101 protein-coding genes and 1 pseudogene (2 of these 102 running past the window's edge) are annotated in these 113,048 nt (G+C 72.7%); 56 read left to right on the forward strand and 46 right to left on the reverse strand.

Features of this window, described 5'->3' with window-relative positions; translation table 11 throughout:
* The 5 genes from AB0398_RS15615 to AB0398_RS15635 form a co-directional block, all read right to left on the reverse strand.
* Window positions 1-1,918, reverse strand: partial view of an efflux RND transporter permease subunit gene (locus tag AB0398_RS15615; protein ID WP_366375350.1) — the 5' portion only. Its footprint begins 1,259 nt before the window's first position; 1,918 of the gene's 3,177 nt are visible here — the first part of the coding sequence; its start codon is at window positions 1,916-1,918; its stop codon lies off the left edge, out of view.
* Window positions 1,919-2,101: 183 nt separating this feature from the next.
* Window positions 2,102-2,803 (reverse strand): response regulator transcription factor, encoded by a 702-nt coding sequence (locus AB0398_RS15620; protein WP_366375352.1) that lies wholly within the window; start codon window positions 2,801-2,803, stop codon window positions 2,102-2,104.
* Window positions 2,800-4,056 carry a histidine kinase gene (locus AB0398_RS15625; RefSeq protein ID WP_366375354.1) on the reverse strand — a complete coding sequence of 419 codons (1,257 nt, stop codon included), beginning with the start codon at window positions 4,054-4,056 and terminating at the stop codon, window positions 2,800-2,802. Before AB0398_RS15625 ends, AB0398_RS15620 begins: the two co-directional genes overlap by 4 nt.
* Before the next feature lie 146 nt (window positions 4,057-4,202).
* A complete protein-coding gene (locus tag AB0398_RS15630; RefSeq protein WP_366375355.1) occupies window positions 4,203-4,481 on the reverse strand; it encodes a hypothetical protein in 279 nt (92 codons plus the stop codon).
* A 38-nt stretch (window positions 4,482-4,519) separates the two neighbouring features.
* Complete coding sequence (locus AB0398_RS15635; protein ID WP_366375861.1) at window positions 4,520-5,296, reverse strand: PspA/IM30 family protein; 777 nt, start codon at window positions 5,294-5,296, stop codon at window positions 4,520-4,522.
* A 293-nt stretch (window positions 5,297-5,589) separates the two neighbouring features.
* Between AB0398_RS15635 and AB0398_RS15640 the strand changes: the two genes are divergently transcribed.
* The 3 genes from AB0398_RS15640 to AB0398_RS15650 all read left to right on the forward strand — a co-directional run bounded on the left by AB0398_RS15640 (window position 5,590) and on the right by AB0398_RS15650 (window position 8,333).
* Window positions 5,590-6,195 (forward strand): DUF3043 domain-containing protein, encoded by a 606-nt coding sequence (locus AB0398_RS15640; RefSeq protein ID WP_366375357.1) that lies wholly within the window; start codon window positions 5,590-5,592, stop codon window positions 6,193-6,195.
* 65 nt (window positions 6,196-6,260) lie between these two features.
* Entirely contained in the window at window positions 6,261-7,037 is a 777-nt protein-coding gene (locus AB0398_RS15645) for a methyltransferase domain-containing protein (protein WP_366375863.1), read from the forward strand.
* A gap of 222 nt (window positions 7,038-7,259) precedes the next feature.
* Complete coding sequence (locus AB0398_RS15650) at window positions 7,260-8,333, forward strand: trypsin-like peptidase domain-containing protein (RefSeq protein WP_366375359.1); 1,074 nt, start codon at window positions 7,260-7,262, stop codon at window positions 8,331-8,333.
* Window positions 8,334-8,492: 159 nt separating this feature from the next.
* Here AB0398_RS15650 and AB0398_RS15655 read toward each other — a convergent pair whose 3' ends face one another.
* Window positions 8,493-8,699 carry a hypothetical protein gene (locus AB0398_RS15655; protein WP_030205728.1) on the reverse strand — a complete coding sequence of 69 codons (207 nt, stop codon included), beginning with the start codon at window positions 8,697-8,699 and terminating at the stop codon, window positions 8,493-8,495.
* Window positions 8,700-8,790: 91 nt separating this feature from the next.
* On the opposite strand from AB0398_RS15655, the gene AB0398_RS15660 reads away from it, so the two are divergent.
* From AB0398_RS15660 to AB0398_RS15675, 4 genes are all read left to right on the forward strand, one after another.
* Window positions 8,791-9,993, forward strand: a complete 1,203-nt coding sequence (locus AB0398_RS15660; protein WP_366375361.1) for a bifunctional adenosylcobinamide kinase/adenosylcobinamide-phosphate guanylyltransferase — start codon at window positions 8,791-8,793, stop codon at window positions 9,991-9,993.
* Between the two features lie 46 nt (window positions 9,994-10,039).
* Window positions 10,040-11,128, forward strand: coding sequence for a nicotinate-nucleotide--dimethylbenzimidazole phosphoribosyltransferase (cobT, locus tag AB0398_RS15665; RefSeq protein ID WP_366375363.1), 1,089 nt, complete (start codon window positions 10,040-10,042; stop codon window positions 11,126-11,128).
* Between the two features lie 109 nt (window positions 11,129-11,237).
* Window positions 11,238-13,010 carry a phosphatidylglycerol lysyltransferase domain-containing protein gene (locus AB0398_RS15670; RefSeq protein WP_366375365.1) on the forward strand — a complete coding sequence of 591 codons (1,773 nt, stop codon included), beginning with the start codon at window positions 11,238-11,240 and terminating at the stop codon, window positions 13,008-13,010.
* Window positions 13,007-13,762, forward strand: a complete 756-nt coding sequence (locus AB0398_RS15675; RefSeq protein ID WP_366375366.1) for a hypothetical protein — start codon at window positions 13,007-13,009, stop codon at window positions 13,760-13,762. The genes AB0398_RS15670 and AB0398_RS15675 overlap by 4 nt, the downstream gene beginning before the upstream one ends.
* On the opposite strand, the gene AB0398_RS15680 is transcribed toward AB0398_RS15675, so the two are convergent.
* The gene (locus tag AB0398_RS15680; protein WP_366375368.1) at window positions 13,702-14,466 is read right to left on the reverse strand and encodes a hypothetical protein; all 765 of its coding nucleotides are present in this window, start codon (window positions 14,464-14,466) and stop codon (window positions 13,702-13,704) included. The two genes, AB0398_RS15675 and AB0398_RS15680, sit on opposite strands and share 61 nt — an antisense overlap.
* A 25-nt stretch (window positions 14,467-14,491) precedes the next feature.
* Between AB0398_RS15680 and AB0398_RS15685 the strand changes: the two genes are divergently transcribed.
* Window positions 14,492-15,298 (forward strand): adenosylcobinamide-GDP ribazoletransferase, encoded by an 807-nt coding sequence (locus tag AB0398_RS15685; protein ID WP_366375370.1) that lies wholly within the window; start codon window positions 14,492-14,494, stop codon window positions 15,296-15,298.
* Between the two features lie 6 nt (window positions 15,299-15,304).
* On the opposite strand, the gene AB0398_RS15690 is transcribed toward AB0398_RS15685, so the two are convergent.
* Genes AB0398_RS15690 through AB0398_RS15710 form a run of 5 tightly spaced genes read right to left on the reverse strand, consistent with a single transcriptional unit; the run spans window position 15,305 to window position 21,835 of the window.
* The gene (locus AB0398_RS15690) at window positions 15,305-16,099 is read right to left on the reverse strand and encodes an endo alpha-1,4 polygalactosaminidase (protein ID WP_366375372.1); all 795 of its coding nucleotides are present in this window, start codon (window positions 16,097-16,099) and stop codon (window positions 15,305-15,307) included.
* Window positions 16,096-16,716 (reverse strand): spherulation-specific family 4 protein, encoded by a 621-nt coding sequence (locus AB0398_RS15695; protein ID WP_366375373.1) that lies wholly within the window; start codon window positions 16,714-16,716, stop codon window positions 16,096-16,098. The genes AB0398_RS15690 and AB0398_RS15695 overlap by 4 nt, the downstream gene beginning before the upstream one ends.
* Before the next feature lie 8 nt (window positions 16,717-16,724).
* Window positions 16,725-18,167: a hypothetical protein gene (locus AB0398_RS15700; RefSeq protein ID WP_366375375.1), complete on the reverse strand. Its 1,443-nt coding sequence runs from the start codon at window positions 18,165-18,167 to the stop codon at window positions 16,725-16,727.
* The gene (gene pelF, locus AB0398_RS15705; RefSeq protein WP_366375377.1) at window positions 18,164-19,711 is read right to left on the reverse strand and encodes a GT4 family glycosyltransferase PelF; all 1,548 of its coding nucleotides are present in this window, start codon (window positions 19,709-19,711) and stop codon (window positions 18,164-18,166) included. The genes AB0398_RS15700 and pelF overlap by 4 nt, the downstream gene beginning before the upstream one ends.
* A gap of 27 nt (window positions 19,712-19,738) precedes the next feature.
* Complete coding sequence (locus AB0398_RS15710) at window positions 19,739-21,835, reverse strand: hypothetical protein (protein ID WP_366375379.1); 2,097 nt, start codon at window positions 21,833-21,835, stop codon at window positions 19,739-19,741.
* A 337-nt stretch (window positions 21,836-22,172) separates the two neighbouring features.
* Here AB0398_RS15710 and AB0398_RS15715 point away from each other — a divergent pair, with 337 nt between their 5' ends.
* From AB0398_RS15715 to AB0398_RS15740, 6 genes are all read left to right on the forward strand, one after another.
* Window positions 22,173-23,681 (forward strand): leucyl aminopeptidase, encoded by a 1,509-nt coding sequence (locus AB0398_RS15715; RefSeq protein ID WP_366375381.1) that lies wholly within the window; start codon window positions 22,173-22,175, stop codon window positions 23,679-23,681.
* 348 nt (window positions 23,682-24,029) lie between these two features.
* A complete protein-coding gene (lpdA, locus tag AB0398_RS15720) occupies window positions 24,030-25,418 on the forward strand; it encodes a dihydrolipoyl dehydrogenase (protein ID WP_366375383.1) in 1,389 nt (462 codons plus the stop codon).
* A 62-nt stretch (window positions 25,419-25,480) separates the two neighbouring features.
* Window positions 25,481-27,316, forward strand: a complete 1,836-nt coding sequence (sucB, locus tag AB0398_RS15725; RefSeq protein ID WP_366375385.1) for a 2-oxoglutarate dehydrogenase, E2 component, dihydrolipoamide succinyltransferase — start codon at window positions 25,481-25,483, stop codon at window positions 27,314-27,316.
* Between the two features lie 130 nt (window positions 27,317-27,446).
* Window positions 27,447-28,070 carry a GntR family transcriptional regulator gene (locus AB0398_RS15730; protein ID WP_030205765.1) on the forward strand — a complete coding sequence of 208 codons (624 nt, stop codon included), beginning with the start codon at window positions 27,447-27,449 and terminating at the stop codon, window positions 28,068-28,070.
* Between the two features lie 437 nt (window positions 28,071-28,507).
* Entirely contained in the window at window positions 28,508-31,222 is a 2,715-nt protein-coding gene (aceE, locus tag AB0398_RS15735; protein WP_366375387.1) for a pyruvate dehydrogenase (acetyl-transferring), homodimeric type, read from the forward strand.
* A gap of 45 nt (window positions 31,223-31,267) precedes the next feature.
* Window positions 31,268-32,233 (forward strand): YafY family protein, encoded by a 966-nt coding sequence (locus tag AB0398_RS15740; RefSeq protein ID WP_366375389.1) that lies wholly within the window; start codon window positions 31,268-31,270, stop codon window positions 32,231-32,233.
* A 13-nt stretch (window positions 32,234-32,246) separates the two neighbouring features.
* Here AB0398_RS15740 and AB0398_RS15745 read toward each other — a convergent pair whose 3' ends face one another.
* A complete protein-coding gene (locus AB0398_RS15745) occupies window positions 32,247-33,185 on the reverse strand; it encodes an SDR family oxidoreductase (RefSeq protein WP_366375391.1) in 939 nt (312 codons plus the stop codon).
* A 110-nt stretch (window positions 33,186-33,295) separates the two neighbouring features.
* On the opposite strand from AB0398_RS15745, the gene AB0398_RS15750 reads away from it, so the two are divergent.
* Window positions 33,296-33,817, forward strand: a complete 522-nt coding sequence (locus AB0398_RS15750) for a DUF4240 domain-containing protein (protein ID WP_366375865.1) — start codon at window positions 33,296-33,298, stop codon at window positions 33,815-33,817.
* 38 nt (window positions 33,818-33,855) lie between these two features.
* Here the strand turns inward: AB0398_RS15750 and AB0398_RS15755 are convergent, their stop codons facing one another.
* Window positions 33,856-34,650 (reverse strand): SDR family NAD(P)-dependent oxidoreductase, encoded by a 795-nt coding sequence (locus tag AB0398_RS15755; RefSeq protein WP_366375393.1) that lies wholly within the window; start codon window positions 34,648-34,650, stop codon window positions 33,856-33,858.
* A 154-nt stretch (window positions 34,651-34,804) separates the two neighbouring features.
* On the opposite strand from AB0398_RS15755, the gene AB0398_RS15760 reads away from it, so the two are divergent.
* Window positions 34,805-35,452, forward strand: coding sequence for a TetR family transcriptional regulator (locus tag AB0398_RS15760; RefSeq protein WP_366375395.1), 648 nt, complete (start codon window positions 34,805-34,807; stop codon window positions 35,450-35,452).
* Window positions 35,453-35,507: 55 nt separating this feature from the next.
* Here AB0398_RS15760 and AB0398_RS15765 read toward each other — a convergent pair whose 3' ends face one another.
* Window positions 35,508-36,113 carry a GNAT family N-acetyltransferase gene (locus AB0398_RS15765; RefSeq protein WP_366375398.1) on the reverse strand — a complete coding sequence of 202 codons (606 nt, stop codon included), beginning with the start codon at window positions 36,111-36,113 and terminating at the stop codon, window positions 35,508-35,510.
* Window positions 36,114-36,160: 47 nt separating this feature from the next.
* On the opposite strand from AB0398_RS15765, the gene AB0398_RS15770 reads away from it, so the two are divergent.
* Both AB0398_RS15770 and AB0398_RS15775 read left to right on the forward strand, forming a co-directional pair.
* Complete coding sequence (locus AB0398_RS15770) at window positions 36,161-37,072, forward strand: TIGR01777 family oxidoreductase (RefSeq protein ID WP_366375400.1); 912 nt, start codon at window positions 36,161-36,163, stop codon at window positions 37,070-37,072.
* Window positions 37,073-37,305: 233 nt separating this feature from the next.
* The gene (locus AB0398_RS15775) at window positions 37,306-38,658 is read left to right on the forward strand and encodes an FAD-dependent oxidoreductase (RefSeq protein WP_366375867.1); all 1,353 of its coding nucleotides are present in this window, start codon (window positions 37,306-37,308) and stop codon (window positions 38,656-38,658) included.
* Between the two features lie 69 nt (window positions 38,659-38,727).
* Here the strand turns inward: AB0398_RS15775 and AB0398_RS15780 are convergent, their stop codons facing one another.
* Entirely contained in the window at window positions 38,728-40,197 is a 1,470-nt protein-coding gene (locus tag AB0398_RS15780; RefSeq protein WP_366375401.1) for a regulator, read from the reverse strand.
* Between the two features lie 295 nt (window positions 40,198-40,492).
* Between AB0398_RS15780 and lipB the strand changes: the two genes are divergently transcribed.
* The 4 genes from lipB to AB0398_RS15800 all read left to right on the forward strand — a co-directional run bounded on the left by lipB (window position 40,493) and on the right by AB0398_RS15800 (window position 43,574).
* The gene (gene lipB, locus AB0398_RS15785) at window positions 40,493-41,290 is read left to right on the forward strand and encodes a lipoyl(octanoyl) transferase LipB (protein ID WP_366375403.1); all 798 of its coding nucleotides are present in this window, start codon (window positions 40,493-40,495) and stop codon (window positions 41,288-41,290) included.
* A 132-nt stretch (window positions 41,291-41,422) separates the two neighbouring features.
* The gene (gene lipA, locus AB0398_RS15790) at window positions 41,423-42,391 is read left to right on the forward strand and encodes a lipoyl synthase (protein ID WP_366375405.1); all 969 of its coding nucleotides are present in this window, start codon (window positions 41,423-41,425) and stop codon (window positions 42,389-42,391) included.
* Window positions 42,392-42,643: 252 nt separating this feature from the next.
* On the forward strand, window positions 42,644-42,859 hold the full coding sequence (locus AB0398_RS15795) for a hypothetical protein (protein ID WP_062756304.1): 216 nt from the start codon (window positions 42,644-42,646) through the stop codon (window positions 42,857-42,859).
* 10 nt (window positions 42,860-42,869) lie between these two features.
* Entirely contained in the window at window positions 42,870-43,574 is a 705-nt protein-coding gene (locus tag AB0398_RS15800) for a DUF4191 domain-containing protein (RefSeq protein WP_366375407.1), read from the forward strand.
* A 71-nt stretch (window positions 43,575-43,645) separates the two neighbouring features.
* Here the strand turns inward: AB0398_RS15800 and AB0398_RS15805 are convergent, their stop codons facing one another.
* Window positions 43,646-44,113 carry an RDD family protein gene (locus AB0398_RS15805; RefSeq protein ID WP_366375408.1) on the reverse strand — a complete coding sequence of 156 codons (468 nt, stop codon included), beginning with the start codon at window positions 44,111-44,113 and terminating at the stop codon, window positions 43,646-43,648.
* Window positions 44,114-44,370: 257 nt separating this feature from the next.
* Here AB0398_RS15805 and glnA point away from each other — a divergent pair, with 257 nt between their 5' ends.
* Complete coding sequence (gene glnA / locus AB0398_RS15810) at window positions 44,371-45,795, forward strand: type I glutamate--ammonia ligase (RefSeq protein ID WP_366375409.1); 1,425 nt, start codon at window positions 44,371-44,373, stop codon at window positions 45,793-45,795.
* A 73-nt stretch (window positions 45,796-45,868) separates the two neighbouring features.
* Here the strand turns inward: glnA and AB0398_RS15815 are convergent, their stop codons facing one another.
* Window positions 45,869-46,144 carry a hypothetical protein gene (locus AB0398_RS15815; protein WP_366375410.1) on the reverse strand — a complete coding sequence of 92 codons (276 nt, stop codon included), beginning with the start codon at window positions 46,142-46,144 and terminating at the stop codon, window positions 45,869-45,871.
* A gap of 149 nt (window positions 46,145-46,293) precedes the next feature.
* Here AB0398_RS15815 and AB0398_RS15820 point away from each other — a divergent pair, with 149 nt between their 5' ends.
* Window positions 46,294-46,656 (forward strand): arsenate reductase family protein, encoded by a 363-nt coding sequence (locus tag AB0398_RS15820; RefSeq protein WP_366375412.1) that lies wholly within the window; start codon window positions 46,294-46,296, stop codon window positions 46,654-46,656.
* Window positions 46,657-46,766: 110 nt separating this feature from the next.
* Here AB0398_RS15820 and AB0398_RS15825 read toward each other — a convergent pair whose 3' ends face one another.
* Window positions 46,767-47,672 carry a Gfo/Idh/MocA family oxidoreductase gene (locus tag AB0398_RS15825; protein ID WP_366375414.1) on the reverse strand — a complete coding sequence of 302 codons (906 nt, stop codon included), beginning with the start codon at window positions 47,670-47,672 and terminating at the stop codon, window positions 46,767-46,769.
* Window positions 47,673-47,878: 206 nt separating this feature from the next.
* Here AB0398_RS15825 and AB0398_RS15830 point away from each other — a divergent pair, with 206 nt between their 5' ends.
* From AB0398_RS15830 to AB0398_RS15845, 4 genes are all read left to right on the forward strand, one after another.
* Window positions 47,879-49,273: a hypothetical protein gene (locus AB0398_RS15830; RefSeq protein ID WP_366375415.1), complete on the forward strand. Its 1,395-nt coding sequence runs from the start codon at window positions 47,879-47,881 to the stop codon at window positions 49,271-49,273.
* On the forward strand, window positions 49,270-50,433 hold the full coding sequence (locus AB0398_RS15835) for a hypothetical protein (RefSeq protein ID WP_366375417.1): 1,164 nt from the start codon (window positions 49,270-49,272) through the stop codon (window positions 50,431-50,433). Before AB0398_RS15830 ends, AB0398_RS15835 begins: the two co-directional genes overlap by 4 nt.
* Window positions 50,434-50,644: 211 nt before the next feature.
* A complete protein-coding gene (gene glnII / locus AB0398_RS15840; protein ID WP_366375419.1) occupies window positions 50,645-51,676 on the forward strand; it encodes a glutamine synthetase in 1,032 nt (343 codons plus the stop codon).
* Between the two features lie 362 nt (window positions 51,677-52,038).
* Window positions 52,039-52,593 (forward strand): winged helix-turn-helix domain-containing protein, encoded by a 555-nt coding sequence (locus AB0398_RS15845; RefSeq protein ID WP_366375421.1) that lies wholly within the window; start codon window positions 52,039-52,041, stop codon window positions 52,591-52,593.
* An 18-nt stretch (window positions 52,594-52,611) separates the two neighbouring features.
* Here the strand turns inward: AB0398_RS15845 and AB0398_RS15850 are convergent, their stop codons facing one another.
* Both AB0398_RS15850 and AB0398_RS15855 read right to left on the reverse strand, forming a co-directional pair.
* Window positions 52,612-54,057, reverse strand: a complete 1,446-nt coding sequence (locus tag AB0398_RS15850; RefSeq protein WP_366375423.1) for a PepSY domain-containing protein — start codon at window positions 54,055-54,057, stop codon at window positions 52,612-52,614.
* Between the two features lie 49 nt (window positions 54,058-54,106).
* On the reverse strand, window positions 54,107-54,736 hold the full coding sequence (locus AB0398_RS15855) for a hypothetical protein (RefSeq protein WP_366375425.1): 630 nt from the start codon (window positions 54,734-54,736) through the stop codon (window positions 54,107-54,109).
* 243 nt (window positions 54,737-54,979) lie between these two features.
* Between AB0398_RS15855 and AB0398_RS15860 the strand changes: the two genes are divergently transcribed.
* Entirely contained in the window at window positions 54,980-55,981 is a 1,002-nt protein-coding gene (locus AB0398_RS15860; protein ID WP_366375426.1) for an NAD-dependent epimerase/dehydratase family protein, read from the forward strand.
* A 110-nt stretch (window positions 55,982-56,091) separates the two neighbouring features.
* On the opposite strand, the gene AB0398_RS15865 is transcribed toward AB0398_RS15860, so the two are convergent.
* On the reverse strand, window positions 56,092-56,496 hold the full coding sequence (locus AB0398_RS15865; RefSeq protein WP_366375428.1) for a hypothetical protein: 405 nt from the start codon (window positions 56,494-56,496) through the stop codon (window positions 56,092-56,094).
* A 160-nt stretch (window positions 56,497-56,656) separates the two neighbouring features.
* Between AB0398_RS15865 and AB0398_RS15870 the strand changes: the two genes are divergently transcribed.
* The 3 genes from AB0398_RS15870 (at window position 56,657) to AB0398_RS15880 (ending at window position 59,537) form a co-directional block, all read left to right on the forward strand.
* Window positions 56,657-57,457, forward strand: a complete 801-nt coding sequence (locus AB0398_RS15870) for a tyrosine-protein phosphatase (RefSeq protein ID WP_366375430.1) — start codon at window positions 56,657-56,659, stop codon at window positions 57,455-57,457.
* Between the two features lie 131 nt (window positions 57,458-57,588).
* Window positions 57,589-58,473 carry a metal-dependent hydrolase gene (locus AB0398_RS15875; protein WP_366375432.1) on the forward strand — a complete coding sequence of 295 codons (885 nt, stop codon included), beginning with the start codon at window positions 57,589-57,591 and terminating at the stop codon, window positions 58,471-58,473.
* Window positions 58,473-59,537, forward strand: coding sequence for a PDR/VanB family oxidoreductase (locus tag AB0398_RS15880; protein ID WP_366375434.1), 1,065 nt, complete (start codon window positions 58,473-58,475; stop codon window positions 59,535-59,537). Before AB0398_RS15875 ends, AB0398_RS15880 begins: the two co-directional genes overlap by 1 nt.
* Window positions 59,538-59,555: 18 nt before the next feature.
* Here the strand turns inward: AB0398_RS15880 and AB0398_RS15885 are convergent, their stop codons facing one another.
* Complete coding sequence (locus tag AB0398_RS15885) at window positions 59,556-60,044, reverse strand: hypothetical protein (protein WP_366375436.1); 489 nt, start codon at window positions 60,042-60,044, stop codon at window positions 59,556-59,558.
* Between the two features lie 37 nt (window positions 60,045-60,081).
* Between AB0398_RS15885 and AB0398_RS15890 the strand changes: the two genes are divergently transcribed.
* Window positions 60,082-60,825 carry a TetR/AcrR family transcriptional regulator gene (locus AB0398_RS15890; protein ID WP_366375437.1) on the forward strand — a complete coding sequence of 248 codons (744 nt, stop codon included), beginning with the start codon at window positions 60,082-60,084 and terminating at the stop codon, window positions 60,823-60,825.
* Between the two features lie 121 nt (window positions 60,826-60,946).
* Here the strand turns inward: AB0398_RS15890 and pulA are convergent, their stop codons facing one another.
* The 7 genes and pseudogenes from pulA to AB0398_RS15925 all read right to left on the reverse strand — a co-directional run bounded on the left by pulA (window position 60,947) and on the right by AB0398_RS15925 (window position 73,854).
* A complete protein-coding gene (gene pulA, locus AB0398_RS15895) occupies window positions 60,947-66,238 on the reverse strand; it encodes a pullulanase-type alpha-1,6-glucosidase (protein ID WP_366375439.1) in 5,292 nt (1,763 codons plus the stop codon).
* A 92-nt stretch (window positions 66,239-66,330) separates the two neighbouring features.
* Window positions 66,331-67,707 (reverse strand): annotated as a pseudogene (locus AB0398_RS15900) (alpha-amylase family glycosyl hydrolase); the annotation flags it as partial.
* Window positions 67,708-67,864: 157 nt separating this feature from the next.
* Window positions 67,865-68,971, reverse strand: coding sequence for a LacI family DNA-binding transcriptional regulator (locus AB0398_RS15905; protein ID WP_366375441.1), 1,107 nt, complete (start codon window positions 68,969-68,971; stop codon window positions 67,865-67,867).
* Window positions 68,959-70,626, reverse strand: a complete 1,668-nt coding sequence (locus tag AB0398_RS15910) for a glycoside hydrolase family 13 protein (protein WP_366375443.1) — start codon at window positions 70,624-70,626, stop codon at window positions 68,959-68,961. Before AB0398_RS15910 ends, AB0398_RS15905 begins: the two co-directional genes overlap by 13 nt.
* Window positions 70,627-70,673: 47 nt before the next feature.
* Window positions 70,674-71,543, reverse strand: a complete 870-nt coding sequence (locus AB0398_RS15915) for a carbohydrate ABC transporter permease (protein ID WP_366375445.1) — start codon at window positions 71,541-71,543, stop codon at window positions 70,674-70,676.
* Window positions 71,540-72,553, reverse strand: coding sequence for a sugar ABC transporter permease (locus AB0398_RS15920; protein ID WP_366375447.1), 1,014 nt, complete (start codon window positions 72,551-72,553; stop codon window positions 71,540-71,542). The genes AB0398_RS15915 and AB0398_RS15920 overlap by 4 nt, the downstream gene beginning before the upstream one ends.
* A 20-nt stretch (window positions 72,554-72,573) precedes the next feature.
* Window positions 72,574-73,854 carry an extracellular solute-binding protein gene (locus AB0398_RS15925; protein ID WP_366375449.1) on the reverse strand — a complete coding sequence of 427 codons (1,281 nt, stop codon included), beginning with the start codon at window positions 73,852-73,854 and terminating at the stop codon, window positions 72,574-72,576.
* A 357-nt stretch (window positions 73,855-74,211) separates the two neighbouring features.
* On the opposite strand from AB0398_RS15925, the gene AB0398_RS15930 reads away from it, so the two are divergent.
* The gene (locus tag AB0398_RS15930; protein WP_366375451.1) at window positions 74,212-75,246 is read left to right on the forward strand and encodes a LacI family DNA-binding transcriptional regulator; all 1,035 of its coding nucleotides are present in this window, start codon (window positions 74,212-74,214) and stop codon (window positions 75,244-75,246) included.
* A gap of 74 nt (window positions 75,247-75,320) precedes the next feature.
* Complete coding sequence (locus AB0398_RS15935) at window positions 75,321-76,229, forward strand: phosphatase PAP2 family protein (protein WP_366375453.1); 909 nt, start codon at window positions 75,321-75,323, stop codon at window positions 76,227-76,229.
* A gap of 13 nt (window positions 76,230-76,242) precedes the next feature.
* On the opposite strand, the gene AB0398_RS15940 is transcribed toward AB0398_RS15935, so the two are convergent.
* Entirely contained in the window at window positions 76,243-77,814 is a 1,572-nt protein-coding gene (locus tag AB0398_RS15940; RefSeq protein WP_366375455.1) for an amidohydrolase, read from the reverse strand.
* Window positions 77,724-79,268 (reverse strand): APC family permease, encoded by a 1,545-nt coding sequence (locus tag AB0398_RS15945; protein ID WP_366375457.1) that lies wholly within the window; start codon window positions 79,266-79,268, stop codon window positions 77,724-77,726. The genes AB0398_RS15940 and AB0398_RS15945 overlap by 91 nt, the downstream gene beginning before the upstream one ends.
* Before the next feature lie 160 nt (window positions 79,269-79,428).
* Between AB0398_RS15945 and AB0398_RS15950 the strand changes: the two genes are divergently transcribed.
* Window positions 79,429-80,037, forward strand: coding sequence for a TetR/AcrR family transcriptional regulator C-terminal domain-containing protein (locus AB0398_RS15950; RefSeq protein WP_366375458.1), 609 nt, complete (start codon window positions 79,429-79,431; stop codon window positions 80,035-80,037).
* Between the two features lie 80 nt (window positions 80,038-80,117).
* Here AB0398_RS15950 and AB0398_RS15955 read toward each other — a convergent pair whose 3' ends face one another.
* On the reverse strand, window positions 80,118-83,105 hold the full coding sequence (locus AB0398_RS15955; RefSeq protein WP_366375460.1) for a bifunctional [glutamine synthetase] adenylyltransferase/[glutamine synthetase]-adenylyl-L-tyrosine phosphorylase: 2,988 nt from the start codon (window positions 83,103-83,105) through the stop codon (window positions 80,118-80,120).
* Between the two features lie 375 nt (window positions 83,106-83,480).
* Between AB0398_RS15955 and AB0398_RS15960 the strand changes: the two genes are divergently transcribed.
* Window positions 83,481-85,721: a PIG-L family deacetylase gene (locus AB0398_RS15960; RefSeq protein WP_366375461.1), complete on the forward strand. Its 2,241-nt coding sequence runs from the start codon at window positions 83,481-83,483 to the stop codon at window positions 85,719-85,721.
* Between the two features lie 46 nt (window positions 85,722-85,767).
* On the opposite strand, the gene AB0398_RS15965 is transcribed toward AB0398_RS15960, so the two are convergent.
* Together AB0398_RS15965 and AB0398_RS15970 are read right to left on the reverse strand one after the other, a co-directional pair.
* Entirely contained in the window at window positions 85,768-87,012 is a 1,245-nt protein-coding gene (locus AB0398_RS15965; RefSeq protein ID WP_366375463.1) for a cytochrome P450, read from the reverse strand.
* Window positions 87,009-88,274 (reverse strand): cytochrome P450, encoded by a 1,266-nt coding sequence (locus AB0398_RS15970; RefSeq protein ID WP_366375465.1) that lies wholly within the window; start codon window positions 88,272-88,274, stop codon window positions 87,009-87,011. Before AB0398_RS15970 ends, AB0398_RS15965 begins: the two co-directional genes overlap by 4 nt.
* A gap of 328 nt (window positions 88,275-88,602) precedes the next feature.
* Here AB0398_RS15970 and AB0398_RS15975 point away from each other — a divergent pair, with 328 nt between their 5' ends.
* Window positions 88,603-89,034, forward strand: coding sequence for a VOC family protein (locus AB0398_RS15975; RefSeq protein WP_366375466.1), 432 nt, complete (start codon window positions 88,603-88,605; stop codon window positions 89,032-89,034).
* A gap of 63 nt (window positions 89,035-89,097) precedes the next feature.
* Here the strand turns inward: AB0398_RS15975 and AB0398_RS15980 are convergent, their stop codons facing one another.
* From AB0398_RS15980 to AB0398_RS16025, 10 genes are all read right to left on the reverse strand, one after another.
* On the reverse strand, window positions 89,098-89,592 hold the full coding sequence (locus AB0398_RS15980; protein WP_366375468.1) for a GNAT family N-acetyltransferase: 495 nt from the start codon (window positions 89,590-89,592) through the stop codon (window positions 89,098-89,100).
* Window positions 89,593-89,633: 41 nt separating this feature from the next.
* On the reverse strand, window positions 89,634-90,158 hold the full coding sequence (locus AB0398_RS15985; RefSeq protein ID WP_366375470.1) for an Imm21 family immunity protein: 525 nt from the start codon (window positions 90,156-90,158) through the stop codon (window positions 89,634-89,636).
* Window positions 90,159-90,198: 40 nt separating this feature from the next.
* Window positions 90,199-90,561, reverse strand: coding sequence for a hypothetical protein (locus AB0398_RS15990; RefSeq protein WP_366375472.1), 363 nt, complete (start codon window positions 90,559-90,561; stop codon window positions 90,199-90,201).
* A 207-nt stretch (window positions 90,562-90,768) separates the two neighbouring features.
* A complete protein-coding gene (locus AB0398_RS15995) occupies window positions 90,769-91,272 on the reverse strand; it encodes a hypothetical protein (protein ID WP_366375474.1) in 504 nt (167 codons plus the stop codon).
* Between the two features lie 346 nt (window positions 91,273-91,618).
* Window positions 91,619-91,912: a hypothetical protein gene (locus tag AB0398_RS16000; RefSeq protein WP_366375475.1), complete on the reverse strand. Its 294-nt coding sequence runs from the start codon at window positions 91,910-91,912 to the stop codon at window positions 91,619-91,621.
* 155 nt (window positions 91,913-92,067) lie between these two features.
* A complete protein-coding gene (locus AB0398_RS16005; RefSeq protein WP_366375477.1) occupies window positions 92,068-93,987 on the reverse strand; it encodes a hypothetical protein in 1,920 nt (639 codons plus the stop codon).
* Window positions 93,988-94,498: 511 nt separating this feature from the next.
* Complete coding sequence (locus AB0398_RS16010) at window positions 94,499-94,681, reverse strand: hypothetical protein (protein ID WP_366375479.1); 183 nt, start codon at window positions 94,679-94,681, stop codon at window positions 94,499-94,501.
* 5 nt (window positions 94,682-94,686) lie between these two features.
* Complete coding sequence (locus AB0398_RS16015) at window positions 94,687-94,926, reverse strand: DUF2188 domain-containing protein (protein ID WP_366375481.1); 240 nt, start codon at window positions 94,924-94,926, stop codon at window positions 94,687-94,689.
* A 732-nt stretch (window positions 94,927-95,658) separates the two neighbouring features.
* On the reverse strand, window positions 95,659-96,468 hold the full coding sequence (locus AB0398_RS16020; protein WP_366375483.1) for a protein phosphatase 2C domain-containing protein: 810 nt from the start codon (window positions 96,466-96,468) through the stop codon (window positions 95,659-95,661).
* A gap of 1 nt (window position 96,469) precedes the next feature.
* Window positions 96,470-97,306, reverse strand: a complete 837-nt coding sequence (locus AB0398_RS16025) for a sigma-70 family RNA polymerase sigma factor (protein ID WP_366375484.1) — start codon at window positions 97,304-97,306, stop codon at window positions 96,470-96,472.
* 518 nt (window positions 97,307-97,824) lie between these two features.
* On the opposite strand from AB0398_RS16025, the gene AB0398_RS16030 reads away from it, so the two are divergent.
* From AB0398_RS16030 to AB0398_RS16100, 15 genes are all read left to right on the forward strand, one after another.
* Complete coding sequence (locus AB0398_RS16030; RefSeq protein ID WP_366375486.1) at window positions 97,825-98,088, forward strand: DUF6284 family protein; 264 nt, start codon at window positions 97,825-97,827, stop codon at window positions 98,086-98,088.
* Between the two features lie 20 nt (window positions 98,089-98,108).
* Complete coding sequence (locus AB0398_RS16035; protein WP_366375488.1) at window positions 98,109-98,423, forward strand: hypothetical protein; 315 nt, start codon at window positions 98,109-98,111, stop codon at window positions 98,421-98,423.
* Window positions 98,420-99,451 (forward strand): DUF2637 domain-containing protein, encoded by a 1,032-nt coding sequence (locus AB0398_RS16040; RefSeq protein ID WP_366375490.1) that lies wholly within the window; start codon window positions 98,420-98,422, stop codon window positions 99,449-99,451. Before AB0398_RS16035 ends, AB0398_RS16040 begins: the two co-directional genes overlap by 4 nt.
* Window positions 99,448-99,678: a hypothetical protein gene (locus AB0398_RS16045; RefSeq protein WP_366375492.1), complete on the forward strand. Its 231-nt coding sequence runs from the start codon at window positions 99,448-99,450 to the stop codon at window positions 99,676-99,678. Before AB0398_RS16040 ends, AB0398_RS16045 begins: the two co-directional genes overlap by 4 nt.
* Window positions 99,678-100,016 (forward strand): RRQRL motif-containing zinc-binding protein, encoded by a 339-nt coding sequence (locus AB0398_RS16050; protein WP_366375494.1) that lies wholly within the window; start codon window positions 99,678-99,680, stop codon window positions 100,014-100,016. The genes AB0398_RS16045 and AB0398_RS16050 overlap by 1 nt, the downstream gene beginning before the upstream one ends.
* Window positions 100,017-100,032: 16 nt before the next feature.
* Window positions 100,033-100,272, forward strand: a complete 240-nt coding sequence (locus AB0398_RS16055) for a hypothetical protein (protein ID WP_366375495.1) — start codon at window positions 100,033-100,035, stop codon at window positions 100,270-100,272.
* A complete protein-coding gene (locus tag AB0398_RS16060; protein ID WP_366375496.1) occupies window positions 100,269-101,849 on the forward strand; it encodes a hypothetical protein in 1,581 nt (526 codons plus the stop codon). The genes AB0398_RS16055 and AB0398_RS16060 overlap by 4 nt, the downstream gene beginning before the upstream one ends.
* The gene (locus AB0398_RS16065) at window positions 101,849-103,969 is read left to right on the forward strand and encodes a hypothetical protein (RefSeq protein WP_366375497.1); all 2,121 of its coding nucleotides are present in this window, start codon (window positions 101,849-101,851) and stop codon (window positions 103,967-103,969) included. Before AB0398_RS16060 ends, AB0398_RS16065 begins: the two co-directional genes overlap by 1 nt.
* 246 nt (window positions 103,970-104,215) lie before the next feature.
* Entirely contained in the window at window positions 104,216-104,698 is a 483-nt protein-coding gene (locus AB0398_RS16070; protein ID WP_366375868.1) for a hypothetical protein, read from the forward strand.
* Window positions 104,699-104,743: 45 nt separating this feature from the next.
* Window positions 104,744-104,920, forward strand: coding sequence for a hypothetical protein (locus AB0398_RS16075; RefSeq protein ID WP_366375498.1), 177 nt, complete (start codon window positions 104,744-104,746; stop codon window positions 104,918-104,920).
* A gap of 162 nt (window positions 104,921-105,082) precedes the next feature.
* Window positions 105,083-105,811 carry a DNA methylase gene (locus tag AB0398_RS16080; protein ID WP_366375499.1) on the forward strand — a complete coding sequence of 243 codons (729 nt, stop codon included), beginning with the start codon at window positions 105,083-105,085 and terminating at the stop codon, window positions 105,809-105,811.
* Window positions 105,808-106,644, forward strand: a complete 837-nt coding sequence (locus tag AB0398_RS16085; protein ID WP_366375500.1) for a bifunctional DNA primase/polymerase — start codon at window positions 105,808-105,810, stop codon at window positions 106,642-106,644. The genes AB0398_RS16080 and AB0398_RS16085 overlap by 4 nt, the downstream gene beginning before the upstream one ends.
* Before the next feature lies 1 nt (window position 106,645).
* Window positions 106,646-108,118, forward strand: coding sequence for an ATP-binding protein (locus AB0398_RS16090; RefSeq protein ID WP_366375501.1), 1,473 nt, complete (start codon window positions 106,646-106,648; stop codon window positions 108,116-108,118).
* Between the two features lie 487 nt (window positions 108,119-108,605).
* Entirely contained in the window at window positions 108,606-108,827 is a 222-nt protein-coding gene (locus AB0398_RS16095; RefSeq protein ID WP_366375502.1) for a helix-turn-helix domain-containing protein, read from the forward strand.
* Window positions 108,828-108,907: 80 nt separating this feature from the next.
* Window positions 108,908-110,173: a site-specific integrase gene (locus AB0398_RS16100; protein WP_366375504.1), complete on the forward strand. Its 1,266-nt coding sequence runs from the start codon at window positions 108,908-108,910 to the stop codon at window positions 110,171-110,173.
* Between the two features lie 75 nt (window positions 110,174-110,248).
* Here AB0398_RS16100 and AB0398_RS16105 read toward each other — a convergent pair whose 3' ends face one another.
* Entirely contained in the window at window positions 110,249-111,610 is a 1,362-nt protein-coding gene (locus AB0398_RS16105; protein ID WP_366375505.1) for a glutamine synthetase family protein, read from the reverse strand.
* A 290-nt stretch (window positions 111,611-111,900) separates the two neighbouring features.
* Between AB0398_RS16105 and AB0398_RS16110 the strand changes: the two genes are divergently transcribed.
* The 3 genes from AB0398_RS16110 to AB0398_RS16120 form a co-directional block, all read left to right on the forward strand.
* Window positions 111,901-112,245: a hypothetical protein gene (locus AB0398_RS16110; protein ID WP_366375507.1), complete on the forward strand. Its 345-nt coding sequence runs from the start codon at window positions 111,901-111,903 to the stop codon at window positions 112,243-112,245.
* A gap of 92 nt (window positions 112,246-112,337) precedes the next feature.
* Window positions 112,338-113,015, forward strand: coding sequence for a DUF3105 domain-containing protein (locus AB0398_RS16115; RefSeq protein WP_366375509.1), 678 nt, complete (start codon window positions 112,338-112,340; stop codon window positions 113,013-113,015).
* On the forward strand, window positions 113,012-113,048 hold the 5' portion of the coding sequence (locus AB0398_RS16120) for a DUF305 domain-containing protein (protein WP_366375511.1). The gene runs 593 nt beyond the window's last position; the window shows 37 of its 630 coding nt (coding positions 1-37); the start codon lies at window positions 113,012-113,014; its stop codon lies beyond the right edge, outside the window. Before AB0398_RS16115 ends, AB0398_RS16120 begins: the two co-directional genes overlap by 4 nt.

A 113,048-nucleotide genomic window follows, 5' to 3' on the forward strand; every position in this document is an offset into this window, starting at 1 on the left:
GCGTCCTCTCGTACGAGGCGGACCCCTCCAGGCTGACCTGGTACGAGGCCTGGTTCGCGCCGGTGCCGCCGCCGAAGGCCGCCATGAAGCCGGACGAGCCGACGTTGACCTGGTAGTCCTTGACGCCCTCGGTCTCCGCGAGGACCTTCTCGACCTTCTTCGCGGCCGCGTCGGTGGCGTCCAGGGAGGTGCCGGGCGGCAGCTCCTGCTTGATGCTGAGGACCTCCTGCTCGCCCTGGTCGAAGAAGTTGGTCTTCAGGAGCGGGGCCATGCCGAAGGTGCCCACCAGGACGACCGCCGCGATGCCCAGGCTCATGAGCCGGCGCCGGGTCGCGAACCGCAGGACCGGCACGTACAGGCGCTGGAGGCGGCTCCTCTCCTCCCGCTCCTCGGCGAGCCTGCGGGCCTCGGCCAGGTCCTCCGGCGTGCCGCCGGGGGCGCGCAGGAACCAGTACGAGAGGACCGGGACGACGGTCAGGGAGACGAGCAGCGAGGCGAGCAGGGCCGCCGTGACCGTCAGCGAGAACGAGCCGAACAGCTCGCCGATCATGCCGCCGGTCAGGCCGATCGGCAGGAAGACGGCGACGGTGGTGAGGGTGGAGGAGGTGACGGCGCCCGCCACCTCGCGGACCGCGGTGAGGATCGCGGCCTGGCGCTCCTCGCCGTAGCCGAGGTGGCGCTTGATGTTCTCCAGGACCACGATCGAGTCGTCGACGACCCGGCCGATGGCGATGGTGAGCGCGCCGAGCGTCAGCATGTTGAGCGAGAGGTCGCGGGTCCACAGCACGATGAGGGCGAGGACGACCGAGAGCGGGATGGAGACCGCGGTCACCAGGGTCGAGCGGATCGACGTGAGGAAGACCAGGATCACCAGGACGGCCATGACGAGGCCGAGCGCGCCCTCGGTGGTGAGGCCGGAGACGGCCTTGGCGACGGCCGGGCCCTGGTCGGAGACGACGGTCAGCCCGGCGCCGGCGCCGAGGTCGCGGCGCAGCTCGGGCAGCTTCTCCGCGACGGCGTCGGAGATCGCGACGGCGCTGCCGTCCTTGTCCATGGTGGCCATGACGGCGAGGCTGGGCCTGCCGTTGGTGCGGGTCAGGGAGGTGCGCGGGGACTCCTCCTGGCGGACGGCGGCCACGTCGCCGAGGCGGACCGCCTTCCCCTTGCCGGGGACGGCCGCCGGGATGCGCAGGTCCTCGATCTGCTTCAGGGAGGTGTAGCCGCCGCCGACCTGGATCGTGCGGCTCTTGCCGTCCTCGGCGAAGGAGCCGGCGGGCATCGTGCCGCCGCCGGCGCGCAGGGCCTCGGTGAGCCTCATCGTGTTGAGGCCGGCCGCGGCGAGCGCGCGCTCGTCGGGGACGACGGAGACCTGGAGATCCTGGACGCCGCTGACGGAGACCTGGCCGACGCCCTCGATGTCCTGGAGGGCGGGGACGACGGTCCGGTCGAGGAGGGCCGCGAGGGCCTGCGGGTCCTTGTCGGAGGAGGCGGCGAGGACGACGGTCGGGATGTCGTCCGTCGAGCCGGCCACGACCTGCGGGTCGACCGTGTCGGGGAGCTGGGCGCGGGCGCGGTTCACGGCCTGCTGGACGTCGGCGACGAGCTGCTTGGTCGACTCGTCGCCGTAGTCGAAGGAGGCCATGACGAGGGCCATGCCCTCGGATGCGGTGGAGGTGACCGACGTGAGGCCGTCGACGGCCTTCAGGCTGTTCTCCAGCGGCTCGACGACCTGCTTCTCGACCACGTCGGGAGAGGCGCCCTGGTACGGGGCGAGGACCGAGACCACGGGCAGCTCGATCGAGGGGAACAGCTGCTGCTTGAGCTGCGGGATCGCGATCGCCCCGAACACGATCGCGACGAGCGACGTCAGCCCGATCAGGGCCCGTTGCGCGAGGCTGAATCTGGACAGCCAGGACATGGGATGGGGTCTCTCTTCCGTGGCGTACGCGTCGGCGGTCGGGAACGGCCGGAAACCCGGCCTTCGACCGGCCCGCGACGCCCCCGCCCCTACGATCGGCCATCCGCCGCCGGAAGTCCTCGGCCCCCGGGCGCACTTCTTTACGCCACGCATACCGCGTCTGGAGTACGCCCGCGCCCCGGGTCACTCCACCCTCGGGCGTACCAGTCCCGACTCGTAGGCCGTCACCACCAGCTGGGCCCGGTCGCGGGCGCCGAGCTTGGCCATGGTCCGGTTGACGTGGGTCTTCACGGTGAGCGGGCTGACGTCGAGCCGCCGGGCGATCTCGTCGTTGGACAGGCCGCCCGCGACCAGGACGAGGACCTCGCGCTCGCGGGCGGTGAGCGCGGCGAGGCGTTCGGAGCGGGCCGTCCGGGCGTCCTCGCCGGTGGCGTCCGCGCCGGCGTCCCGGGGGCCCTGGGCGAGGAAGCTGGCGATCAGGCCCTTGGTGGCGGCCGGGGAGAGCAGTGCCTCGCCGGCGTGGGCGACCCGGATCGCGCCGAGCAGCTCCTCCGGTTCGGCGCCCTTGCCGAGGAAGCCGGAGGCACCGGCGCGCAGCGACTGCACGACGTACTCGTCGACCTCGAAGGTGGTCAGCATGACGATCCGTACGCCGGAGAGGCCGGGGTCGGCGGTGATCGCGCGGGTGGCGGCGAGGCCGTCCGTGCCCGGCATGCGGATGTCCATCAGGACGACGTCGGGCCGCTCGGCGCGGGCCAGCTCGACGGCCCGGGCGCCGTCGGGCGCCTCGCCGACGACCTCCATGTCGGGCTCGGAGTCGACCAGGATCCGGAAGGCGCTGCGCAGCAGGGCCTGGTCGTCGGCGAGCAGCACCCGGATCGTCATGTGTCCTCCCCCTCGCCCTCTCCCGTGCGGGGGGCCACGGGCAGTATCGCCTGTACACGAAATCCGCCGCCGTAGCGGGGTGCGGCGGTCAGGGTGCCGCCGAGCGCGCCGACCCGCTCGCGCATGCCGAGCAGCCCGTGGCCGCCGGCCGGGGCCGGGGCGGGGACGGCGGCGGGCGGGCCGTCGTCGAGGACGGTGATCTCGACCGTACGGCCCACCCGCACGACGCTGACCTCGGCCGCGGCGTCCGGTCCGGCGTGCTTGCGCACGTTGGTCAGGGCCTCCTGCACGATCCTGTACGCGGCCAGGTCGACGGCGGCGGGCAGCGGCTTCTCGCCGTCGGCGCGGGCCAGGGCGACCGGGAGGCCGGCCTTGCGGAAGCTGTCGAGCAGCCCGTCGAGAACGGCGAGGCCGGGGGCGGGCTCGGTGGGGGCCTCCGGGTCGCCGGACTGGCGCAGCAGGCCGACGGTGGCGCGCAGCTCGTCCAGGGCGGAGCGGCTGGCCTCGCGGACGTGCGCGAGGGCCTCCTTGGCCTGGTCGGGGCGCTTCTCCATGAGGTGGGCGGCGACTCCGGCCTGGACGTTCACCAGGGCGATGTGGTGGGCGACGACGTCGTGGAGGTCGCGGGCGATCCGCAGCCGCTCCTCCGCGACCCGGCGCCCGGCCTCCTCCTCGCGGGTGCGCTCGGCCCGCTCGGCGCGCTCCCGGATCGCGTCCACGAAGGCCCGCCGGCTGCGGACGGCGTCCCCGGCGGCGGCCGCCATGCCGGTCCAGGCGAAGATGCCGAGGTTCTCCTGCGCGTACCAGGGCGTCGGGCCGAAGACCATGGCCGCGGCGGTGAGGACCGTCATGGTGGCGAGGCCGACCCGCCAGGTGGTGGGCCGGTCGGTGCGGGCGGCGACGGTGCAGAGCGCGACGACGGCGCTCATGGCGATGGGCGCGGGCCTGCTGTCGTCGACCAGCTCGACGAGGGTGAACGCCACGGTGAGCCCGAGCACGACGAAGGGGTTGCGGCGGCGCCACACCAGGGCGACGGCCCCGGCGACCATGAGCAGCACGCTGTACGCGTCGGGCGCGCGGTCGCCGAAGGTGGGCCCGTCGGGGCTGCCGTGCGGGTCGGTGAACGACCCGGCGACCATGCAGACGAGCACGCCGAACGCGAGGGCCGCGTCGAGGGCGAGCGGATGCGCCCGCGCCCAGTCGACGAGCCGCCGGGCGGAGAGCGCGCCGGCGGCGGATCCGGTGGGAGTCACGGGAGGCAACGGTACGGGGCGGGGGCGGCCGGACGGCGACGTGTGGGCGTCCCGGGGCCCGGAGCGCGTGTGCGGGCCCGGCGGCGCGAAGGTCCCGGTGCCCCCGAGGGGGTCGGGACCTTCGTGGCGGGTGTGCGGTGGCGGGGTCAGCCCGGGATGAGGCCGTCGTCGGAGAGCATCTTCCTGACCTCGTCCAGGCTCGCGTCCGGGGCCGGGAGGATCAGCTCCGACGGCTCCAGGACGTCGTCCGGGAGCGGCTCGCCGAGGTGGCGGACGGCGTCGAGGAGGGCGCCGAGCGTCCGGCGGAAGCCGTCCGCGTCACCGGTCTCCATCTCCGCGAGCAGTTCGTCGTCGAGCCGGTTCAGCTCGGCGAAGTGACCGTCGGCCAGCTTCCGCTGGCCCTCCCCCATGATCCGTACGATCATGACGCGTCCTGTTCTTCCGGTTCTCCGGAGGGGCGGGGCTACTTCTCGAAGCGCGGGTGGGACTGCTGCTGGTTCTGCTGCTGCGGCGCCGCCGTGCCGTTGCCGCCCTCGATCGCCTGCTGCGCCGACGGGCCGCCGGCCAGCTCGGCCTTCATCCGCTGGAGCTCCAGCTCGACGTCCGTGCCGCCGGAGAGCCGGTCCAGCTCCGCCTGGATGTCGTCCTTCGCGAGGCCGGACTGGTCGTCCAGAGCGCCCGAGGCGAGCAGTTCGTCGATCGCGCCGGCGCGCGCCTGGAGCTGGGCGGTCTTGTCCTCGGCCCGCTGGATCGCCAGGCCGACGTCGCTCATCTCCTCCGAGATGCCGGAGAAGGACTCCGCGATCCGGGTCTGAGCCTGGGCCGCCGTGTAGGTCGCCTTGATCGTCTCCTTCTTGGTGCGGAAGGCGTCGACCTTGGCCTGGAGACGCTGGGCGGCGAGGGTGAGCTTCTCCTCCTCGCCCTGGAGCGTCTGGTGCTGCACCTCCAGGTCGCTGACCTGCTGCTGGAGCGCGGCCCGCCGGGACAGCGCCTCGCGGGCCAGGTCCTCGCGGCCGAGCGCCAGCGCCTTGCGGCCCTGGTCCTCCAGTTTGGAGGACTGGCCCTGCAGCTGGTTCAGCTGGAGTTCGAGCCGCTTGCGGGAGGTGGCGACGTCGGCGACGCCCCGTCGCACCTTCTGCAGCAGCTCCAGCTGCTTCTGGTAGGAGTAGTCGAGCGTCTCGCGCGGATCCTCGGCCCGGTCAAGGGCCTTGTTCGCCTTCGCGCGGAAGATCATCCCCATACGCTTCATGACACCGCTCATGGGCTTCGCGCGCCCCCTTCTGACGGACTCGGCTCCAGCTCTTCGACAAGGTCCACAGTACGGGCCCCGACTCCATTACCGCACTGTTCGGAGCGGGATGCGCTCCTCCCCAAGGACGACTGCGTGCGGCGTCCCCTCCCGCGCAGGGAGTAGACGGAGTAGGGGTGAACCCGTGGCCTTCCCCCGTACGTACCGCCCAAGACGCAGTCCGTTAGCGGATCGTTCCCGCCCGGCATGGGGTTCATGCGCCCCACCCCGTACCCTTGGGTTTTGTGTTCCGTAGCCGTTCGAAGGACGAGAAGGCCCCCACCGACAAGGTGACGGCGGACCTCTCCACCAAGCAGCCCCGCGACCCCGAGGCCCCCAAGGGCCGCCCGACGCCGAAGCGGAGCGAGGCGCAGACCCAGCGCCGTCGCGCCTCGACGGTGCCGCTCGACCGCAAGGAGGCCGCCAAGCGCCAGCGCGAGGCACGCCGCTCGGACCTGGCCCGTCAGCGCGAGGCCCTGGCCAGCGGCGACGAGCGTTACCTGCCCGTCCGCGACAAGGGCCAGGTGCGCCGCTTCGTCCGCGACTTCGTGGACTCCCGGTTCGCGATCGCCGAGTTCTTCCTGCCGATGGCCGTGGTGATCCTCGTGCTGTCGCTGTTCGGCAACGCCAACCGGTCGTTGCAGAACATCTCGCTGCTCCTGTGGCTCGGCGTGATCGTCCTGATCGTCATCGACTCGATCGGCCTCTGGATCCGGCTCCGGAAGCAGCTCCACGCCCGCTTCCCGAACGAGCCGAAGCGAGGAGCCGTCGCCTACGGTCTGATGCGTACGCTCCAGATGCGCCGACTGCGACTGCCGAAGCCGCAGGTCAAGCGCGGAGAGCGGCCCTGAGCGCCGACCGCTCGGAGTGGGGCGGGCCCGTGTTCGACGGGTCCGCTTCGGAGGCGGCCGGCCCCGTGCTGCCCGTCGTCACGCACTGGCCCGCCGGTTCCGGCGGGCTGCGCGACACCATCCGCCACGAGATCGTCGCCCGCCAGCTCGACGAGCAGATAACCGGCCGGTACCCCGTGGGGCAGCGGCTGCGGATCCTCGACGCGGGCATGGGGCAGGGCACGCAGGCCCTGCGCCTGGCCAGGGCCGGTCACACCGTGACCGGCCTCGAAGACGACCCCGACCTCCTGAAGGCGGCCCGCGAGTCGCTGGCGACGGAGCCGGCCGGGATCCGCGAGCGGGTCCGGCTGGTCGAGGGCGACGGGCGCGAGACCGGGGTGCACTTCCTGCCCGGCAGCTTCGACGTGGTCCTCTGCCACGGCGTGCTCATGTACGCGGACGAGCCGGACGCGCTGCTCGCGGGCCTGGCCCGGATGCTGGCCCCGGGCGGCCTGCTCTCCCTGGTGGTGCGGAACGCCGACGCCCTGGCCATGCGGCCGGGGCTCGCCGGGGACTGGGCGGGGGCGCTCGCGGGCTTCGACTCGGACGTCTACAGCGACGACGGCGGGGTGAAGGTGCGGGCCGACCGGCTCGACGCGCTCACGTCGACGCTCGCGGGGATCGCGGCGCCGCTGCACGCCTGGTACGGGGTGCGGGTCTTCACGGACGGCGTCCCGGCCGAGGTGGGCCTGCCGGCCGCCGACGAGCTGGACCGGCTGTTCGCCGCCGAGGAGCGGGCGGGACGCACGGACCCGTACCGGCGGATAGCGGCGCTGCTGCACCTGTGCGGAGTGCGCGGGTAGCGGCTGTATCTGTACGGGGTGCCCGGACAGCGGCTGTACCTGTACTGAGTACGCGGATAGCGGCCGTATCTGTACGGGGTGCCCGGACAGCGGCCGTACCTGTGCGGAGTGCGCGGGTGGCGGGGCCGTGAGCGGCGGGGTCCGGCGCGGTGGGGCCGCGGTGGCCCCCTGATCGGATGCGCTCGCCGGGCCCGGGGCGGGGACCGAACGGATACTCCGGACATGGACGTATCCCGTGCCCACGCCCGTACCCGCCGTCTTCTCCTCCCCCTGGCCGCCGGGGCCTGTGCCGCCGCGCTCGTCGGGGGCTGCTCCTCCGCCGGGGACACGGCCGGGCCCGAGCGGTCGACCCAGGCGGCGGCGCCTCGCTCGGCCAACGAGCTGGAAGAGGACTACCGGGCCGTCATCAAGGACGTCCTGCCGTCGGTCGTGCAGATCGACGCGGCGAACAGCCTCGGCTCGGGCGTCGTCTACGACGACAAGGGCCATGTGGTCACCAACGCGCACGTGGTCGGCCAGGAGAAGACGTTCAAGGTCACGGCGGCGACCGGGGGGCAGCCGGTGACGGCGCGGCTCGTCGCCTCGTACCCCGAGCAGGACCTCGCCGTGATCCGGCTGGAGAACGTGCCGCAGGGGCTGAAGGCGGCGAGGTTCGGGGACTCGTCGACCGTCGACATGGGGCAGATCGTGCTCGCGATGGGCTCCCCGCTCGGTCTCTCCGGCAGCGTGACCCAGGGCATCGTCTCGGCGACCGGCCGGACGGTCAGCGAGGGGCGGGCCGGCGGCGGCACGGGCGCGACCATCGGGAACATGGTGCAGACGTCGGCCGCGATCAACCCGGGGAACAGCGGGGGCGCGCTGGTGAACCTCGACAGCGAGGTCGTCGGCATCCCGACGCTCGCGGCGTCCGACCCGGAGCTGGGCGGCGGCTCGGCGCCCGGCATCGGCTTCGCCATCCCGGCGTCGATGGTGCGGACGGTCGCGGACCAGATCGTCAAGGACGGCAAGGTGACGGATTCGGGCCGGGCGGCCCTGAACATCACCGGGCGCACGGTCCTGAACGACGACTACGAGCCGGCGGGCGTCGCGGTGGTCGAGGCGCCCGCGAACGGCGCTGCGGGCAGGGCGGGTCTGAAGCCGGGCGACGTGATCACCCGGATCGGCGACACCGACATCACCACGATCACCTCGCTGTCGGAGGCACTGGCCTCGCGCAAGCCGGGCGAGAAGGTGCAGGTGACGTACGTGCGGGGCACGGAGACGGCGAAGACGGAGGTCATGCTGGGCGAGATGTAGCCGGCGGGGAGGGGGCGAGGGCCCGTCGACTCCCGGGACCGGAGGGGGTACGGGACCCCGGCCCCGACCCCCAGCCTCGGGCCCCCGCCCGGACCCGGCCCCGGCCCCGAAAGGGTGCGGGACCCCATCGGTCCCGCACCCCCACGGCCGCCGGGCGCCCTAGCCCTCCGCGTTCAGGGGCATCGGGCCGTAGATCTTCGTGCCGTCCTCCGAGAGGGTGACCTGGTCGGCGCCGCCGCCCAGGAGGTCACGCCAGTGTTCTCCGATCCAGCTCTCCGCGTCGCCCTGGGTGGTGAACTCCTCGGGGGTCACCACCGGCTCGACCTCGGTGCCGTCGGACTTCTCGAACCGCCACGTCCATGCCATGTCCGCCTCCTGGCGCTCACCGGATGATCGGTTTCCTGCCCGCAGCGTAGCCGGGCGCGCACGCCTCGCGGCCACGCGGGAGGATCTGAGGGTGGAACTGACTCTGCTCGGCACCGGCGCCCCGCTCGGCCTCCCCCGTCCCGACTGCCCCTGCGCCGTGTGCGCGCTCTCCCGGGGGCCACGCGCGCGTACCGCGACCGCGCTGCTCGTGGACGGGGCCCTGCTGCTCGATCTGACCCCGGGGGCCGCCCTCGCGGCGGCCCGGTCGGGGCACTCGCTCGTGGGCGTGCGGCAGGTGCTGCTCACGCATCCGCACGACGGACCGGCCGTGGAGCTGCCGGCCGGACTGCCGACCGCCGGGCGGGTGCCGGACGGACGCGAGTTGACGCTCATCAGCGGGCACCGGGTGCGGGCGGTGGCGATGGACTCCCCCGGCACCGGCTACGAGGTGACCTCGGCGGACGGCGAGCGGCTGCTCTACCTGCCGCCGGGCGGCGCCCCGGCGGGCCTCGGCGAGGAGCGCCTCGCGCCGTACGACGTGGTGGTGGCCGATGTGACGGGCCGTCCGGACGCCCTGGCCCGGCTGCGGGCGACCGGGGCCGTCGGACCGGCCACGGACGTGATCGCGGCGCACCTGGACCACGACGCGCCGGCGGGCGCCGAGCTGGACCGGCGGCTCGCGGCGGCCGGGGCGCGGGCGGTGCCGGACGGGACGACGCTGTACGCGGGCGAGTACCACGAGGCGGCGGACGCGCCCCGGCGGACCCTGGTGACCGGCGGGGCCAGGTCGGGGAAGTCGGTGGAGGCCGAACGGCGTCTGGAGACCTTCCCCGAGGTGCTGTACGTGGCGACCGGCGGGACCCGGGAGGGCGACCCGGAGTGGGCGCAGCGGGTCGGGCTGCACCGGGAGCGGCGGCCGGCCTCGTGGCGTACCTCCGAGACCTGCGACCTCGTACCGCTGCTCGCGGAGGACGGGCCCGCGCTCCTGGTCGACTGCCTGTCGCTGTGGTTGACGCACGCCATGGACGAGGTGGGCGCCTGGGACGACGAGGTCTGGGCGGACGGCGGGGAGAAGGCGCTGCGGGAGCGGACGGCGGAGCTGGTGGCGGCGGTGCGGGCGACGCGCCGCACGGTGGTGGCGGTGACGAACGAGGTCGGCTCGGGCGTGGTGCCCGCGACGGCGGCGGGGCGCCGGTTCCGGGACGAGCTGGGCCGGCTGAACGCGGCCTTCGCGGAGGAGTGCGAGCAGGTGGTGCTCGTGGTCGCGGGGCAGGCGCTGGTGCTGCGCGGGTAGGGTGCGATCACCGATGGCCCTGGCTGATGTGTCTCAAGGCGGAACCGTGAACCTGGACGACTTCTCCGATCTGATCGAGCGCCCCGACGGGGGGATACGGCGTGACGCCGAGGAGCGCCGGGAGCGGCTCGCGGTGCCGCCGGGGGCGCTCGGGCGGCTGGACGAACTGGGCGAGTGGCTGTCCGCCGCGCAGGCCTCGGTGAAGGTGCGGGCGATCGCGCAGCCGAAGGTCGTCCTGTTCGCGGGCGACCACGGGGTGGCCTCGCTCGACGTGTCGGGGCGTCCGGCCGGCACCGCGCACGAGCTGGTGCGGGCGGTCCTGGACGGGGCGAGCCCGGTGGCCGTGCTCGCCCGCGCGGCGAACGTGCCGGTACGGATCGTGGACGCCGGTCTGGACTGCGACCCGGAGCTGCTGCCCGCCGAGGTCGTGCGGCACCGGATCCGGCGCGGCAGCGGCCGGATCGACGTGGAGAACGCGCTGACGTCCGAGGAGACGACGGCCGCGCTCCGGCTCGGCGTGGCGATCGCGGACGAGGAGGCGGACTCGGGCACCGACCTGGTGGTGCTCGGGGACCTGAGCGTCGGCGGCACGACCCCGGCGTCCACCCTGATCGCGGCCCTGTGCGGGACGGACGCCTCGGTGGTGACCGGCCGGGGCGGCGCCGGGATCGACGACCTGGCGTGGATGCGCAAGTGCGCGGCGATCCGGGACTCGCTGCGGCGGGCCCGGCCGGTCCTCGGCGACCAGGCGGCGCTGCTCACGGCGATCGGCGGCGCGGACCTGGCGGCGATGACCGGCTTCCTGCTCCAGGCGTCGGTGCGGCGGATGCCGGTGATCCTGGACGGCGTGGTCGGGGCGGCCTGCGCGCTCGTGGCGCAGCGGGCGGCGTTCCGGGCGCCGGACTGGTGGCTGGCGGGCCAGGTGAGCGGCGAGCCGGCGCAGTCGAAGGCGCTGGACCGGATGGCGCTCAACCCGCTGCTCGACCACGGCGTCCATGTGGGTGAGGGAACCGGGGCACTGCTCGCGCTCCCCCTGGTCCAGGCCGCGGCGGCGCTCGCCGCGGAGCTGCCCGAGCGTCCGGACCCGACCACTCCGGACGACGGCGGCGACACCCCGGGTGTCCCCGTGGCCTGACGGGGAGCGCGACGGACTCACATCGTCTCCGGGGCGGCCGCACGCGACGCGCGTGCGGCCGCCTCCGGCGTCGCCGCACGACCGACGGTGCCCCATATGATCGCTTTTCATGGGAGAGGTCCGTTTGTCCGCCGAAGGCACGCCCCGGGGCACCACCGCCCGTTCACGGCGCGGCGCCGCGTTCGCCGTCTGGTACCTGCGCGTCGTCACGTTCATCAACTTCCTGAGCGCCGTCTGGGTCTCGTTCGGCCAGGACCTGCGCCGGCACAACGAGGACGACTACTTCACGCCGTACCTGCTCACGGCCGGTTTCGCCTCGGGGCTCTTCACGCTCTTCCTGGCGATCACCATGCGCCGCCGCAAACGGGCCGCGTGGATCCTCAACCTGGTGCTCGGCGGCCTCTTCCTGCTGCTCTTCGCCCTGGTGATGCTCTTCCCCGAGGTCCGGGGACACGCCCAGAACTGGGTCTCGCTGGTCCTGACCGCCGCCTTCGTCCTCGCGCTGCTGCTCGGCCGCAAGGAGTTCTACGCGAAGGGCGACCGCTCCAACCCGCTGCTCGCCGCGGTCGTGGCGGTCGGCGGACTGCTCGTCACCTCGCTGCTCGCCGCCCTCCTGGTGACCGTCACCAACACCGCCCCCTCGTCGTCGGCGCACTCCACCTTCCCGGACCGCTGGCGCTACGGCCTGATGCGGCTCGTCACGCTCGCCTCCGACGACTCGCGGTTCCCCGGGATCGCGCCCCCCGGCTGGGTCGACGTCACCATCAACGTCCTGTCCACGCTGCTGCTGTGCGCGGTGCTCTTCGCCGCCTTCCGCTCCCGCCGGGCCGTCGACCCGCTGACCCGGAAGGACGAGGAGCGGCTGCGGGCCCTGCTCGACCGGCACGGGGACCGCGACTCGCTGGGCTACTTCGCGCTGCGCCGCGAGAAGAGCGTGGTGTGGTCGCCGAGCGAGAAGGCGGCCGTCGTCTACCGGGTGGTCGGCGGGGTCTCGCTGGCCTCCGGCGATCCGATCGGGGACCCCGAGGCCTGGCCGGGCGCCATCGAGCCCTGGCTGGCCGAGGCGCGCGAGCACGGCTGGATCCCGGCGGTGATGGGCGCGGGCGAGGAGGCCGGGACGATCTACGCCCGGCACGGCCTGGACGCCCTGGAGCTGGGCGACGAGGCCATCGTGGAGACCGACGAGTTCACGCTCGACGGACGGGCCATGCGGACGGTCCGGCAGGCCTTCAACCGGGTCAAGCGGGCCGGGTACGAGGTCCGGATCCGGCGCCACGAGGACATCCCCGCCGAGGAGATGGCCGCGCTGGTGCGCAAGGCGGACGACTGGCGGGACGGGGCGACCGAGCGCGGCTTCTCGATGGCGCTCGGCCGGCTCGGCGACCCGGGGGACGGGCGCTGCGTGATGCTGGAGTGCACCGACGCCGAGGGCGAGCTGCGAGCCCTGCTGTCGTTCGTGCCGTGGGGGCCGAAGGGGCTCTCGCTCGACCTGATGCGCCGCGACCGGGAGTCCGAGAACGGCCTGATGGAGTTCATGGTCATCGAACTCCTCCAGCGCGCCGAGGAGATCGGGATCACTCAGGTCTCGCTGAACTTCGCGATGTTCCGCTCCGTCTTCGAACGCGGCTCGAAGCTCGGGGCGGGGCCGGTGCTGCGGATGTGGCGTTCGCTGCTCAGCTTCTTCTCCCGGTGGTGGCAGATCGAGTCGCTGTACCGCGCCAACGCCAAGTACCGACCGATCTGGGAGCCCCGATTCATGCTCTTCGAGAAGAGCGCCGACCTGTTGCGCATCGGCCTGGCCGCCGGACGGGCCGAAGGGTTCCTGGAGGCCCCGGGGCTGCCGAAGTGGCTGCACCGCAGACACCTGGAGGGCGGGCGTTGAGCGGGACCTCCCGGGGCGGGACCTCCCGGGGAGGGGCATCGCGGGCCGGTGGCGTCCGGGGGTTCGCCCGCCGCGAGTGGGGCCCGCTGTTCACCGCCGTGCGGACGGCGCTCGTCACGAAGCGGTGGCGGGCGATACCCATGACGCTGGCGGCGGTCTGCCTCACGTCCCTGTTCCAGGTGGTGCAGAACCAGGACTGGGGCTACGGACCGGTCCACGACATCGGTTTCGTACGGGCCGAGGACCCGCTCTGGCTCGCGCTGCTCCGCACCCCCCTCTCGCTCTTCGTGCCCGCGCTCGACCTGCCCGTCTGGGGCGCCCTCGCACAGGTGCTGCTGGTGTTCGGGATCGCCGAGATCTGTCTCGGGCGCCGGCGGACGCTCGCCGTCGCCTATCTGTCGACGCTGGCCGGCACCCTCTACGCGCGCGTGGGCATCGCGATCGGCCCGGACAGCCCGTTCGGCCTGCCGGCCTCCGACGCCCTGGTGGTCGACACCGGCCCGTCGGCGGCCGTCGTGGGCCTCGCCGTCTACGTCTGTTGGCGCCACCGCGCCCGCTGGACCGGCGGTCTCGTCGTCCTCGCGATGGTCGTGGAGGTGGTCGTGAAGCCGAACCTGGCGGGCAAGGAGCACCTGGCGGCCATCGCCGCCGCCCTCGTCCTGATCGCGGTCGTCTCCCGGCGCGAACGGCGTCAGGGCGGGGTCGAGCCGGGTCCCGAGACCCGCTCCTGGAAGCCGCCGATCAGGTCCTGAAAGCGGCGGCGCACCTTGGTCCAGCGCCGGTCGTGGCGGTACGTGCGGATCCGGGAACGGGCCCTGGCCCGGTGGCGGCGGCGGTAGAAGCGCTTGGACCACCAGGAGCCGGGGCGGGCCAGCCGGACGGCGCCGACGAGCGCCACGAAGGGGACGAAGACCCCCATCACGGCTATCCGGAACTTCCCCTTCACCAGACTGACCAGGATGAAGAGGAAGTTGAGCACGATCGTGGCGATGAAGGCGGCCCGGTCCTGGCGCTCCTCCTCGGTCACGTCGTTGACGCCGAGCGGCGAGAAGCCGCTCAGGGTGAGCATGACCAGGGCCGCGGTGAGCACGACCACCTCAACGCTCTTGCGGCCGTCCTCGCTCCAGTACACGTCGTCGAGGTGGAGGATCAGCGCGAACTCGTCCAGAACGAGTCCCGCGCCGATCCCGAAGACGACGGCGAAGACGGCGGCGCCGACGCCGTGCCGTCCGCTGCCCACCGCGCCGAAGCCGCCGATGACGGAGAGGACGACGCCGGGCACGACATGATGGATGTGGAGCCCGCCCGAGGAGACGTTCCCGAAGGGGCCCTTTCCCGCCCGGATGAGACGGGTGATGGTCCGTGTGACCAGGAACGTCACGACAAATGAGGTCAGGGCGAGGAGCAGCGGGAGCTTCCCCGGTTCGAGGATGTTCCGCGAGAACCAGTGACCCATGCCACCCCCTTCCGAAATGTACGGTATGCGCAATCTACCGTCCGGAACCGGCGATTACCCTGCCCGGATGGACGGCCTGCGTTTCGCCTTCGGCACCCTCACGGTGCTTCCCGCCCGCATCACCCGCTGGGACCGGGACGCGGCGCGCGCCGGCATGCTCTGCGCCCCGCTCGCCGGGGTGACCGTCGGCCTGGCCTCGGCCGCGCTCGGCGGAGCGTTCCTGCTGCTCGGCTCGGGCCCGCTGCTCGCGGCCGTCGTCACCGCCGCCGTGCCCGCCGTCCTCACCCGGGGCCTCCACCTCGACGGCCTCGCCGACACCGCCGACGGCCTCGGCAGCGCCAAGCCGGCCGAGGACGCGCTGCGCATCATGAAGCAGTCGGACATCGGCCCGTTCGGCGTGATCGCCGTGGTCCTCGTCCTGTTCGCCCAGGTCGCCGCGCTCTCCCACCTGTACGAGGAGGGCTGGGCGCACGGCGTCACCGCCGCCGTCCTCGCCTCCACCGTCGCCCGCCTCGCCCTCACCCACGCCTCCCGCCACGGCGTCCCGGCGGCCCGGCCCGAGGGGCTCGGCGCGATCGTCGCCGCGACGGTCCCGGTGCGCTCCGCGACCCTGGTGACCGGCGCCTTCCTGGTCCTGGCCGCCGGGGCGGGCCTGCTGCTCTCCCCGTACGACGCGGTCCGCAACGTCCTGGCGGCCGGCGCCGCCCTGGGCGCGGCGGCGCTGCTGCTCCGCCGGTGCGTGCGCCGGTTCGGCGGGGTCACGGGCGACGTGTTCGGCGCGGTGGAGGAGACGGCGGCGACGGCGGCCCTGATGGCGCTGACGCTGGGCTGACCGGCCTCAGCAGGGCCTGCGCCAGACCCCGAGCTCGTACTTCTTGAGCATGGAGTCGAGGCCGAGGCGCCGGGACTGCGGGCAGAACCGCGCGGTCGTCAGCTCGTACTCGACGTGGAAGACGGCCTTGCCCGCCTTCACGAACGGGGTGAGCCGGTCGCACTCCTCGTACTGGGCGCACTGCTCGTTGACCGCGAAGTCGAAGTCCGGGAGGAGTTCCGGGATCTGGTCGAGGTCGTTCTTGAGGCCGACCGCGAGTCCGCGCTCGTGGGCCAGACGGGCGATCAGGCGGTTGTAGCGGAGCTGGTCGGCGGCGGTGAGCGGGAAGCCGGTGCGGTTCTTGTAGCCGTCCATGTTGTCGGGCTCGACGGCGTCGAAGCCCTTGTCGCGGCACATGTCGAGGCGTTCGGCCATCAGGGGGCCGAGGACGTCGGTGCGGCGGATGTCGAGCCAGCGCTCGCCCTTCCAGCCGTTGCCCCCGCCGAGCACGGCCTTCGGGAAGCGGCCGGCGTCCGGACGGAAGTCCTCCCAGGCACCGGTGGAGAGGTAGCAGATCACCTTGCGGCCCCGGGCGTGCAGGTCCTTCACGGCGGACGCCGGGTGGTCGAAGCCGTCGATGTCGTACACGGGGACGTCGACCGTCGGGTCGAGCCGGCCGCTGAGCTGCCACTGCCAGGCGAGGCCGGGCTTCGGCCGCCAGCGCTCCTCCGCCCGCTTGGCGTCGGGGGCGGGGTCGGGGGCCGCCGTGCAGGCGGTGGCGAGGAGCAGCAGCCCCGCGAGCAGGGCGAGCGGGCGTCTCATCGGGCGGGCTCCGGGAGGTGCGGGAGGGTCCCCCAGGGGTGCGCGCCCGCGCCGGGTACCGCGCAGTGCACCGGGGTGGCGGGGCGGAACCCGGCGGGGGCGGCGTAGACCAGGTGGCAGTAGTGGGCGGCGACCGGCAGGTCGAGGGTGCGGTAGGTGTCCCAGGGGCCCTCGAAGGTGACGAGCAGGTCGGCCTGGGCCTCGTAGCCGGGGTCCGGGTGGGCCCCGTGGTTGAAGACCAGGGTCGCGGCCCCGGCGGCCCGGGCGGCGACCGCGATCCGGCGGTAGTGGGCGAGGGCCCCGGGCACGGTCGCCACCTGGTCCAGGAAGGCGCCGTCGGCGCCGTACCAGTCGCGGTGGCGCAGCAGTTCGGCGACGACCTCGGCCTGCGGGCGGCGCCCGTAGGCCGTGTCCGCGTAGCCGAGGACCCGGACACCGGCCTCCCGCAGCCGCCCGGCGGCCCCGGCGAACGCCGGGTCGGGCGCCGGGCCCGCGCCGCTCGCCGGGTTGAGGACGACGCCGTACAGGGAGGGTGCCGCGCCGACGAGCGCCGCCCAGGCCTCGGGGCGTTCGGCCGGGTGCTCGTAGAACGGCACCAGGAGGGACGGGGTCGTCATCGCGTTCCCTAGCGGTGGGCGGTCGGTCGTACCAGCAGAACACAGGTGAGGACGGCGAGCACGGCCGCCGCTCCCCCGGTCGCCGCCGGGCCCGCCGCGGGCAGCGCGGTCTGCGCGGCCGCCGCCAGCAGGCAGACGGTGGCGGCGCCGAGCACCGCGCCGAAGGCCTGGAGCAGCAGCCCGAGCCAGAGCGCGGTCCCGACGAGGAGCAGGGCGAGCAGGTGCGGGAGGGCCGGCCGGGGCGCCCCCGGCCAGAGCAGGGTCACGGCGAGGGCGAGGGCGGTGAGGACGGTGAGGTAGCTCCCGAGGCAGAGGACGAGGGTGCCGGTGGCCGCCCGCCGGAACTCGCGGGCGGTGGTGAGGATCCGCAGCCGGGTCAGGCTCTCGCCCCGGAAGCGGTGCAGCAGCCATTCGGCGGGTCCCATGGAGAGGGTGAGCGCGACGACGGCCCCCGCGCCGCCCACCGGGGTGGAGCCGACGCCCGCGTGCAGGACGAGCAGGCCGCTGCCGAGGCCGAAGAGCCCGTACGGGAGCGAGGCCGCGCGCGGGGGCCCGCCGCGTCCCGCCGCCGCCCGCCGCAGGCCCGGCCGGAGCGCGAGCGCGGCGAGGGCGGTCGTGGCGGCGAGGGAGGCGAGGAGGAGTCCGGCCCGCAGGGGGTCGGGCAGGTCCCAGCGGAAGGCGGGGACGGCCCCGGCGAGCGGCACCAGGGCGCCGAGCAGGGCCCGTTCGCGGCCGAGGACCAGGAGGGCGGTCGCGGCGGCGAGGTAGAGCGCCTGTCCGGCGGCGAAGACGGCGGCCGGGGTCTCGCCGGGCGCGGCGACGGCGAGGGCGACGCCCGTCCCGGCGAGGGCGCCCGGGGGCGCGCCGATGAGCAGGGCGCGGGCGGCGGCGGGCCGGTCGCCGAGTCCGAGCCAGGTGTACGCGCGGTGGGACAGGGCCTGGTTCCAGACCCAGCCGGTGACGGCCCCGGCGAGCAGCGGAACCGTTCCGCCGGGGAGCCCGAACCGGCCGTGCTCCCCCGCGAGCAGCGGGGCGGCCAGGACGTACGCGAGGCCGGGCAGCGCGAAGACGAGCCCGCGCAGGAGGCAGTCCGCGAGCCCCCCGAGCCGGGGCCCGGCGGGCGGCGCCTGCGGTGCGGGGTGGCGCCGCTCCACGCGCGCGTAGAGGTCCTCGGCGAGGGCGAAGGAGTCGGCGCGGCCGTAGGTGAGCCGGATGTGGTCGTCGGTCATGCCGTCGGACTCCAGGAGCGCGGCCACCTCGTCGGGGTGCACGGCGGCGGCGACGAACCCGTCGAGCCGCTCGGCGAGTTCGTCGAGGGGGTCGGGGGCGAGGCCCGGGTCCGGGGCCCTCCCCGCCTCCCGGGTCCTCGGCGTCTCCTCCCGGCGGGGTCTCGGGATCGCCGGGAGGGTGCCCCCCTCCCTCGGGGGCTTCAGCCAGAGGGAGCCGCTCATGCCGGGGTGCCTCCCGCCACGAGGGCCGCCGGGGTGCGGCGGACGGCGGGGACCCGGACCGTCCGGAGCTCCGGGGCGGGCCGGTCGGGGCGGGGGGACGGGCCCGCGCCCGCCAGTTCGCGGTAGATGCGGCGGAAGCCGTCCACCGAGCGGTTCAGGGTGAAGCGGTCGACGACCCGCTGCCGGGCCAGGCGGCCCAGTTCGGCGCGGCGGGCGCCGTCGGCCAGGAGCGCCGAGAGGGCGGCGGCCATGACGGCGGGTTCGCGGGGCGGGACGACGATCCCGGTGTCGCCGACGGCCTCCCGCACCCCTCCGACGTCCGTGGAGACGGTCGCGCGGCCGCAGGACATGGCCTCGATGAGGGAGAAGGGGAAGCCCTCGCTGATGGAGGAGAGCACGACCACGCTGCCGGCCGCGTAGGCCGAGGGCACGTCGGAGACGCGGCCCTCGAAGGCGACGCCGTCGGTGACGCCCAGTTCGGCGGCGAGCTTCTCCAGGCGGGTCCGGTAGTCCTCGTTCCCGGCGGGCACCGGGCCGAACAACCGCAGCCGCAGCGCGGGGAGTTCGGCGCGGCAGATCGCGTACGCCCGGATCAGGGTCTCCAGGTCCTTGATGGGGTCGACGCGCCCGCACCAGCTGAGGGTGGGGATCTCGGGCTCGGGGCCGGCCTCGGGGAAGAGGGCCGGGTCGACGCCGTTGTAGACGGTGCGGATGCGGTCGGCGGGGGCGCCGCCGCGCTCCTCCCAGCGCCGGTTGTACTGGTTGCAGGGGGTGATGAGGTCGGCCTTGCGGTAGCCGAGGGAGTTGAGCTCGCGGTAGAAGGCGAGCATCAGGGCCTTGACGGGCCAGGGCTGCGTCTCGGTGCGGTAGCCGAGGTACCGCTCGCGCAGGTAGATGCCGTGTTCGGTCAGCAGGAAGGGGACCCCTTCGAAGTGCTGCGCGGCGAGGGCCGGCAGGGTGGCGAGGCCGCTGGAGACGGCGTGCGCCACACCGCCGGGGGATATCCGGGCGGCGAGCGGGCGCAGGGCGTGTTCGAGCAGGTCGGTGGCGGTGAGGGCGTCGTGGACGGTGGGCCGGGCCGCGCGCGTCGGCAGGTGCGGCATGGCCCACGTCCACATCAGGGAGCGCAGGGCGGCCTCGGAGCGGAGGGCGGCGGTGAGCCGTCCCCGCCGGGCGAGGGCCGCCAACTCGTACAGGCTCGTGCCGAAGTCGTAGCCGGTCCCCGGGTCGAGCAGGGAGAGCAGGAGGCGTTCGTAGGTGTCGAGGAAGCGGCGGCGGTCCCGCCCCCGCGGGGCCCGGCGCGCGCGGACGGGCGCGGCCGGGCCCCGGGAGGGGCCCCAGAGGGGGAACGCGGTGTGCCGGACGACGTTGGACGGCAGGTCCCAGGTGACGGGCTCCCGTCCGCTGCCGGTGAGGGCCAGGATGTCGAAGTCCACCTCGGGCATGCCCCGGACGAGCTGGTCGCACCAGGTGCTGACCCCGCCGTGGACGTGCGGATAGGTGCCTTCGGTGAGCATGGTGACGTGGCGGCCACTGCTCGGCATGTTCGGTTCCCCCCGGAACGTGCTGGGTCAGGTGGTCGGGATCGTGAGGGTGACGGCGCTCTGGAGCAGTTCGGGCGAGGTCCAGGCGGAGCGGGTGCCGGCGTAGGCCGTGCCGAAGGCGCTGGTGCCGAGGAGCAGCTTCTTGCGGGTGCCCTCGGGGGCGGTCACGGGCGCGGTGACGCCGGAGGGCGCCTTGACGGTGACGGTGGTGCCGATCCGGTAGGCGGTGACCTTCCCGGCGGCGAGGGCCTGGTCCCAGGCGGCGCGGCGGGTCAGTTCGGTGCCGACGTCCCGCTGGGCCGGGTTGACCAGGGGCGCGGAGGGCGCGAACAGGCCCTGGTAGTCGGCCAGTACGCGGTCGAGGACGGGGTAGAGGAGTCGCTCCTCGGCCAGGTTGGACTGGTGCACGTAGTGCGGGCGCGGGTCGTTGCCGAGGACGTGGGAGAGCGCGATGCGCGCCTCCTGCGGGACGATGTGGTCGGCGTAGCCGGTGGCGACGGGCAGCGGGGCGGGCAGGCAGGTGGAGGCCGGGTTGGACTCGCAGATGCCGCTGCCGCCGTCGGCGCGGGAGGTGTAGACCCAGTTGTACTCGTCGGCCATCTCGGCGGCGGTGCCCACGTTGTAGTACACGTTCATGGGGTGGCGGGGCACGGTCCTCGCGGCGCCGGAGGAGGTGCCGACCGTGCGCTGCTGCGGCTCGCGGGAGTTGTCGCTCGCGATCCACTTCACGCCGTTGTCGGCGAGCGCGCCGGCGAGGTGGGGGTTGTCGACGGGCTGCTGGGGCAGGGTCCTCAGGCCGGAGTGCTCGCCGGTGACGAGTTCGGAGCGGTCGACGGAGATGCCCTTGCGGACGGCCCAGTCGTGGTTGTCGCGGATCTGCGCGGACAGTTCGGCGCGGCTCACCCAGAGGGTGTTGCCCCTGGCGTCGGCGGCGCACCGCCAGGGCACGACGGTGGTGTCCTGGACGCAGCCGAGGAAGGGGTGGGTGTAGGTGTGGTTGATCCACCGGTACTGGGCGCGGTCGGCGACGAGCCGGTCGGCGAGCGGGTCGGAGCCGCCGTGCTCGGTCTTCCACTGCTCGCCCTGGCCGCCGTTGTAGACCATGTCGAGGGTGAAGCCGGAGGCCTTCTGCCAGGCGGCGGCGTACTGGGCGTCCGCGGCGGTCATGCGGATCGGGTCCGCGCCCTCGCCGTCGTCGCCGACGCAGTCGAAGTCGCCCGGGGTGCAGTCGCGCACGGAGTCCCAGCGGGCGTCGGGGGCGAAGACGTCGTCGACGTGGACCGAGAGGTAGTTGCGGCTCTGCCCGAGGTGGATGCCCTGGGTGAGCCATTCGACGATGCCGCGGGCGAGGGCCCGGAACTGCCGCTGGTACTGGTTGTAGGCGAAGGTGACGACGAGTTCGCGGCGCCCGTCGGCGGTGTACTCGCCGACGAGGCTGGCCCGGCCGCCGCCGTCGACGGGGACGTCGAGGTAGCTGGTGTAGCCGGCGCGGGGGCGGCCCGCGTAGCCGTAGCTCTCGGCGACCGTCGGGTCGTTGTCCTCGAAGGTGAGCGAGCCGGCGAGGTAGCGGAAGGGGCCCGCCTTGCCGGCGGCGGTGACGGAGGTGGTGATCCCGTCGAGGACGCCGGACGTGCCGCCCTCACTGGTGTAGTCGAGGCCGACGCCCGGGTGCGACCAGGTGTAGGCGTCGACCTGCGGGATCCCGAAGGTCCGCTCGTACGCCCGGAGCGCGGTCTGCTCGGCGGAGTCGGGGCCGAAGGCGGTCTCGTGGGGCAGGACGACGCCCTGGTACTTGGCGCGGGGCCGCCCGGTCGCGCTGTCGGAGGGTTCGCTGAGGAAGGCCTGGTTCACGACCGGCCGGTTCGGGTCGTTGAGGTCGATCCTGCGGTACGGGACGCCGGAGCCCTTCAGCTCGGCGGTGATCGCCCCGACCGCGCTGCCGCCGTCGTCGACGACGAGGACGGTGAGGTCGACGCGGGGCGCCGGGGCGGTGGCGGCCTGCGCGGAGGGCACGACGGTGGCGACGAGCGCGGCGGCGGCGAGGGCCGCCGTGCGGGCTATGCGGGACGCGCCGCGGGACGGGGCGCGGTCGTCCGGGGCGGTGCGGGACGTGTTTCCGGGCATACGGATTCGGCCGGATTCCATCGGTGGTTTCCCCCCTCTGCAGGACCGTGCCGGGCCGGGACGGGACCGGGCGGGCCTGTGAAGATGTCGCAGATGGCGCGAAGGCGAGGGCGTCGCCCTTGCGTGATTGAGGCGAGTGTGGAGGGAGCTCTTCGACTTTGGCCGGTAAACATGAAAGAGACACCACGGATGAGTGAATCAACGTCGCCGTGAGCGAACCGGGTGAGCGAGCGTAGGCTCGTTCCCGGCGCTCTCCGGGCCGAAATACGATGCGGCGGGCACGGTCGGCCCATCCCTCGACCGCCACAGAACTCAATGGAAGCGAGAATTCACCACCGTGACTGCTCTCACTCTCAGCACTGCCGGCGCGGCGACGCTGCGCGCCGACGCCCTGGTCGTCGGCGTCGCCAAGTCCGGGAAGGAGCTGATCGTCGCCCCGGGCGCCGAGGCCGTCGACAAGGCCTTCGAGGGCCGGCTCGCCGCCGTCCTGGAGACCCTGGGCGCCTCGGGTGCCGAGGGTGAGGCGACGAAGCTGCCCGCCCCCGCCGGCCTCAAGACCCCCGTCGTCCTGGCCGTCGGCCTGGGCGGTGCGCCCGAGGACGGCGAGGCGTTCGGCACGGAGACCCTGCGCCGCGCCGCCGGCACCGCCGCCCGCGCGCTCTTCGGCTCGAAGAAGGCCGCGTTCGCCCTGCCGGTCGCCGACGCCGACGCCGTCTCCGCCGTCGCGGAGGGCGCCCTGCTCGGCGCGTACGCCTTCACCGCGTACCAGGAGGTCGGCAAGGACGCGAAGCGGCCGCTCGCCGAGGTCGCCCTGCTCGGCGCCAAGCCGCGCGACAAGGCCCACAAGGCCGCCGCCGAGCGCGCCCAGGCCGTCGCGGAGGAGATCAACCGCGCCCGCGACCTGATCAACACCCCGCCGAACGACCTGACCCCGGCCGCCTTCGCCGCCGCGGTGCAGACCGCCGGCAAGGAGCACGGCCTCAAGGTCCAGGTCCTCGACGAGAAGGCGCTCGCCAAGGGCGGCTACGGCGGCATCCTCGGCGTCGGCGCCGGATCGGAGAACCCGCCGCGCCTGGTCCGCGTCGCCTACACCCACCCGAAGGCGGAGAAGACCCTCGCCCTGGTCGGCAAGGGCATCACCTACGACTCGGGCGGCATCTCCCTGAAGCCGGCCGGTCACAACGAGACGATGAAGTGCGACATGAGCGGCGCCGCCGCCGTGTTCTCCACCGTCGTCGCCGCGGCCCGCCTCGGCCTGGAGGCCAACGTCACCGGCTGGCTGGCGCTCGCCGAGAACATGCCGTCCGGCTCCGCCACCCGCCCGGGTGACGTGCTGCGCATGTACAGCGGCAAGACCGTCGAGGTCCTGAACACCGACGCCGAGGGCCGCCTGGTCCTGGCCGACGCGCTGACCCGCGCCTCCGAGGAGCACCCGGACGCGATCGTCGACGTGGCGACCCTGACCGGCGCGATGATGATGGCGCTCGGCAGCCGCACCTTCGGCATCATGGCCAACGACGACGAGTTCCGCTCCACGATCCACGAGATCGCGGAGGAGGTCGGCGAGGCGTCCTGGCCGATGCCGCTCCCGGCGGACCTGCGCAAGGGCATGGACTCCCCCACCGCCGACATCGCGAACATGGGCGAGCGGATGGGCGGCGGCCTGGTCGCCGGCCTCTTCCTCCAGGAGTTCGTGGGCGAGGGCATCACCTGGGCCCACCTGGACATCGCGGGCCCGGCCTTCCACGAGGGCGCCCCGTACGGCTACACCCCCAAGGGCGGCACCGGTTCCTCGGTCCGCACCCTGGTGCGCCTGGCCGAGCGGGCCGCCGAGGGCGAGCTCTGAGCACCGTGTGACCCGTGCGACGGGGACGGCCCCGGGCTGCGTGCCCGGGGCCGTCCCCGTTCGCCCCCGTACGACCCCGTTCGCCCCGGTCCGGTCCGTACGATCCCGTTCGCTCCCGACGCGACCGCGACGGAATCCGCGGGCCCGCGCACCGTCCGGGACCCTCCGTACGGACGATCGGCCGTCTCGGAGGGCGGCCCCGCGTCCCGCCATCCGTCAACAAGTGCGAAGATGGGTTCTCGGCAGGACAGGGCCCCCATCACAGGGCCGAAAATATAGCGGCCGAACACCAGCCGCCGCCCGGTCATGGACGACCGGCGACGAGCGCACATGCATGGAGGACGTGACGTGGCGAACGACGCCAGCACCGTTTTCGACCTAGTGATCCTCGGCGGCGGTAGCGGCGGTTACGCCGCGGCGCTGCGCGGAGCGCAGCTGGGCCTGGACGTCGCACTGATCGAGAAGAACAAGCTCGGCGGCACCTGCCTGCACAACGGCTGCATCCCGACGAAGGCCCTGCTCCACGCCGGCGAGGTCGCCGACCAGGCGCGCGAGGCGGAGCAGTTCGGTGTCAAGGCCTCCTTCGAGGGCATCGACATCAAGGGCGTGCACAAGTACAAGGACGACGTGATCGCGGGCCTCTACAAGGGTCTGCAGGGTCTCGTCGCCTCCCGCAAGGTGACCTACATCGAGGGCACGGGTCACCTCTCCTCCCCGACCTCCGTCGACGTGGACGGCCGCCGCGTCCAGGGGCGCCACGTCCTGCTCGCCACGGGTTCCGTGCCGAAGTCGCTGCCCGGTCTGGAGATCGACGGCAACCGGATCATCACCTCGGACCACGCGCTGACCCTGGACCGGGTCCCGGAGTCCGCGATCATCCTGGGCGGCGGCGTCATCGGCGTCGAGTTCGCCTCGGCGTGGAAGTCCTTCGGCACCGACGTCACCGTCATCGAGGGCATGAAGCACCTGGTGCCGGTCGAGGACGAGAACAGCTCGAAGCTTCTTGAGCGCGCGTTCCGCAAGCGCGGCATCAAGTTCAACCTCGGCACCTTCTTCCAGTCCGCCGAGTACACCGACAACGGCGTCAAGGTCACCCTGGCCGACGGCAAGACCTTCGAGGCCGAGGTCCTCCTGGTCGCCATCGGCCGCGGCCCGGTCTCCGCCGGCCTCGGCTACGAGGAGCAGGGCGTCGCGATGGACCGCGGCTACGTCGTGGTCGACGAGTACATGCGCACCAACGTGCCGACGATCTCGGCCGTGGGCGACCTCGTCCCGACCCTCCAGCTCGCGCACGTCGGCTTCGCCGAGGGCATCCTCGTCGCCGAGCGCCTGGCCGGTCTGAAGACCGTCCCGATCGACTACGACGGCGTGCCGCGGGTGACGTACTGCCACCCCGAGGTCGCCTCCGTCGGCATCACCGAGGCGAAGGCCAAGGAGGTCTACGGCGCGGACAAGGTCGTGGCCCTGAAGTACAACCTCGCGGGCAACGGCAAGAGCAAGATCCTGAAGACCGCGGGCGAGATCAAGCTCGTCCAGGTCAAGGACGGTGCCGTGGTCGGCGTCCACATGGTCGGTGACCGCATGGGCGAGCAGGTCGGCGAAGCGCAGCTGATCTACAACTGGGAGGCGCTGCCGGCCGAGGTCGCGCAGCTCATCCACGCCCACCCGACGCAGAACGAGGCGCTCGGCGAGGCCCACCTGGCCCTGGCCGGCAAGCCGCTGCACTCCCACGACTGACGCTCACGTCATCCCAGGGCGCGACGACCACTTTCCGCAATTCGTTAGGAGCAACTGAAACCATGTCGGTTTCCGTAACCCTGCCGGCGCTCGGCGAGAGCGTCACCGAGGGCACCGTCACCCGCTGGCTCAAGGCCGAGGGCGAGCGCGTCGAGGCCGACGAGCCGCTGCTCGAGGTCTCGACCGACAAGGTCGACACCGAGATCCCCGCCCCCGCCTCGGGCATCCTGGCCTCCATCAAGGTCGCCGAGGACGAGACGGTCGAGGTCGGCGCCGAGCTGGCCATCATCGACGACGGCTCCGGCGACTCCGCCGGGGCCGAGGCCCCGGCCGCCGAGTCCGCTCCGGCGCAGGAGGCCCCGGCTCAGGAGGCCCCGGCTCAGGAGGCCCCGCAGGCCGAGCCGTCCACCGAGACCGAGCAGCCCGCCCCGGCCCCGACGGCCGAGGCCACCTCCGGCGGCGGTTCCGCCGAGGGCACCGACGTCGTGCTGCCCGCCCTGGGCGAGTCGGTCACCGAGGGCACCGTCACCCGCTGGCTGAAGTCGGTCGGCGAGACCGTCGAGGCCGACGAGCCGCTGCTCGAGGTCTCCACGGACAAGGTCGACACCGAGATCCCGGCCCCGGCCTCCGGTGTCCTCCTGGAGATCGTCGTCAACGAGGACGAGACCGCCGAGGTCGGCGCCAAGCTGGCCGTCATCGGCGCCGCGGGTTCGGCTCCGGCCGCCGCCCCGGCCCAGGAGGCCCCGGCCCCCGAGGCCGCTCCGGCCCCGAAGCAGGAGGAGGCCCCCGCGGCTCCGGCGGCCCCGGCCGCCCCGGCGCAGGAGGCTCCCGCCCCGGCCGCTCCCGCCGCCCCGGCTCCGGCTCCGGCTCCGGCCGCCCAGGCCCCGGCTCCGGCCGCTCCGGCCCAGGCCGCCCCGTCGATCGCCCCGGCCGTGGTCACCCCCGTCCCGTCCGCCCCGGCCCCGGCCGAGGACGGCGCGTACGTGACCCCGCTGGTCCGCAAGCTCGCCACCGAGAACGGTGTCGACCTGGCGTCCGTCAAGGGCTCCGGCGTCGGCGGCCGCATCCGCAAGCAGGACGTCCTCGCGGCGGCCGAGGCCAAGAAGGCTCCGGCTCCGGCCGCCGCCGCCCCGGCCGCGTCCGCCCCGAAGGCTCCGTCCCTGGAGACCTCCCCGCTGCGCGGCCAGACCGTCAAGATGACCCGCATGCGCAAGGTCATCGGCGACAACATGATGAAGGCGCTGCACGGCCAGGCCCAGCTGACCTCGGTCGTCGAGGTCGACATCACCAAGCTGATGAAGCTGCGCGCCCGCGCCAAGGACGCCTTCGCCGCCCGTGAGGGCGTCAAGCTCTCCCCGATGCCGTTCTTCGTGAAGGCGGCGGCCCAGGCGCTGAAGGCCCACCCGGTCATCAACGCCCGGATCAACGAGGACGAGGGCACGATCACCTACTTCGACACCGAGAACATCGGTATCGCGGTGGACTCCGAGAAGGGTCTGATGACCCCGGTCATCAAGAGCGCGGGCGACCTCAACATCGCCGGCATCTCGAAGAAGACCGCGGAGCTGGCCGGCGCCGTGCGCGGCGGCAAGATCACGCCGGACGACCTGGCCGGCGCGACCTTCACCATCTCCAACACCGGTTCGCGCGGCGCGCTGTTCGACACGATCATCGTGCCCCCGAACCAGGTCGCCATCCTGGGCATCGGCGCCACCGTGCGCCGTCCCGTCGTGATCGACCACCCGGACCTGGGCGAGACGATCGCGATCCGCGACATGACGTACGTCGCGCTGTCCTACGACCACCGTCTGGTGGACGGCGCCGACGCCGCCCGCTACCTGACGGCCGTCAAGGCGATCCTGGAGGCCGGCGAGTTCGAGGGCGACCTCGGCCTGTAGTCGCGTGCGGGCGGGCTCCGGCCCGTCCGCAACGTAACGAGCCTCACCTGCGGCGCCCCCGTCCGGAAGTGTTTCCGGACGGGGGCGCCGCCGTATTGTCTAAGGGTCAACACTCCCCGAGGAGCCCTTCATGACCGTCCCCGTCGTCCACTCGCTGCGCGAACAGATCCGCGAGCACATCGTGGAGGGGATCGTCAGCGGCCGCTGGAAGCCGGGCGAGCGGATCGTGGAGCGCCGGATCGCGACCGAGCTGGAGGTCAGCCAGACCCCGGTCCGCGAGGCGCTGCGCGAGCTGGAGTCGCTGCGGCTGATCGAGTCGGCGCCCAACAAGGGCGTCCGGGTCCGCAACCTCACCGCGGCCGACCTGGAGGAGAGCTACCCCGTACGCGCCGGTCTGGAGCAGATCGCGGCCGAGCTGGCGGCCGGGCGGCTCTCGGCGGACTGCTCGGCCCTGGAACCGCACGTGGCGGCCCTGTACGAGGCGGACGCGGCCTCGGACGGGACGGCGCAGGTGCGGCACACGGTGGCCTTCCACCGGGAGCTGGTGAAGGCGGCCGGGAACGCCGTGCTGCTGCACACCTGGGAGACGCTCGGCATCGAGGTCTTCACGGCCCTCTCGATCCGCTGGCTGGGCACGGTCCAGAAGTCGTACGCGGAGGAGCACCAGGAGCTGGTGGAGGCCTTCCGGCGGGGCGACCCGAACATCGGCGCGCTGGTGAAGGCGCACGTCCTGGGCTGCGCGCCGCGCGCCTGACGCCGCCGCCGTCCCTCCGAGCGGGTCCCTTTCCGGGGCCCGCTTTTCCGTGCCCGTACGCCCGCCCGTACGCCCGCCCGCACTCCTGCCCGTACGACTTCCCATACGCCTGCCCGTACGACTATCCGCACACCTGTTCGCACGCTCTTCCTGTCCGGTCGCCCGGACCCGCCCGTCCGACCGCGTCCCCGCGGCCCGCTCATCCGTGCGCGCACCCCCTCAGAAAGCCGCCCCTACCTGCGAAAACAAGGCACCGGGTGCCCCTTTTCGCGGCACCCTGTGCCGACTTTCTCGATCCGAAGAGGTTTTCGCCTTCAACCCTTTGATCGATCATCGATCGCCGGTTTACAGTCTTCGGCGGGCCACACCCGGCCCTCCGCCCTGTCCTGCCAGACAAGGCCCCATCTTCACCCCCACCTGTCCGGAAGGCGGCGATCATGACCGATCCCGTAGGCAAGATTCCGAGCGAGCTCGACCAGCTCCCGGACCGTGACACCGAGGAGACCGCCGAGTGGGCGGCCTCCCTGGACGCCGTCACCAAGGCCGCCGGCCCCCACCGGGCCGCCTACCTGATGCGCCGCACGCTCCAGCACGCCGAGGGCGCGGGCCTCGCCCTCCCCAAGCTGCTGGAGACGGACTACGTCAACACCATCCCCACCTCCGCCGAGCCCTCGGTCACCGAGTTCGGCGGCGACGAGGAGATGGAGCGGAAGATCACCGCGTGGAACCGCTGGAACGCGGCCGCGATGGTCTCCCGCGGCTCCAAGTACGGCGTCGGCGGCCACATCGCCACCTTCGCCTCCGCGGCCTGGCTGTACGAGACGGGCTTCAACCACTTCTTCAAGGGCAAGGAGTCGCAGGACGCCCCCGGCTCCGGCGACCAGCTCTACATCCAGGGCCACGCCTCCCCCGGCATCTACGCCCGCGCCTTCCTCGACGGACGCCTGAACGAGGCGCACCTCGACAACTTCCGGCAGGAGTCCGGCGGCAACGGCCTGCCCTCCTACCCGCACCCGCGCCGCCTCCCCTGGCTGTGGGAGTTCCCGACCGTCTCCATGGGTCTGGGCCCCCTCTCCGCGATCTACCAGGCGCGCTTCAACCGCTACCTGACCAACCGCGCCATCAAGGACGTCTCCGCCTCGCACGTGTGGGCGTTCCTCGGCGACGGCGAGATGGACGAGCCCGAGTCGACTGCGGCCCTCGCGCTCGCGGCCCGCGAGGGTCTGGACAACCTGACCTTCGTCATCAACTGCAACCTCCAGCGCCTCGACGGCCCGGTCCGCGCCAACTTCAAGATCGTGCAGGAGCTGGAGGCCCAGTTCCGCGGCGCCGGCTGGAACGTCGTGAAGTCGCTGTGGGGCAACGCCTGGGACGAGCTGTTCGCGCTCGACACCACCGGCGCCCTGGTCCGCCGCCTCCGCGAGGTGCCGGACGCGCAGGTCCAGACGTACCAGACCCGCGACGCCGCCTACATCCGCCAGGACTTCTTCGGCAAGGAGCCGGCGCTCGCCGAGATGGCGAAGCTGCTGAGCGACGACAAGATCCTGGAGTGCTTCCACCTCTCCCGCGGCGGCCACGAGCCGCGCAAGGTGTACGCCGCGTACAAGGCCGCCCTGGAGTTCAAGGGCGCGCCGACGGTCATCCTCGCGCAGACCGTCAAGGGCTTCACCCTCGGTGAGGGCTTCGCGTCGAAGAACGCGAACCACCAGATGAAGAAGCTCTCCACCGACGAGTTCAAGAACATGCGGGACCTCCTCGGACTCCCCATCTCGGACGCGCAGTTCACCGACGGCCAGGTGCCCTACGGCCACCCCGGCGCCGACTCCCCCGAGGTCCGCTACCTCCAGGAGCGCCGCGCGGCCCTCGGCGGTCCGGCCCCGGCCCGCCGCGTCCACCCGCTGGCCCCGCTGCCGGCCGCGGCCGACAAGTCGTTCGCCGCCTTCGACAAGGGCTCCGGCACGCAGTCGATGGCGACCACGATGGCCTTCGTCCGCCTGGTCAAGGACCTGATCCGGGACAAGGAGACCGGCAAGCGCTGGGTTCCGATCGTCCCCGACGAGGCCCGCACCTTCGGCATGGAGAGCCTCTTCCCCTCGCTCGGCATCTACTCGCCGAAGGGCCAGACGTACGAGCCGGTCGACCGCGACCAGCTGATGTACTACAAGGAGGCCAAGAACGGCCAGATCCTCAACGAGGGGATCACCGAGGCCGGTTCGATGGCCGACTTCATCGCCGCTTCCACCGCGTACTCCACGCACGGCGAGGCGATGATCCCGTTCTACATCTTCTACTCGATGTTCGGCTGGCAGCGGACCGCCGACCAGATGTGGCAGCTCGGCGACCAGCTCGGCCGCGGCTTCCTCGTCGGCGCGACCGCCGGCCGCACCACCCTGACCGGTGAGGGCCTCCAGCACGCCGACGGGCACTCGCCGGTGATCGCGGCCACCAACCCGGCGGCCCTGACGTACGACCCGGCGTTCGCCTACGAGGTCGCGGCCATCGTCAAGGAGGGTCTGCGCCGGATGTACGGCGAGGCCGCCGAGGGCGAGGACCAGGACGTCTTCTACTACCTGACGGTCTACAACGAGCCGATGCCGCAGCCCGCCAAGCCGGCCGGGGTCGACGAGGGCATCGTCAAGGGCCTGTACCGCTTCAACACGGCCGAGTCCGCCGGGGTCGACCTGCCCGCGAACCCCTCGCGGATCCAGCTCCTCTCCTCCGGCACGGCCATCCACTGGGCCCTGGAGGCGCAGAAGCTGCTCGCCGCCGAGTGGGGCGTGGCCGCCGACGTGTGGTCCGCGACCTCCTGGACGGAGCTGCGGCGCGACGCCCTGGAGGCGGACGCGGCGCTGCTGCGCGGCGAGGAGCGGATCCCGTACGTACGCGAGGCCCTGGCGGGCGCCGAGGGTCCGGTGCTCGCGGTCTCCGACTACATGCGCCAGGTCCCGGACCAGATCGCGCAGTGGGTCGAGCAGGACTGGTCCTCGCTCGGCGCCGACGGCTTCGGCCTCTCGGACACCCGCGACGCGGCCCGCCGCCACTTCGGCGTCGACGCGCAGTCGATCGTCGTCGCGGCGCTCGCGCAGCTCGCGCGGCGCGGCGAGGTGCAGGCGTCGGCCGTGAAGGAGGCGCGCGAGCGCTACGGCCTGTAAGGGTCCCGCGGTTCCGACGGGGCGGGCGGCACGCATGATGGAGTCATGCGCGCCGCCCGCCTCATCAAGTTGGTCCTGCTGCTCCAGTCCCGTCCCTCGATGACGGCGGCCGAACTCGCCGCCGAGCTGGAGGTGTCGGAGCGGACGGTCGCCCGGGACGCGCTCGCCCTCTCGGAGGCGGGGGTGCCGGTGTACGCGGACCGGGGCAGGGCCGGCGGGTACCGGCTCGTCGACGGCTACCGCACCCGCCTGACCGGGCTCGCCCGGGGCGAGGCGGAGGCGCTGTTCCTGTCCGGACTGCCGGGCGCGCTGCGGGACATGGGCCTGGAGGACGCGGCCTCGGCGGCCCGCCTGAAGGTGTCGGCGGCGCTGCTCCCCTCGCTGCGGGACGCGCCCCGCACGGCGGCCCAGCGCTTCCACCTGGACGCGCCCGGCTGGTACCAGGAGCCGGTGACCCCGGAGCTGCTGCCCGCGCTCGCGGAGGCGGTCTGGGACGACCGGTGCGCCCGGGTCCGCTACCGGCGTGGGGACGGCACGGAGGTGGAGCGGGAGCTGCGGCCGTACGGACTCGTCCTGAAGGCGGGCGTCTGGTACGCGTGCGCGTGGACGGACGGCTCGTTCCGTACGTACCGGGTGGACCGGTTCACGGCGGTGGCGGTGGGCGGGGAGCGCTTCGAGCGGGACCCGGACTTCGACCTGCCCGCGTTCTGGTCCGCCCGCTCCCTGGAGTTCACCCGTTCCCTGCTCCGGTCCGAGGCCGTGCTGCTCCTCACGGAGGAGGGGGCCCGGCGGCTGCCGTACGTGACGGACCGGGCGGCGGCCGAGGAGGCGCTCGCGGCGGCCACCGCCGGGGCCGACGGCCGCCTCCGGGCGACCCTGCGCGTGGAGAACGAGGAAGTCGCCTTCGCGCAGCTCCTGGGCCTGGGCCCGGAGGCCGAGGTCATGGCCCCGGCCGCGCTCCGGGAGCGGTTCGCGGAGGCGGCACGGGGCTTGGGGAGGCTGTACGGATAGAGCCCGCCGGGTTCTACCGGTAGTCGTCCACCGACACGTCCTCGTCCGTCTCCTTGGCGACGATGAAGCCCCACGCGTCCGGCCGCGAGCCGTCCGCGTCCGTGAAGCCGTACTCCTTCGCGAGCTGTCCGCTGGAGAGGGAGCGGCCGTTCCAGCGGGCCCGGTCGGGGTCGGCGGCGAGGGCCGCGACCGCGCGGCCGACGTAGACCGGCGACTCGGCGACGGCGAAGTCGGGAAGCTTCTCGGCGGCGTCGCGCCAGTTCTCCTCGGTCACGCCGAAGTGGTCCAGCATCTGTTCCGAGCGGAGCCAGCCGGGGGTGAGCGCGACGGCCGTGCCGCCGGACGGCTCCAGTTCGCGGGCGAGGCCGAAGGCCATCCGGATCGGGGCGTTCTTGGCGAGGTCGTAGTAGACGTTCTCGCGGTAGCGGGTGGCGTTGTACTCCTGGGTGCCGTCGGTGACCTCGACGAGGAGGCCGCCGGGGTTCCGGGTGAGCAGCGGGGCGGCGGCCGCGCTGGTGATCAGGTGGCTCTTCACGCCCAGCTCCAGCATGCGCAGGCCGTCGGCGAGGTCCACCTCCCAGATCTTCCTGCCGAAGCCGGCGACGACCAGGTGTTCGCCGCCCCAGATATCGTTGACGAGGACGTCGAGGCGGCCCCACTCGCGGTCGATCCGGTCGATCAGGGCGGCGACCTGGTCGGGCTCCAGGTGATCGGTGGGGACGGCGACGCCCTCGCCGCCGGCGGCCGTCACCAGTTCGGCGGTCTCCTCGATGGTCTCGGTGGTCCGGCCGACCTCGCTGACCTTCTCGCGGGTGGTGCGCCCGGTGACGTAGACGGTGGCTCCGGCGGTGCCGAGCTGGACGGCGATGGCCCGTCCGGCGCCCCGGGTGGCCCCGGCGACCAGGCAGATCCGTCCGCGCAGGGGCTTGCTGTCGGTTGTCTCGGTGCTCATGGAACTCACCCTGGCAGGAAAGCCGGACATCTTCTGTCCGGATTCCGTCCGGATTCATTTCCGGCTTTCCGGGTGCGTCGTCCCCGCCGGGGCAGGATGCTGGTCCCGTGATGGACGAGACCGAGTTCTGGAAGATCATCGACGCCGCCCGGGAGGACGCCGAGGGCGACGCCGAGGAGCAGGCGGACCTGCTGGTGGAGCGGCTGACCCGGCTGGACCCCGACTCGGTGCTCGACTACGCGCGCCACTTCGAGGCCCGCTACAACCGCGCGTACCTCTGGGACCTGTGGGGCGCGGCGGCCGTGCTGTTCGACGGGGCGGGCGAGGAGGTCTTCGACTCCTTCCGCTGCTGGCTGATCGGCCAGGGCCGGGAGGTGTACGAGGGGGCCGTGCACGACCCGGACGCGCTCGCGGAGCTGCTCGACGACTTCGACGTGGAGATCGACGGGGACGGCGAGGAGATCGGTTTCGCGGCGGACGAGGCGTACGAGGCGCTGACCGGCGCCGAGACGCCGGACCTGGGCATTCCGATGCCGGGGGGCGAGCCGCTCGGGACCCCGCTCGACCTGGCGGACGACGAGGCCCTGGCGGTCCGCTTCCCCCGGCTGTGGGAGCGCTTCGGGGCGGGGTGACGGTGACGACGCGGTGACCGGGTGGCTCCCGGGCGCGCTCAGAAGTGGGTGCCGCCGTCGACGCGGACCTCGGTGCCGGTGATGAACCGGCCGTCCTCGCTCGCCAGCATCGCGACGACGCCCGCGACGGTCTCGGGACCGGCGAAGCCCTGCCCGAGGGCGGGGGCGAGCTTCACGAAGAGCGCCATGTCGGCGTCGGCGGGGAGGCCGGGGCCCACGGAACGGCGGCTGGCGCCGGTGCCGTCGGTCATGCCGGAGGAGATGGAGCCCGGCTGGACGGCGGTGAAGCGGATGCCCCGCCCGGCGTACTCGGCGGCGAGCGCGTGGGTCATGGACTGGATGCCGCCCTTGCTGGCCGCGTAGGCGGACATGTACGGGTGGGCGAACGCCGCCGAGGTGGAGGAGAAGTTCACGACGGCCGGGCCGTCGCCCTCCAGGAGGGCCGGGATCGCCTCGCGTATCACCAGGAAGGTGCCGGTGAGATTGGTCCGGATCACCTGCTCGAAGGCGTCGAGGGTGGTCTCGTGGGTGTGCGAGGAGCGCAGGATCCCGGCGGCGTTGACCAGGACGTCCAGGCCGCCGAGCGCCTCGACGGCGGCGGCGACGCCGGCCCGTACGGAGGCCTCGTCGGCGACGTCCAGGAGGACGGTGGCGAGGCGGACGGCGGCGTCGCCGGCCTTGTCGGCGGTGTCCTTGAGGCCGTCCTCGCTGATGTCGGCGGCGACGACCCGGCCGCCCTCGGCGAGCACGCGCAGGACGGTGGCCTGGCCGATGCCGGAGCCGCCGCCGGTGACGAGCGCGCGGCGTCCTTCGTAACGGGTGAGGTGGTTCATGGGGGCCTCTCGATGACGGGCTTTACGGGCTTTACGGGCTTCGCAGACTTCGCGAGCTTCGCGGGTGGAGCGCTGTCACCGTACGCCCAAGTGGCACGTTTTGCCATGTCTGCACGTCGTGCACGCTTGGCAGTCGCGGGCGTACGCTGGGTGGGTGAGCGACAAGACGCCCTCCCGGGCCCCCTCCCTGACGGAGCGCCGCAAGGCCGCCACGCAGCTCGACATCGCCCGCGCGGCCGTCGAGCTGTTCACCGAGCGCGGCCCGGACGACACCACGGCCGAGGACGTCGCCCTGCGGGCCGGGGTCGCGCTGCGCACCTTCTACCGCTACTTCCGCTCCAAGCAGGACGCCGTCGCCCCGCTCCTCGCGGGCGGCGCCGACCGCTGGCGCGCCGACCTGGCCGCCACCGCGCCGGGCACGCCCCTGGCCGACGCCCTGGAGCGGTCCGTCACCGCGTCGCTGACCCCGGCGGACGCGGAGGCCGAGGAGGAACTGCGCAGGACCCGGGGCCTGCTGCGCGCGGCCGCCGGGGACCCCGCATTGCGGGCCGTCTGGTACCGGGTCAACCAGGAGTCGGAGGAGCGGCTGCGCGAGGTCCTCGCCGGGCTCGCGGGGCCGGACGCCGACCCGCTGGAGGTACGGCTCGTGGCGGCGGCGGCCACGGACGCGATCCGGATCGCCCTGGAGGGCTGGGCGGAGCCGGAGGGCGAGCCGCCGGTGCGCGGCGAGGGCTCCCCGGCGGCCCTGGCGGTCCACTGCCTGCGCGAACTGACGGGCGGGATCGGGATGCTGAGGGAGTGACGGGCGGGGCCGGGCCTCTTGGAGAGGTGGGACCGCCTCGGAGGGGCGGGGCCCCTCAGCCCACCAGCGACCGCCCCATGCACACGTCGTCCACGTACCGCCCGTCGATCAGGAACTCGCCCGGCAGGACGCCCTCCACCGCGAAGCCCTCGGAGGCGTAGAGCGCGCGGGCCGGCGCGTTGTGGCCGAGGACCCGCAGGGTGAGGCGGGTGGCGCCCCGCTCCCGCGCCCGGTCCATGGCGGCCCGCAGCAGCCCCCGGGCGACGCCCTCGCCCCGGGCGGACTCGGCGACCACCAGCCCCTGGATCTGGAACACGTGCGCGTGGGAGGCGAGCGGGATGGGCTGCGCGACCCGGACGTAGCCGACGAGCGCGCCCCCGCGCACCGCCACCAGGTAGTCCTCGGGGAGGTGGCGCTCGTCGAAGAAGGGGCCGTACGGCGGGACCGGCGCGGGCACCACCGCGTGGAGCGTGGACCAGGTGACCCGGTCCAGGACGCCGAGCCCGGCGTCGTCGCCGTGGACCGCGACGCGTATCAGCGTCTCGGGCGCGCCCGGCTCCGGCGCGTTCTCCTCGGACGCGCTCGCCCCCGACAGGCCCGTCCCGGGCACGCCCGCCCCCGGCAGGTCCGTCTCGGGCGCGTTCGTCTCCGGCTCGGTCATGACCGTCACTGTGCCATGTCCCGGCCGGAAGGGGGCAGGATGGCCCCATGCAGCGTTCCGCCTCCCGCAAGCGCGTCGCCGTCACCGGCGCCTCCGGTCTCATCGGCTCGGCCCTGGTCCGCTCCCTGCGCGCCGACGGCCACGACGTCCTCCGTCTCGTCCGCCGCCCGGCCCGTACCGCCGACGAGGTCGAGTGGGATCCCGCGCGGCTGTACGTGGACGCCGCCGGGCTCGTCGGCGTGGACGCCGTCGTGCACCTGGCGGGCGCCGGGGTCGGCGAGCGCCGCTGGAACGAGGCGTACAAGAAGGAGATCCGGGACAGCCGGGTGCTCGGCACGACGGCGATCGCGCAGGCGCTCGCCTCGCTCGCGGAGCCGCCGGAGGTTTTGGTGTGCGGGACGGCGCTCGGCTGGTACGGGGACACCGGCAGCCGCGCGGTCGACGAGGGCGCCCCGGCGGGGACGGGCTTCCTGCCCTCGGTCTGCGTGGAGTGGGAGGCCGCGGCGGCCCCCGCCGAGGAGGCCGGCATCCGGGTCGCCTACGCCCGCACCGGCCTGGTGGTGGCCCGTGAGGGCGGGGCGTGGGGGCGGCTCTTCCCGGTCTTCCGCGCGGGGCTCGGCGGGCGGATGGGCGACGGCCGCCAGTACTGGTCCTTCATCTCCCTGCACGACGAGGTGGCCGCCCTGCGCCACCTGGTCGACACGGCGTCCCTGTCGGGCCCGGTGAACCTGACGGCCCCCGACCCGGTCACCAACCGCGAGGTGACCGCGGCGATGGGCCGGGTGCTGGGCCGGCCGACCCTCTTCACGGTCCCGGCGCCGGCGCTGCGGATCGCGCTCGGGGACTTCGCGCAGGACGTGCTGGGCAGTCAGCGGGTGCTGCCGGTGCGCCTGCTGGAGAGCGGCTTCGACTTCGCGTTCCCGACGATCGACGACGCGATCCGGGCCGCCGCCCGCTGAAGCGCCCCTCCCCGGGCCCTCCCACCGGCCCCCTCCGTGCTCCCCCGTGCCGCGCGCACCCCGGTGCGCGCTCCTGGCACCCGTGGGAGCGCTGCCTAGGCTCGACGCGGACCGTGGAACTCCGGCATTCCGGAGGCCCGTTGGGGGCATAGGCCTCCCACCGGCCGCGCCGACCTGGGGAGGGGCACGTGCTCAGCAGCGCAGACAACACCGTCAGCAGCACGGACGACACCATCAGCACAGTCACCACGGAAGACACCGGAGGGAGCGTCGACGTCGTGGTCGTGGGGGCCGGGGCGGCGGGTCTCGCCGCCGCCCACCGGCTGACCCGCGCCGGACTCTCCGTCGCCGTCCTGGAGGCGGAGCCGTGGATCGGGGGCCGGATGGCGACCGCGTCCGTCGACGGCTTCCTGCTCGACCGGGTGGGCGGGCCGCTCACCCTGTCGCACGAGGAGCTGCGGACCCTGCCGGGGCTCGGCGGCCTCGCGCTGCGGCCCTTCGCGCCGGGGGTCCTCGTGCACAGCGACGGCCGGTACGCGCGGTGGGGCGCCCCGCACCCGCGCCGGACGGCCGGAGCGCCCCGGGCGACGGGCGGCCGGAGCGTGGGGGGAGCGTTCAGCGTGGCGCGCGCCCTCGCGAGCGCCCCCCGCCATCCGGCGGCCTCGCTCGACCAGGCGCGGCTCGGCGCGTCCCTCGTGCGGCTCGCCGCGACCCCGACGCAGCGGATCCTCGCCCGGCCCGAACGGACCGCGCGCGAGGCCCTGAACGCGCGGCTGCCCGCCCGGACCGTCCAGGGGGTGCTGCGGCCGCTGCTCGCGGCGCTCCTGGCCGACCCGGACCTCGGCACGTCGAGCCGGCGGGCGGACCTGGCGCTGCGCGGCTTCGCCCGGGGGCGGCTCGCGGTGCCGGAGGGCGGTGCGGCGGCGCTCCCGGAGCTGCTCGCGGCCGGGCTGCCGCCGGGCACGGTCCGTACCGGCGTACGGGTCACGGAGGCGTCCGTCTCCCGGGTCACGACGGCGGAGCACGGGGTGTTCCGCTGCCGCTCGGTGGTCCTGGCCACGGGGGCGCGCACGGCGGCGGCGCTCCTTCCGGGGCTGCGGACGCCCGCGTTCCACCCCGTCACGGTCCTGCACCACACGGCCCCGGTCGCGCCCGCCGGCGATCCGGTGCTGCTCCTGGAGTCGGACCCGGGCGGGCCGGTGGCCCACACGGCGGTGATGAGCGCGGTCGACCCGGGCCGCGCCCCGGCGGGCCGGACCCTGATCACCTCGACGGTGCTCGGGACGCCGCCGGACGACACGGAGCGGCGGGTCCGCAAGCACCTCGCCACGCTGTACGGCACGTCGACCGACGAGTGGGAGCTGCTGGCGCTCCGGCACACCCCGGACGCGGTCCCGGCGATGACGCCCCCGCACGACGGACACCGCTCGGTCCGGCTGCTCGCGGGCCTCTACGTCTGCGGCGACCACCGCGCCACGAGCACCCCCCGGGGCGCCCTCGACTCGGGCCACCGCGCGGCCCGCGCCCTCCTGACGGACCTGGGCGTACGCCTCCCGGCCGAGTCCCTGGCGACGGAGGCCGCCTAGACACTGCCCGGCGGACGGCGGATCAGGGCCGGACGGGCCGCGTCCCCGATCCGCCGGACGGCCCCCGGATCAGCCGATCGCCGCCACCCGGTCGCGGTAGGTGCGGGCCGGGGCCGCGTCGCGGTAGGGCTCCAGGCGGCGTTCGAAGTCGCGCACGTACTCGGCGGCGCGGGCCGAGCGCATCTCGGAGGCCTCCCTGGCGGCCTCGGCGCCGAGCGCGCAGGCCTGCTCCAGTTCGCCGAGGGCGAGCCGGGAGGTGGCGAGGACGACCCGGCAGAAGAGGCGGCTGCGGGCGAAGCCGGGGGCGCGGAGCTGGAGGGAGCGCTCGGCGTGCTGGGCGGCGGGGCGGTACTGCTGGAGGTCGCGGTGGCAGTGCCCGAGCTCGTCGGCGAGCTGCGCCTCGTCGAAGGTCCGGGCCCAGTACGGCACCTCGTCGCCGGGCCGGGCCGCGTCCAGGGCCCGTTCGGCCCGGACGAGGGAGGCGCTGCACACCCGCGCCTCCCCCAGGACGGCGTGGCCGCGCGCCTCGACCGCGTGCAGCATCGCCTGGACGACGGGCGGCGCGGCGGGCCCGACGCCCTGCTGGGCGACCCGGGCGAGCTGCACGGCCTCCCGCCCGTGGCCGAGGTAGACGGCCTGGCAGCTCATGGTGAGGAGCACGTACGAGCCGTACGCCCGGTCCCCGGCGGCCTGCGCGAGGCGCAGCGCCTGGACGAAGTAGCGCTGGGCGAGGCCGTGGGCGGCGATGTCGTACGAGGTCCAGCCCGCGAGCCGGGTGAGGTCGGCGACGGCGGCGAAGAGGCGGCGGCCGGTGGACTCGCCGTACGTGCCGCGCAGCATCGGCTCGGCCTCGTGCTCCAGGTAGCGGACGAGGGCCTGGCGGGCGTGGCCGCCGCCGTAGGCGTGGTCGAGGGTGCGGAAGAGCTCGGCGACCGAGCGGAGGGCGGCGATGTCGCCGCTGGAGACCCGCTGTCCCGGGCCCCGGTCCGTGCCGCGCTGGCGGGGCACGGAGAAGCGGCCCTGGGCCGGGACCCGGGGGTCGTGCGGGGGCGCTCCGGCGGAGGCGCGGGAGGCGGCGGGCTCGCCGCGCGCCACCCGTTCGTCGGCGCGGCCGATCAGCCAGTCCCGGCTGGGGACGACCAGGCCCGCCGGGGTGAAGGCGATCTTGCGGAGTTCGGCGTGGCTGCCGGAGTCCTTGCGCCACAGGCCGCTGACGATGTCGACGGCCTCCTCGGGGGTGGCGGCGAACTCCAGGCCCGCGTAGACGGGTGCGCAGGCGTCGAGGCCGAGGTCCTGGGCGGAGAGCCGGCGGCCCAGGCGGCGGGTGAAGACCTCGGCGATGAGGGCGGGGGTGGTGCCGCGCGGCTGCTGGCCGCGGAGCCAGCGGGTCACGGAGGTCTTGTCGTACCGCAGGTCCAGGCCGTGTTCCAGGCCCAGCTGGTCCACCCGTCTGGCGAGGCCCGCGTGGGAGAACCCTGCTTCGGCGATGAGCGCGGCGAGCCGGCTGTTCGGGATGCGCTGCGGGGGTCGTTCCGTCATGAGCTGTGCGGTCTCCTGTTTTCCGGGCCCGGGCGGCACCCCTTCGGACCCTCCTGGAACGGCGTGAATTTAGCGGCCTCCACGGCCCGTACCGCCACCTTCGCCCCACATTCATCCGATCGTGTGAGGATTGGCGGCATCGCTGACGTGGGCGCCCGCGTCCGCCCCGTCCGCCCGCCGGAGGGGAGGCCCCGGCGCCGCCGTACAGTGGCATGGGCGCGAATGACGCATGGTGCCGAGCCGGCCCGGGATGATCCCCGGTCCCCGGAATCCCGGCGCAGGAGGAGGCAAGGCCGTGAGTGAGCTGCGATTCGTCCGTCTCGGCTTCGGCGACGAGGCCGTCGACTACCAGGTGGCCTGGGACAAGCAGCGCGAGGTGCACGCCGCGCGGTTCGCCGACGAGATCGAGGACACCTGTCTGCTCCTGGAGCACCCGCCGGTCTACACGGCCGGCCGGCGCACGGCGGAGAGCGAGCGCCCCCTGGACGGGACGCCGGTGGTGGACGTGGACCGCGGCGGGAAGATCACCTGGCACGGGCCCGGCCAGCTGGTCGGCTATCCGATCATGAAGCTGCCCCGCCCGGTGGACGTCGTCGCGCACGTACGGCGCCTGGAGGAGGCCCTGATCCGCACGGCCGCCGAATTCGGCCTGGAGACGACGCGGATCGAGGGCCGCAGCGGGGTGTGGGTCCTCGGGGACCCGGTCGAGCGGCGGCCGTCGCTCGGCGGGCTCTCCCTCGACTTCGACCCGCGCCTGACCGACGAGGAGTTCGACCCGCGCCTGAACGGGCCGGAGTACGCGCCCTCCAACGCCGGCCAGCGCCGCGAGGACCGGAAGCTGGCGGCGATCGGCATCCGGGTCGCCAAGGGCGTCACGATGCACGGCTTCTCGCTCAACGTGAACCCGGACAACGTCTGGTTCGACCGGATCATCCCGTGCGGCATCCGCGACGCGGGCGTCACGTCGTTCGCCAACGAGCTGGGCCGCGACGTCACGGTCGAGGAGGTGCTGCCGGTGGTCGAGAGGCACCTGCGGGAGGTCCTGGAGCACGCGGAGCTCAAGCCGCGGGCCGTGGAGCCCGCCACCGCCTGACCCCGGGCCGCCGCGTCCGCACGGCCCCCAGGAATGCGGGGCACTGGCCAGAGGTTGGCCGGACGTAGGCAGGCATGGAAGCCACGGGCGTACCCTGGTGTACGCCGAAGAATCGAAGCTACAGGAGCCGATGTGTCCGCAGTCGCACCCGACGGACGCAAGATGCTGCGCCTGGAGGTCCGGAACGCCCAGACCCCCATCGAGCGCAAGCCCGAGTGGATCAAGACACGGGCGAAGATGGGGCCCGAGTACACGAAGATGCAGGGCCTCGTGAAGAGCGAGGGCCTGCACACGGTCTGCCAGGAGGCGGGCTGTCCCAACATCTTCGAGTGCTGGGAGGACCGCGAGGCGACCTTCCTCATCGGCGGCGACCAGTGCACCCGGCGCTGCGACTTCTGCCAGATCGACACGGGCAAGCCCGAGGCCCTCGACCGCGACGAGCCGCGCCGCGTGGGCGAGTCGGTCGTCACGATGGACCTGAACTACGCCACGATCACCGGCGTCGCGCGCGACGACCTGGAGGACGGCGGCGCCTGGCTGTACGCCGAGACCGTGCGCCAGATCCACCAGCAGACGGCGGGCCGCGAGGCCGGCCGCACCAAGGTCGAGCTGCTCGCCCCCGACTTCAACGCGGTGCCGGAGCTGCTTGAGCAGGTCTTCGACTCCCGCCCCGAGGTCTTCGCGCACAACGTGGAGACGGTGCCGCGCATCTTCAAGCGCATCCGCCCCGGCTTCCGGTACGAGCGCTCCCTGGACGTCATCACGCGGGCGCGTGACTACGGTCTGGTCACGAAGTCGAACCTGATCCTCGGCATGGGCGAGACCCGCGAGGAGGTCAGCGAGGCGCTCCAGCAGCTGCACGACGCGGGCTGCGAGCTCATCACGATCACGCAGTACCTGCGCCCCTCGGTCCGCCACCACCCGGTGGAGCGCTGGGTGAAGCCGCAGGAGTTCGTGGAGCTGAAGGAGGAGGCCGACGAGATCGGCTTCTCCGGCGTGATGTCGGGCCCGCTGGTCCGTTCGTCGTACCGCGCGGGGCGTCTGTACCAGCAGGCGCGGGAAAAGCGGGAGGCCGCGCAGGCCGCTTCGACCGGCGTGTGAATCCGAGCACAAGTAGTTACCGGCCGGTAGTGGCCGGATCCGGTGCGGTCCGCACGACCCCGCAGCTCAGCGGGGGCGTACGGGCCGCACCGCCGTTTCCGCACTGGGCCGACCGGCCGCACCGACGTTTCATCAGTGTTTGACCGTCGGGTCACGTCCTGGTAACACCGATCTGTGAGCCTGGTTTCACCCACCGCCACCGTCGCTCGCACCCCCGCCTCGTCTCACCCGCCTTCGAGGGAGGACCCCGCCATGCCGGCCGCATCGACGCACGTCCGCGTCACCGCGATCCCGTCCGTCACCGACGCCCTGAGGGCCGTGGAGTCGCTGCTCCTGGGCTCGGGCCAGCGCACCGCCCGGCGCAACGCCTGGAACTCCGTCCTGGAGGACCGGCGCCGCGCCAAGGACCGGGTCGAGGCCCAGCGCGTGATGGAGGTCGCGTCGGGCCGGGCTTCCCGGGCCACGTAAACTTCAGGACATGGCGAGGAAGGCAAACACGAGCAGCGCTGACGCTGCCAACCCCGGGCGACTGAAGCAGATCGCCCTCACGTACAAGATGACCCGGAAGGCCGACCCGAAGGTCGGTCTCGTCGTCGCGGGCGTGGGCATCGGCGTACTCGGTGTCCTCCTCGCGATCGGCTTCCTCATCGGTCATCCGGTCTACCTGGGCATCCTGGGCGTCGTCCTGGGCCTCCTGGCGGCGGCCATCGTCTTCGGACGGCGCGCCGAGACCGCGGCCTTCGGGCAGATGGAGGGCCAGCCGGGCGCGGCGGCGGCGGTGCTGCAGAACGTCGGGCGCGGCTGGACGACGACCCCCGCGGTCGCGATGAACCGCAACCAGGACGTCGTGCACCGCGCGGTCGGCCGGGCGGGCATCGTCCTGGTCGCCGAGGGCAACCCGAACCGGGTCAAGACGCTCCTCGCGGCCGAGAAGAAGCGCATGAACCGCGTCGTGGTGGACGTGCCCGTGCACGACATCATCGTCGGCGACGGCGAGGGCCAGGTGCCGCTGAAGAAGGTCCGCACGACCATGCTGAAGCTGCCCCGGGTGCTCTCCGGCCCGCAGGTGACCGCGGCCAACGACCGGCTGCGGGCGATGGGCGACCTGATGAGCAACATGCCGCTGCCGAAGGGTCCGATGCCGAAGGGCATGCGGATGCCGCGCGGCGGAAAGACGCGCTGACGCGCCCGACCCAGTACGTGAGAGGGGCTCCGGACCGTGCAGTCCGGAGCCCCTCTCACGTACCCGGGGCGTCAGATGCGGACCTGGACCGCGCCGGAGAGGCGGTCGTGGAGGCCGCGGCCGTCGCGGTCCCAGATCAGGGCCGGGATCGCCAGGCAGACGAGGACGGAGCGGAGCACCACGCGGAGGAGGCCGAGGCGGCCGCCGCGCGCGGAGACGACCCGCAGGCCGAAGAGCCGCTTGCCGGGCGTGAAGCCGACGGTCCCGACCGTCAGGACGCTCAGGACGAGCAGGATGACGAGCGCCCAGTTGCCGGTGGCCTGGTTGTAGCCGTCGGTGACCAGGCCGTATGCGATCAGCATGCAGAGGGCCCAGTCGACGGCGAGGGCGCCGAGGCGCCGTCCGGGGCGGGCGATCGAGCCGGGTCCCTCCTCGGGCAGCCCGAGCTGCTGACCGCGGTAGCCGAAGTCGACGCCTGCGTCCTCGGCCGCCGCGCGGGGGCCGGAGAGCCACGATCCGATTGCTTGCCTGTTGTCCACCCGACCACGGTACTGTGCCCGTTTTCGATCTCTTCGGCCCGGGTAGCGGGTGGAGGTCCGAGGACCCCCTGCGGGCGGGAACGGACCCATGTCCGGAGCACGACCGGCACCCACCCCGGTTAACTTCGACGAAACAATTGGGTCATGCTTGAGAAATCCCGTCTGCCTATGGTCGGGTCCAGCGTGTGCCACCGCACTGGCCGCACGACCGAGCTGCAAACCCCGCCCCTCCCCGGGCCGGGAGTAGGAGGAGTGGGATGTCCCAGACGAACGGGTTCCAGAACGCCGAAGAGGCCCAGAAGTTCATCAAGGACAACGACGTCAAGATGGTCGACGTCCGGTTCTGCGACCTTCCGGGTGTGATGCAGCACTTCACGATCCCCGCCTCGGCCTTCGACCCGTCGGAGGAGCTCGCCTTCGACGGCTCGTCGATCCGCGGCTTCCAGGCGATCCACGAGTCCGACATGGCGCTGCGCGCCGACCTGTCGACGGCCCGTGTGGACCCCTTCCGCCGTGACAAGACGCTGAACATCAACTTCTTCATCCACGACCCGATCACGGGCGAGCAGTACAGCCGCGACCCCCGGAACATCGCGAAGAAGGCCGAGGCCTACCTCGCCTCCACCGGCATCGCCGACACCGCCTTCTTCGGCCCCGAGGCCGAGTTCTACGTCTTCGACTCGGTGCGCTTCGAGACCTCGGCGAACCAGGGCTTCTACCACATCGACTCCGAGGCCGGCGCCTGGAACACCGGTGCGGTGGAGAACAACCGCGGCTACAAGGTCCGCTACAAGGGCGGCTACTTCCCGGCCCCGCCGGTCGACCACTTCGCCGACCTGCGCTCCGAGATCTCCCTGGAGCTGGAGAACGTCGGCCTCCAGGTCGAGCGCCAGCACCACGAGGTCGGCACCGCCGGCCAGGCCGAGATCAACTACAAGTTCAACACGCTGCTCGCCGCGGCCGACGACCTGATGCTCTTCAAGTACATCGTGAAGAACGTCGCCTGGCGCAACGGCAAGACCGCGACCTTCATGCCGAAGCCGATCTTCGGCGACAACGGCTCGGGCATGCACGTCCACCAGTCGCTGTGGGCCAACGGCGACCCGCTGTTCTACGACGAGACGGGCTACGCGGGCCTCTCGGACACCGCCCGCTACTACATCGGCGGCATCCTCAAGCACGCCCCGTCGCTGCTCGCCTTCACCAACCCGACGGTGAACTCGTACCACCGCCTGGTCCCGGGCTTCGAGGCCCCGGTCAACATGGTGTACTCGCAGCGCAACCGCTCCGCCGCCATGCGCATCCCGATCACGGGCGCGAACCCGAAGGCCAAGCGCGTCGAGTTCCGCGCGCCGGACCCGTCCTCGAACCCGTACCTCGCCTTCTCGGCGCTGCTCCTCGCGGGCCTCGACGGCATCAAGAACAAGATCGAGCCGCTGGAGCCGATCGACAAGGACCTGTACGAGCTGGCTCCGGAGGAGCACGCCAACGTCCCCCAGGTCCCGACCAACCTGGAGGCCGTCCTCTCCGCCCTGGAGGAGGACAACGAGTACCTCCAGGCCGGCGGCGTCTTCACCTCGGACCTGATCGAGACCTGGATCGACTACAAGCGCACGAACGAGATCGCCCCGATCCAGCTGCGCCCGCACCCGCACGAGTTCGAGCTCTACTTCGACCTCTAAGCCGGAGCCTCAGCAGTGAAGGCCGCCGCCCGGAAGGTTCCGGGTGGCGGCCTTCGCCGTGCTCGCGGCCCCGTCAGCGCCCGTAGCGGATCAGGGTGCGGACCATGCGGCAGGTGGTGTCCGAGGGCGGGTGGATGCCGAGCTGCTCGGCCGTGGTGCGTATGGTCGCGTTCGTGGCCTTCGACGGGACGTAGACGCCGGCGTCGAGGAGGGCGATCGCGAGGCGCATGGCCTTCAGGCGCCGGTTGTGCGTGACGTACCACTCGCGCGGTCGGCCCGCGGGGAGCGGCTGCTTCTGGAGCGGCTTCCAGGGTTCGAGGGACGGCGTCCGGATCACGGCGAGAGCCATGGGCTACCTCCTGGCGAACGGCGGGGTGCGGGCCCTCCTCGGGACCCTCACCTTCACCCATTATTTTACCGGCCCCCACTGACAATCGTCCCTGGCCAGGACCGGTTTTCGGCAGTGATGACAGGGGCCGCGGGGGTACCGTGTGCGCCATGGAGATCTGGATCAATCCCGCCTGTTCCAAGTGCCGGAGCGCCCTCACGCTGCTCGACGCCGAAGGGGCCGAGTACACCGTCCGGCGCTACCTGGAGGACGTGCCCTCGGCCGAGGAGATCCGGGAGGTGCTCGGGCGGCTCGGGCTCGAACCGTGGGACATCGCCCGGACCCAGGAGGCCGAGGCCGAGGAGCTCGGGGTGAAGGAGTGGCCCCGGGACGCGGAGGGCCGCGACCGGTGGATCGAGGCCCTCGCCGCGCACCCGAAGCTCATCCAGCGGCCGATCATCACCGCCGAGGACGGGACCGCCGTCGTGGGGCGGACCGAGGAGGCCGTGCGGGACGCGCTGTCCCGCCGCTGAGGGGCCCGGGCCCGTCTGTAACGGACCGCCGCTGACGGGCCCCCGGGCCCGTCCATAACGGCCGGCCGCCGAGGGCGGTCCGGGCCCCGTCCCCGAGGGGCCCCGGGGCCTCAGGCCCTCGCCGCCAGTCGCTCCGCCTCCGTCAGGATCTCCGTGAGGCGCAGGCCGAAGCGGGCGTCGCAGGGGTGGGGCGTGCCCGTGCGGGCCGCCGCGACCAGGGCGTCCACGGCCGCCCCGAAGGCGTCCACCGCGCCGTTCCAGCGGGGCATCTCGGCGCGGCCCTCCGTGCCGAAGAGGGTGAGGGCCGCCTCCGCCGCCTCCGGCGGGGCGCTGAGCGTGAGGGTCGCGGTGCTGCTCGCCCCCGACGTGTGGCGCAGGACGAGGTGGTGGGTGTCGCCCGGGCCCGGCACGGCCGTGATCTCCGTGACGTCCCCCAGGACCGGCAGGTAGACCGAGAGGACGTGCGGGCCCACGTCCCACAGGCCGCCCTTCTCGCGCCGCCAGGGCGAGGCCGCGTACTCGCTCGTGGAGCCGGAGCCGTACAGCGAGCCCAGCCAGTGCGCCTCGCCCAGGAACCAGCCGTCCGCCGCCGCCCGCTCGGCGATCCAGGAGGCCGTCGGCTCCGCGAACCGCAGGGTGCAGAAGACCACCGAGGCGACGCCCGCCGCCTCGACGGCGTCGGCCACCTCGCGGGCCCCGGCCACCGTCGTGGCGACCGGCTTGTCCAGGAGGACGTGGCAGCCGGCCGCCGCGGCCCGCACCGCCAGCGGGGCCTGCACGTCCGGCGGGAGGGCGAGGGCCACCGCGTCGCTCGCCGCGAAGAGGGCGTCCACGTCGTCGTACGCGCGCGTGCCCGACGCGGCGGCCAGCGCCTCCGCCGCCTCCGGGCGCCTGCCCCACACCCCGCTGAACTCGACGTCCGGGTGCCCGGCGAGTGCGGGCGCGTGCGTGTGCCCGGCCCAGGGGCCGGTGCCGAGGAGTCCGATGCGGGGCCTCGCCCCGAGCTGCTTCGCCATGGTCACAGTCTGCCGGGTGGCCCCGCCGGGCGGTGGCGACGGGGTGCGGCACCGAAACCCCCTGGCTCCCCTTCCCCCTCCCGGGTTAGCGTTCCCCCGCCGGCCGCGGGACTCCGGCGCGACTTCCGGAACCTGCCTCTGAAGCAACGTCTTCGCTGTTCGCGCCCTCATTCCCCGGCCGGCACCTGAACGAGGGGGGAAGGTCCGTGTCCGAGCTCGTCGCCGCCGAGGACGTGCTCCTCTTCGTCAACGCCGCCGTCACCGCCACCGGGCAGCGCGAGTTCCGCTCCTCCGCCGGCGAGCAGCGGCTCTCGCTCGCCTTCCTCCACGAGTACGTACGGGTCAACTACCGCCCCGTGTACGCCGCCGCGCTCGCGCTCGACATCAACGACCACAACGCGGCCCTCGTCGTCGAGCACCTGCTGCGCACCCCGGCGGAGGCCGGGCCGGGCGAGGGGCGGCTGATCGCCGCCCGGCTCGCCCTGATGCCGCCGCAGCGGGTCTACCGGCTGTTCCGGACGCTGCGCGCCGCCGGGGTCAACAACCGGCGCACGCGCGCGATCGTGCGCGAGTGGATCGCGGCCCGGCCCGATCCGGCGCTCGACGCCGTGAAGTACCGGCCCGGCCTGAAGGCCGCCCTCCGGCACGTCCACGGACCGGCGGCCGGCCCGGAGACGGGCGACTTCCTCTTCGCGCCCCGGCGCCGCGTCCGGTACGGGAGCCCGCTGCTCGACGCGTACCGCAGGGCGCACTACGAACAGGGCGCGCTGTACGAGCTGCCGTTCACCGTCGCCGAGGGGTTCGCCGCGCGGCACGGCGTGCCCCGCGCGCTGTTCCTGGAGCGGATCGCGCCCCGGATGACCCGGTTCGAACGGCTCAGGACCGAGCGCGCGGCGGGGGCCGCGCGGGACCTGTCGGCCATGCCGCTGACCCGGCTCGCGGTGTACGTGCTCTCGCTGCCCTTCGCCGAGCGGGTCGCCCGGCGGGGCGAGCTGACCGGCGCGTTGCGGGCCGCCGCCCGGCGCGCGGCCGGGCCGCACGCCGGGAGCTGGGGGCGGGTGGCGGCCGTGCTCGACGACAGCTTCTCGTCGTCCGGTTCGGCGGTGAAGCGGCGCCGTCCGCTGGCCGTGGCCCTGGGCTGCCACTTCCTCCTGGAGGCCCTCGCGGCGCCGGGCGCGTACGCCCCGCTGTGGACCTCCGGCGGGGACGATCCGCTGCTCGTCCGGCCGTACGGGCCGACCCCGCTCGGCCTGCGGGTCCTGGACGCCCTGGAGACCGGTCCCGAGCGGCTGGTGATCGTCTCGGACGGCTGGGACAACGCCCCGCCGGGGCTCGCGGGCGAGGTCCTGCGGGTGTGGCGGACGCGGCTCGATCCGGAGCGGCGGACGAGCGTCGTGCACCTCAACCCCGTATACGACGCCGAGGGCTTCGACGTGCGCCGCCTCGCACCGGGCGTGCCGACCGCCGGCGTCCGGGACGCGGAGGACCTGGCGGCCCTGGTGGAGATCGCGCAGTTCGCGGAGGGCCGGACGGGGTTCGGGGAGCTGCGGGCCTATCTGGACCGGCGGGTGGAGACGTTTCTGAAGGGGGCCGGAGGGTGACCAGGATCGATCTGGGCGGGCTCGACGTGCGGCCCGCGCAGGTGTGGGGCGGGGTGCGGCTCGTGCCGCTCGTGCGGTCCGAGCCGGTGGCCGGACTGCGGCTGCGGCGGGAGGTGTACGAGGGGTTCGGGACGGCCTCGGTGGAGCTCGGCGGCCGGACGGCTTACACCTCGTACGTCCCGCACGGCTTCGTCGCCGACTGGTCCGGCGCCCGGCAGGACGGCGAGTCCGCCGTGTACGGGACGCTGCTCGGCGACCGGACCGAGGAGCCGCCGCCGTGCGTGCCGGTGCGCCGCGTCCACCGCCCGGCCAAGCGCCGGCGGGGAGAGCGGCGGCTGCGGTTCCTGCCGCTGCACCTCGCCCTGGAGGGCTATCTCGCGCTGCACTTCGGCGGGCCGTCCGTGGTCTGGGACGACTGGTCGCGGGAGGCGGTGCGGCGCGGGCTCTCGCCGCGGGCCGAGGCCGCGTACGCCGGGTGGGGCGGGCCGGGGCTCGGGGAGGCGCTGCGGGTGTTCGAGCTGCACCCGGGGCAGTGCGGGACGCTCCTGTACGTGGCCGACGCGCTGGCAGCGGCCTTCGTGGTGCCGCACCCGGAGGACTACCGGGTCCTGCACCCGACGCTGATCGAGGACCTGTACGGGGAGCTCGTCCACCAGTACGCGCACTACGGCGCCCCGGTGCCGGAGTTCACGGCGCGGATCCGGGACGGCGCGGGCGGGATCCGCACGCTCGCGGACCTGCGGGCGGCGGCCCTGGGGCAGGAGCGGGCCTGGGCGGCGGCGCACGACGGGCTGATGGCGCGGGACCTGCTGGAGACGCCGTACTCCTTCGAGCGGGTGTACCGGGCGGGGTCGTTCGACCTGTACCGGTTCCTGCCGCCGTTCCGGCGGGACGGGCGGGAGCAGCACATCGGGGAGCTGATCACCGACCACCGGGGGCGGACGGCCTATCTGAAGACCTTCCGGCTCTCGGACAAGCAGGTCAGGAAGGGATATCTGCTGCACCGCCTGGCGGACCACGACTGGCACCTCGGGCGGACCGCGGAGGCGCTGGGCACCACGTATCCGGAGCTGGTGCGGCGGATCGGGGCGGCGGGGCTCGGCGGGCTCCTGGACGCCCACGTGGTCGCACGGAAGCTGCGGGAGGGCGGGGAAGGCTGAGTAACACGGGGTTCACAAACGGGCAACCGACGGGAAATCCCGTGTTGCGAAGCTGCGGTCCGAAAGCAACCGTACGGTCCGGCCCCGGCCGGTCCGTACGGAGACCGCAGCTTCTCGCAGCGCCGCGAGCCGCCGCGGGCAGCCCCTCCCGTCGCCTCCGGGCGCCGGGGGAAACCCCAGCAGCACGCCACGCGCCCTAAGGATGAGCCCCGTGACCTTCAAGGCTGAGTACATCTGGATCGACGGCACCGAGCCGACCGCGAAGCTTCGTTCCAAGACGAAGATCGTCGTGGGCGGGGGCGCGGCGCTCGACGAGCTGCCGATCTGGGGCTTCGACGGTTCCAGCACGAACCAGGCCGAGGGCCACGCCTCGGACCGCGTCCTCAAGCCGGTCTTCGTCTGCCCGGACCCGATCCGCGGCGGCGACGACATCCTGGTCCTGTGCGAGGTCCTCAACACGGACATGACGCCGCACTCGTCCAACACGCGCGCCGCGCTCGCCGAGGTCGCCGCGACGTACGCCTCGCAGGAGCCGATCTTCGGCATCGAGCAGGAGTACACCTTCTTCAAGGGCTCGCGTCCGCTGGGCTTCCCCGAGGCCGGTTTCCCGGCCGCGCAGGGCGGTTACTACTGCGGCGTCGGCGCGGACGAGATCTTCGGCCGCGACGTCGTCGAGGCGCACCTGGAGAACTGCCTGGCGGCCGGTCTCGGCATCTCCGGCATCAACGCCGAGGTCATGCCCGGCCAGTGGGAGTTCCAGGTCGGTCCGCTGGCGCCGCTCGAGGTCTCCGACCAGCTGTGGATCGCCCGCTGGCTGCTGTACCGCACGGCCGAGGACTTCGACATCTCGGCGACGCTGGACCCGAAGCCGGTGAAGGGCGACTGGAACGGCGCGGGCGCGCACACCAACTTCTCCACGAAGGCGATGCGCGAGGGCTACGACGCGATCATCACCGCGTGCGAGTCCCTCGGCGAGGGCTCGAAGCCGCTCGACCACGTCAAGAACTACGGCGCCGGCATCGACGACCGCCTGACGGGCCTGCACGAGACCGCCCCGTGGGACAAGTACTCCTACGGCGTCTCGGACCGCGGCGCCTCGGTCCGCATCCCGTGGCAGGTCGAGCAGGACCGCAAGGGCTACATCGAGGACCGCCGCCCGAACGCCAACGTCGACCCGTACGTGGTGACCCGCCTCCTGGTGGACACCTGCTGCGAGGCCCTGGCGAAGGCCGGCCAGGTCTGACCGGAAGGCTTCCGGGCGACTTCCGGAGGGGCGCCCACCGTTTCGTGCGGTGGGCGCCCCTTCCGTCATGTGGGACGCACAACACAGGTTTTGACCGCTCCGGGGGTCGTCCCGGTGTTTCCCTTCTGGTTCAATAGGGATATGGCCAACCTGCAGAACGACACCGCGACGGGTCGTCACGACCTGGAGCCGTTCTGGCCTTCCCGGCAGCATCACGACTTCGACCGGGTGTGTTGCCGCGCGAGGAACGCGTCGGCCCTCTAAAGCCCCGATCGGCCCTGTCCGATCCCCGGCCTTCGGCCGACGCGCACGACGTACGACGCCTGTCCGTCCGTTTCTCCGCGCGAAAGAGCTGACCTGCCATGGCCCACACCCAGAGCGCCTCCCTCACGGCCGTCCGTCCCGGCCGGCACCGACTGCGTGCCGTCGATCCGAACGAGGTCGTCGACTTCTCCCAGGTGGCGGACTTCCTGCCGCCCGGCGCCACCCTGCTGCCCGCGCCGCAGCACGCGCTGCCCGCGCTGCCGGGCCGCCCGCCGATGATCGGGTACCTCGTGCTCGTCCCGGCCGACCAGCAGCAGCACCTGCCCGTGGCCGTCCCCTCCCCCGTGACCGCGCCCGTCGCGGCCGAGGAGCGGGGGCCGGTGACCATCGACGACGTGCAGCGGGTCGCCGTCGTGGACGGGGAGCAGCTGGACCTGACGTACCTGGAGTTCGAGCTCCTCGCCCATCTGGTGGCGCACCCCCACCGGGTGCACACCCGCGACCAGTTGGTCACTACGGTGTGGGGGTACGGGCACGTCGGCGACGGGCGCACGGTCGACGTCCACGTGGCGCGGCTGCGCCGCAAGCTGGGCGCCGAGCACCGCCACACGATCCAGACCGTGCGGCGGGTCGGCTACAAGTACACGCCCTGACCGGGGCGTTCGGCCCGATCAGGCCGTCCGGTTCCTCTCCTCCGCCCTCGTCCTGACCTTCGCGGCCAGGGCGAGGGCGAGGTCGACGGCCAGGAACAGCAGCAGGCTGATCCCGAGCAGCGGGACGAACCGGGCGACGAGCGCCGTGGCCGCCGCGAGCGGGAGCAGCAGGGTGACCGGGACCTTCCGCCAGGCCCCGCGCGCCGCCGGGCGGCCCGGGCGGCGCAGCCACCACATCCGGTAGCCCCAGAGGATCAGCAGGACGAGCGCGAGGGCGAGGGCCGCCAGCAGCAGCTGGTTGAACAGGCCGAGGAAGACGCCCGTGTGCGCGTCGATGCCGATCCGGGTGAGCTTCGCGAGCAGCGGGTAGTCCGCGAAGGCGAGCCGGTCGAGGACCGTGCCGTCGGCCGGGTCGAGGGCGACCGAGTCGAGTTCCAGCGGGAACTGCGTGTCGGTCTCCTTGACCACGTACCCCTTGCCGTCGGCGGGCAGGACCACCAAGATCCGCGGGCTGTCGACGCCCGCCGCGCGGGCCGCCCCGACGACCCTGTCCAGGCCCATGTCCGGGCCCTGGGCGGCGGGTTCGGCGGTGCCGGTGTGGCCGCCGCCGTGGCCCTCGTGCCCCTCGTGGCCGGTGGACGCGCCGCCGACCGTCGCGGTGAGCACGGGGGTCGCGCCGCCCAGGCCGTCCTGGACGGTGCCGATGTTCTCGCCCGCGTACCGCGACCAGGTCAGGCCCGTCGCCGAGAGCAGGACGAGGCCGGCCGCCGCCCACAGGCCGACCGAGCCGTGCCAGGAGAGGGTGCGGCGGCGGGAGGCCGGGCCGCCCTCCGGCACGAACAGGGCGCGGCGGCTCTTCCGGCGCCGGCCGAGCCAGAGCAGCAGGCCGCCGAGCGCTATCACCCACAGCCAGCTCGCGGCGAGTTCGCTGTAGTTGCGGCCGAACTCGCCGAGGTGCAGGTCGCGGTGGAGGCCGTCGATCCAGGTGCGCAGCGGCAGGGCGCCGGAGCTGCCGTAACTGGGGAGCTGCCCGCGGACGTCCCCGGTGTACGGGTCGACGAAGACGGCGAGCGAGGTGCCCTCGGGGGCGTCGGGGTCGGCCATCAGGACCCGGGTGGTCGCGCCGGGTTCGGCGCCGGGCCAGACGGCGGTGACGGTGCCGTCCGGGTTGGCCTCGCGGGCGAGGTCGACCTGGCGGGAGAGCGGCAGGGTCGTGTCGCCGACGGGGACCTCCAGCTCGTGCGCGTAGACCACCTTCTCGGCCTGGAAGGAGAGCGCGTAGAGCAGGCCGCTGAGGGCGGCGACGAGGAGGAACGGGGCGACGAGGACGCCCGCGTAGAAGTGGACGCGGAGGAGGAGGGGGCGGAGGGCGCTCCAGGTGGTGGGCTTGTGGGGCGTGGGCGGAGCGGGGTCCGACGGTGGCGCCTCGGGGGTTTCCGGGCGTGCGGGATCGTCGATCGTCATGGGTGACCGTCCTGGTTCTCGGTGCGGGCAGGGGGGAGCGGCCCCCGGGTCAGACGTGTGCTCCGAGGGCCGTGGCGCGGGGTGCGGACGGTCGGGGCGGACCGCGCCGGGACAGGGTGTGGGCGAGGACGACGGTGTGCGGGCGGTGGGCGTCGCGCCGGGCCCGGCGGGCCGGGCCGCGCGGGGCGTCGGGGACGTGGACGCGCGCGAACAGCAGCCGCAGCGGGGTGAAGGCGTACGCGAGGGCGGCGCGGGCGAGCGCGAAGAGCGCGGCCTCGCCGCGGGCCAGCCAGAGGCCGCAGAGGAGCGCGGCGAGGAGGTGGACGGCGAGCATGCCGGGGCCGGAGGCCGTGGCGGAGTCCACGGTCTGCGCGACGGCCGGGTCCAGGGCGGAGAGCGTGCCCTCCGTGCCCGTCACGGTGGCGGTCGCGTCGTGCACGCCGTGCGTCGCGTGGTGGTGGGCCGTGGCGGCGGGTCCGTCCGGGAGCGCCGGGCGGGCCGTGTGCCCTCCGTGGGCGCCCGTCGCCGAGAAGAGCGCGTGGAGCGCTCCTTGGAGGGCGAGCAGCGCGCCCGCGATCGCGGGCGTGCCCCGGCGGCGGCCGGCCGCCGCCCAGGCGAGGGCGGCCGTCACGACGAAGGCGCCGAGGAGGGCGGTGGCCGGAAGCCGGTGCGCAGACATGGACGAATGCCCCACGGCCGCCAAAGCCACGCACACCACCGCGAACAGCGCGGCTCGCAGGGCGCGCAGGGGCGACCGGGCATCCGTCATCGTCCGCCATGGTGTCATCCCGCCACCTGGCCGAACAGACCCCCCTCGTCCTCCCGCGCCCTTCCTCGTCCGCCTTCCGTTTCCGCCCCCGGCGGAATCCTCCGGGAGCGGAACCGCTGGCCTCCGGACCGGGCGGCCGGGCAGGCTCCGATCATGAAACTGCTGATGCTCGGAGGTACGGAGTTCGTGGGCCGCGCGGTCGTCGAGGACGCGCTCGAACGGGGCTGGGAGGTGACGGTCTTCCACCGGGGCCGGCACGCCGCCCCGAAGGGGGCCCGGTCCCTCATGGGCGACCGCACCGCCGGTGCGGACGGTCTCGCCGCCCTGGCCGGGGGCTCCTGGGACGCGGTCGTGGACACCTGGTCGGCGGCCCCCTCGGCGGTGCGGGACGCGGCCGGGCTGCTCGCGGACCGGGTCGGGCGGTACGCGTACGTGTCGAGCCGTTCCGTGTACGCCTGGCCCCCGGCGGCCGGGCTCGCGGAGGACGGGCCGCTGGTGGAGGGTTCGCCGGACGACGGGGACGTGCCGTACGCGGAGGCCAAGCGGGGCGGGGAGCTGGCCGCCGGGGCCGCCTTCGGCGCCGACCGGACGCTGTTCGTCCGCGCGGGCCTGGTCCTCGGCCCGTACGAGAACGTGGGCCGACTGCCCTGGTGGCTGAACCGGATCGCGCGCGGCGGCCCGGTCCTGGCCCCCGGGCCGAGGACGGCGCCGATCCAGTACGTGGACGTGCGCGACCTGGCCGCGTGGACGCTGGACGCGGTGGAGGCCGGGCTCTCGGGGCCGTACAACCTCGTCTCGCCGCCCGGGCACACCACCATGGGCGAGTTCCTCGACGCCTGCGTCCGGGCCACCGGTTCGGACGCCGAGCTGCGCTGGACCGCGCCGGAGGAGCTGGTCGCGGCGGGGGCGGAGCCGTGGTCGGAGCTGCCCGTGTGGCTGCCGCCGGGCGAGACGTACGACGCGATGCACACGGCCGACGTGTCCCGCGCGCTCGCGGCCGGGCTGCGCTGCCGGCCCGTGGCGGAGACGGTAGCGGACACCTGGGCGTGGCTGGAGTCCCTCGGCGGGGTCGCGCCCCAGCGGCCGGACCGCCCGGGGGTCGGCCTCTCCCCGGAGCGCGAGGCGGAGGTGCTGGCGGCGCTCGCCGGGAGGTGAGGGGGCGCGGGGGCGGCCGCTCACAACGGACAGGCGACCGTTCCTGACGGGCGGGCGGGCGTTCCTGACGGGCAGGCGCCCGTTACCGACAGACAGGCGCCCGCCCCCCGCTACTCCTCCCCCGCCCCGTCCAGCGCCCTGAGGACATGTTCCACCTCGTACGGCATGACGGCGATGAGGACGGTGCCCTCCGGGGAGGCGCACTCGACGATCCTGGAGGCGCCGTTGATGGTCATCGCCTCGCGCAGCGAGGGGGCGCGCAGGCCGGTCCGCCGCAGTTCCGCCGGGAGCGACACCGCCGCCCCGGCCCTGCTGCCCGGGTCCCAGGTCATCCCGGCGGGGCCCACCAGCATCCGCCCCCGCAGCCAACGGCCCTCGCGCGCGGGGTGCCGCAGCATGCAGGGGACCGCGATCCCGTCGCCCCGACCGGCGTCCTCCACGCGCTGCCGCGCCTTGCGCCGGACCAGCCAGGTCACCAGCCCGCCCGCCGCCAGGGCCATCAGAATCTCGATCACCGGAGCATTCAAACAGCTCCCCGGCACGGCCGGGCGGGGGCCGGTGACCCGGGGGACCGCCAGGACCTGCCCCGCCCGGCGCGATCGCTTACGGTCGGCAGGAAGGGTGCGAAGCGGGACGAAGAGTCGCGCAGAGGTACGAACCGGAGGAGCCGACGCCATGGCCGCCATTCCCGCCGTCTCCGTCGCCAACCTCCGCGACCTCGGGGGGCTGCCGCTCCCCGGCGGGCGGACGGTCCGTCCGGGGCTCGTGTTCCGGTCCGCGCAGCTCGACCGGCTCGACCCGGACGATCCCGCCGTGGCGGGCCTGGGGGTCCGCACCGTCGTGGACCTCCGCACGGACGGCGAGCGCGAGGAGCGGCCCGACCGGCCGCCGGCCGGTGCGCGGCTGCTCGTCGCGGACGTGCTCGCCGACTGGCTGGCCACCAGCGGGCTGCCGCCGGCCGCGCGCCTGAAGACGCTGCTGTCGCAGCCGGCCCTGGCCGAGGAGCACCTCGGCGGGGGCCGGATGCGGGAGGCGTTCGCCCGCACCTACCGGGCCTTCGTCTCGGCCGACTCCGCCCGCGCCTCCTACGCCGTCCTCCTCGCCGAACTGGGCGTGCCGGACGCCGGTCCGCTGCTCTTCCACTGCACGGCGGGCAAGGACAGGACGGGGTGGGCGGCGACGGTCGTCCTGTCGCTGCTCGGGGCGGACGAGGGGACGGTGCGGGAGGAGTACCTGTCGGTCAATCCGGCGGTGCGGCAGGCGTTCGCGCCGATGATCGAGGGGTTCACGGCCCAGGGCGGCGACCCGGAGCTGGCGCTCGAACTGATCGGGGTGCTCCCGGAGTACCTGGACGCGGCGCTGGACGAGGTGGCGGTGCGGCACGGCTCGATGGAGAAGTACGTGCGGGAGGGGCTCGGGGTGCCGGACGAGGTGACGGAGCGGATCCGCGAGCGGCTGACGGCGGACGGAGGTTGACCGGTCCCGGGCCGGGCCCGGACCCGGTCCGGACCGGCTCCGGGCGGGCCCCCGGGCGGGGGTGACAAGGGGCGGGAAAAAGGTGCCGCACGCACCTGTTCCCGTCGCTTACCCCTCAGTACATTGACGTCATGTCTAATACGCAGCCTGCACCGGTGGCGTCGGAGCACGTCGAGCTCAAGGCCCGCAAGGTCTCCTTCGACTGGGAGGAGACGCCGCTCCACTGGGTTCCCGGCGACCCGTTCACCACGCACACCATCAACGTGCTGCACCTGCTGCTCCCGGCCGGCGAGCGCTGGTTCGTGCACGTCTACAAGCAGGCACTGCCGTACGTCACGGACGACCGGCTCCGCGAGGACGTCATCGGCTTCATCGGCCAGGAGGCGATCCACTCCCAGGCCCACGACGACGTCCTGCCGCACCTGCGGAAGCTGGGCCTCGACCCCACGCCGTACACCGCGCAGGTCGACTGGTTCTTCGAGAAGCTGCTCGGGGACCGCACCCTGCCGCCGGGCCGGCCGCGCCGCTGGTGGCTGATGGAGCGGGTCGCGATGATCGCCGCCATCGAGCACTACACCGCCTTCCTGGGCGACTGGGTCCTCAACGCCGACGAACTCGACCGGATCGGCGCCGATCCGACCATGCTCGACCTGCTGCGCTGGCACGGCGCCGAGGAGGTCGAGCACCGCTCGGTCGCCTTCGAGCTCTTCATGCACCTGGACGGCGGCTACCGGCGCCGCGCCCGCACCTGGGCGCTGGCCTTCGGCGCGCTCGTCTTCCTCTGGCAGCGGGGCATCCGCTTCTTCATGGAGAACGACCCGAGCCTGCTCGACTCGAAGGCCTCCCTCGCGGACTTCGTCCGCAGGGGCCGGCGGGGCGTGCTGCCCTCCACCCCGGCCATGCTGCGGTCCGTCCCCCGCTACCTCAGCCGGTCCTACCACCCCTCCCAGGAGGGCGACACCGAGCAGGCCCTCGCCTACCTCGCCTCCTCGCCCGGCGCCAACGGAGGCCGCTGATGCCCCGGTTCGCCGCCGTCGCCCTCGCCGCCGGAACCGCCCTGCTCGTCCGCCGCGCCGTCCGCCGCCGCATGTCCACCGCCCCGCTGTGGCCCCTGCCCGCCCTGGAGGAGCCCGTCTCCGGCTACGGCCGGGGCCGCACCGTCCCGCGCAAGGCGCTGGTGACCGGCCGCACCGCGCCCGCCGAGGGCGTCGTGGAGCTGCGCCTCGAAGGTGCCGATCTGCCCGCCTGGCAGCCGGGCGCCCACATCGACCTGGTCCTGCCCTCCGGGCTCGTCCGGCAGTACTCGCTCTGCGGCGACCCCGCCGACACCGGCTCGTACACGGTGGCCACCCGGCTCATCGGGGCCGGGCAGGGCGGCCGGGGCGGTTCGCGCGAGGTCCACGAGCGGCTCCGCGAGGGCGTGGAGGTCGAGATCCGGGGTCCCCGGAACCGCTTCCCGTTCGTCGACGCCCCCGCGTACGTCTTCGTCGCCGGCGGCATCGGCATCACCCCGGTCCTGCCCATGCTGCGCGCCGCCGAGGCGGCCGGGGCGGACTGGCGGCTGCTCTACTGCGGCCGGAGCCGCGCCACCATGCCGTACCTCGCCGAGGTCGAGGCGCTGGGCGGCGGCGGCCGCACGACCGTCGTCGCCGAGGACGAGTCCGGCTTCCCCGACCTGGGGTTCCTCGCGAACGTGCCGGAGGGGACGGCCGTGTACTGCTGCGGTCCCGACGGCCTCATGGACGCGGTCGGCGCGGCGATGCCCGGGGGCCGCGTCCCGCGCCTGGAGCGCTTCTCGGCGTCCACGACGACCGGCGGCGCCCCCTTCGAGGTCGAACTGCGCCGCTCCGGCCGCACGGTGGCGGTGGCGGCCGGCCAGTCGCTCCTGGACGCGGTCCGCGCGGAGCTGCCGGACGTCCCGTACTCCTGCCGGCAGGGGTTCTGCGGGACCTGTCAGCAGCGGGTGCTCGCGGGCGGGATCGACCACCGGGACGAGCTGCTCACCGACGCCGAGCGGGACGACTCGATGCTGATCTGCGTCTCGCGCTGCACGGGGAAGCGGCTCGTGCTCGACCTGTAGGCCCTCGCGGCCCGACCCCTACGGGAGGACCAGCCAGTCCAGGGCCAGCGCGGTGAGCAGGCCGCCCGCCAGGAGCCAAGTGCCGAGCCGGGTACGGCCGTTGCGGGAGAGCTCGATCACGATCCCGCAGAGGATCATGGCGAGTCCGTACACGCCGACGACCAGGACGGACGTGCGGCTCGCGAGGCGGACGGCGAGCACGACGGCGAGGGCGACGAGGAGGACGGAGGCGGCGGCGACGCGGAGGCGCCTGGCCTGCCGGGGGGTGAGTCCCCCGGCGGGCCGCCCGCCCGCCCCGTCGTCCTCGCTCTCACCCTCCTCTTCGTCCGTCTCCTCGGTGGGTTCGTCCGTCTCCTCGGTGAGTTCGCCCTCTCCGGGGAGGGCGTCGGCGGCGGGCTTCTCCGTGCCCGGCGCCCCGGACGCACCCGCCGCGTCGGGGACTTCGGTGCCTGCCGCAAGGGTCTTCGGGGCCCCGGTCGCCGGGGTGTCCTGGTCGGGAGCGCTCATGGGGCAGGAGCGTAACGGACACCGTTAGGCTGTTCGCATGACGACCGGGGTACGCCGCAGGATGGGCGTCGAGGAGCGCAAGCAGCAGCTGATCGGGGTGGCCCTCGAACTCTTCGGCCACCGCTCTCCCGACGAGGTCTCCATCGACGAGATCGCCGCCGCCGCGGGCATCTCGCGGCCGCTGGTCTACCACTACTTCCCCGGCAAGCAGAGCCTCTACGAGGCGGCCCTGCGGCGGGCGGCCGACGAGCTGGCGGCCAGGTTCGTGGAGCCGCCCCACGGGCCCCTGGGGGCACGGCTGCTGCGCGTGATGGGCCGGTTCTTCGACTTCGTGGACGAGCACGGCCCCGGTTTCGCGGCGCTGATGCGGGGCGGTCCGGCCGTCGGGTCCTCGACGACGAACGCGATGATCGACGAGGTGCGGCAGGCCGCGTACGAGCAGATCCTCGCGCACCTGGAGGTCGAGGAGCCCTCGGCCCGCCTGGAGTTGGTGGTCCGCTCCTGGGTCTCCCTCGCCGAGTCGACGGCGCTGCTCTGGCTGGACGGGCGGCGGGTGCCGCGCGCGGAGCTGGAGCTCCAGCTCGTGCACGACTTCGCGGCGCTCGCGGCGGTGAGCGCCGCGTACGACCCCGGGATGGCGGAGATCCTGGTCGGGATCCTGGCGGACGAGCCGGTCGACGGGCCCTTCGGGGACCTGGTGGCCCGGCTGGTCGCCCTCGCGCCGGCCCCCGGCCCCGCCCCGGACGCGCTGCCCGCCGTGCCCGACCAGCGCCTGCCGTAGGAGGATGCGGGGCCGCGAACCGCCTTGCCGCCGGTGGGGAGCCGGGAAGGCCCGCCGCCGACGGCACGCACGTACTGCGGGGTGGCCCCGGGGGGAGCGGGCGCTCCCCCCGGGGAGCCGGTCATCCGGCCTTGAACACCGCCACCGTCCGCGCCGGGACCGTGAAGGTGCCCGAGTCCTTCGCGTAGGCGGCGGTCTTCACGACCGCGTCGGAGCCCTGGGCCTGGACCGGGTGCAGGCGGTAGCCCCTGCCCGCCAGGTCGGCGACCCTCTGCTCCTGTGGCCCCGGGGTCGCGTTGAGGACGACGACCAGGTCGCCGAGGCGCATGGTGATCACGCCCGGGGTCTCGTCGCGGCCGGAGAGCGGGAAGGACAGGGCGGACTGCACCCGGTCGGCGGTGGCCAGGGAGAAGACCGGCTCGGTGGTGCGGATCCTCTGGAGGTCCCGGTAGGCGGCCGAGGCGCCGTCGATCTGCGCGCAGCCGACGGTGAGGGACGGGTTCGCCAGGAGCGGCTTGCCGAAGCCCCACTTGGGCTTGTTGTCGGCGGCCGGCGGGAGGCCGCGGCCGAAGCCGTTGCCGTCGCGGCAGTCCCAGTGGATGGCGTTGAACCAGTCGCCGCTGTCGTACGAGTTGCGGTCCAGGGACTTGGAGCGCAGCAGGTCCGAGCCGGCCTGGGAGAGCGCCGGGCCCTGCGAGAGGGTGGCCGTCGCCATGGCGAGGACCTGGGCGCGGGCGCGGTCGGCCGGGGACGTGCCCGCCGGGAGCTTGAAGGCGAGCGCGTCGTACAGGGACTCGTTGTCGTGGGCGTCGGCGTAGGCGAGGGCGTCGCCGGGGGCGGCGGCGTAGCCGGCCGGGGAGCCGTTGTAGTCGACCTGGGAGCCCTTGACCGTGCGGCCGGAGGTGTCGGTGAAGGTGTAGCCGGCGAGGTTGCCGGTCAGGCCGACCTTGATGAGGTCCTGGTAGTGCAGGAGGCGGGCCTTCTGCTCGGCCGGGGTGCCGTTGGCGGCCGAGGCGTTGGGGTCGGTGTAGAGGCCGGAGGCGAAGCCCTGGACGCCCGGGTCCTCGTCGAAGGGGCCGCCGCCGCGCACGGCGTCGCGGGCCCGGTCGGAGAAGGTCGCGATCCCCGTCCCGGCCATGTTCTTCTGGGTGGCCTGGACGAAGCGGGCGTCGTCGGCGACCTCGCCGAAGTTCCAGCCCTCGCCGTAGAGGACGATCGCCTTGCCGTCGACGCCGTCCTTCGCGACCGTCAGGGCGTCGAGGGCCTTGCGGACGGCGAGGATGTTCTCCTTCGGGTGGTGGCCCATGAGGTCGAAGCGGAAGCCGTCGACCTTGTACTCCCTGGCCCAGGTGACGATCGAGTCCACGACGAGCTTGCCCATCATGGCGTTCTCGGGCGCGGTGTTGGCGCAGCAGGTGGAGGTGGTGACGGCGCCGTCGGCGTCGAGGCGCTGGTAGTAGCCGGGCACGATCCGGTCGAGGACGGACTTGTCGGACTGTCCGGCGGCGACGGTGTGGTTGTAGACGACGTCCATGACGGTGCGCAGTCCGTCGCCGTTGAGGGCCTGGACCATCCGCCGGAACTCGACGGTGCGGCGGGTGCCCTCGGGGTCGGTGGCGTAGGAGCCCTCGGGGACGGTGTAGTGCAGCGGGTCGTAGCCCCAGTTGAAGGCGTCCTTCGCCGCCACGGCGGCGACGCAGGCCTGCTGCTCCTCGGAGTCGGGGGCGTGTGCCTTCAGGTCGCAGGCCGGGGTGGCCTGGTCGTTCTTCTTCTCGGGGACGGTGCCGATGTCGAAGGCCGGCAGGAGGTGGACGTAGGAGGTGCCGGAGGCGGCGAGGTCGCGCAGGTGCTCGGAGCCCTTGCTGCCCTTGTCGGTGAAGGCGAGGTAGGTGCCCCGGTGGTCGGCGCGGGCCGTGGGGTCGGCGATCGAGAAGTCCCGGATGTGGAGCTCCTGGATCTGGGCGTCCCGCAGCGGCACGGCGGCGGGCTTCCTCAGGCCCTTCCAGCCGGTGGGGGCGAGCTTCGGGTCGGTGAGGTCGACGGCGAGGCTGCGGGCGGAGTCGGTGGTGAGGGCGGTGGAGTAGGGGTCGGTGACCTTGTTGGTGACGACCTTCTGGACGGTAGGGGCCCAGACCTTGACGGCGTAGCGGTACGGCTTGCCGGTCCAGGACTTCGGGCCGGTGGCGGACCAGACGCCGGAGGCGTCGTCGCGGCGCATGGCGACGGTCCGGCCGTCGAGTTCGAGGGCGACGGACTGGGCGGTGGGGGCCCAGACGGAGAGGGTGACGCCGTGGCGGCCGAAGACCGGGCCGAGGGCCGCCTTCGCGGCCTTCGGCGCGTACAGGTCGTCGAGGACGCCGGCGGTCTGGACGCCGGTGGCGGCGAGCAGGGCGCCGTTGGCGGCGCGCTGGGTGGCGATCAGCTGGCCGCGCAGGGACTCGCGGATCCGGTCGGCGTCGCGCGGGTCGACGGTGAAGGCCGGGTAGTCCTTGAGGTGCGGGTACTTCGCCTTCTGGGCGTCGGTGAGCGCGGCCCGGTCGAGCCGGAGCCACTGGCCCTCGGTGTTCAGGGCGCCGCCGGTGACGGCGATCCCGCCGTCCTTCGCGTAGACGAGCTGCTGGCTGGTGGCGTCGGTGGCCTTCACCTTCCAGACGACGGTGTTCCGGTCGATCCACTGGGCCGAGGCCTTGGCGAGGTCGAGGTCGGGGGCGCCGCCGACGGTCGGCAGGAGGTACTTGGGCTCTCCGCCGAGCAGCCAGACCTCGTGGCCGTAGGTGGCGAGGTCGAGGGACTGGTCGGTGGGCAGGTCCTTCTGGTCGCCCTTGTGAAGGATGTACGACAGGGAGGTCGCGCCCTCGGCGAGCGGCACCTCGTAGACGGCGCCGTACGCGTCGACGCGTACGGGCATCAGGGGCTTGGACCAGTCGGTGGGCTGGGCGGCGCCGGTCCAGGTGTGCAGGCCCCAGCCGTCGTGGTCGCCGTCGGCGCGCTGGTAGTGCAGGACGGCCTTGGTCTTGTCCGGGGTGACCGGGGCCGGGTTGGTGTCGGACTGGCCGTCCTGGCCCTGGGTGATCCAGACCTCGCCGGTGCGGCCGAGGTCGACGGTCCGCTGCGGGCCGTCGGCGGCGCCGTCCTTCTCGACGGTGTACGGGATCGTGGCGGCGCCCTCGGGGACCTTGACCCAGGCGAAGGCGCCGTGGGCGTCGCGGCCGGTGAACGCGGCCTGCTGTCCGGCGGCCTTCAGGGTCCAGCCGTCGTAGTTCCCGTCCGCGCGCCGGTAGTGGACGATCGCGTGGGTGCGCTCGACGGCGACGGGCTTCTCGGGGGCCGGGGGCGCGCCCGCCGTGGTGGCGGCGGTGGCGCTCGCGGTGCGCCCGGAGCTGTCGACGGCGACGGCCTTGTAGCGCAGGGCGGTGCCGGCGGGGGCGGTCACGTGCTGGGTGACCTTGTGGGGGGCGTGGTCGGCGGTGCCGAGGGTCTGCCAGGGGCCGTTGCCGACCTGGGCGGCGAAGACGACCCGGTTGAGGCCGCCGCCGGTGACGTCGGCGGAGAGCTCGACGGTGCCGGTGGCTCCGGCGGCCGGGGCCCGGAGGGTCACGGAGGGCTTCACGGCCGGGGCCGGGAGGGGCCGGTCGGCCCTGAGGACCAGGGAGGAGAGGGCCGGGACGGTGACGGTGACCTTCCCGTCCTTCGCCGCGACGGCGCCCCGGCCGCCGTACAGGGTGCGGAAGGCGGCCGAGTCGACGGGGATCGTGACGGTCTTGTCGGCGGTGGAGCCGTTGGTGGCGACGAGGTACTCGGTGCGCGCCTTCGCGTCCGTGCGGGAGAAGGCGTAGACGGAGCCCTCGGCGTACCGCTCCCGCTGGATTCCGTCGCGGAGCGCCGGGTGTTCGCGGGTCAGCTTCGACAGGGCGGCGACGGAGCGGTAGACCGGGTGGCCGGTGTCGTACGCGTCGGTGGCGTGGGTGCGGTCGGTGCCGAGCTGGTCGTCGTCGAGGTAGTCGGCGGCCTTCGAGGCGAAGAGGGGCTGGCGGGCGTCCTTGTCGCCGCCCGCGCCGGTGAAGCCCTGCTCGTCGCCGGAGTAGATCACCGGGTTGCCCCGGGAGAGGAACATCAGCTCGTTGGCGAGCCGGGCGCGCTTGAGGAGTTCGGCGTCGGTGGCGTTCGGGTTGTCCTGCTTGAGGAAGGTGCCGATGCGGCCCATGTCGTGGTTGCCGAGGAAGGTCACCTGCTCGTAGGCGTTGGCCTTGTCGGTGGTGTACCGGTAGTCCTCGGCGAAGACCCTGGCGAGGCGGTCGGCCCCGGCGCCCTGGGAGGCGAAGGCGCGGGCCGCGTCCTGGAAGGGGAAGTCGAGGGTGGCGTCGAGCCGGCCCCGGGTGACGTAGGGGGCGGTGACGGCCGTGTCGGCGGAGTAGACCTCGCCGAACATGAAGAAGTCCTCGCGGCCGCGCTTTTTGGCGTAGGCGTCGAGGGCGGTGGCCCACTGGGTCCAGAAGTCCAGGTCGACGTGTTTGACCGTGTCGATCCGGAAGCCGTCGATCTTGAAGTCGCGGACCCACTTCTCGTAGATCTTCTTCATGCCCTCGACGACCTCGGGCCGCTCGGTCCAGAGGTCGTCCAGGCCGACGAAGTCGCCGTACTCGGCGGACTCGCCGACCCAGGTGGAGTCGCCCCGGTTGTGGTACATCGTGGGGTCGTTGAGCCAGGACGGGACCTTGACGCCCTTCTCGGCCACCGGGGTGTACGGGAAGGAGTCCGCGTCCACCCGGCCGATCGCGTCGCGGTCGTCGAAGGGGCGGCCGTTCTTGTCGAGGTAGGGGTAGGCGCCCTTGGGGCGGTAGCCGTACTTCTTCTCGGCGTAGTCGACGGTGTCGGCGGTGTGGTTGGTGATGACGTCGAAGAAGACCTTCATGCCCTTGGCGTGGGCGGCGGCGATCAGCCGCTCCAGGTCGGCGTTGGTGCCGAAGTGGGGGTCGACCTGGGTGAAGTCGGTGATCCAGTAGCCGTGGTAGCCGGCGGAGGCGTTCTCCCCCTCGCCCTGCACGGGCCGGTTCTTGAAGATCGGCGCCATCCAGATGGCGGTGGTGCCGAGGCCCTTGATGTAGTCGAGCCGCTGCGTGAGGCCCTTGAGGTCGCCGCCCTGGTAGAAGCCCTTGTCGGCGGGGTCGAAGCCGGTCCGGGTGCGGCTGCCGGTGAGGCCGCCGCGGTCGTTGGACGCGTCGCCGTTGGCGAAGCGGTCGGGCAGGACGAAGTAGAACTGCTCGCGGGTGAGGTCCTGGCGGGCGGGCTCGGCCGCGAGCGCCCGGTCGGACGGCGGGGCCGGGGGCTTCTGCGCGGCGGTCGCGGGGACGGCGGGCACGAGGGCCGCGCACAGGGCGGCGGCCAGTGCGACCGCCGTTCTCTTGCGTATCACGGGGTTTCTCCCTGGAGGTACGGGAAGAGGGGGCCGCCCCGGGTGGGGCGGCCCTGCGGTGCGAGGGGGGTCCTGCGGGGTGTGCCGGCTCAGCAGTTCCGGGCGTTCGCGTGGAGCGCGACCGCGGTGTTGACGCCGAGGGTGGCGGTGAACTGACCCGATCCGTTGACCGTCACGGGGGTGCCCGACTGCACGTTGCAGTAGGTGCCGGCGGGCAGGGAGGTCTGGAAGGTGCGGGTGAGCGCCGAGGACTCGTGGTTGATCGCCACGTACGCCTTCGTGCCGCGGCCGAACGCGATCGCGTTGTTGCCGTTGTCCCACCAGTTGGTGACGGACTGGCCGCGCGCGGTGTTGCGGAAGGCCACCATGGAGGAGATCTCGCGCCAGGCGTGCTGGCACTTCCAGCCGTCGCTGTAGCAGGCGTTCACCTGGCCGCCGTTGGGCGGTCCGGCGTTCTTGTCGGTCCACTCGTAGCCGGAGTGGACGTCCGGGGCGCCGTAGGGCCAGGCGAGCATGAAGACGGAGGCGAGGGTGTAGTTCGCGCCGTCCTTGTAGGTGAGGGTGTCGCCCTCGCGCTCGGTGTCGTGGTTGTCGACGAAGACGCCGGACTGGCCGGAGGACATGTAGCCCCAGCCCTCGCCGAAGTTCTTGAGGTACGCGAGCTTCTCGTTCTGCAGGACGCGCTTGAGGTCGCGGGCGTAGCGGAACTCCTGGACGTCGCCGTTGCCGAGGTACTCGCTCGGGGAGACGGCCTCGCCGGCGCCGAAGATGGCCTCCTGCTTCCAGTACACGCCGGGCTGGGTGAGCCGCGACTTGATGTTGGCGAGGTCGGCGGCCGGCATGTGCTTGGCGGCGTCGATGCGGAAGCCGTCGACGCCGAGGGAGAGCAGGTCGTTGAGGTAGCCGGCTATCTTCCCGCGGACGTAGTCCTCGCCGGTGTCCAGGTCGGGGAGGCCGACCAGTTCGCAGTACTGGACGTTGACCCGGTCCTGGTAGTTGCTGATCGTCGCCCGGCAGTCGTCCATGTCGAAGCCGGAGTAGAGGCCCGGGTAGTCGTACTTGGAGAACGGGGTCCCGCCCGTTCCCGTACCCGACCCGTTCGCCATGTGGTTGATCACCGAGTCGACGACGACCTTCACGCCCGCCGCGTGACAGGTGTCGATCATGTTCTTGAAGGCGGTGCGGTCCCCGAGGCGTCCGGCGATCTTGTAGCTGACCGGCTGGTACGAGGTCCACCACGCGCCGCCCTGGAGGTGCTCCTGGGGCGGGGAGACCTGGACGTAGCCGTATCCGGCCGGTCCGAGGCGGGTGGTGCACTCCCGGGCGACCGAGGAGAACTTCCATTCGAACATCACCGCGGTGACGTCCTTGGTGCCGGGCGGGGCGGCCTGCACGGGGGTGTTTCCCGTGACGGCCACAGCGGCTCCCGCCACGAGGGCGAGTGCAGCGGCCACGGTTCTTCTGGCCATGCTTCCTCCTGTACGACGTCGGTGTCGCAGTCGGTGTCGCGAGCGGGGGCAGGCGACTTAGCAAGAAGTTGCCGAAAACTTCAGCAACTGTTTTCAGCCGTGACCGTACGAGTGGCCCGACGCCCGGTCAACCCTCCGGACGCCGCGACGCAAGTTGTTACGAAAGGACTTGCGGCCCTTCGGCGTCCGGGGCGCCCGAGGCGTCCCGCGCCGGCGGCTGCGCCGTCGAACCGCGCACGACCAGCTCCGGCTGGAACACGAACTCGGTGCGCTGCACGGGGTTGCCCTCGATCTCCTCCAGGAGCGCTCCCACGGCGGCCGTGGCCATCGCCTGGACGGGCTGGCGGACGGTGGAGAGCGGCGGGCTGGTGAAGGCGATCAGGGGCGAGTCGTCGAAGCCGACGACGGAGACGTCCCCGGGCACGTCGAGGCCCCGGGCGCGGACCGCGCGGATCACGCCGAGCGCCATCAGGTCGGAGCCGCAGACGATGCCGGTGCAGCCCTCGCGGAGCAGGATCTCGGCGGCGGCGTGGCCGCCCTCGACGCCGAACAGGGTGGGCCTGATGAAGCGTTCGGCCTCCGCGCGCTCGACGCCGAGGAGCTCGTACAGCTCGGCGGCGAAGCCCTCGGCCTTGCGGCGGGAGGGGACGTAGCGGGTGGGGCCGATGGCGAGGCCGATGCGCTCGTGGCCCAGCTCGACCAGGTGCCGCACGGCCATGCGGGCCGCGGCGCGGTCGTCCGGGGAGACGAAGTTGGCGTCGACGTGCTCGTTGTAGCCGTTGATGAGGACGAACGGCACGCCCCGGGCGGCGAGCCGGGCGTAGCGGGCCGGGTCGGCGGTGGCGTCGGCGTGCAGGCCGGAGAGGAAGACGATGCCGGACACCCCGCGCTCCACGAGCTGTTCGACGAGCTCGTCCTCGGTGGCGCCGCCGGGCATCTGGGTGCAGAGCACCGGGGTGTAGCCGTGTCCGGCGAGGACCTGCTCGACGACCTGCGCGAACGCCGGGAAGATCGGGTTGGTCAGCTCGGGCACGACGAGCCCGACGAGGCCCGCGCTGCGCCGTTTGAGGCGTACGGGGCGCTCGTAGCCGAGCACGTCGAGCGCGGCGAGCACCTTGTGCCGGGTCGCGCCGGCCACCCCCGCCTTGCCGTTGAGGACGCGGCTGACGGTGGCCTCGCTGACGCCGGACTGGGCCGCGATGTCCGCGAGCCGCGGGGCGCCCGTTCCGGCGCCCCGCGGCAGGGGGATCGTCACACCGCCCACCAGACGGTGGTGTCGGCGGGCAGCTCCACCGTGTCCGCGCCGGGGGCGACGGGCTCGTTGGAGAGGAGGAACCGGCCGGGCAGCGGGACGGAGATGGCCCGGCCGGTGGTGTTGGCGGTGCAGACGAAGCCGTCGCGCCGGAAGGCGAGGACGCCCTCGGGGGCCTCCAGCCACTCGACGCCCTCGCCCGCGCCGAGTCCGGGCTGCGTCCGGCGCACGGCGAGCGCGCTGCGGTACAGCTCCAGGGTGGAGCCCGGGTCGCCGGCCTGCGCCTCGACGCTCAGCGCGCCCCAGGTCGCGGGCTGCGGCAGCCAGGAGCCACCGTCGCCGAAGCCGTACGAGGAGCCCTCGACGGTCCACGGGATCGGCACCCGGCAGCCGTCGCGGAAGCCGTCCTGGCCGCTGGCCCGCCAGAAGGACGGGTCCTGGCGGACCTCGTCGGGCAGGTCGGTGACGTCGGGCAGACCGAGCTCCTCGCCCTGGTAGACGTAGGCCGAGCCGGGCAGGGCCAGCATGAGGAGGGTGGCGGCGCGGGCCCGGCGCAGGCCGAGTTCGCGGTCGCCGGCCTCGCGGAGCTGGGTGCCGAGGCCCGCCGGGTTGGCGAAGCGGGTGGCGTGCCGGGTGACGTCGTGGTTGGAGAGCACCCAGGTGGTGGGGGCGCCGACCGGGCGCATCGCGTCGAGCGAGGCGTCGATGACGGTGCGCAGCTCGGCGGCGTCCCAGTGGGTGCCCAGGTACTGGAAGTTGAAGGCCTGGTGCATCTCGTCGGGGCGCACGTAGTTCGCGGTGCGGTCGACGGTGGGGGTCCAGGCCTCGGCGACGAGGACGCGCTCGCCGTCGTACTCCGAGAGGACCTCGCGCCAGGAGCGGTAGATCTCGTGGACGCCGTCCTGGTCGAAGAAGGGCATGACGTCGTTGCCGAGCAGCTTGAGCTGGTCGTGGGCGCCGATGTCGGGCAGGCCGGCGGCCTTGACCAGGCCGTGGGCGACGTCGACGCGGAAGCCGTCGACGCCCATGTCGAGCCAGAAGCGCAGGATGGAGCGGAACTCGTCGCGGACGGCCGGGTGCTCCCAGTTGAAGTCGGGCTGCTCCGGGGCGAAGAGGTGCAGGTACCAGTCGCCGGGGGTGCCGTCCGGGTCCTCGGTGCGGGTCCAGGCCGGGCCGCCGAAGATGGACTCCCAGTCGTTGGGCGGCAGTTCGCCGCCCTTCCCCTTGCCGGGGCGGAAGTGGTAGCGCTCGCGCAGCGGCGAGCCGGGGCCCTCGCGCAGGGCCCGCTGGAACCACTCGTGCTGGTCGGAGGAGTGGTTGGGGACCAGGTCGACGATGATCCGCAGGCCCAGGTCGTGGGCCTCGCGGATCACCGCGTCGGCGTCGAGCAGGGAGCCGAACATCGGGTCGATGGCCCGGTAGTCGGCGACGTCGTAGCCGGCGTCGGCCTGCGGGGAGGCGTAGAACGGCGAGAGCCAGACGGCGTCGACGCCCAGGTCCTTGAGGTACGGCAGCCGGCTGCGGACGCCCTCCAGGTCACCCATGCCGTCGCCGTTTCCGTCGGCGAAGCTGCGCGGGTAGACCTGGTAGATCACGGCGTCTCTCCACCAGCCCGTGTGCGTTCCGGTGGTGGGGACGTCGGCCGGGGCGGCGAGATGCTGGGTCATGTCTTCCCTGGGAGGTAAGGAGGGGCGTGCGGGGGCGGTGGTCGGGCTCAGCCCTTGACGGCACCGGCGGACATGCCGGTGACCAGGTGCCGCTGGGCGAAGAGGAACACCAGCGCCGCGGGGACGGCGATGAGCACGGAGGCCGCGGACATCGGGCCCCACTGGGCGCCGTACTGGTTGACGAACTTCTGCAGTCCGCCCGCGAGGGTGAGGTTCTCGTCGCCGACCATGAAGGCGGAGGCGTAGGCGACCTCGCCCCACGCGGTGATGAAGGAGTAGAACGCGGTGACGGCGATGCCCGGCTTGGCCAGCGGCAGGATCAGCCGCCAGAAGGTGCCGAACGGGGTGAGGCCGTCGACGTAGCCGGACTCGTCGATCTCGCGCGGGATGGTGTCGAAGAAGCCCTTCATCATCCAGGCGCAGAACGGGACGGCGATGGTCAGGTACGTGATGACCAGGCCGACCGGCTGGTTGAGCAGGCCCATCGACGCCATGATGTTGTAGATCGGCACGATCAGGACGGCGACCGGGAACATCTGGGTGATGAGCAGCGTCCACATCAGGCCGCGCTTGCCGGGGAAGCGGAAGCGGCTGACGGCGTAGCCGGTGGTGGCCGAGATGAAGACGCCGATGAGCGTGGTGAGGCCGGCGACGAGCAGCGAGTTGCCGAACCAGGTGAGGAACGGGGTGTCCTTCAGGAGGTTCGTGTAGTTCTCGAAGGTCGTCTCCTTCACGAAGTCCGTGGTGGTCGCGTACTTCGCCGGCTTCAGCGAGGTGAGCAGCACCCAGAGCACCGGGAAGACCGCGATCACCGAGGTGACGATCAGGGTGAGGTGCAGCCCGGCCGAGGCGAGCGGCGAACGGCGGCCGCGGACCGGGGCGTTCGTGAGCTGGGGGGTGGGGGTCGTGGTGGTCACCAGACTTCTCCCTGCTTGCGGAGGACGCGCCGGTAGATCGCGGCGAAGACCATCAGGAGGACCAGGATCAGCACGCCCCACGTGGAGGACTGCGCGAAGTCGCGCGGGCTGATCTCGAAGGAGAACTTGTAGGCCTGGGTGACGAGGATCTGGGTGGCCTCGCCGGGTCCGCCCCGGGTGAGCAGGAAGATCACCGGGAACATGTTGAAGGTCCAGATGGTGGAGAGCAGGATCACCGTCGTGGAGACCGAGCTGAGGCCGGGCATGGTGATGTTGCGGAACCGCTGCCAGGCGTTGGCGCCGTCCATCTCGGCGGCCTCGTACAGCTCGCCGGGGATGGACTGGAGGCCGCCGAGGAGGGCGACCATCATGAAGGGGACGCCGAGCCAGACGTTGACGGCGATGACCGCGAGCTTCGCCACCGTCGGGTCGTTGAGCCAGGGCACGGCGGAGATCCCGCCGCCCGCCAGGACCTCGTTGAGCAGGCCGCGGCGCTCGTCGAAGAGGAAGCGCCAGGCGAAGACGGAGACGAAGCCGGGGACGGCCCAGGGCAGGATCAGCAGCATCCGGTAGACGGAGCGGCCGGCGATCCTGCGGTTGAGCAGGTTGGCGAGGCCGAGGCCGAGGGCGAAGGTGATCGACACGCACGCGACCGTCCACACGACGGTCCAGACGAGCGTGTCGAGGAACTGGCTCCCGGTGAGCGCGTCGACGTAGTTGTCCACGCCGACGAACTCGTAGGTGGCGGGGATCTGGTTGACGCCGATGGACCGGGCGACGTTCCGCTCGTTCGCGTCGGTGAACGACAGGTAGATGCCTCGCACCAGCGGGTAGCCGATGATCACGCCGATCACGACGACCACCGGGGCGACCATCGCCCAGGCGTACCAGTGGGTGGCGAAGGAGCGCTTCCGGGTGCTCCGGCGCTTGCCAGTTCCGCGGCTCCGGCCGCGGGCGACAGTGTCGCCCGCGGCCTTCGCCACCGACTGGCCGGTGGTGTCCACGGCCATCAGCCGGCCTGCCTTCCTTCTTACTTCCAGTCCTTCAGGAGCTTGCGGTAGGACTCGCCGATCGCCTTGGCGCCGGCCTCGGGGGTGGTCTGCCCGGTGAGGACCTTGGTGTACTCGACCTTGACGGGCTCGAAGAGGCTGCCGCCCTCGGGGATCCACGGGCGCTCGACGGACTTCTGCACGACCGGCTTGAAGAAGGAGATCATCTCGTTGGTCGCCACGTCGGGCTTGATGTAGACGGACTCGCGGGTCGGGAGGAGGCTGAGCTCCTTCGCGATGGCGGTCTGCGTCTCGACCGAGGTCATGTACTCGGTGAAGGCGTAGGAGGCGTCGAGGTTCTTGGAGCCCGCGTAGACGGCGAGGTTGTGGCCGCCCTGCGGGGCGCCCTGGCCGCCGGAGCCGGCCGGGACCGGGGCGATGCCCAGGTTGGCCTTGTCCGTGAACTCCTTGCCGGCGTAGGTGTCGGCGACGGCCCACGGGCCGTTGATCATCATGGCGACCTTGCCGTCCTTGAAGGCGGCCTGCATGTTGTCCCAGCCGTTGGTCGCGTCGGTGATCGCGGTCTTCGAGTCGACCAGGTCCTTGACGACCTTGAGCGCCTTCACGCCGGGCTCGCCGTCGATGGTGACCGTCTTCTTCTCGGCGTCGACCAGGTCGCCGCCCTCGCCGTAGAGGAAGGAGAGGAACCAGTACGGGTCGTCGCCGCGCAGGTAGAGACCGGTCTTGCCGGTCTTCTCCTTGATCTTGGCGGAGACGGTCTTCAGCTCGTCGATGCTCTTGGGGACCTCGACGCCCGCGTCCTTGAAGATCTTCTTGTTGTAGAAGATGCCCATGGAGTCGATGACCTGCGGGACGGCGTAGGTCTTGCCGTTGTACTTGGTGGAGGCGGCGGCCTGGTCCAGGAAGTCGTCGGCGTCCTTGAGGGCCGCGGTGCCTTCGAGCGGGGCCAGGTAGCCCAGGTCCGCGAACTCGGGGGTCCAGGCGACCTCGGAGCGGATGACGTCGGGCGCGCCGGAGCCGGACTGCGCGGCGTTCTTGAACTTGTTCTGCGCCTCGCCGAAGGGCACGTTCACGTACTTGACGGTGACCTTGGGGTGCTTCTTGGTGAAGTCCTCGGCGATCTTCTTGAAGACCTTGTCCTCGGAGCCGACCGTGGAGGTGTCCCACCAGGTCACGGTGCCGGAAAGCTCGCCCGAGCCCTTCGAGCCGCCGTTGTCGGAACCGCTGTCGCCGCTCCCGCAGGCCGCCAGGGTCACGCCCAGGGCCGCGACCAGCGCGGTGGCCGCTATGCCACGCCGCATGTGAACTCCTTCGACTGATCCCGGGGGGACGAGGGGCTGGAACCTTCCTCATGCGACCGCTCCCTCGCGGCGCTCCGGGTTGGCAGGAACGTAACAGGGATGAAAACGAGCCGAAAGACCTTGCGGGATTTTTCTGCAAGACCCGGGGATCGTTACATCCGCGTGTCCCTAAGGTTGCCGACGGGTCGCTTGACAGGGGTGAAAGTGCGCCCTTCCGCACCTCGCGCGCCCCTGACGCACCTCCGGTACGCCCCGCAAGAACTGCAAGACCTTGCAGAAGGGCGACTCCCGGCCACGGCGGACGGGGCGCGCCGGGGCGGTGGGCAATACGCCCCGTGACCGGTACAGTCCACTCCCATGACCGCGCGGCTCTCCGACATCGCAGCCCAGGCGGGGGTCAGTGAGGCCACAGTCAGCCGCGTGCTCAACGGAAAGCCCGGCGTGGCCACCGCCACCCGCGAATCCGTCCTCGCCGCGCTCGACGTGCTCGGCTACGAGCGGCCCGTGCGCCTGCGCCAGCGCAGCGCGGGACTCGTCGGCCTCATCACCCCCGAGCTGGACAACCCGATCTTCCCCGCCCTGGCGCAGGTCATCGGGCAGGCCCTGACCCGGCAGGGGTACACCCCGGTCCTCGCCACCCAGACCCCCGGCGGGTCCACCGAGGACGAGCTGACCGACATGCTGGTGGAGCGCGGCGTCGCCGGCATCATCTTCGTCTCGGGGCTGCACGCCGACACCACCGCCGACACGTCCCGCTACGACCGGCTGCGCGGCAAGGGCGTCCCGTACGTCCTCCTCAACGGCTTCTCGCCCAAGGTGCAGGCGCCCTTCGTGTCGCCCGACGACCGGGCCGCGATGCGGCTCGCGGTGACGCACCTGGCCGCGCTCGGGCACACCCGGATCGGGCTCGCCGTCGGGCCGAAGCGGTTCGTGCCGGTGCTGCGCAAGATAGAGGGCTTCCAGAAGGGCATGGAGGAGCGGCTCGGCCTCGCCCCGGAGGAGTCCGAGGAGCTGATCCAGCACTCCCTGTACACCCTGGAGGGCGGCCAGGCCGCGGCGGGCGCGCTGATCGCGCGCGGCTGCACGGCGGTCGTCTGCGCGAGCGACATGATGGCGCTCGGCGCGATCCGGGCGGCCCGGCAGCAGGGGCTCGACGTGCCGAGGGACGTCTCCGTCGTCGGCTTCGACGACTCCCCCCTCATAGCGTTCACCGATCCGCCGCTGACCACCATCCGGCAGCCGGTGCAGGCGATGGGACAGGCCGCGGTCCGCGCGCTGCTCGAAGAGGTGGGCGGCACCCCGGCCCCGCACTCCGAATTCGTCTTCATGCCCGAGCTGGTGGTCCGGGGTTCCACCGCCTCCGCGCCGTCCTCCGTCAGGCCTCCTTCCTGAGACCGACCGGGTGCGCACCGGGCCCGACCTTGGGATGATCGGTCGGGGGCGGCCATCTGGCAGACTCTCCTCCCATGGGTGAAACGACCGTGAAGCGTGTGGACAACCGGACGACCCCGTCGTCACCCATCGCGGCCGACGGCAGGCTGTCGCGGCTGCGCACGCGCGTGCCCCGGCGTCCCACCATCTGGTTCGAGATCCTGCTCATCGCGGTGAGCTACTGGACCTACTCCCTCATCCGCAACGCGGTGCCGGAGCAGAAGGCCCAGGCGCTCGAGAACGCCGACTGGATCTGGCGGGCCGAGGAGTCCCTCGGGCTCGCCTTCGAGCACACCGTCAACCACGCCGTGAACTCGGTGACGTGGCTGATCGTGACGATGAACTACTACTACGCGACGCTGCACTTCGTCGTGACCATCGGTGTGCTGGTGTGGCTGTACCGATGGCAGCCGGGCCGTTACGCGGCGTTCCGCACGGTCCTGTTCGCGACCACCGGCGTGGCCCTGGTCGGCTACTACCTGTATCCGCTCGCGCCGCCGCGGCTCATGAACGGCCAGGACTTCATCGACACGGTCCTGGTCCACCACACCTGGGGCTCGATGGCCTCGGGGAACCTCAAGCACGTGTCGAACCAGTACGCGGCGATGCCATCGATGCACATCGGCTGGTCGCTCTGGTGCGGGATCACGATCTTCCTGCTCGCGAAGGCGCCCTGGGCGCGGATCCTGGGCCTGCTCTACCCGACGGCGACCCTCGTCGTCATCGTGGCCACCGCCAACCACTTCTGGCTGGACGCGGTCGGCGGCATGATCTGCCTGGCCTTCGGCTTCGCCGTCTCGTACTTCTGGTACGGCTCGCGGCCCCACCGGCTGCCGAAGCTGGTGGAGCCGGTGGAGCCCGTGGGCGTGGTCGCGCACGGCGGCCCGGCCCCGGAGGCGGACCGCGAGGGCGACCTGGAACGGCCGGTCGACTCCCGGCGCTAGCCGGCCCCCTTTCTCAGTTCCCCCGGTACGTGATCCGGCCGCCCGCGACGGTGAGCCGGACCGGGGCCTCGGCGGTCTCGTCCGCCGGGGCCTCCACCGGGTCCAGGGCGAAGGCGGTGAGGTCGGCCCGGAAGCCGGGGGCGATCCGGCCCGCGACCGTCTCCTCCCCCGCCGCGAACGCCGCGTGCGTGGTCATCCCCTCCAGGGCCATGAGGCCCGTGAGCCCGTGCCGGGCCGAGGCCGCGCCGCGCGGGGCGCGGGCGGTGGCGAGGACCTGCCGGGCGTCGTGGTGCGCGATGGGCCAGTCGGAGCCGAGCGCGAGGTGCGCCCCGGCGTCCCGCAGGTCGCGGCAGCGCCAGGCGCGCCCGGCCCGCTCCTCCCCCAGCCGTACGGACCACTCGTCGGTGCGGTCGGCGCGGGTGTAGGCGGTGTGCGGGGGCTGCATCGAGGCGGCGACGCCGAGCGCGGCGAAGCGCCCGAGCTGGTCGTCGGGGACGGTCTCGATGTGCTCGATCCGGTGCCGGGGGCCGCCCGTACCGAGGCCTTCGACGGTGTCGAGGGCGTGGCGGACGGCCGCGTCGCCGATGGCGTGGGTGGCGGTGCCGACCCCGGCGCGGTGGAGCCGGGCCACGGCGGCGGAGTACGCGGCCGGGTCGGGCCAGAAGGCGTCGGTGCCCCGGCCGTGGCAGTCGGCGTGCTCCAGCCAGGCGGTGCCGCCCTCGACGGTGCCGTCCATGAAGAACTTCACCCCGCCGATCCGCCACAGCCGGCCGGCCCGCTCCTGGAGCCGTACGAGGGCGTCGAGCTCGTCGTCGGTGACGCCGGGCATGCACCAGGGGGCGAGGCGCAGGCGCAGCGGCAGGTCGCCGTCCTCCTCGATCGCGGCGAGCAGGCCGGGGACGTCGTGTCCGCCGAGGTCCATGACGTGGGCGGAGGCGAGGCCGGTGGCGGCCATGGCGGTGAGCAGGGCGACGAGCCGGTCGCGGCGCTCGGCGTACGGCAGGACGGGCAGGACCGGAGTCATCAGGTCCATGGCCGCGTGCTCGACCAGGTGCCCGGTGGGGCGTCCGCCGGCGTCGCGGACGACCTCGGCGCGCTGGGCGAAGGCGCGGGGCCCGTCGACGCCGGCGGCCCCGAGGGCGGCGGCGCTGACCAGGGCGGAGTGTCCGTCGTAGAGGCGCAGGTGGGCGGGGGCGCCGTCGAGGGCGTCCTCGATCAGGTCGTGGTGGACGGGCCGGCCGCCGAAGGCGTTGTGGTCGAGGCCGAAGCCGAGGACCCAGCCGTCGCGGCGCTCGGCCGCCTTGAGCGCGGCCCGCAGCCCGTCGAGGTCGGTGACGGCCGAGAGGTCGGTGCCCGCGGTCATCTCCAGGCCCCAGACGGGGTGGCTGTGGGCGTCGGTGAGGCCGGGGACGAGGGTGGCTCCGGCGAGGTCGACGGTCTCGGTGCCGGGTCCGGCCCAGGCGCGGGCCTCGGCGTCGGTGCCGAGGGCGGTGATCAGCCCGTCGCGGACGGCGACGGCGGTGTGGCCGGTGAGCTCGGGGTCGCGGACGCGGGCGTTGACGAGGACGAGGTCGGGTGCGGACACGGGAGGTCTCCGGTTTCGGACGGTTCGGCGGCGAAGCGGGCGTAGACCTCGGGGCGGGTGCGGCGGAGCCGGCGCGCCAGGAGGAGCCCGAGGAGGAAGACGGCGGGGACGAGGGAGACGAGCACGGTGTCGACCGTGGTCGTGGCGCCGGTGAAGAGGTCGACGTGGGTGACGACGAGGACGATCGCGGCGGCGAGGAGGACGAAGGCGGTGAGGGGGGCGACGACGGTCCGCAGCACGCCCTCGCGGTGGTCGATCCGCCGGAAGAAGCAGGGCACGGCGAGCGCGGCGAGCAGCTGGAGGAGCATCAGGCCCAGCATCCCGGGGGTGTTCACCCAGAGCAGCAGCTGCTGGTACGGGTCGGCTCCGGCGAGCGCGAAGGCGAGGACGACGACGGCGCCGAGCACGGTCTGGGCGGCCCCGGCGACGTACGGGGAGCGGTGGCGGGGGTGGATCCGGCCGAGCGCCTTCGGCAGGACGCCCTCCTCGGCGAGGGCGAGGGTGTAGCGGTTGATGGCGTTGTGGAAGGCGAGCAGGGAGGCCAGGACGCTGGTGACGATGAGGACGTGCATCAGGTCGGCGGCCCAGGCTCCGACGTAGGTGGTGATGGCGGCGAAGAAGAGGCCGCCGGGGTCGTCGGCGGCGGCCCGGACCACCTTGTCCTCGCCGAAGGCCTGGATCACGGTCCAGACGACGAAGGCGTAGAAGAGGCCGAGGAAGGCGACCGCGGCGTAGGTGGCGCGGGGGATGGTGCGGGCGGGGTCGCGGGCCTCGCGCCGGTAGATGACGGTGGACTCGAAGCCGGTGAAGGCGGCGAAGGCGAAGGCCAGGACGGCGGCGGTGCCGCCGGTGAGGACGTGGGCGGGGGCGAGGCCGCCGAGGGAGAGGCCGTGGGCCCCGCCGTCGAGCAGGACGCCGCCGGCGAGGAGGACGAGGATGCCGGTCTCGGCGACGAGGAGGACGCCGAGGACCTTGGCGCCGAAGTCGATGGAGCGGTAGCCGCCGTACCAGATCAGGAGCAGGCCGGCGAGGGAGACGGGCAGCCAGGGGACGTCGTGGCCGAGGGCGGCGGCGGTGTCCGAGGTGGCGGAGCCGAGGAGCCCGTACACCCCGATCTCCATGCCGTTGTAGCCGAGCATGGCGACGAGGGCGGCGGCGATGCCGACCGGGGTGCCGAGGCCGCGCGCGATGTACGCGTAGAAGGCGCCGGCGCTGCGGACGTGGCGGCTCATGGTGGTGAAGCCGACGGCGAAGACGGTGAGGGTGAGACCGGCCAGGAGGTAGCCGACGGGGGCGCCGATGCCGCCGAGCAGGATGGCGACGGGGGCGACGCCGGCCATGACGGTGAGGGGGGCGGCGGCGGAGACGACGAAGAAGGAGACGTCGGCGGTGGTGAGGGTGCCGGTCCTCAGTCCCGGGGGCGCGCCGGGAGCGGGTGGGGCGGGTGCGGACATGGCTGGGGAGGGCCTTCCGGTGGCGGGTGGCAGGTGTGTCGGGATGTCCGGCCGGACGTAAACCTAAAGGCTTTCGGTTTGCGCAATGTAGCCTCGACTCCGACCGTTCGGGAAGACCCGACGGGAATCCGACGGGAACCCGGACAGGAAGTGACGCCCCATGGGCCGGCCGCGCAGACCCCTCCTCGACCGGGAGCGCATCGCCGCCACGGCGCTCGAAGTCGTGGACGAGCGGGGCGAGTTCAGCGTCCCGCAGATCGCGAAGCGGCTCGGGGTGCAGACGGCCTCCGTCTACCACCACGTGGACGGGCGGGAGGGGATCGTGGAGCTGCTCCGCGAGCGGGTGGCCGCCGGCATCGACGGCGCGACCCTGGACCTGGACCCCTGGGACGAGGCGCTCGTCGCCTGGGCCCGCTCCTACCGGGCCGCCTTCGCCGCCCATCCGCGCGCGATCCCGCTCCTCATGACCTCGCCGGTGCGGGCCCCGAAGGTCCTGGCCCAGTACGAGAAGGCCGTCGGCCGGCTGCTCGACGCGGGGTTCGCCCTGCCGGACGTCATGCCCGTGATCATCGCCCTGGAGAACCTCGTCCTGGGCTCGGCCCTCGACCTGGCCGCCCCCGAGTCGATGTGGGAACTCGCCGACGAGACGGCCACCCCGCGCCTGGCCCGCGCCCTGGACGCGGTCCCGGAGGGCCGCGCGAACCAGGCGTTCGAGCTGGCGCTCACGGGGTACTTGGCGCACGTCCGGAAGCTGCTCGACGCGTCGTAGGGGTCGCGCCGGTCCACGGACCGGGCCGGGTCGGTCACCGGCCCGGCCCCGCCGGGGGCGTCACGCCCCCGCCGGAGGCGTCACGCCCCGTAGAACAGTTCCTCGACGACCGCCCTGGCCCGGCGGGTGATCCGCCGGTAGTCGTCGACCATCTCGCCCACGTGGCCCGACTCGTACCCCAGGTACCGCCCCACCGCCGCGAGTTCGCGCGGCTGGGAGGGGAAGGTGTCGCCGGGACGGCCGCGCACCAGCATCACCGCGTTGCGGACGCGGGTGGCGAGGACCCACGCCTCGTCCAGGATCTGCGCCTCCTCCGTGGGGACGAGCCCGGCCGCGTGGGCGGCGGCGAGCGCCTCGCGGGTACGGGTCGTCCGCAGCCCCGGCTCGGCCCAGCCGTGCCGCATCTGGAGGAGCTGGACCGTCCACTCGACGTCGCTCAGGCCGCCGCGCCCCAGCTTGGCGTGGAGCGTCGGGTCGGCGCCGCGCGGCAGCCGCTCGGACTCCATCCGGGCCTTGAGGCGGCGGATCTCGCGGACCGCGTCCTCGCCGAGCCCCTCGGCCGGGTACCGCAGCGGGTCGATCAGCTCGATGAACTCCCCGCCCAGGTCCGCGTCGCCCGCCATGTGCTCGGCGCGCAGCAGCGCCTGGCTCTCCCAGACCAGCGACCAGCGGCGGTAGTAGGCGGCGTACGACTTCAGGGTGCGGACCATGGGGCCGCTCTTGCCCTCCGGCCTGAGGTCCGCGTCGATCAGTAGCGGCGGGTCGGCGGTGGGCAGTTGGAGGAGCCGCCGCATCTCGGTGACCACCCGGTTCGCGGCCCGGGCCGCCTCCTGCTCGTCGACCCCCTCGCGCGGCTCGTGCACGAACAGGACGTCGGCGTCGGAGCCGTACCCCACCTCGTGGCCGCCGAAGCGGCCCATGCCGATGACCGCGAACCGGGTCGGCAGCTCCTCGCCCCACTCGGCGCGCACGGCGGCCCGCAGCGCGCCCGCGATCGTGGCCGCGTTGAGGTCGGTGACGGCCTCCCCCACCCGGTCGACGAGCGCGCCCGGGTCGGGCTCGCGGGGGCTGTCCTCGGTGCCGTACGAGCCGATGAGATCGGCCGCCGCGGTGCGGAACAGCTCCCGGCGGCGCACCCCGCGCGCCGCCGCGACCGCCTGCTCGGCGTCGTCCGCGCGCCCGACCGCCGCCAGGACCTCCTGCTCCAGGTGGCCCCGGTCGCGCGGCTTCAGGCCTTCCGGGTCGCCGAGGATGGCGACCGCCTCGGGGGCGCGGAGCAGCAGGTCGGGGGCGAGCCGCCCGGCGGAGAGGACCCGGGCGAGGTTCTCGGCGGCGGCCCCCTCGTCGCGGAGCAGCCGCAGGTACCAGGGGGTCTTGCCGAGGGCGTCGGAGACCTTGCGGAAGCCGAGGAGTCCGGCGTCCGGGTCGGCCGAGTCCGCGAACCAGCCGAGCAGCACGGGCAGCAGGGTCCGCTGGATCGCGGCCTTCCGGCTGACCCCGGAGGACAGCGCCTCCAGGTGGCGCAGGGCGGCGGCGGGGTCCGCGTACCCCAGTGCTTCGAGCCGCTGCCCGGCCGCCTTCGGGCTGAGCCGGATCTCGCCGGGGGCGAGCTGGGCGACGGCGTCGAGCAGCGGGCGGTAGAAGATCTTCTCGTGCAGCCGGCGGACGACGGCCGCGTGGCGCCGCCACTCCTTGATGAGCGCGGCGACCGGGTCGGTGCGCAGGCCGAGGGAGCGGCCGAGGCGGCGCAGGTCGGCCTCGTCCTCGGGGACGAGGTGGGTGCGGCGCAGCCGGTAGAGCTGGATGCGGTGCTCCATGGCCCGCAGGAAGCGGTACGCCTCGTCGAGCTGGGCCGCGTCGGCCCGGCCGACGTAGCCGCCGGCGGCGAGGGCCGCGAGCGCGTCGAGGGTGGCGCCGCTGTGCAGGGTGGCGTCGCTGCGGCCGTGCACGAGCTGGAGGAGCTGGACGGCGAACTCGACGTCCCGCAGGCCCCCGGGGCCGAGCTTCAGCTCGCGGTCGATCTGGGCGGCCGGGATGTTGTCGACGACCCGGCGGCGCATCCGCTGCACGTCGGGGACGAAGTTCTCCCGCTCGGCGGCCTGCCAGACGAGCGGCGAGACGGCCTCGATGTACCGCTCGCCGAGCTCCCGGTCGCCCGCGACGGCGCGCGCCTTCAGGAGGGCCTGGAACTCCCAGGTCTTCGCCCAGCGCTGGTAGTAGGCGAGGTGGGAGGAGAGGGTGCGGACGAGGGGGCCGTTGCGGCCCTCCGGGCGCAGGTTGGCGTCGACCGGCCAGATGGTGCCCTCGACGGTGGTCTCCGAGCAGATCCGCATCAGGTGGGAGGCGAGCCGGGTCGCCGCCTGGATCGCCTTGCCCTCGTCGGCGCCCTCGGCCGGCTCCCCGACGAAGATCACGTCGACGTCGGAGACGTAGTTCAGCTCGTGGCCGCCGCACTTGCCCATCGCGATCACCGCGAGCCGGCACTGGGCGGCGTCGTCGGGCGCGGCGGCCTCGGCGATGGCGAGCGCGGCGCGCAGGGTCGCGGTCGCCAGGTCGGCCAGCTCGGCGGCGGCCTGGGCGACGTCGGTGGTGCCGCACACGTCGCGGGCCGCTATGGCGAGCAGGCAACGGCGGTAGGCGACCCGCAGCGCGACCGGGTCGGTCGCGTCGGCGAGCCCCCGCTCGAACTCGGCGACCCCCGGATGCAGGTCGGCCGCCTCGTACGTGACGAGGGTCTCCCAGTCGCGGGGGTGACGGGCCAGGTGGTCGGCGAGCGCCTCGGAGGCGCCGAGCACGCCGAGGAGCCGGTCGCGGAAGGGCTTGGCGGAGAGCAGCGTGGTGGTGAACCGCTGCCGCTCGGCCTCGGGCTGCGCCTCGACGAGCCGGACCAGGCCGCGCAGGGCGAGGTCGGGGTCGGCGGTGGCGCCGAGGGCATCGAGGAGGACGGAGTCGCCGCGCAGCTCGGACAGTTCGGGCACGTCGAGGAGCCGCTCGGCTCCCGAGGGGTCGGTGAACCCGTGCCGCAGCAGACGGGTGAACGTGCTGCTCCTGCGTCCCGGCACCGTCATTCCGCCGCTCCCTCCGAGCACCTCCGAGCCGGGGCGAGCCCGGGGGGATCGAGCCTATCCGGCGCGGAGGACGGGGGCGCGCAGGCCTTCGGTTCGAAACGGATCACACGTGACATCCCGCACATCGGTCGCTTTTCCGGTCGGATGAACCGTATTTCTTGAAAGTCCGTCTTGCCGACCGCAGGACTCGTTCGCCCGTCCGTTCGACCCGTGCGTTTCCTCCGTCCCGTCCGTTCGAGCCCTTCGTTCCCGCCGCTCGGCCTCTCCGCTGCCTCCGCTCCCTCCGGGCGACCCGTCCGTTCCCTCCGCCGCCTCCGTTCGACCCGTCCGTTCCCCGCGTTCCATCCGCTCGATCCGAAAGCGCGTCCCCGACCCATGCCCGTCCGCCTCCGCCGCCCCCGCCGTCCCCGCACCTCCGACCGCCCGTCCCGCCGCGCGGCCACCGCGACCGTGGTCACGGCCGCCCTCGTGGGCGGCGCCCTCACCGGGATCCTCTCGATGACGGGCGCGCAGGAGGGACCGGAGGCGCACACGGCGGCGGACGCGCACGCGATGACCGGCGCGCGGGCGGTCCCGGAGTCCGGGACCACCGGGGGATCCGGGACGGCCGGAGGATCCGGGACGGTCACGGGGCCCGGAACGGCCGCGAAGGTCCCCGGGCCCCGGGTCCCCGCGCAGCCGGAGGCGGCCACCGGCGCCCCGGCGGGCCGGAAGACGGCGGCGAAGCCCGTACCGGCCCCGCCGTCCGCGGCCTCGGTGATGCAGGTCGTCGCGCACCCGGACGACGACCTGTTCTTCATGAACCCGGACATATCCCAGTCGCTCCACTCCGACGGCCCGCTGGCCTCCGTCTACCTCACCGCGGGCGAGTCGGACGGCGTCAACGCGCGCCCGCGCGACGCCGCCAAGCCGGCGGCCGACAAGGCGGGCTACGCCGAGGCCCGGCAGAACGGCATACGCGCCGCGTACGCCGAGATGGCGACGGGCAGCAGGACCAGCCCCTGGGACCGGGTCGCGATCCCCACGGCCGGCGGCGCGTGGGCCGAGCTGGACACCCTGCGTGCGAAACCGCAGGTCAAGCTGGTGTGGTTGCAGATGCACGAGGCCGGTTCGATCAGCGGCGACCGCCCGCGCAGCCTCAACGGCCTCTGGCACGGCCGCGTGCGCGCGCTCGGTTCCCAGCGGTCCGCCGGCACCCCGGTCGCCGCCGACTTCTCGTACACCAGGGAGCAGGTCGTCGCGACGATGACCGGGCTCCTGGAGCGCTTCCGGCCGACCTTCGTGCGGATGCAGGACCCGACCCCCGGCACGCACCCGGGGTCGGGGGTGTACCGGGACCACCAGGACCACCTGTACGGGGCCCGGTTCCTCCAGGAGGCGCTGGCCCGGTACGCGAAGCGGCCCGGGCACCCGCACGTCGCCGTGCAGAACTACCTCGGCTACCCGACCGGCGCCCTGCCGCACACCCTCGACGCCGAGGCCGCGGGCGCGAAGCTGAAGACCCTGAAGACGTACGCGTGGCTGGACGGGGTCGCGGACTGCGGGACCCTCGCGGGCTGCGGCGACCTGAAGGTGGCCGCGCGGCCCGCCGGACGGGGCTGGACCCAGACCGTCCGGTACTCCCGGGGCACCTCCACCTCCTGGGTGCAGCGGGAGCCGGACGGCGGTCTGCTCGCCTTCTCCGTCCTCGACGGGCACCTCGGGGTCTGGCGCAAGGCGGCGGACGCCGTCGCGTGGCGGGGTCCGGAGCTGCTGCCCGGCGACGGCGTCGACGCCGGGGTCACCTCCGTGGTCCTGCCCGACGGCCGTGTCTCCGTCTACGGGACCCGGACGGTCCTGAAGGTGAAGGACTACCGCCGTGAGGTGGTGAGCACGACCCAGACCGCGCCGGGCGGCGGCTTCGGCCCGTGGCGCGCGCTCGGCACCCCCGAGCGGAACGACGCCTCGGGCGCCTCGGACATCAGCGCGCCCGCCGTGGCCGTGGGCGCCGACGGCCGGGCGGTCCTGGCCGTGCGGGACAGCCGCCGCGTCCTCACCTACCGCGAGCAGCGGGCCGACGGGGCGTGGGGGCCGTGGCGCCTCCTGGGCGGTGCGAACGTGATCGGCGATCCGGTGGCGGCGACCGACGCGAGCGGACGCGGGTACGTCTTCGCGAGCACCACGAAGACCGTGCTCGCCTGGGCCCGGCAGCGCCCCGGCGGGCCGCTCACTGCCCTGGCCGGGACCGGTCTGCCCCAGACGACGCTGGCGCTGAGCGCGGCGCCGCACGGCGACGGGGTGCGGCTCTGGTTCCGCAAGCCGGCCTCCGGCGACCTGCGCAGCGCCGACTTCTCGGGTACGGGCCCGGTCTCGCCGTTCACGGAGCTGCCGGGCACCGGGGTCGCCGGCTTCGGCCCGGTGGGCGGCGGCGACGGCCTCCTCGCGGTCCGCTCCCGCACCGGCTTCCTGGCGACGGCGTCGCACGGCGGGGCGGGGACGGGGAAGAAGGGGGCCGGGACGCGTCCGGTGTGGACGCTGGGCCGGTTCCTGTTCGCGGGGGCGCCGACCGCGGGTACGGACGGGGTCGCGGCGATGGGCCTGGACGGGCGGCTGCACTGGACGCCGGCGGGACGCTGAGCCGGGGTGCTTCGGTCCCGGGGCCTTCCGGCCCCGGGGTCCCGGGTCAGCCGCCGAGGAGGACGGGAAACGCCTCCATGTCGTTCTGCGTCATCACGGGAAGCTTGCGGAGGTCGGCGTCCGCGACCGCGAGCCGCAGCCGGGGGAAGCGCGCGAAGAGGGCGGGCAGGGCGATCCCGGCCTCGACGCGGGAGAGGGCGGCGCCGGGGCAGATGTGCGGGCCGTGGCCGAAGGTCATGTGCCGGATCGGGGCGGTCCTGGTGACGTCGAACGCGTCGGCGTCGGGCCCGTGCTGCTCGGGGTCGCGCCCGATCGCCCGGTAGGAGATGACCACGCCCTCGCCCTCGGCGACGACCCCGTCGCCCACCTCGATGTCCTCGGTGGCGAACCGCATGAGGAGGTGGGTGGTGGGGGTGTCCCAGCGCAGGGTCTCCTCGATGACGGCCTCCCAGGAGACCTCCCCGTCGAGGACCAGCTTCAGCTGGTCGGGGTGGGCGAGCAGGGCCCGTACGGCGTTGAGGATGAGGCCGATCGTGGTCTCGTGCCCGGCGGCGACCATCGCCTTGAGGTTGCCGATCACCTCCTCCTCGGTCAGCGGCTCGCCGCCCTCGTCGGCGAGGATGAGCGCGGAGGTCAGGTCGTCGGTGGGCCGCGCGGTCTTCTCGCGGACGAGACCGGCGTAGAAGACGTCCAGGTCGGCGAGGAGGGCGAGGCGCTCGTCCTGCGGCGTGAGCATCGAGAAGAACTTCTTGTACTGCCGGGTGAGCATGGCGTTCGCGGCGGGGTCGACGCCCATCAGCATGCCGACGACCTTCATCGGCAGCGGCTGCGCGAACACGGACTTGAGGTCGACGACGGCCCCGTCCTTCCCGCCCTCCTCCAGGGCGTCGAGGAGTTCGGCGGTGAACTTCTCGATGTCGGGGCGTATCGCTTCGAGGCGGCGGGGGGTGAGCGCCTGGGAGGTCTTGGCCCGCAGCCGGCGGTGCTCGGCGCCGTCGACGGTGAACATGGACCGCCCGGCGTCGATCATCCCGATGAGCGGCCAGGCGTGCGTGACCTCGCCGCTGCGCCACAGGCCCCAGGCGTCGAGGTCCTTCACGAGCCGGGGGTCGACCAGGAGCCGCCGGGCGTCGGCGTGCCGGGTGACGGCCCAGGCGGGCACTCCGAGGAGGTCGATCCGGGCCAGCGGACCGGCGTCGCGCAGCCGCGCCGTCTCGCCGTCCAGGTCCTGGACCATCGGGTCGATGACGACGGTCCCGCCGTCCTGGGCGGCGGCGTGGGGGCAGTTCACGAGAGGTCTCCTGTCGTACGAACGGGGGTGAACCGGACGGGGAGCGAGGTGGTGCCGCGCAGGAAGGCGGAGGGCCGCCGGACGAGCTCCCCGGCGGGGACGGCGAGTTCGAGGTCGGGCAGCCGGTCGAGGAGGACCTCGATGCCGGTGCGGACGACGATCTCGGCGATCTCCTGGGCGGGGAAGGGGCACCGGTACTCGCCGTGGCTGAACGCCAGGTGCGCGCCGCCGCCCCCGTGGGCGCCGTGGGCGCCCTGGCGGATCAGCGGGTCGGTGTTGCCCGCGCCGAGGCCGAGCAGCAGCATGTCCCCGGCCCTGATGTGCTGCCCGCCGAGCCGGGTGTCCCGCACGGCCCAGCGTCCGGCGAGGATCTGGGTCGGGGCGTCCTCCCAGAGCACCTCGGTGGTGGCCTCGGAGACGCTGCGCCGGCCGCCGGCCATCGAGTCGGCGAACGCGTCCTCGGTGAGCATCAGGCGCAGGGAGTTGCCGAGCCAGTCGGCGGTGGTGAGGTGCCCGGCGGCCGTGACGGCCATCAGGTCGAGCACGTACTCCTCGTCGGTGAACTCCTCCGGGAAGGCGAGCATGCGGGAGGTGACGTCGTTCCCGGGCGCGGCCCGCTTGGCGGCGACCAGGCGCGCCATGTGCTCGCCGAACCGCTGGTGGGCGCCGTGCGCGCCGGGCCCGCCGTCGGCCAGGTCCTTCAGCACCTTGGCGATGTCCTCGCCCTCGGCGTCGGGGAAGCCGACGAGGCGGGCGAGGACGAGGACGGGGAGGGGTTCGCAGAAGTCGGCCACGAGGTCGGCCGTGCCGCGGCCGCACACGGCGTCGACGAGCCGGTCGGCGAGCTGCTCGCAGTGCCCGCGGATCTCGAACGGGTCGGCGCCCTCCAGGGCGGGGACCACCATCCGGACGTGCCGCCGGTGCTCCTCCCCCGCGGTGAAGTAGATGGACGGCATGGGCCGCCCGACCATCGGGAGCAGCGGCCAGTCCTCGGGGATGTGCGGCCACTGGTTCCACAGGCCCACGTCGCGCGGGAACAGCTCGCCGTCGCTGGTGACCCGGTGGAGCTCGCGGTACCCGATGACCAGCCAGGCGGGCACCCCGCCCGGCAGCTCGACGGGGACGACGGGCCCGTGGTCGCGCCGCATGGCACGGTAGAGGGCCTGGGGGTCGACCTGGAACCCGGGCCCGTCGAGGGACACGGCGGTGCCCGCGTGGGCGGGGCACCCGGGGGGCGGCTGCTCGGAAGGGGGGCGCGTCATGAGTCCTGAACTCCCGACTCCTGTGGCGACAGCCGCACGTGTCGCGTTCATGTGATCAACGCTGGCTCACTATAGGGAGGTTGTGTGTCGCAGGAGCCCTCAATCGCGATCAATTCCGCACAGCAGGCAGAAGACAACGGCCAGTTGACGATCGACGACGGAATAACAAGGAACAAGAGGGAGCATTCCCACCCCGGCGAACCTTCCCGGTGCGAGAACCGGACGACGGGAACGACGGTTTTCCGTCAGGTCGAGGTGCGGGGCCCGCCCGGGTGGGTGACGGTGGAAGAACCCGGCACCCGGCCTCCTGGAGCACAAGAGGAGAACCATGAACTGGACCCTGGAAGTGGTCCCGGTCCCCGTCACGGACATGGACCGGTCGAAGGAGTTCTACGGCGAGAAGTGCGGCTTCACCGTCGACCTGGACGACGAGGTGGCCCCCGGCACGCGGATCGTCCAGGCGACGCCACCGGGCTCGCGCTGTTCGATCGCGCTGCTGAGCGGGATGCCGCCGATGCCGGGTACGAAGCAGACGCCCCCGGGCGGCCTGCACGGCCTCCAGCTCTGCGTCACGGACATCGAGGCGGCACGGAAGGAGCTGGTGGACCGGGGCGTCGAGGTCTCCCCTGTCCTTCACGTAGGCGCGACGGGCTGGGAGGAGGGGAAGGGCGGCACCTGGAACTCGTTCATGACCTTCGAGGACCCGGACGGCAACGGCTGGGTGGTCCAGGAGGCACCGTCGGAGCTCTCGGAACGCTGAGGGGCGGGGGGTCCAGAGCCCCGGACGCCTCAGAACCCCGAACGCGCCGGAACCCCGGCCGTCTCAGAACCCCACATAGAAGTGCCGGAGCCCGTCGCTCTCCGCGACACACCGCATCCCGGCGGCCTCCATGACCCGGTGCGAGGCGGGGTTGTCCAGGTCGGCGTCCCCCTTGACCCCGGCGACGCCGGCCACCCGGGCGGTTTCGAGGAGCGCGCGCAGGGCCTCGGAGCCGTACCCCTTCCCGCGTGCGCCGGGCACGATCCCGTACCCCACGGTCACGACCCCGACCTCGTCGGGCGGCCCGTGGAACCCGATGCCACCGACGGCTAGCCCGCTCTCGGGAAGCCGTATCTCATAAGCCCGGAAGACCCCGGGATCCCCACGCTCGGCGACGCCCCGCAGGAACCCGCCACACCCCCGCACGTCCCCGTCCTGGGGATACCCCTCCGCCCAGAGGTCCCCGGCGAGGGGCGTCCGCGCGACGATCCGCTCGGCGACGTCGACGGTCAAGGGGCACAGGAGAAGCCGCGCGGTGGCGACGAAGGGGATCTTCACCCCGGAAGTGTGATCACCCGCCGCGCCCCGTGCAACGGATTTCAGCAGGCCAGGAGCCGCACCACACCGACCCAGACGTCCCCGCCCGTCACCTGATGGGCCCCGACCCGCCACCGGCCCGCCGGCAGGTCGACGTCGGCCTGCTCCGGCATTCCCGTGCCGTCGGGGTACGGCGTCCCGAGATCGGCCCCGACGTCGGCGGAGTCCATGAGCACGGCGGCCCCGTCCGTCTCCCAGACGCCACACTCCTCCCAAGGAGTACGGGGGTCGTCCAACAAGGCTTCGGCAGCGGCGACCAACTCCTCCTCGGAGTCGGCCCCGAGCCACCGCACGAAGGCCCGCCGCCCGGACAGGTACCGGGTCGTCGCGGGCTCGTCCCCGAGCACGAGGACGTTCCCCCCGATCACCCCGGCGAGTTCCTCCACCGCACAGGCCCGGTCGTAGTCGTCCGGCACCTCACCACCCCCGACGAGCACCCCGTCCTCCGTACACCCACCCCACTCCCGCAGCCCCGACACCGGCACCACGACGAGCGGCCCGCCCATGGACTCGACCCAGTTCTCCATGCGGCGAGCATGCCACCGCCCACCGACAGCGCCCCCGACCTCAGCGCGGCTCCGACGGCTCGACCCGCCCGAGCACCTCCGCGAGCGGAACGCCGGTCCGGGCGGCGGCGATGCGCCGGGCCCGCACCTGGGCCCGCGTCCGGGGCCGGAACTTCGGCTCCCGCCCGCATCCGCACCCCTCGAACCCCTCGTACCGCAGCCCGGCCCCGAGCACGACCGCGACGACCGACCACGCCTTCCGGTTGCTGCGCCGGGGCGCCGCGAAGTCGTGCCCGGCGCACAGCATCGGCTCGGAGCAGCGGGGACACGGATGCCCGGCGCCGTTCGGGTGCCGCTTGAAACTGATCCGGCACGAGACGCACGCGTAGTGCAGCTTGTAGTGGACGAAGGCGTAAGTACACATGCCCGGACCGTACTTACGGAGCCAGGCGACCGACCACCGGATAACCACGGCCCTACAAGACGAACCGCCGCCCGTCATGAGCGCGTACATGAGGCACGGCCCCGTCGAGGGCATCGAGGAGCCGCACGGCGTACACCTCGTGCGGCAGGACGGCTCGGAGGCCGTGGGGAAAACGCCGTCGGCCTCGGACCGTCCCGCGACGGCCGTTCACGGCTCCGGGAACGGCGGGGTGCCGTCCAGCACCCGCAGCAGCCTCCGCGCGGGTCCGGCCTCCTCCGGCCGTACGGACGAGGCGAGGCCCTCGACGGTCGGTCGGCCCGCGTGGACCGCCGCCCTTGCGGCCGTCTCCCAGCCGGTCTGCCGCCGGTAATCCGCGTCGTCCCTTCGGCCCCGGGTCGCCGCGGCGGCGGAGTGCCACTGGTCGGCCCGGCAGATGCTCCCCAGCAGGTCCAGCAACTCGGGCTTGCACGCCACGTGTGGGGAACCGGCCAGTTCGAGGAGGAACGGGACCACGGGAGCCGTCGCCTCGCCGACGACGAACCCCAGCGCGCAGACCGCGTCGCCCAGGTCGTCGACGGCGACGCGGGCCGCGCTCTCGTCCCCGTACGCGATCCGGGACAGCAGCGGAGGAACACCGTCGGCAGCGGCCCCCGTAGCGTCGCGCAGCTCGCCCCAGCGAACCCCGGAGACGCCCCTCAGCAGACTTCCCACGTCCCGTGCTCCTCGTCAGGTCCTCGTGGCGGGCGGGACGCGTCGGGGCCGGCGGTTTCCGACCACCGGCCCCGGCCGCGGGTCCGGAGCCTCGCCCGCCCCTACAGCACCGGCAGGTTCTTCCGCAGCTCGAACGCCGTGACCTCGGAGCGGTACTCCTCCCACTCCTGCTTCTTGTTGCGCAGGAAGTGACGAACCTCCGTGCCAGCCTGCGGGACTTGCCGTTGATCCAGGCCGCAACGACCGAGGACCGGTGGCTGCTGGTGAGTATCGGTGCCCCTGGGCCACTCTCGGACGGCCCAGAGACGGCCCGACTTCCCGCTGCCCGTAAGCCGCTTCAACAGCGCTACTGCTCCTCGTCGTTGCGCTCCAGCACCAATCCGACGGACCCATCCTCCAGCCCGTTGCTCTCCTCAAGGTGGAGGTGCGCCCCATCAGGAACGCCCTCACCGGCCAACACCAGCAGGTGCCCAGCCAACGTCCTGAGCCCCGCCGCATTTGCCTCGATGACGACCTCTCCCCCGAGATTACGTACCTCGATCCGTGCGTCTGAGTCCCATGTGAAGACCAGCCCGGCCCCATCCACCACGGCTTCGACGCGAGTGCTCTGCGCCGGGGCACCAACGAAGTTAGGTTTCATACACCCCATGATGACGTCGACGCACGCGGCTCCGGAGGGCGCGTGTGCATCACGCGTACATGCTGGTCAGCGTGTCGAATGGCTTCGGCAGGGGAGTTCTCGTCCGCAGATAGGCCACAGCGGTTGTCTCGGAGCCTCGGCAGGACGCTGGCCCGCTAGCGAGAGTTAGCCTTCCCGCCGAAGAGGCCACCACCCTGCGTCAGAATCCGCTGCTCAACGTTTACGAGTCCAAGCAGGGCTGCCGTCAGTGCTTGAGGAGTGAGCAGCTCACTTACGTCGTCCTTGCCGATGGCAACCGACTCGCCGGACTCTGTGCGCGCCACGAGCGTTCCGTTCAGGTTCTGAGCGTGTACGACGTGTGCGACGGCCTCCTCACCGTAGACTCGTTGGATGAGCCTGCGTACCTGGGAAGAGTCAGGCTTAGGCCAAACCTCATTCGACCAGTAGTGGAACTCTTGCTGAAACACCGGGTGATCAGTATTGAGATATACGACCCCTCGGTGATCCAGTCCGTCGACCTTACGCGTTTCATTCTGTACGTAGCGTGCGAGGTACTTGGCCTCCTCTACGTCAAAGGACGCCCATACGAATGCCGGATAGCCGCCCCGCGTAGCAGTGGCAGCACCAGTCAGCGATCCGCCCCGCGCTGGCTGCAACACTTGGCGGGGGGCGCTTGTTCCACGGACCGTGGCACTGCTCCGCCCTGACCCGGTCGAAGACGGCCTCTCGCGGCGACCTGCCACGGCTGTTCCCGCTGGGACGCCGAGGATCCGTCCTGCGGCCGAGGTGGTAAGACGCGACGCCTTGAAACGAGCGTTCAGTCGATCCAAGATGCGTGTGATGTTCTTTCCCATCGAGGCATCTGAGCGTGCGCCGTTCTGGCTGCGGATCTCATCCAGGACCTTCTTGAGTGGTTCCGGGAAGTCTGCGAAGAAGCGATCCCCCCACTCCTCCCATGGGAGTTCACCACCACCCTTGGTGATGAGAATGTGCCGAGAGGCCTGGGTGAGCACACCCCACTGAGTCGGCCGGCTGTCGCTGAACACCGGCGGACGCAGGATTACCCATGTGCGGCCTTTGATCTCGTCCGTGATGCCGAACTGCCGGTACCTGTGCTTGGTATGGTCTGCGTGGTACGCCTCACCCTGGTAGTCGACCACCACAACAGGCCGCTGGGCGATGTAGTCGTTGGTTCCCTTTACTGGGGCGTCAGGTTCGGGAATGTAGAACCACTCGGCTAGCGTCCCGTGATCATCGACCCGGACGATGCCCGTCAGGAACGTCTCGGGAATGTAGTGGCGCAGGCCGTAAACGCGCCTGGGTCGCCAAACCATCGACGTTCCGTCAGGCAGTTCGACCGTCTTATCCTTGGTCCCCCGACGCTCCGTCTCACCCTTGCGGTAGAGGTCGATGACTGTTGTTTCCAGCGGTTTGTTCTGCCGCTCCGGGACCTCAATCACCCGACCGTTGAGGTAGCGCACGAGCCCGTCCACGGTCTCCTGCCTGGCAGGGTCAGGATCCCCTTGCCAGGTATCGCTCTCAGCGGAAGCGCCGAGGAGCACCATGATGGTCCCGGTTGTCATCCAGTCGGGGCGAATCTCTCCCCAGTGACAGCCGTGTTCCTCGTCTTCGTACGGGACCATGACGTCTTCACGGCCGAGATACATCCCGTCCTCGTCGTGGACGTCCCACTCCTTGAACGTGTAGCTGTCACCTTCGCGCTGGATCCAAACCATCGCACCATCGGGTGCCTGTTCGGTGTAGCTGATGACCACGACCCCGTAGGGGTTCCAGGGTAGGACCGAAGCCTTGAACCCCTGACCGAAGTTCCCGTCGACACCGATCGGCTTGCCGCCGCCACCGAATGAAGAAAGGAAGACCAGGAGGTCATCTGGAACCATTCCCGATCCGTTGTCCAGAATGGTGCGCCGAAGAACACCCTTGTTTCGTGCGGCCTGTTCCTCGATACCGAAGTGGATGACTGAGGCGCCACTCTCTTCAGAGTTTCGCCACGCCTCTCGCGCCCACTGGTAGGGTCCGCCAGCCTCGTAAGCCTGACGAATGAGGTTCTTCACCGCATTTACGGGGACGTGAACTTTTCGAGCCATATTCTTCTGTTCTCCCTGCTCTTCCTAGAACGAAACGCCCTAGAAACCTTGCAAGAGCGCTTGCCCTTGCGCGGCTCACCGTACTCCCTTGAAGCGGCATGAGGCTACAGGCGTCTCACCAACTGCGTCTTCTCTAGGCGGGGTTGCCTCCACTCTGCGGTGGTGCTGCCCGTCTTGAAGACGTGCGGAGGATCCATGGCGGCATGGGGGGCACCCCCTCTTCAACTGCCGGCGCCACCAGGTGGTGTGGCTCTCACCTATGCTGACGGTCGGCAGGTGTCCGCGCTTTTCCGCCGCTGTTCGTCGGCGTTGCCCCGCAGTTAGACACCCGCCGCCCAACAGCCAATTGGGCGGCAGTGGATGGCGAGAGCGGGTACCCCGGAGCATCCTCGGTGGGATGCAGGGGCACCCGCTGCTGTTCGCTGGTTACCGCTAGGTCTGGCACGCATCTGACACGTACCGCAGCGAGGTTGTGCTATCAGGTGGCAGGCTGAGTCATCTCGACGGTGAAGGTGCGGTCTGCTCGCATCCTAAAGATGACCTGTGAGCCGCCGTCCGGGCTGAGGCCGTAGAAGTCGATGAAGTCTCCGACGGTCTTGAAGCCTGTGGCGGAGACTTCCCGCTCATCGCCGTGACCCTGGTTGATCGTGTAGGTGTTCATACCGATCAACCCTTGGAGCGCTTGGGGTCGTTACCCGGCTTTACGGTGTTCTGCTCGCGCACCTGCCCGTTCTTGCCCCGGATACGAACCTCGCCGCCACCGTCGTTGGCGACGATCTTCTTGGCTCGGGCGACAGCCTCGGCCTGGGTCGGGAGTACAGCGCTGGCGCGATCGGAGCCCGGCTTAGTGACGGCCCATCCGTCCTCGTGCGGGGATACATCTCTTGTGTTCGGCTGGTCTGCCATGGCAGATCCTTTCCGAGGCGCGCCGCATGGACGCCGGCGTCTTGGAAGAACTCGAAGATGCCGGTAGGGTCCGAGGGCGCGACCAACGCACTAGGTCCCATGCCACGCGTCCGACCTCATTCGGGCCCCTGGGTGGGGCCTGCTTTGGGTTGACGGCACTAGTGAAGCACCTTTGAGCGCCCGTCAGCAAGCAGAACCCCAAGATATGGTGGGTGTGCGGCCATCGAGGCACAACATCTAGTGCCGGATGGCGGAGCTCAACACAAGGATACCGCTGGGCACCGACAACTCTCGGGCTCTGGAGACGTGTTGAGCCTCGGCAGCAAGTTGTGCCGCAGTATCCCCATCCCGCTCCAACTCCCATCCCGGAGCCTGAGCGCCCCCGCCGGAGGCATGTCGGTGACCTTGGGCATCGGACGCGGTTGGGGCTCGACTCATGCCCATGGGCCTATCCCGTCTTGCAGGGGCGGGCGTCGGCGCAGCGGGGGCGGAGCGGGCCGAAGGCAGGAGCGGCGCCCCGAGCGGAGCCGGGAAGCCCGCCCGGCGGAGCGGTAGCGCAGCCGGGTGCCTTGACGAAGTAGGGAAACTTCTACCGCATCCCACCTTGCCGGTTTTCAAGACCGATCGGCGGACAGCACGCTTACATCGCCTGCCCTGCGGCTTTCCCGCAGGGCATCACTATGCCGAGACCCTGGCCCATACATGGCCCACGGGCCTCTCTGAACAGCCCTTTTACGGACGGATGTAGAGCGCGGTCGCATCGTCGTGCTGCTTGCTCCGCGGCCATCGCTCCAGGGAGGCGTCGCCTCGTTCCGCGTCACGCACCCGCTCGACAAGCCGCTCCGGGCCCTGCTCTTCGAGAATGTCGAGGCACCCCTCCCAATCGGCCAGAGCGAAGGGGGTTACGAGCCGGGCCGCCCCATCCGTCATCAGGGCGGCCCGGGTGACGTCCCTGCGGGAACAGGACCCGTGCAAAGCCTCTTCGGCGGCCTGAGGGTCCGCCGCCGCCACCCAGTAGCCACCCGTGCGGTTCCGGAGGGCTCGCTCCGCCCGTACGAGCTGGGCATGAAGCTGGAGACGTTCGGCAGACCCCGGTACGGTGGCCGCCATGGCTGACCTCTCACCCTGGGCGACGTAGGCCAGACGATCGTCCGAGATCGCCTCCACGGTGTGCCCGCGTTCAAGAACGAGGGTGCAGTCCCCCAGCACCAGCCACTCCACGACGTCCCCACGCGCGCGAAGCACTGCGAGGGTCGCTGACGGCGAAAGCGGGTCGTCCACGGCGCAGGTGTCGCGGTGGGTCTCCGCCGTCTGCTCGATGGCCGAGGCCAGAGCGTCCCCGAGGCTCGAACCCCGGCTCGCCTGCGCACGTAGTGCCGTACCCAGGGTCCTGACGAACCAGGCGACACCGTGAACGCACGGCAGGTTCATCGTGCTGGGCATGCCAGCGCCGTCGAGGAGCACGGCCATCTGGTCGTCCCAGGCCGAGAAGTCCTCGTTCTCCCGGCCGGGGCAACCGCTGCTGAAAGCCTCGACGCGCACTTCAGGCGGCCTCGTGGAGCAGCACGCCGCTGGCAGATCGGCTCGCCGTCACCGACTTGCCCTCTGGCGTGTAGTCGCAGGCCACGACCATGGAGAACGGTGAGGTGCCAGCCTCCTCGTAGAGGTAAGCGAGGTTCTCCGACAGGTAGTGGGCCACGCCCAGCGAGCCCACAGCGTGCACTCCGGCGATCAGGAGGAACGTTCCCTGCCCGTCCGGCCGGGGGAGCCTGCCCAGGTAAGCCACGTCCGCCGGCGTCGCATTCTGCGGGTCGTCGCTCGGCGACGCGTAGACCTTGCCGCTCTCCCGCTCGACGAGGGCCCACCGCCCGTCCGGCAGCGTCTCGAACGCCAGCCGGGGGTCCTGGCCGAACACGGCTGCCACGGCGTCGGAGCTCTTCGGCCCGCAGACGACGACGAGGTCGTCCCGGTTGAGGTCGATCTCCCCGGAGACCGGGATGTACTCGAGCTCTCCGTCGAGCTGAAGGCTCTGGGCCAGCGCCAGCATCCGCTGTCCCGTCGAGCTGTCCTCGACCGCCACGTACTCCCGCTCACCGGGGCGCGTCGGCACAGCGACCTGCACGTACTGGGCCCCCAGGAAAGCCCGCTCGGGGGGCGGGCCGGCATCCCGGAGCTGGGCGACACGCGCACGGCTCACGCCCATGAGTTTGGCGACGTCAGCCATGGAGTGACCGTTTTTACGCAGCCACGCGATGCTCTCTTTGCGCATGCGTGAGGTCTCGATGACGGCAGCCTGCAACTCCGTCATGAGGTCAACCGCGGCTTTGACGCGCAGGGCGTGGTCCTGCATCGCCGAGACTCGCCGGACTTCCTCGATCAATGTCCCTGCCTCACGTATCGCCTTGGAGAAGTGCTCACAGGACACATGTTAAGGGGGGGTTGACACCAACCGCCAGACGCCGCCATGCTCTGTGGCAACCCCCCCTTAACAGGAGGGGCTCCAGATAGCTCCGGTGGTAACCCTCCCTTGCCATTGGGGGCGGCGCCTGGAGAGCTCCGTGTAAGCGGGACGGCTCGATAGAAGCGACAGCTCCTTGAGAACTGAACAGAGTGCTGAGGTATCCGCCCCCCTCCAGCGACAAGCGGGCGGCGTGCGCGGGTCTTGTCCTCGCGTACGGATCAGCGCAACTCAATCTCTCCGCCCCGTCTCACGGCGGGCTGCGGCCGGTTGCCTCCTCCGTCCGTCCGGCGCCCCTTCACCGGGGCTGCCGTACGGGCGGGGTCGAGGGGAGCCGGAGCTGAACCCCCGAGCTTCAACGGCATGAACCCCCGGTGCTCCAACACCGGGGGTTCGGTACGGGCCGTTCCCACCCCCTTATGACGAAGGGAGCACGACCCATGAAGTCCATCATCACACTCCCCGCCTCCAGTGCGGAGCTGGCGTTCGACGGTGAGCCGTCGGACGCGGAGCTGGACGCGATCGAGATCGAGATGCCGCTGATCGAGGCGGAGGTTGACCTGCTCGACGTGGAGATCGCGCTGCTGGACCGGTCGGTGAGCGTGCTGGACGCCCAGCGGCTGCGCCGGCACCGGCGCCGGGTGCTGGCGGCCCGCCGGGACCTGACCAACCGCACCGCGGTGCAGTCGGGCGGTGCGGCGTGAACGCCCGGACGCTCACAGACATGGCGGCGTCGCTGACGGCGCTGGCCGCGCTGGGCGCGATGTTGTCGCACCTGCCCGCGCCGAATGTGGACCTCTGCCCGGTCTTCCCCGACCGGCTGCGTCTGTCGCTTCACGACGACCTGGGCGCGTTCGAGGCGTGGCGCGAGGCCCTGAACATCGACCCGACGGCGGTTGTTCACCGCGTTCAGGGAAACGGCAGGACTCAGGTTCTGAAGGTTCATGGCCGCTTCGCCGGCGCCGACATCGAGCTGGTCGGCTTTACCCCCACCCCGGCCGTGGAGCCGCTTGTGGCGGGTCTGGGGGCGGTGTCGTGAACGGTGTTCAGATCCGTTCAGCCGAGCAAGCCCTGAACATCGGGACGTGGCTGATCGTGTGCGGGGCGATGCTCTACTCCGTCCTCACCGTCACGCCGCTGATGCGGGCCCACACCTCGGACGACTGGGACTGGACCGCCCCGATCCTGCCCATCGTGGTGGACGCGGCGGTGGTCATCGTGGTCCGGCTCGACTCCGTCCTGGCCCGCCTGGGCGGGGAGGGCGGGCGGTGGCCGGTGGTGCTGCGCTGGATGACCGGCGCCATGACCCTGGCCCTGAACGTCGCCGACTCCGCCTTGAAGAAAGACCTGGTCGGCGTGGCCGTGCATGCGGTGGCGCCGTTGCTGCTGATCGTCACCGCCGAGACCGGACTCGCCTACCGCCGCGCCATCACCGCAGCCGTGACGGGCCTGGAGGAGCGGGAGCGGGCCGAGCGAAAGCAGCGCGAGCAGGAAGCCCGCCGGCAGGCCGAGGAAGCCGAGCAGGCCGAGCGGCGGCGGGTGGATGAGGAGGAGCGGCGGGAGCGGGAGCGGCGGGAGTTCGACGCGAAGCTGGCCCGTGAACAGCGCGAGCACGAAGCAGCCCTGGCCCGTGAACAGGCCCAGCGGGAAGAGCGCGCACAGCAGGCCGAGCGCGAGCGGATCGAGAACGCGGAGCGGGCGGCGCGGGAGGCTCGTGAACGCGATGAACGCGCCCGTGAACAGCAGCGGCTGGAACGTGAACGCCGTGAACGCGAGGCCGCCGAGCGGGCCCAGCGCGAGCGTCGCGAGGCCGCCGAGAGGGCCGCCCGTGAACAGCGGGAGCGGGAGGAGCGGGCGGAGCGTGAACGCGCCGAACTCCTGGCCGCCGGCCCCGCCGAGGAGCAGCAGGAGAAGGAACTGGCCCTGCGGACGGTGGCCGCGGCGTTCGCCGCCGGACTGTCGGTGCGGCAGGCCGCCGAGCTGTGTGGCTGGTCGACCGGCTGGGTCACCGGCCACTACCAGAAGCTCCGTGACACCACCCCGGCTCTCGAAGGAGCGTCCCGGTGAAGCTCTCCGCGCACACCAACCCGCCCGAGCCGGACGATCTGCTGATCCGGTTCCACAACCAGGTCGGCGCCGCCGTCGACATCACCGGCAGAGAGCATGGGCACTCCGCGCGCTGGCACTGCCACGGCTGTGGCGACCGCTTCGGGGAGCACGGCCTCTCCCTCGCTCGCGGCGACGCGAACGAGCACGCCACCACCTGCCGGGCCTCTCACCACCGGCTCGGCTGATGGGCGCCCTGCCCGTCTACCGCTGGCACCTCGCCCCGGAAGGCCTGGTCACCTTCCGACAGCTCCGCGCCCTCGGCCTGCGGCCCAGCGGTCAGCCGGTGGTGGCCCAGCTCGAACGGCCCCGCCGCCGGCGCGGCCCGCTGGTCGCCTACCTCTACCGCGTCGACCAGGCCAAGCCCGTTCGCCCCATGACCCCCGCCAAGCGGGCGGCCCTGGAGCGCGCGAACACGGCCCGGCAGGTCTGCCCCGAGTGCCGGCGGGATGCCGGATACCGCATCCCCGCCTCGCTGGGCATGTGCGTCCCCTGCGCGGACGCCCCCACCCCATTGGCTTCCTGATCTGGAGGTTTCCCTCGTGGATCGCCCCACCGCGCAGGGCTCGCACGTCTACGTGCTGACCCTGCAGAACCCCCAGCACAGTGCGTGCACCCTGTCCGGCACCTACACCCCGCCCCCGGGTATGACGCGCTTCGACGTCCTGACCCAGCTCCGCATCGACATGGTCCGCCAGTACCCCTCCATGGAGGGCGCGGTGGTCGTGTACTTCGCCCTGGAGCCCAACCACCTCACCCCCGCCGGGGAGGTGGCCCGATGACGGACCTCAACACCGAGCAGGTCACCGTCCCCGCCCCGCCGGTTCCGCCCACCCTTCCGCCCCCGCCGCCCGCCGAGCAGGCGACGGGCAAGGAGAGCCCGAGGGTGGAGCACACGGCGGGTGGGTGGCCGGTGGTGCCGCTGGCCACGACCGGCGCGAACAGCACGGTCACCGGTCTGGCCGCCGCCGCCCTGGTCGGCGGTCCGGCCGGTATCGCCACCGCAGTCGCCGGCATGGCGGTCGTCGGTGGCGCGGTCCTGGCCCGCCGGGCGGCCCGCAACCGCACCGCCAAGACCACCACCCGCGCCGGGACGAAGACCAAGAACGTGCCCACCGCCCGGGCCTCCCGGCAGAGTCCCAGCAGTACACGGGGCGCCGGCACCACGAGTACGGGTGCGAAGCGAAGCGGCTCCGGCGCGCCATCCCGCTCCGGCAAGCCCACCCCGGGCAAGAGCCGCTCCGCCGGTGCGACCGCTTCGGGCGTCTCCTCGGCCCGGGCGGGTCGGTCGGCGGGGCGGGTCGGGCAGGTGAAGGCACTGCGGCAGGCCGCGAGCACGTCGGCGCCGACCCGGTCCCAGCGCCGCACCCAGGCCACGCAGAACCGGCGGCTCGTCGCCGACACCCGGCGCAACAGCCCCATCTCCCGCCAGAATGCCCGCACCGGCAGTTCCGTAGGGGCGGGTACCTCGGGCCTGAAGAACCAGGGCCGGAGCCTGGCGTCCAAGCTGGGCGGGAAGGCCCGGGCCGGGCGTGACACCGCTGTTCAGCGGGCCCGGGCGGTGCGGGACCGGCAGGCGGCGAAGGCAGTGGACGCTTCCCGCGGGAAGGTCCGCGCCGCCCTGACCGCGAAGCAGAAGCGGGCCATGACCCGGGCGGTGCGCAAGCAGGCCCGCAAGGCGCTGCGGAAGTCGGCGCTGCGTAAGCAGGGCCGTCGCCTGCTCGCCGCCCTCCTGGCCGCCCCTGTCGGTGTGCTCGGTCTGCTGGCCACGCCGCTGGGTCGCAAGCTCGGGATCAAAGCCCTCCAGCACCCCGGCCGCCGCCTCTACCGGCGCCTGATGCGCACGGCCGAAGAACAGCAGGCCCTGCGCGATCAGAAGATCCGTGAGCAGCAGGCGACCGCCGAGGCCGCCATCGACGCCGACCCGGCTTCTGAACAGCAGATCGGCGGCACCGTCCAGCGCCCCACCTTCCTCACCCCCGCCCTGCCCGCATCCCCTGTGGAGGTCGTGAACGTGTCCGGTTTCAAGTTCGAAGAGGCCGCCGCCGAGATGGAGAACGCGGCCCGCACCTACGAGCCCGAGACGGCCATGGAGATCCTGTCCATGGTCGACAACCTCCCCGACGCCCTCACCAGCGTCGCCAACACCTTCCGCATCCTGGCCGAGCGCTCCGACTCGGAGTTCCCGCTGGAGAAGGACATCGCCGGCGCCTTCGACGAGATCTACGGCGCCCTGATGCGCGCGGTCGACTCCTCCGCCGACCTCGCCCCGCTGTTCCGGCAGGTTCACGAGCACGACATCGCCCGGCACACCGACCCCCGCAACGGCCCCGAGGCCGAGAAGGGCTGGAACGTCTGATGAAGACCACCACCGACACCGTCACGACGGGGCCGGTGTGGGACTGGGCGGCCGGTCACGGACCCGTGACCGGCGCCCTGTCCGCCACCACCGGCGCCCTCGCCCTCGCGACCACCGGGGCGGCCACCGGCATGCCGCCTGCCTGGGCCCTGGCCGTCGGCACCGCCGGCGCGATCGGCCACACCATCTCCACCCTCCGCGAACGCCTCTCCGCCCGCACCCTCACCCTCCGCGCCTCCTCCTGGCTCCTGGGCGCCGGGTGGACGACGTGGGCAATCGCGGACGGGCCGCTGACCTGGCAGGCCATCGGCTCCCTCGCCGTCCTCGGCGTCGGCATCGGCACCGCATCACGGACGGTCAGCCTGTACGAGGACGCGCGGGAGCTGGAGCTGATCGCGCTGGCGGACCGGCAGGTCAACGCCGAGATCCAGGCCGAACGCCGCACCCTGGCGGCCGAGTGGGTCGAGCGGATCCAGCGCGTCTGCGGCGTCACGGTCACAGTGCTGGCGATCGAGAAGTGGCCCACCGCCACCGGCTTCACCATCGACGCCGAACTGCCCGGCGCGACCACCTACGACCGGATCGCCAAAGACTCCGCCCTGCTCTCCGCCGACGCCCGCCTCCCCCACGGCTGCACGGTGGCGGCCACACCGGGCATCCACCAGGGCCGGGTCCTGATCGACGTCTCCACCGTCAACGTCCTGGAAGGCAAGATCCCCTACCCCTCGGAGTACGGGCCGCTGTCCGTCCACACCGGTATCCCCTGGGGCATCCGGTCCGACGGGCGGGAGATCCCGGTCTTCCTGCGCGAGCAGTGCGGGCTGGTGGTCGGCCCCACCGGATCGGGCAAGACCAACTTCGTCCACACCATCCTGGCCGGGTTCGCCCGTGCCACCGATGTCCTGACCTGGGTCATCGACCTCAACGCCGGATCCGCCGGCCTTCCGTGGGTGCGCCCCGCCCTCGACGGCGACGGCACCCCCGACCGGGAGACCCGGCCCGGGATCGACTGGCTCGCCTCCACGGCGGAAGAGGCCGAGCTGATGCTCGACACCGCGCTGCGGATCGGCAAGCACCGCAAGGTCGTCTACCAGGACCTCATGGCCCGGGCGGACACCGACCTGCTGCCCATCTCCGCGCAGATCCCGCAGATCATGCTCGTGATCGATGAAGGCGCCGAGATCCTGGCCAGCAACGACCCGAGGATGCGCAAGCTGGCCGCGAAGATCTTGGAGGTCATCCGGCTGCTGCGCGCCATGGGCCTGCGCACCGTCCTGACCGCCCTGGGGGCGACCGGGGCGGTGCTGGGGAACCTGATGATCCGCCGCGAGGCCAAGGCCCGCGTCTGCCTGACCGGCGGCGAGGTCGAGGGCATGGACCTGTCGAAGATCTTCCCCGGCACGAGGGGCCTGCGGGTCGACCAGGCGCCCTACAAGGGCGCCGGGTTCATCGGCACTCCGGAGACCGCTCCGGCCCTGTTCAAGTCCTGGCGGATCAAGCCCCGCCAGATCGCCGACATCGTCCACACCACCTCCGCGCTCCACCCGCGGTTGGACGAGCCGTCCGCCAAGGCCGCCGGACCCGACTACGCCCGCCGCTGGGACAGCGACCGCACCGCCTGGATGCGCACTACCGACGGCACCGGCACGCGGCCGGTTCCGCCAGCCGAGTCCCGTCCGGCGCGTCCGGGCGGGTTGAACCTCTCCGCCCTGCGCGACGCCCCCGCGCCGGACGCTCCGGTGGCCGACGAGGACGCGCTCGCCGCACAGTTCATGGCCCAGATCGACGCCCAGTTCGGCACCACCAGCGAACCCACCGCCCCGGCCGGGAATGAGCCGGAGAAGCCGCGCGGGTTGAACCTGTCGGCGTTCCGGATCGAGCAGCAGGACAGCGAAGCCCGCACCGCCGCACTCGCCGTCCTCCTGGCCGCCGGCCCCGAAGGCACCGGCGCCTCGGCCATCGCCCGCACACTCGGCGAACAGCACGGCACGAGTCGGCAGACCGTGGTCGGCTGGCTCAAGGAATGGACCGAGGAAGGCATCGCGGTCCGCGTCGGCACGGGCACCAAGACCCGCTACATCCACCACCGCCACACCCCCGGCACCCCCGCCGAGGGCTGAGCTTGTCGCCTGTCGCCACCCACCCCCGAGAACCCCCCTGGCGGGCTCTCGGAGGGCCGGAAGGCTTGTCTGAGCTGGGAGGCGACAAGCGACAAGACAAGACAAGCGACAAGCCACACGACAAGCACGCGACAAGCCGGACGACAAGTCAGGCGACAAGCAGACCATCGGGCAGCACCCCACACATCGGGGTGCTGCCCGGCCCGTTGAAGGGATCCCGTTGTGCCCGAACCCACTCCGTACGAGATCACCACCCCGCACCCCTTCACACCGCCGCGGCTGCCCGGCGGGCAGCCGGTGATCCTGCCCGCCGAGATCCCGCCGGGCGTCGACTGGGTCACCCTCCCCAACGGCGTTCGCACCCTCGCCTACACCCACCCCACCGCCCCGCAGCAGGTTCCGCTTACGGTCTCGCAGCCGGTTCCGGCGTGGGCCAAGACCACCGCCCTGCTCGCCCCCACCGTCGGCGGCGGGATCGCCGCCGGCGGCATCGGCCTCTCCTACGCCGCCCCAGGACTGATCGCCATGAGCCACGCCCTGTGGTCCGCCGCCGCCCTCGTCGTCGCCGCCGTCATCGCCGTTCCCGTCCTGCTCCGCACCGCCCGCCGCTCTCTCGGCAGCGGAACCGGTCCGGGCGTCGGACAGGACGGTGGGTCGACGTACATCACGCAGAACATCACCGCCAGCGGCATGTTCGGCCGCGCCAACGGCACCATCAACCACCGCTGAGGAAAACCATGCTGCGCCTGCGCTTGCGCGTCACGGACTGGTCCCGTGGGCCCTGCCCCTCACCGCCGCCCCCACCCCGACTGCCCCTGCTGCAACGGCGCGGGCGGCCACGCCTACGACTACGGCGACTACGAGATCGGCGAGTACGCCGGCACCGAGTGGGACCCCTGTCCCTGCCGTACCTCGTCAACCGGTCCGTGGAACGACGAACCGCCCTTCTAGTCACCAGGGACATGCGGCCTTCTCGCCCACCCATTGACCGGTAGGGCTCGGAGCAGTTCGACCTGTTCGCCGCGTGACAGCACAAAGGGCGGCCCGCCATCTCGCCAAAGACCGGGCCGCCCTCACATCCAGAACCGGACAAGAGAACTGGAGACACCCAGCATGACTCAACCCACCGACATTCGGCGAGAGCACCCCGCCCGACCGTTACTGCTGGATCTGTTCTGCTGCGCCGGCGGCGCGGCCATGGGCTACCGGCGGGCCGGGTTCGACGTCGTCGGCGTCGACATCGCCCCGCGCCTGAACTACCCCTTCACCTTCCACCGGGCCGACGCCCTGGAGTACCTGACGGACCTGATCGCCACCGGCGAGATCGAGCGGTTCTCGTTCGTCCACTCCTCCCCGCCGTGCCAGGACAAGTGCAACCTGACGATCGGCACCAACCGGTCCAAGGGCTGGGGCGGCACCCACGTCGACCTCGTCCCGCCCACCCGGGTGTTGTTGGAGGCGTCCGGGCTGCCGTACGTCATCGAGCAGCCCAACGGCCGCGCCGAGATCCGCAAGGACCTGACCCTGTGCGGCGAGCAGTTCTCCCTCGGGGTCCTGCGTCACCGCAACTTCGAACTCGGCCGCTGGAGCGTCACCCAGCCCGCCCATCCCAAGCATCGGGGACGGGTCCGGGGGTGGCGGCACGGCGAGTTCCACGACGGCCCCTACGTCGCCCCTTATGGCAACGGCGGCGGCAAGCCCTCCGTGGCGGAACTCCAGACCGCCATGGGCATCACGTGGACCGACGTCCGCGAGGAGTTGACCGAGGCCATCCCGCCCGCCTACACCCACTGGATCGGCGCCCAGTTCCTCGCCCGGGTGCGTGCGGGGGTGGCCGCGTGAACAGCATCCCCACCACCGCCCTCGGCCTCGCCGAGCAGGGCCTGCCGGTGCTGCCCCTGCGAGCCGACAAGCGCCCCTTCGGCCTCTGCCGCAACTGCGAGGACCTCGCCTGCGGCGGCCGACCGAACATGCGGACCCCCGGCCCGTGCGCCTGCCCTTGGCCGTGCCACGGCTGGGCCGCGGCCACCACCGACCCCGGCGTCGTCGCCTCCCCGCAGTGGGCGGCGGCGTGGCGGCGGGCGCGGACGATCGGCTACCACCCCGGCGGCGGCGGCGTGACCGTGGTCGACCTCGACAACCAGGCCGCCGTCACCTGGGCCCGCTCCACGCTCCCGCCCACCACGACCGTGGCCACCACGCGCGGGCAGCACTGGATCTACCGGGGCACCGTCCGGTCGGTGAACGCCGTCCGCGACGGCGTCGACATCAAGTCGACCATGTCCTACGCCCGCTGGCTCGGCCCCGGCACCGGCCCCATGACCGACGTCCCGGCCGCCGTGCACGAGCTGGTGAAGGTGAAGCCCGCCGCACGGCCCGCGCCCCGCGCCGTCGCCGTGCCTGCCCCGGCTGGCAGCGGGAAGTGCCTGCATCGCTCGCCGGTCTACCTGGAGCGCGGGATCGCCATGGCCGAGCAGCACATCACCGCCGCCACCAGCGGGGTGCACGCGGCGGTGTACCGGACCTTCCTCGCGGTGCTCTCCGCCCACGGTCGCTGCGGCTGCCTCACCGAAACCCACATCGGCCGCCTGTTCACCGCCGCCCAGGCCAAGGGCGAGTCCCCGCGGCACTGCACGGACGCGTGGGCGAATGCCTCCACGGCTCTGGGGATGTGACATGTCCGAGGACGAGAAGACTCCGGCGCGCGAGGTCATCACCGAATACGCGCAGCAGCATTTCCGCTACTTCCGCACGGTCGACGGCACCGTCTACGCCCAGCGCAACGGCCACCCCGTCGCCCGCCCCATCCGCTCCCAGGGCACCACCGGCAGCCACCGGCAGGAACTCATGGTCGGCCTGTTCCACGACGGGCACGGCGTCTTCAACGGAACCGCCCTCAAGGAGGCACTGGACTTGATCGAAGCACTCGCCCTGTCCCAGGACGTCCAGCCCACCCACATCCGCGTCGCCCCCGGCTTCGACGGCGCCACCTGGCTCGACCTCGGCCGCGACGACGGCCGCTCCGTCCGCATCCACCCCACCGGCTGGGACATTCGCATCCCCGACCCGCGAGAGGTCTGCTGGCGGCGCACCCAGCTCACCGGAGAACTCCCGCTGCCGGCGAAGGACACCGACGGCAAGGGCATCGACCTGCTCATGCGGCTGTGCAACTTCGCCAGCGCCCAGGGCGAGGCCCTGGCCCTCGCCTGGTTGGTCGGCTGTCTCGGGCCCTCCGTCCCCGTCCCCGCCCCCTTCCTCACCGGCCCCCAGGGCGCGGGCAAGTCCACCGCCGGGCGGATGCTGGTGCGGATCATCGAGGGCATGAGCGGCGACCTGCGCCGCGCCCCGAAGGACGAGGAGAACCTGATCACCGCCGTCGCGGCCGGATGGGTCACCGCCCTGGACAACCTCTCCCACCTCGGCCCCGACCTCTCCGACCTGATGTGCTGCATCGTCACCGGCGCCGAGACCATCAAACGCGCCCTGTTCACCGACGGCGACGTCGTCCGCTCCCGCTACCGCCGGCCGCTGCTGCTGACCGGGATCGACGTCGGCGTCATCCGCCCCGATCTGGCCGAACGCCTCCTGCCGCTCCGTCTGGAGCGGCCGAGGGTGCGGCGGACCGAGGCGGAGTTGTGGGCGGAGTTCGAAGAGGCCCTGCCGGTGATCCTCGGCTCCCTGCTCGACCTCACCGTCAAGGTCCGCGCCACCCAGGCACAGATCCCCACCGACCTGCGCATGGCGGACTTCGCCCACCTGTGCGCCCAGCTCGACACCGCCACCAGCCTCGGCGCCCTGGACGCCTACCGCACCAGCCTGGACGACCTCAACGACGACGTCATCGAAGGCGACCTGCTCGCCCAGACCGTCCTCAAGCACGCCGGCGGCATCGCCCCGGGCGCGGACGTGCGGATGACGTCGGCCGAGTGGCTGCACTGCCTCAGCCAGCTCTACAGCGGCGAGGACCTGCGCCCGCTGCCCAAGGGGTGGCCCACCACCGGCAAGGTCCTCTCCGACCGCCTCAAGCGCCTCCAACCCGTCCTGGCCGCCCGCGGCGTCCTGGTCGACTGGGGCCGGAAGAACAGCGCCCGCTACATCGAACTCGCCCGCCCCCTGCCCCCGGCCGACGAGCAGCAGCCGGCGTTCTGACCCGCACCGCCGCGACCGCTCGCGCACAACCAAGAGGAGCACCCCGCCCCCGTGGCGCCGGGTGCTCCTCTTGCTCTTCGGCGGCTCGCCGCCGCCCAAAGGCGTGCCGCTTCGCGGCTCCCTCTTCACGCCCGAAGGCGCGCACGACAACAGACACAGACCCCTTCTCTTTTTCCTAAGTAGGAAGCGCTGCGTCACCTACGTCACCAACGGCCCCGAAACCGCTCCTGAGCTGCGACGACAGAGGTGACGCAGACCCCGAATCTCTGCGTCACCCTTCGTCACCCGCGTCACCCCATGACGGACGGCTGCGTCACCCGTGACACAACCCGAAGACTCTGCGTCACCGAAAAACCGCAGCTCAGAGGGCTTTAGTGACGCGGATGACGCAGTGACGCAGAAATCCCGACCTCGGACACACACGCCTTCCCGAGGCGTCCTCCCAGCACTGGCAACCCAACTGCCCACAAGCCAGAGGAGAGCCGATATGGCATCCGCCGCCACCACCCTGCGGGCCGGACTCCCGGACCGGTACCTCACCCCCGAGGACATCGCCGAACTCTTCGACGTCCCCCTGGAGACCGTCTACCACTGGCGCAAGAAGCGCACCGGCCCGCCCGGATTCCGCGTCGGCCGCCACGTCCGCTACGACCCCGCCACTGTCCGCGCTTGGGTCACCCAGCAGAGCGAGTTCGACGCCGCTGCCTGATCCGCCCCCACTGGCCTGTGCCGCCCTCGTCGTGGGGCGGCACAGGCCTTTCCATACGTCGAAAGGAACCGCACCCGCCCATGGCCGGCCACGTCCAGGACCGCTGGTACAAGACCGAGATCGACGCCGACGGCAAGGAGCGCCGGGTCAGGACCGACCGCTACGGCCTCGGGCTCCGTTACCGGGCCCGCTACATCGGCCCCGACGGCACCGAGAAGTCCAAGAGCTTCCCGGACAAGCAGAAGCGTCTCGCGGACAAGTGGCTCTCCACTATCGAGGCCGATATGAGCCGCGGGCAGTACATCGACCCGTCCGCCGGACGGATCACGTTCCGGCAGTACGGCGAAAAGTGGCTCGCCTCGCAGACGACGGACCCGACGACGCGCACGGCGGTGGACGTCCACCTTCGGCTGCACGCGTTCCCGTACCTCGGGACGCGGCCGATCGACTCGTTCCGGCCCGAGCACATCCGGGAGTGGCTCGCGGCGCTGGAGAAGGCCCTTCCCGTGTCCTCGTATCGCCGGGTCATCTTCGCCAGCGTCTCCGCCCTGCTCGCCGCGGCCGTGGACGACGAGCTGCTCGCCAAGAACCCGTGCAAGTCGCGTTCGGTCCGGCCGCCTGCTCCGGTCGAGCCGAGGGTGAGGCCGTGGACGTCGGACCGGGTGTTCGCCATCCGCTCGGCGCTGCCGAAGCGCTATCAGGCGATGGTCGACATCGGAGGGGGGTGCGGTCTCCGCCAGGGCGAAATCTTCGGACTGGCGGAGGAGCACGTCAGGTTCGACACCGGATGGCTCCACGTCGCGAATCAGGTGAAGGTCGTCAACGGGCATCTCGTCTTCGGGCCGCCGAAACGCGGAAAGGAGCGGGACGTCCCGCTCCCCCGCCAGGTCGCCCGTGTTCTGCGCGAGCACGCCGAGGAATTCCCTCCCGTCGACGTCTCCCTGCCCTGGCTGAAGCCGGACGGGCCGCTCGTCACGAAGCGGCTGTTCTTCTCGCTCACGGGCGGCGGCGCCGTGCGGCGGACCGACTTCAACACTCGCGTGTGGAAGCTCGCCCTCGTCCAGGCCGGCGTCATTCCGGAGCCCAAGGAGGGCGAGCGGCACCAGGCGGCCCGCGAGCACGGGATGCACGCGCTGCGGCACTTCTACGCGTCCGTGCTCCTCGACGCCGGCGAGAACATCAAGGCGCTCAGCTCGTACCTCGGTCACGGCGATCCCGGCTTCACGCTCCGGGTCTACACGCACCTGATGCCGAGCAGCGACGGACGGGCCCGCCGGGCCGTGGACGGACTCTACGAGGGCCCCGGTTCAACGTCTGACGGCCCAGAGACGGCCCAGGCCGAGTAGGACGCCTGAGGGCCGACGGTTCGCGACCGTCGACCCTCAGGCTCAGTTCCAGGTTCTACCTGTCCTGACCTGCGCTTACAGCACCGGCAGGTTCTTCCGCAGCTCGAACGCCGTGACCTCGGAGCGGTACTCCTCCCACTCCTGCTTCTTGTTGCGCAGGAAGAAGTCGAAGACGTGCTCGCCCAGGGTCTCCGCGACCAGTTCGCTGCGCTCCATCAGGGAGATCGCCTCGCCGAGGTTCTGCGGGAGGGGCTCGATGCCCATCGCGCGGCGTTCCGAGTCGGAGAGGGCCCAGACGTCGTCGTCGGCGCCGGCCGGGAGTTCGTAGCCCTCCTCGATGCCCTTGAGTCCGGCCGCGAGGAGGACGGCGTAGGTCAGGTACGGGTTGGCGCCCGAGTCGATGGAGCGGACCTCGACGCGCGAGGAGCCCGTCTTGCCCGGCTTGTACATGGGGACCCGGATGAGGGCCGAGCGGTTGTTGTGGCCCCAGCAGATGTACGAGGGGGCCTCGCCGCCCGAGCCGGCCGTGCGCGACGAGCCGCCCCAGATGCGCTTGTAGGAGTTGACCCACTGGTTGGTGACGGCCGAGATCTCGCCCGCGTGCTTCAGGAGGCCCGCGATGAAGGAGCGGCCCACCTTGGAGAGCTGGTACTCGGCGCCCGACTCGTAGAAGGCGTTCCGGTCGCCCTCGAAGAGGGAGAGGTGGGTGTGCATGCCCGAGCCCGGGTAGTCCGAGAACGGCTTCGGCATGAAGGTGGCCTGGACGCCCTGTTCGAGGGCGACCTGCTTCATGACCAGGCGGAAGGTCATGATGTTGTCGGCCGTGGAGAGCGCGTCGGCGTAGCGGAGGTCGATCTCCTGCTGGCCCGGCGCGCCCTCGTGGTGGGAGAACTCGACCGAGATGCCCATCGACTCCAGCATGGTGATCGCCTGGCGGCGGAAGTCCATGCCGACGTTCTGCGGGGTGTGGTCGAAGTAGCCCGAGTTGTCGGCCGGGGTGGGCCGGGAGCCGTCGAGCGGCTTGTCCTTCAGGAGGAAGAACTCGATCTCGGGGTGGGTGTAGAAGGTGAAGCCCAGGTCCGAGGTCTTGGCCAGGGCCCGCTTCAGGACGTAGCGCGGGTCCGCGAAGGACGGCGAGCCGTCCGGCATCAGGATGTCGCAGAACATCCGGGCCGTGCCCGGCGCCTCCGCGCGCCACGGCAGGATCTGGAACGTGCCCGGGTCCGGCTTGGCGATCATGTCCGACTCGTAGACGCGGGCGAAGCCCTCGATCGCGGAGCCGTCGAAGCCGATGCCCTCGTCGAAGGCCTGCTCCAGTTCGGCCGGCGCCACGGCCACCGACTTGAGGAAGCCGAGCACGTCGGTGAACCACAGGCGCACGAAGCGGATGTCGCGCTCTTCGAGCGTACGGAGCACGAATTCCTGCTGCTTGTCCATTTCCACACCCATCCTCGCTGGTCAGGCCGCCTGATCCCACCGCCTCGGGCACATCGGGGGCACCTGAGCATCCCACCACATGGTTTCGCGCACGTTGCACACCCATACTGCCTGCTCGGTTGTGACTCAGGTAACGGGGAACGGCCCGATCCGGGCCTCCGTTCTCCGGTCCGGCCCCGTCGTCCCGCATCCGGTGGTACCCCGTTCGGCCCACGGAGGGCGTTCGCCCACTACGATCTCCGCCCATGGGGGCCCCACGGCTCGTACGCCCGTCCCGGCACGCGCGTCCCATGGCACTGGTGAGTGCCGTGGCGACGCTCCTCGCCGCGCTCTCCTTCTGTCTGGGGACCGGGCCGGGGGCGGAGTCCCACCACGGGCCGGCCCCGGAGCAGCGGGTGCGGGCGGCGGCGACCGCCGTCACCGTCGAGTACGTCTGCCCGTACGACCGCGGCGGCTGCTCCCTCTTCCCGTCCCCCTCCCCCGCGGTGCTCGGCGCGCCCGCGCTCGATCCCCCGCTCCAGGCGGCGGACGGGCTTCCGCGCCTCGACCCGGTCTCCGGCGACGGGCCGGCGCGCCGCTCCGGCGTCCGGCCGCGCGCGCCGGACCTGCACGTCCTTCAGGTTCTCCGTACGTAGGCGGGTGACGGGGCGGCCCTCCGCCCCCGCCGCCGCACGTCCGTGCCCGTACCGAACCCCACCCCCACCTCCCGAAGAAGGACGACACCACCATGGCCGCCAACCGCTCCGCCAACGCCGACCGCCGCGCCCGAATAGAGGAGATGCGCCGCGCCGAGCAGGCCCGTGAGCGCCGCAACCGCCTGATCACGATCGGCGTCTCGACCGTCGTCGTGCTCGGCCTCGTCGGCTTCGGCAGCTTCGTGCTGATGAAGAAGTCCGACGAGCAGGACAAGAAGGACGCCGCCGCCAAGGCCCCGATCTCCGCCGAGAAGAGCTGGGACCCCGCCAAGCTCGGCCGCAACCACGTCCAGACGGCCGTGAAGTACGACATGAAGCCGCCGGTCGGCGGTGACCACAGCCAGGTCTGGATGAACTGCGACGGCGACGTCTACACGAAGCCGGTCCCGGACGTGAACGCCGTGCACTCCCTCGAACACGGCGCCGTCTGGGTGACGTACAACAAGCAGGCCCCCAAGGGCGACGTGGAGAAGCTGGCCGCGAAGGTCGGCAAGACCAAGTACTCGCTGATGAGCCCGGTGGACGACCAGGCCGGCGCGATCATGCTGTCCGCCTGGGGCAAGCAGGTGACCGTGGACGGCGCGGACGACCCGCGCGTCGACGCCTTCTTCACCAAGTACGTGCAGGGCCCGCAGACCCCGGAGCCGGGCGCGGCCTGCACGGGCGGGCTCGACGCGGCGGGCGCGGGCGGCGCCGGGATGGGCCAGTGAGGCCGAACCGCACGCAGGGGGCGGCGATCGCCG

The sequence above is a fragment of the Streptomyces sp. NPDC086147 genome (assembly GCF_040702165.1).
Taxonomy (GTDB): domain Bacteria; phylum Actinomycetota; class Actinomycetes; order Streptomycetales; family Streptomycetaceae; genus Streptomyces.

Excerpts from the sequence above, each read along its gene's own strand:
- AB0398_RS15870 (WP_366375430.1), top strand. The coding sequence starts at position 56,657 with ATGGCCGCCATTCCCGCCGTCTCCGTCGCCAACCTCCGCGACCTCGGG.
- AB0398_RS15815 (WP_366375410.1), bottom strand. The coding sequence starts at position 46,144 with ATGGCTCTCGCCGTGATCCGGACGCCGTCCCTCGAACCCTGGAAGCCG.
- AB0398_RS15880 (WP_366375434.1), top strand. The coding sequence starts at position 58,473 with ATGCCCCGGTTCGCCGCCGTCGCCCTCGCCGCCGGAACCGCCCTGCTC.
- AB0398_RS15825 (WP_366375414.1), bottom strand. The coding sequence starts at position 47,672 with ATGGCGAAGCAGCTCGGGGCGAGGCCCCGCATCGGACTCCTCGGCACC.
- AB0398_RS15630 (WP_366375355.1), bottom strand. The coding sequence starts at position 4,481 with ATGATCGTACGGATCATGGGGGAGGGCCAGCGGAAGCTGGCCGACGGT.
- AB0398_RS15620 (WP_366375352.1), bottom strand. The coding sequence starts at position 2,803 with ATGACGATCCGGGTGCTGCTCGCCGACGACCAGGCCCTGCTGCGCAGC.
- aceE (WP_366375387.1), top strand. The coding sequence starts at position 28,508 with ATGACCGATCCCGTAGGCAAGATTCCGAGCGAGCTCGACCAGCTCCCG.
- AB0398_RS15860 (WP_366375426.1), top strand. The coding sequence starts at position 54,980 with ATGAAACTGCTGATGCTCGGAGGTACGGAGTTCGTGGGCCGCGCGGTC.
- pelF (WP_366375377.1), bottom strand. The coding sequence starts at position 19,711 with ATGCCGAGCAGTGGCCGCCACGTCACCATGCTCACCGAAGGCACCTAT.
- glnA (WP_366375409.1), top strand. The coding sequence starts at position 44,371 with ATGTCCCAGACGAACGGGTTCCAGAACGCCGAAGAGGCCCAGAAGTTC.
- AB0398_RS15750 (WP_366375865.1), top strand. The coding sequence starts at position 33,296 with ATGGACGAGACCGAGTTCTGGAAGATCATCGACGCCGCCCGGGAGGAC.
- AB0398_RS15710 (WP_366375379.1), bottom strand. The coding sequence starts at position 21,835 with ATGCCCGGAAACACGTCCCGCACCGCCCCGGACGACCGCGCCCCGTCC.
- AB0398_RS15795 (WP_062756304.1), top strand. The coding sequence starts at position 42,644 with ATGCCGGCCGCATCGACGCACGTCCGCGTCACCGCGATCCCGTCCGTC.
- AB0398_RS15680 (WP_366375368.1), bottom strand. The coding sequence starts at position 14,466 with ATGGGTCACTGGTTCTCGCGGAACATCCTCGAACCGGGGAAGCTCCCG.
- AB0398_RS15695 (WP_366375373.1), bottom strand. The coding sequence starts at position 16,716 with ATGACGACCCCGTCCCTCCTGGTGCCGTTCTACGAGCACCCGGCCGAA.
- AB0398_RS16065 (WP_366375497.1), top strand. The coding sequence starts at position 101,849 with ATGAAGACCACCACCGACACCGTCACGACGGGGCCGGTGTGGGACTGG.
- AB0398_RS15635 (WP_366375861.1), bottom strand. The coding sequence starts at position 5,296 with ATGGGGATGATCTTCCGCGCGAAGGCGAACAAGGCCCTTGACCGGGCC.
- AB0398_RS16015 (WP_366375481.1), bottom strand. The coding sequence starts at position 94,926 with ATGGCAGACCAGCCGAACACAAGAGATGTATCCCCGCACGAGGACGGA.
- AB0398_RS16060 (WP_366375496.1), top strand. The coding sequence starts at position 100,269 with ATGACGGACCTCAACACCGAGCAGGTCACCGTCCCCGCCCCGCCGGTT.
- AB0398_RS15845 (WP_366375421.1), top strand. The coding sequence starts at position 52,039 with ATGGCCCACACCCAGAGCGCCTCCCTCACGGCCGTCCGTCCCGGCCGG.
- AB0398_RS15960 (WP_366375461.1), top strand. The coding sequence starts at position 83,481 with ATGCCCGTCCGCCTCCGCCGCCCCCGCCGTCCCCGCACCTCCGACCGC.
- AB0398_RS15755 (WP_366375393.1), bottom strand. The coding sequence starts at position 34,650 with ATGAACCACCTCACCCGTTACGAAGGACGCCGCGCGCTCGTCACCGGC.
- AB0398_RS15935 (WP_366375453.1), top strand. The coding sequence starts at position 75,321 with ATGGGTGAAACGACCGTGAAGCGTGTGGACAACCGGACGACCCCGTCG.
- AB0398_RS15855 (WP_366375425.1), bottom strand. The coding sequence starts at position 54,736 with ATGTCTGCGCACCGGCTTCCGGCCACCGCCCTCCTCGGCGCCTTCGTC.
- AB0398_RS16100 (WP_366375504.1), top strand. The coding sequence starts at position 108,908 with ATGGCCGGCCACGTCCAGGACCGCTGGTACAAGACCGAGATCGACGCC.
- AB0398_RS16035 (WP_366375488.1), top strand. The coding sequence starts at position 98,109 with ATGGCGGCGTCGCTGACGGCGCTGGCCGCGCTGGGCGCGATGTTGTCG.
- AB0398_RS15910 (WP_366375443.1), bottom strand. The coding sequence starts at position 70,626 with ATGACCCAGCATCTCGCCGCCCCGGCCGACGTCCCCACCACCGGAACG.
- AB0398_RS15730 (WP_030205765.1), top strand. The coding sequence starts at position 27,447 with ATGACCGTCCCCGTCGTCCACTCGCTGCGCGAACAGATCCGCGAGCAC.
- AB0398_RS16050 (WP_366375494.1), top strand. The coding sequence starts at position 99,678 with ATGGGCGCCCTGCCCGTCTACCGCTGGCACCTCGCCCCGGAAGGCCTG.
- AB0398_RS16115 (WP_366375509.1), top strand. The coding sequence starts at position 112,338 with ATGGCCGCCAACCGCTCCGCCAACGCCGACCGCCGCGCCCGAATAGAG.
- AB0398_RS15655 (WP_030205728.1), bottom strand. The coding sequence starts at position 8,699 with ATGGCATGGACGTGGCGGTTCGAGAAGTCCGACGGCACCGAGGTCGAG.
- AB0398_RS16105 (WP_366375505.1), bottom strand. The coding sequence starts at position 111,610 with ATGGACAAGCAGCAGGAATTCGTGCTCCGTACGCTCGAAGAGCGCGAC.
- AB0398_RS16010 (WP_366375479.1), bottom strand. The coding sequence starts at position 94,681 with ATGAACACCTACACGATCAACCAGGGTCACGGCGATGAGCGGGAAGTC.
- AB0398_RS15925 (WP_366375449.1), bottom strand. The coding sequence starts at position 73,854 with ATGCGGCGTGGCATAGCGGCCACCGCGCTGGTCGCGGCCCTGGGCGTG.
- AB0398_RS15885 (WP_366375436.1), bottom strand. The coding sequence starts at position 60,044 with ATGAGCGCTCCCGACCAGGACACCCCGGCGACCGGGGCCCCGAAGACC.
- AB0398_RS15920 (WP_366375447.1), bottom strand. The coding sequence starts at position 72,553 with ATGGCCGTGGACACCACCGGCCAGTCGGTGGCGAAGGCCGCGGGCGAC.
- AB0398_RS15770 (WP_366375400.1), top strand. The coding sequence starts at position 36,161 with ATGCAGCGTTCCGCCTCCCGCAAGCGCGTCGCCGTCACCGGCGCCTCC.
- sucB (WP_366375385.1), top strand. The coding sequence starts at position 25,481 with ATGTCGGTTTCCGTAACCCTGCCGGCGCTCGGCGAGAGCGTCACCGAG.
- AB0398_RS15930 (WP_366375451.1), top strand. The coding sequence starts at position 74,212 with ATGACCGCGCGGCTCTCCGACATCGCAGCCCAGGCGGGGGTCAGTGAG.
- AB0398_RS16080 (WP_366375499.1), top strand. The coding sequence starts at position 105,083 with ATGACTCAACCCACCGACATTCGGCGAGAGCACCCCGCCCGACCGTTA.
- AB0398_RS15685 (WP_366375370.1), top strand. The coding sequence starts at position 14,492 with ATGCGCAATCTACCGTCCGGAACCGGCGATTACCCTGCCCGGATGGAC.
- AB0398_RS15990 (WP_366375472.1), bottom strand. The coding sequence starts at position 90,561 with ATGTGTACTTACGCCTTCGTCCACTACAAGCTGCACTACGCGTGCGTC.
- AB0398_RS15765 (WP_366375398.1), bottom strand. The coding sequence starts at position 36,113 with ATGACCGAGCCGGAGACGAACGCGCCCGAGACGGACCTGCCGGGGGCG.
- AB0398_RS16110 (WP_366375507.1), top strand. The coding sequence starts at position 111,901 with ATGGCACTGGTGAGTGCCGTGGCGACGCTCCTCGCCGCGCTCTCCTTC.
- AB0398_RS15690 (WP_366375372.1), bottom strand. The coding sequence starts at position 16,099 with ATGAGACGCCCGCTCGCCCTGCTCGCGGGGCTGCTGCTCCTCGCCACC.
- AB0398_RS15970 (WP_366375465.1), bottom strand. The coding sequence starts at position 88,274 with ATGACGCGCCCCCCTTCCGAGCAGCCGCCCCCCGGGTGCCCCGCCCAC.
- AB0398_RS15950 (WP_366375458.1), top strand. The coding sequence starts at position 79,429 with ATGGGCCGGCCGCGCAGACCCCTCCTCGACCGGGAGCGCATCGCCGCC.
- AB0398_RS15875 (WP_366375432.1), top strand. The coding sequence starts at position 57,589 with ATGTCTAATACGCAGCCTGCACCGGTGGCGTCGGAGCACGTCGAGCTC.
- AB0398_RS15670 (WP_366375365.1), top strand. The coding sequence starts at position 11,238 with ATGGGAGAGGTCCGTTTGTCCGCCGAAGGCACGCCCCGGGGCACCACC.
- AB0398_RS15955 (WP_366375460.1), bottom strand. The coding sequence starts at position 83,105 with ATGACGGTGCCGGGACGCAGGAGCAGCACGTTCACCCGTCTGCTGCGG.
- AB0398_RS15700 (WP_366375375.1), bottom strand. The coding sequence starts at position 18,167 with ATGAGCGGCTCCCTCTGGCTGAAGCCCCCGAGGGAGGGGGGCACCCTC.
- AB0398_RS15820 (WP_366375412.1), top strand. The coding sequence starts at position 46,294 with ATGGAGATCTGGATCAATCCCGCCTGTTCCAAGTGCCGGAGCGCCCTC.
- AB0398_RS15800 (WP_366375407.1), top strand. The coding sequence starts at position 42,870 with ATGGCGAGGAAGGCAAACACGAGCAGCGCTGACGCTGCCAACCCCGGG.
- AB0398_RS15985 (WP_366375470.1), bottom strand. The coding sequence starts at position 90,158 with ATGGAGAACTGGGTCGAGTCCATGGGCGGGCCGCTCGTCGTGGTGCCG.
- AB0398_RS16000 (WP_366375475.1), bottom strand. The coding sequence starts at position 91,912 with ATGAAACCTAACTTCGTTGGTGCCCCGGCGCAGAGCACTCGCGTCGAA.
- AB0398_RS16095 (WP_366375502.1), top strand. The coding sequence starts at position 108,606 with ATGGCATCCGCCGCCACCACCCTGCGGGCCGGACTCCCGGACCGGTAC.
- AB0398_RS15890 (WP_366375437.1), top strand. The coding sequence starts at position 60,082 with ATGACGACCGGGGTACGCCGCAGGATGGGCGTCGAGGAGCGCAAGCAG.
- AB0398_RS15975 (WP_366375466.1), top strand. The coding sequence starts at position 88,603 with ATGAACTGGACCCTGGAAGTGGTCCCGGTCCCCGTCACGGACATGGAC.
- AB0398_RS15945 (WP_366375457.1), bottom strand. The coding sequence starts at position 79,268 with ATGTCCGCACCCGCCCCACCCGCTCCCGGCGCGCCCCCGGGACTGAGG.
- AB0398_RS16030 (WP_366375486.1), top strand. The coding sequence starts at position 97,825 with ATGAAGTCCATCATCACACTCCCCGCCTCCAGTGCGGAGCTGGCGTTC.
- AB0398_RS15740 (WP_366375389.1), top strand. The coding sequence starts at position 31,268 with ATGCGCGCCGCCCGCCTCATCAAGTTGGTCCTGCTGCTCCAGTCCCGT.
- AB0398_RS15780 (WP_366375401.1), bottom strand. The coding sequence starts at position 40,197 with ATGACGGAACGACCCCCGCAGCGCATCCCGAACAGCCGGCTCGCCGCG.
- AB0398_RS15850 (WP_366375423.1), bottom strand. The coding sequence starts at position 54,057 with ATGACGATCGACGATCCCGCACGCCCGGAAACCCCCGAGGCGCCACCG.
- AB0398_RS16090 (WP_366375501.1), top strand. The coding sequence starts at position 106,646 with ATGTCCGAGGACGAGAAGACTCCGGCGCGCGAGGTCATCACCGAATAC.
- AB0398_RS15650 (WP_366375359.1), top strand. The coding sequence starts at position 7,260 with ATGGACGTATCCCGTGCCCACGCCCGTACCCGCCGTCTTCTCCTCCCC.
- AB0398_RS15745 (WP_366375391.1), bottom strand. The coding sequence starts at position 33,185 with ATGAGCACCGAGACAACCGACAGCAAGCCCCTGCGCGGACGGATCTGC.